Annotated in this window: 75 protein-coding genes; 34 read left to right on the plus strand and 41 right to left on the minus strand. The window is 65.3% G+C overall.

What is annotated here, in order from left to right; genetic code table 11:
- Positions 1 to 286: 286 nt before the first annotated feature.
- Entirely contained in the window at positions 287 to 2,017 is a 1,731-nt protein-coding gene (locus C8K14_RS18885) for a phospholipase D-like domain-containing protein (RefSeq protein ID WP_107718317.1), read from the plus strand.
- A gap of 22 nt (positions 2,018 to 2,039) precedes the next feature.
- Here C8K14_RS18885 and C8K14_RS18890 read toward each other — a convergent pair whose 3' ends face one another.
- Entirely contained in the window at positions 2,040 to 2,654 is a 615-nt protein-coding gene (locus C8K14_RS18890) for a response regulator transcription factor (RefSeq protein ID WP_054131177.1), read from the minus strand.
- Positions 2,654 to 4,024, minus strand: a complete 1,371-nt coding sequence (locus tag C8K14_RS18895) for a histidine kinase (protein ID WP_107718319.1) — start codon at positions 4,022 to 4,024, stop codon at positions 2,654 to 2,656. Before C8K14_RS18895 ends, C8K14_RS18890 begins: the two co-directional genes overlap by 1 nt.
- A 159-nt stretch (positions 4,025 to 4,183) precedes the next feature.
- Between C8K14_RS18895 and C8K14_RS18900 the strand changes: the two genes are divergently transcribed.
- Positions 4,184 to 6,382, plus strand: coding sequence for a TonB-dependent receptor (locus C8K14_RS18900; RefSeq protein WP_107718321.1), 2,199 nt, complete (start codon positions 4,184 to 4,186; stop codon positions 6,380 to 6,382).
- A gap of 48 nt (positions 6,383 to 6,430) precedes the next feature.
- Here the strand turns inward: C8K14_RS18900 and C8K14_RS18905 are convergent, their stop codons facing one another.
- Positions 6,431 to 7,381, minus strand: a complete 951-nt coding sequence (locus C8K14_RS18905; protein WP_107718323.1) for an NAD-dependent epimerase/dehydratase family protein — start codon at positions 7,379 to 7,381, stop codon at positions 6,431 to 6,433.
- Between the two features lie 90 nt (positions 7,382 to 7,471).
- Between C8K14_RS18905 and C8K14_RS18910 the strand changes: the two genes are divergently transcribed.
- Complete coding sequence (locus C8K14_RS18910) at positions 7,472 to 8,377, plus strand: LysR family transcriptional regulator (RefSeq protein ID WP_107718325.1); 906 nt, start codon at positions 7,472 to 7,474, stop codon at positions 8,375 to 8,377.
- Here C8K14_RS18910 and C8K14_RS18915 read toward each other — a convergent pair.
- Complete coding sequence (locus C8K14_RS18915; RefSeq protein ID WP_107718327.1) at positions 8,356 to 9,519, minus strand: PepSY domain-containing protein; 1,164 nt, start codon at positions 9,517 to 9,519, stop codon at positions 8,356 to 8,358. The genes C8K14_RS18910 and C8K14_RS18915 overlap by 22 nt on opposite strands.
- Before the next feature lie 86 nt (positions 9,520 to 9,605).
- Between C8K14_RS18915 and C8K14_RS18920 the strand changes: the two genes are divergently transcribed.
- Positions 9,606 to 11,717, plus strand: a complete 2,112-nt coding sequence (locus tag C8K14_RS18920) for a TonB-dependent siderophore receptor (protein WP_166643373.1) — start codon at positions 9,606 to 9,608, stop codon at positions 11,715 to 11,717.
- A gap of 45 nt (positions 11,718 to 11,762) precedes the next feature.
- On the opposite strand, the gene C8K14_RS18925 is transcribed toward C8K14_RS18920, so the two are convergent.
- Entirely contained in the window at positions 11,763 to 12,314 is a 552-nt protein-coding gene (locus C8K14_RS18925) for a hypothetical protein (RefSeq protein ID WP_107718331.1), read from the minus strand.
- A gap of 150 nt (positions 12,315 to 12,464) precedes the next feature.
- On the opposite strand from C8K14_RS18925, the gene C8K14_RS18930 reads away from it, so the two are divergent.
- Both C8K14_RS18930 and C8K14_RS18935 read left to right on the plus strand, forming a co-directional pair.
- Entirely contained in the window at positions 12,465 to 13,136 is a 672-nt protein-coding gene (locus C8K14_RS18930) for a response regulator transcription factor (protein WP_107718333.1), read from the plus strand.
- Entirely contained in the window at positions 13,133 to 14,485 is a 1,353-nt protein-coding gene (locus tag C8K14_RS18935; RefSeq protein WP_233251150.1) for a HAMP domain-containing sensor histidine kinase, read from the plus strand. The genes C8K14_RS18930 and C8K14_RS18935 overlap by 4 nt, the downstream gene beginning before the upstream one ends.
- 12 nt (positions 14,486 to 14,497) lie before the next feature.
- On the opposite strand, the gene C8K14_RS18940 is transcribed toward C8K14_RS18935, so the two are convergent.
- The 4 genes from C8K14_RS18940 to mdlC form a co-directional block, all read right to left on the minus strand.
- Positions 14,498 to 15,268, minus strand: coding sequence for an enoyl-CoA hydratase-related protein (locus tag C8K14_RS18940; protein ID WP_107718432.1), 771 nt, complete (start codon positions 15,266 to 15,268; stop codon positions 14,498 to 14,500).
- A 93-nt stretch (positions 15,269 to 15,361) separates the two neighbouring features.
- The gene (locus tag C8K14_RS18945; RefSeq protein WP_107718337.1) at positions 15,362 to 15,856 is read right to left on the minus strand and encodes an aromatic-ring-hydroxylating dioxygenase subunit beta; all 495 of its coding nucleotides are present in this window, start codon (positions 15,854 to 15,856) and stop codon (positions 15,362 to 15,364) included.
- Positions 15,853 to 17,199 carry an SRPBCC family protein gene (locus C8K14_RS18950; protein ID WP_107718339.1) on the minus strand — a complete coding sequence of 449 codons (1,347 nt, stop codon included), beginning with the start codon at positions 17,197 to 17,199 and terminating at the stop codon, positions 15,853 to 15,855. The genes C8K14_RS18945 and C8K14_RS18950 overlap by 4 nt, the downstream gene beginning before the upstream one ends.
- Before the next feature lie 20 nt (positions 17,200 to 17,219).
- Positions 17,220 to 18,776, minus strand: coding sequence for a benzoylformate decarboxylase (gene mdlC / locus C8K14_RS18955; protein WP_107718341.1), 1,557 nt, complete (start codon positions 18,774 to 18,776; stop codon positions 17,220 to 17,222).
- Between the two features lie 88 nt (positions 18,777 to 18,864).
- On the opposite strand from mdlC, the gene C8K14_RS18960 reads away from it, so the two are divergent.
- Positions 18,865 to 19,761 (plus strand): LysR family transcriptional regulator, encoded by an 897-nt coding sequence (locus tag C8K14_RS18960; protein WP_158271962.1) that lies wholly within the window; start codon positions 18,865 to 18,867, stop codon positions 19,759 to 19,761.
- Between the two features lie 100 nt (positions 19,762 to 19,861).
- The gene (locus tag C8K14_RS18965) at positions 19,862 to 20,773 is read left to right on the plus strand and encodes a ketopantoate reductase family protein (RefSeq protein WP_107718343.1); all 912 of its coding nucleotides are present in this window, start codon (positions 19,862 to 19,864) and stop codon (positions 20,771 to 20,773) included.
- A 14-nt stretch (positions 20,774 to 20,787) separates the two neighbouring features.
- On the opposite strand, the gene C8K14_RS18970 is transcribed toward C8K14_RS18965, so the two are convergent.
- Positions 20,788 to 21,174 (minus strand): helix-turn-helix domain-containing protein, encoded by a 387-nt coding sequence (locus C8K14_RS18970; RefSeq protein WP_107718345.1) that lies wholly within the window; start codon positions 21,172 to 21,174, stop codon positions 20,788 to 20,790.
- A 127-nt stretch (positions 21,175 to 21,301) separates the two neighbouring features.
- On the opposite strand from C8K14_RS18970, the gene C8K14_RS18975 reads away from it, so the two are divergent.
- Positions 21,302 to 22,363 carry an SDR family oxidoreductase gene (locus C8K14_RS18975; RefSeq protein ID WP_107718347.1) on the plus strand — a complete coding sequence of 354 codons (1,062 nt, stop codon included), beginning with the start codon at positions 21,302 to 21,304 and terminating at the stop codon, positions 22,361 to 22,363.
- Positions 22,364 to 22,465: 102 nt separating this feature from the next.
- Entirely contained in the window at positions 22,466 to 23,740 is a 1,275-nt protein-coding gene (locus C8K14_RS23070) for a hypothetical protein (protein ID WP_233251151.1), read from the plus strand.
- A gap of 11 nt (positions 23,741 to 23,751) precedes the next feature.
- Here C8K14_RS23070 and C8K14_RS18985 read toward each other — a convergent pair whose 3' ends face one another.
- Together C8K14_RS18985 and C8K14_RS18990 are read right to left on the minus strand one after the other, a co-directional pair.
- Positions 23,752 to 24,651 (minus strand): alpha/beta hydrolase fold domain-containing protein, encoded by a 900-nt coding sequence (locus C8K14_RS18985; protein WP_107718349.1) that lies wholly within the window; start codon positions 24,649 to 24,651, stop codon positions 23,752 to 23,754.
- A 73-nt stretch (positions 24,652 to 24,724) separates the two neighbouring features.
- On the minus strand, positions 24,725 to 26,944 hold the full coding sequence (locus C8K14_RS18990) for a TonB-dependent receptor (protein WP_107718351.1): 2,220 nt from the start codon (positions 26,942 to 26,944) through the stop codon (positions 24,725 to 24,727).
- A 275-nt stretch (positions 26,945 to 27,219) separates the two neighbouring features.
- Here C8K14_RS18990 and C8K14_RS18995 point away from each other — a divergent pair, with 275 nt between their 5' ends.
- The 6 genes from C8K14_RS18995 (at position 27,220) to C8K14_RS19020 (ending at position 36,123) form a co-directional block, all read left to right on the plus strand.
- Positions 27,220 to 30,126, plus strand: a complete 2,907-nt coding sequence (locus C8K14_RS18995) for a TonB-dependent siderophore receptor (RefSeq protein ID WP_158271963.1) — start codon at positions 27,220 to 27,222, stop codon at positions 30,124 to 30,126.
- A 143-nt stretch (positions 30,127 to 30,269) separates the two neighbouring features.
- Complete coding sequence (locus tag C8K14_RS19000) at positions 30,270 to 31,160, plus strand: LysR family transcriptional regulator (protein WP_133726876.1); 891 nt, start codon at positions 30,270 to 30,272, stop codon at positions 31,158 to 31,160.
- Positions 31,160 to 32,503 carry a CitMHS family transporter gene (locus C8K14_RS19005; RefSeq protein WP_107718436.1) on the plus strand — a complete coding sequence of 448 codons (1,344 nt, stop codon included), beginning with the start codon at positions 31,160 to 31,162 and terminating at the stop codon, positions 32,501 to 32,503. Before C8K14_RS19000 ends, C8K14_RS19005 begins: the two co-directional genes overlap by 1 nt.
- A gap of 11 nt (positions 32,504 to 32,514) precedes the next feature.
- A complete protein-coding gene (locus C8K14_RS19010; RefSeq protein WP_107718357.1) occupies positions 32,515 to 33,840 on the plus strand; it encodes an acyclic terpene utilization AtuA family protein in 1,326 nt (441 codons plus the stop codon).
- The gene (locus tag C8K14_RS19015; protein ID WP_022676568.1) at positions 33,840 to 34,148 is read left to right on the plus strand and encodes a hypothetical protein; all 309 of its coding nucleotides are present in this window, start codon (positions 33,840 to 33,842) and stop codon (positions 34,146 to 34,148) included. The genes C8K14_RS19010 and C8K14_RS19015 overlap by 1 nt, the downstream gene beginning before the upstream one ends.
- Positions 34,141 to 36,123: an alpha/beta hydrolase domain-containing protein gene (locus C8K14_RS19020; RefSeq protein ID WP_133726877.1), complete on the plus strand. Its 1,983-nt coding sequence runs from the start codon at positions 34,141 to 34,143 to the stop codon at positions 36,121 to 36,123. The genes C8K14_RS19015 and C8K14_RS19020 overlap by 8 nt, the downstream gene beginning before the upstream one ends.
- A 79-nt stretch (positions 36,124 to 36,202) precedes the next feature.
- Here C8K14_RS19020 and C8K14_RS19025 read toward each other — a convergent pair whose 3' ends face one another.
- Both C8K14_RS19025 and C8K14_RS19030 read right to left on the minus strand, forming a co-directional pair.
- A complete protein-coding gene (locus tag C8K14_RS19025; protein WP_107718360.1) occupies positions 36,203 to 38,845 on the minus strand; it encodes a TonB-dependent receptor in 2,643 nt (880 codons plus the stop codon).
- 93 nt (positions 38,846 to 38,938) lie between these two features.
- Complete coding sequence (locus tag C8K14_RS19030; protein WP_233251152.1) at positions 38,939 to 41,395, minus strand: exo 1,3/1,4-beta-D-glucan glucohydrolase; 2,457 nt, start codon at positions 41,393 to 41,395, stop codon at positions 38,939 to 38,941.
- A gap of 242 nt (positions 41,396 to 41,637) precedes the next feature.
- Between C8K14_RS19030 and C8K14_RS19035 the strand changes: the two genes are divergently transcribed.
- Positions 41,638 to 42,645, plus strand: coding sequence for a LacI family DNA-binding transcriptional regulator (locus C8K14_RS19035; protein WP_255420079.1), 1,008 nt, complete (start codon positions 41,638 to 41,640; stop codon positions 42,643 to 42,645).
- A gap of 23 nt (positions 42,646 to 42,668) precedes the next feature.
- Here the strand turns inward: C8K14_RS19035 and C8K14_RS19040 are convergent, their stop codons facing one another.
- Positions 42,669 to 43,931: a glycoside hydrolase family 6 protein gene (locus C8K14_RS19040; protein ID WP_233251153.1), complete on the minus strand. Its 1,263-nt coding sequence runs from the start codon at positions 43,929 to 43,931 to the stop codon at positions 42,669 to 42,671.
- Between the two features lie 104 nt (positions 43,932 to 44,035).
- Positions 44,036 to 45,877: a tannase/feruloyl esterase family alpha/beta hydrolase gene (locus C8K14_RS19045; RefSeq protein WP_133726878.1), complete on the minus strand. Its 1,842-nt coding sequence runs from the start codon at positions 45,875 to 45,877 to the stop codon at positions 44,036 to 44,038.
- 119 nt (positions 45,878 to 45,996) lie between these two features.
- On the opposite strand from C8K14_RS19045, the gene C8K14_RS19050 reads away from it, so the two are divergent.
- Positions 45,997 to 46,413 carry a MarR family winged helix-turn-helix transcriptional regulator gene (locus C8K14_RS19050; protein WP_158271964.1) on the plus strand — a complete coding sequence of 139 codons (417 nt, stop codon included), beginning with the start codon at positions 45,997 to 45,999 and terminating at the stop codon, positions 46,411 to 46,413.
- Between the two features lie 45 nt (positions 46,414 to 46,458).
- Here the strand turns inward: C8K14_RS19050 and C8K14_RS19055 are convergent, their stop codons facing one another.
- The 5 genes from C8K14_RS19055 to C8K14_RS19070 all read right to left on the minus strand — a co-directional run bounded on the left by C8K14_RS19055 (position 46,459) and on the right by C8K14_RS19070 (position 51,032).
- Positions 46,459 to 48,762, minus strand: a complete 2,304-nt coding sequence (locus tag C8K14_RS19055) for a TonB-dependent receptor (RefSeq protein ID WP_158271965.1) — start codon at positions 48,760 to 48,762, stop codon at positions 46,459 to 46,461.
- A gap of 287 nt (positions 48,763 to 49,049) precedes the next feature.
- On the minus strand, positions 49,050 to 49,319 hold the full coding sequence (locus tag C8K14_RS19060; protein ID WP_108350172.1) for a hypothetical protein: 270 nt from the start codon (positions 49,317 to 49,319) through the stop codon (positions 49,050 to 49,052).
- 67 nt (positions 49,320 to 49,386) lie between these two features.
- A complete protein-coding gene (locus tag C8K14_RS22480; RefSeq protein ID WP_133726879.1) occupies positions 49,387 to 49,584 on the minus strand; it encodes a hypothetical protein in 198 nt (65 codons plus the stop codon).
- 141 nt (positions 49,585 to 49,725) lie between these two features.
- Positions 49,726 to 50,505 (minus strand): sulfite exporter TauE/SafE family protein, encoded by a 780-nt coding sequence (locus C8K14_RS19065; protein ID WP_107718372.1) that lies wholly within the window; start codon positions 50,503 to 50,505, stop codon positions 49,726 to 49,728.
- 2 nt (positions 50,506 to 50,507) lie between these two features.
- Complete coding sequence (locus C8K14_RS19070; RefSeq protein WP_107718374.1) at positions 50,508 to 51,032, minus strand: rhodanese family protein; 525 nt, start codon at positions 51,030 to 51,032, stop codon at positions 50,508 to 50,510.
- 184 nt (positions 51,033 to 51,216) lie between these two features.
- Between C8K14_RS19070 and C8K14_RS19080 the strand changes: the two genes are divergently transcribed.
- Positions 51,217 to 52,089: an MBL fold metallo-hydrolase gene (locus tag C8K14_RS19080; RefSeq protein ID WP_107718440.1), complete on the plus strand. Its 873-nt coding sequence runs from the start codon at positions 51,217 to 51,219 to the stop codon at positions 52,087 to 52,089.
- An 18-nt stretch (positions 52,090 to 52,107) separates the two neighbouring features.
- Here C8K14_RS19080 and C8K14_RS19085 read toward each other — a convergent pair whose 3' ends face one another.
- Both C8K14_RS19085 and C8K14_RS19090 read right to left on the minus strand, forming a co-directional pair.
- Positions 52,108 to 53,196 (minus strand): MBL fold metallo-hydrolase, encoded by a 1,089-nt coding sequence (locus tag C8K14_RS19085; RefSeq protein WP_107718376.1) that lies wholly within the window; start codon positions 53,194 to 53,196, stop codon positions 52,108 to 52,110.
- Positions 53,197 to 53,334: 138 nt separating this feature from the next.
- Positions 53,335 to 53,916, minus strand: coding sequence for a MarR family winged helix-turn-helix transcriptional regulator (locus C8K14_RS19090; RefSeq protein WP_158272947.1), 582 nt, complete (start codon positions 53,914 to 53,916; stop codon positions 53,335 to 53,337).
- A gap of 139 nt (positions 53,917 to 54,055) precedes the next feature.
- On the opposite strand from C8K14_RS19090, the gene C8K14_RS19095 reads away from it, so the two are divergent.
- From C8K14_RS19095 to C8K14_RS19120, 6 genes are all read left to right on the plus strand, one after another.
- Positions 54,056 to 54,553, plus strand: a complete 498-nt coding sequence (locus tag C8K14_RS19095) for a DUF3237 family protein (protein ID WP_054131201.1) — start codon at positions 54,056 to 54,058, stop codon at positions 54,551 to 54,553.
- Complete coding sequence (locus tag C8K14_RS19100) at positions 54,553 to 56,226, plus strand: CocE/NonD family hydrolase (protein ID WP_107718382.1); 1,674 nt, start codon at positions 54,553 to 54,555, stop codon at positions 56,224 to 56,226. The genes C8K14_RS19095 and C8K14_RS19100 overlap by 1 nt, the downstream gene beginning before the upstream one ends.
- Positions 56,227 to 56,229: 3 nt before the next feature.
- Positions 56,230 to 56,724, plus strand: a complete 495-nt coding sequence (locus C8K14_RS19105) for a DUF3237 domain-containing protein (protein ID WP_022676585.1) — start codon at positions 56,230 to 56,232, stop codon at positions 56,722 to 56,724.
- A 92-nt stretch (positions 56,725 to 56,816) separates the two neighbouring features.
- A complete protein-coding gene (locus C8K14_RS19110) occupies positions 56,817 to 59,756 on the plus strand; it encodes a TonB-dependent siderophore receptor (protein ID WP_158271969.1) in 2,940 nt (979 codons plus the stop codon).
- Positions 59,757 to 59,833: 77 nt separating this feature from the next.
- Positions 59,834 to 61,426 (plus strand): carboxylesterase/lipase family protein, encoded by a 1,593-nt coding sequence (locus tag C8K14_RS19115; RefSeq protein WP_107718386.1) that lies wholly within the window; start codon positions 59,834 to 59,836, stop codon positions 61,424 to 61,426.
- Positions 61,423 to 63,027 carry a tannase/feruloyl esterase family alpha/beta hydrolase gene (locus C8K14_RS19120; RefSeq protein WP_158271970.1) on the plus strand — a complete coding sequence of 535 codons (1,605 nt, stop codon included), beginning with the start codon at positions 61,423 to 61,425 and terminating at the stop codon, positions 63,025 to 63,027. The genes C8K14_RS19115 and C8K14_RS19120 overlap by 4 nt, the downstream gene beginning before the upstream one ends.
- Here the strand turns inward: C8K14_RS19120 and C8K14_RS19125 are convergent.
- The 4 genes from C8K14_RS19125 to C8K14_RS19140 all read right to left on the minus strand — a co-directional run bounded on the left by C8K14_RS19125 (position 63,009) and on the right by C8K14_RS19140 (position 66,536).
- The gene (locus C8K14_RS19125; protein WP_022676589.1) at positions 63,009 to 63,407 is read right to left on the minus strand and encodes a nuclear transport factor 2 family protein; all 399 of its coding nucleotides are present in this window, start codon (positions 63,405 to 63,407) and stop codon (positions 63,009 to 63,011) included. The two genes, C8K14_RS19120 and C8K14_RS19125, sit on opposite strands and share 19 nt — an antisense overlap.
- Positions 63,404 to 63,802 carry a nuclear transport factor 2 family protein gene (locus C8K14_RS19130; RefSeq protein ID WP_107718390.1) on the minus strand — a complete coding sequence of 133 codons (399 nt, stop codon included), beginning with the start codon at positions 63,800 to 63,802 and terminating at the stop codon, positions 63,404 to 63,406. The genes C8K14_RS19125 and C8K14_RS19130 overlap by 4 nt, the downstream gene beginning before the upstream one ends.
- Entirely contained in the window at positions 63,799 to 65,184 is a 1,386-nt protein-coding gene (locus C8K14_RS19135) for an MFS transporter (protein ID WP_107718392.1), read from the minus strand. The genes C8K14_RS19130 and C8K14_RS19135 overlap by 4 nt, the downstream gene beginning before the upstream one ends.
- Positions 65,185 to 65,357: 173 nt before the next feature.
- Positions 65,358 to 66,536: a diguanylate cyclase gene (locus tag C8K14_RS19140; protein ID WP_107718394.1), complete on the minus strand. Its 1,179-nt coding sequence runs from the start codon at positions 66,534 to 66,536 to the stop codon at positions 65,358 to 65,360.
- A 200-nt stretch (positions 66,537 to 66,736) separates the two neighbouring features.
- Between C8K14_RS19140 and C8K14_RS19145 the strand changes: the two genes are divergently transcribed.
- A complete protein-coding gene (locus tag C8K14_RS19145) occupies positions 66,737 to 67,594 on the plus strand; it encodes a Ku protein (RefSeq protein WP_107718396.1) in 858 nt (285 codons plus the stop codon).
- 4 nt (positions 67,595 to 67,598) lie between these two features.
- The gene (gene ligD / locus C8K14_RS19150) at positions 67,599 to 70,112 is read left to right on the plus strand and encodes a DNA ligase D (protein WP_107718398.1); all 2,514 of its coding nucleotides are present in this window, start codon (positions 67,599 to 67,601) and stop codon (positions 70,110 to 70,112) included.
- A gap of 44 nt (positions 70,113 to 70,156) precedes the next feature.
- On the opposite strand, the gene C8K14_RS19155 is transcribed toward ligD, so the two are convergent.
- Positions 70,157 to 71,098, minus strand: coding sequence for a GlxA family transcriptional regulator (locus C8K14_RS19155; protein ID WP_054131209.1), 942 nt, complete (start codon positions 71,096 to 71,098; stop codon positions 70,157 to 70,159).
- 125 nt (positions 71,099 to 71,223) lie between these two features.
- Between C8K14_RS19155 and C8K14_RS19160 the strand changes: the two genes are divergently transcribed.
- Genes C8K14_RS19160 through C8K14_RS19170 form a run of 3 tightly spaced genes read left to right on the plus strand, consistent with a single transcriptional unit; the run spans position 71,224 to position 73,392 of the window.
- Positions 71,224 to 72,024, plus strand: coding sequence for an SDR family oxidoreductase (locus tag C8K14_RS19160; protein WP_107718400.1), 801 nt, complete (start codon positions 71,224 to 71,226; stop codon positions 72,022 to 72,024).
- A 37-nt stretch (positions 72,025 to 72,061) separates the two neighbouring features.
- Complete coding sequence (locus C8K14_RS19165; RefSeq protein ID WP_107718402.1) at positions 72,062 to 72,826, plus strand: SDR family oxidoreductase; 765 nt, start codon at positions 72,062 to 72,064, stop codon at positions 72,824 to 72,826.
- Positions 72,827 to 72,864: 38 nt separating this feature from the next.
- A complete protein-coding gene (locus tag C8K14_RS19170; protein WP_022676598.1) occupies positions 72,865 to 73,392 on the plus strand; it encodes a carboxymuconolactone decarboxylase family protein in 528 nt (175 codons plus the stop codon).
- A gap of 77 nt (positions 73,393 to 73,469) precedes the next feature.
- Here C8K14_RS19170 and C8K14_RS19175 read toward each other — a convergent pair whose 3' ends face one another.
- The 4 genes from C8K14_RS19175 to C8K14_RS19190 are packed head-to-tail and all read right to left on the minus strand — an operon-like array spanning position 73,470 to position 79,127.
- A complete protein-coding gene (locus C8K14_RS19175; RefSeq protein WP_107718404.1) occupies positions 73,470 to 74,729 on the minus strand; it encodes a TolC family outer membrane protein in 1,260 nt (419 codons plus the stop codon).
- Complete coding sequence (locus C8K14_RS19180) at positions 74,722 to 77,139, minus strand: FtsX-like permease family protein (RefSeq protein WP_107718406.1); 2,418 nt, start codon at positions 77,137 to 77,139, stop codon at positions 74,722 to 74,724. The genes C8K14_RS19175 and C8K14_RS19180 overlap by 8 nt, the downstream gene beginning before the upstream one ends.
- A 12-nt stretch (positions 77,140 to 77,151) precedes the next feature.
- Complete coding sequence (locus tag C8K14_RS19185; protein ID WP_022676601.1) at positions 77,152 to 77,832, minus strand: ABC transporter ATP-binding protein; 681 nt, start codon at positions 77,830 to 77,832, stop codon at positions 77,152 to 77,154.
- Positions 77,833 to 77,846: 14 nt separating this feature from the next.
- The gene (locus tag C8K14_RS19190; protein WP_233251154.1) at positions 77,847 to 79,127 is read right to left on the minus strand and encodes an efflux RND transporter periplasmic adaptor subunit; all 1,281 of its coding nucleotides are present in this window, start codon (positions 79,125 to 79,127) and stop codon (positions 77,847 to 77,849) included.
- Positions 79,128 to 79,236: 109 nt separating this feature from the next.
- On the opposite strand from C8K14_RS19190, the gene C8K14_RS19195 reads away from it, so the two are divergent.
- The 3 genes from C8K14_RS19195 to C8K14_RS19205 all read left to right on the plus strand — a co-directional run bounded on the left by C8K14_RS19195 (position 79,237) and on the right by C8K14_RS19205 (position 82,685).
- Positions 79,237 to 80,508: a sigma-54 dependent transcriptional regulator gene (locus tag C8K14_RS19195; protein ID WP_107718410.1), complete on the plus strand. Its 1,272-nt coding sequence runs from the start codon at positions 79,237 to 79,239 to the stop codon at positions 80,506 to 80,508.
- Positions 80,498 to 81,706, plus strand: a complete 1,209-nt coding sequence (locus C8K14_RS19200; protein ID WP_022677894.1) for a PAS domain-containing sensor histidine kinase — start codon at positions 80,498 to 80,500, stop codon at positions 81,704 to 81,706. The genes C8K14_RS19195 and C8K14_RS19200 overlap by 11 nt, the downstream gene beginning before the upstream one ends.
- 85 nt (positions 81,707 to 81,791) lie before the next feature.
- Positions 81,792 to 82,685: a Gfo/Idh/MocA family protein gene (locus C8K14_RS19205; RefSeq protein WP_107718412.1), complete on the plus strand. Its 894-nt coding sequence runs from the start codon at positions 81,792 to 81,794 to the stop codon at positions 82,683 to 82,685.
- Position 82,686: 1 nt separating this feature from the next.
- Here C8K14_RS19205 and C8K14_RS19210 read toward each other — a convergent pair whose 3' ends face one another.
- Positions 82,687 to 84,636, minus strand: a complete 1,950-nt coding sequence (locus C8K14_RS19210; protein ID WP_158272948.1) for a bifunctional diguanylate cyclase/phosphodiesterase — start codon at positions 84,634 to 84,636, stop codon at positions 82,687 to 82,689.
- A gap of 61 nt (positions 84,637 to 84,697) precedes the next feature.
- Here C8K14_RS19210 and C8K14_RS22715 point away from each other — a divergent pair, with 61 nt between their 5' ends.
- The gene (locus C8K14_RS22715; RefSeq protein WP_158272949.1) at positions 84,698 to 84,847 is read left to right on the plus strand and encodes a hypothetical protein; all 150 of its coding nucleotides are present in this window, start codon (positions 84,698 to 84,700) and stop codon (positions 84,845 to 84,847) included.
- Between the two features lie 799 nt (positions 84,848 to 85,646).
- Here C8K14_RS22715 and C8K14_RS19215 read toward each other — a convergent pair.
- The 8 genes from C8K14_RS19215 to C8K14_RS22720 form a co-directional block, all read right to left on the minus strand.
- Positions 85,647 to 85,841, minus strand: coding sequence for an AlpA family transcriptional regulator (locus C8K14_RS19215; protein ID WP_107718416.1), 195 nt, complete (start codon positions 85,839 to 85,841; stop codon positions 85,647 to 85,649).
- Positions 85,838 to 86,533 carry a DNA methyltransferase gene (locus C8K14_RS19220; protein WP_107718418.1) on the minus strand — a complete coding sequence of 232 codons (696 nt, stop codon included), beginning with the start codon at positions 86,531 to 86,533 and terminating at the stop codon, positions 85,838 to 85,840. Before C8K14_RS19220 ends, C8K14_RS19215 begins: the two co-directional genes overlap by 4 nt.
- Positions 86,530 to 87,006 carry a hypothetical protein gene (locus C8K14_RS19225; protein WP_107718420.1) on the minus strand — a complete coding sequence of 159 codons (477 nt, stop codon included), beginning with the start codon at positions 87,004 to 87,006 and terminating at the stop codon, positions 86,530 to 86,532. The genes C8K14_RS19220 and C8K14_RS19225 overlap by 4 nt, the downstream gene beginning before the upstream one ends.
- Entirely contained in the window at positions 87,003 to 87,227 is a 225-nt protein-coding gene (locus C8K14_RS19230) for a hypothetical protein (protein WP_133726880.1), read from the minus strand. The genes C8K14_RS19225 and C8K14_RS19230 overlap by 4 nt, the downstream gene beginning before the upstream one ends.
- Positions 87,224 to 87,682, minus strand: coding sequence for a hypothetical protein (locus tag C8K14_RS19235; protein ID WP_133726881.1), 459 nt, complete (start codon positions 87,680 to 87,682; stop codon positions 87,224 to 87,226). The genes C8K14_RS19230 and C8K14_RS19235 overlap by 4 nt, the downstream gene beginning before the upstream one ends.
- Positions 87,669 to 87,959 carry a hypothetical protein gene (locus tag C8K14_RS19240; protein ID WP_107718426.1) on the minus strand — a complete coding sequence of 97 codons (291 nt, stop codon included), beginning with the start codon at positions 87,957 to 87,959 and terminating at the stop codon, positions 87,669 to 87,671. Before C8K14_RS19240 ends, C8K14_RS19235 begins: the two co-directional genes overlap by 14 nt.
- A complete protein-coding gene (locus tag C8K14_RS19245; RefSeq protein WP_107718428.1) occupies positions 87,952 to 88,182 on the minus strand; it encodes a hypothetical protein in 231 nt (76 codons plus the stop codon). Before C8K14_RS19245 ends, C8K14_RS19240 begins: the two co-directional genes overlap by 8 nt.
- Positions 88,179 to 88,400, minus strand: a 222-nt coding sequence (locus tag C8K14_RS22720; RefSeq protein ID WP_199223779.1) for a hypothetical protein, incomplete at its 5' end; no start/stop codon positions are given. The genes C8K14_RS22720 and C8K14_RS19245, both read right to left, overlap by 4 nt.

Here is an 88,400-nt window from a genome sequence, read left to right on the forward strand (position 1 = left end):
ATATCAGTCCATGCCATTGGTCACACCATCTTCTCGCAAGGACGGCGTGAATCACAACATACTGGTATCGCTCAACAACTTTCGGATCGGGCTCTAAGCGCGTCAGCAGCGCGGGGCCGTGATTAAAAGGTGACGATTACCTGACCAGTCGTTCCGGTCAAAATCAACGCATTGATCAATACGTTCCACGCCGGCGCTATTTATTGCCCCATATTTCCAGATTCATGATATTCTGATTCGCGATCTGAATATTACTGTGGACTGCGAATAGGGCGGGGGACAGGGCATGCGGGTCACCACGGAAACGGGATTTCTTCGGCTGCGGGCCATTTCCGGCACGCGCGTGGTTTTGCTGGCGATCGATATTGCCGAGCAGGCGCGCGACGGACTGCTGGGCTTTGCCATTGCCCGGCTGGAAAACGGGGAACCGGTCTGGCTGCAAGGGCGCAAGGTCTTTGCCAGCGTGGAGCCAAACCCCGATCCGGCCGAAAGCTATCCCAGCAACCGCTACCCGATCCAAAGCCTGATCTGGTCAGACTTCAACGCCGCCCCCGGCCAGGACATCACCTATCGGGTGCATCCGGTGTATGGACCGGTGGCGGCCGTCACACTGGGCGATGCTGCCGAGATTACGATAACGACGATTGACCCGACGGCCGGCGCCCACGGCATCTATTTCAATTTTGGTGCAGTCGCCTCCCAGGCGTTTGCCGAAACCTTCCACAACCAGAAGCCGCAGGACGAGGACGATCCCGCCGACCGCGAGGTGCAGTGGCTTTCGCGGGGGGCGTTGCAGGCGGCGCTGGATTTCATCGCCAAGGCGGCAGACGGGGATTCCCTGCGCGTTGCGGCCTATGAATTCACCTATACCCCCATCCTCAAGGCGCTGCGCGCGGCGGCCGCGCGCGGTGTGGACGTGCGCATCGTGCACGAGGCGGGAACCGAACTTGACGAAAAGACCCACACACAAGTGCCGACAAGCGCAACAACGACCGCCAAGAACGCGATCGAACGGCTCGGCCTGGCCAACCAGCCCAACCTGCGGCTCATCAAGCGCACGCGCCGCCGCAATATCCCGCACAACAAGTTCATCGTGTGGCTGCGCGGCGGGGAAGCCGTGGAAGTGCTCGCCGGATCGGCAAATTTCACCGCCTCGGGCTTCATCGGCCAGACCAACGTGGTCCATATCGTGCGCAACCGCGATGTCGCGCAAGACTACCTCGATTACTGGACCGAGTTGTCGAAAGATCCGACAACGCCGGAACTTTCCACCTGGACCCAGGCCAAGACGCCACAGGACGATCTCGATGCGCTGACGGCGCCGCCTGGCATCACCACGTTCTTCTCCCCACGCAAGAACGACGTAATGCTTGCCTGGTATGCCGACCAGATTGCCGCCGCGACCGGCACGGTCATGTTCACCGCCGCCTTCGGCGTGAACAAGCTGCTGGCCGCGCAGTTCGGCATCGATCGGCCATTCGTGCGCTTCATCCTGCTGGAGGATGAGCCGGACAAGCTGCTGAAAGCCAAGATGGCGCAAGACCGTGACGTGGTGGCGGCCTATGGGTCCATCCTGGGTGACTATGCCAAGAGCAAGAAGGTGTTCCCACCCTCAAGCCTCGACGCGTGGTTCCTCAAGGAAGAGTTGTTCCGCAAGCAGGGGCACGTGTTCTTCATCCACACCAAGTTCCTGCTGATCGATCCCTTGGGAGACAATCCGCTGGTTTGCACCGGATCGGCCAACTTTTCGACATCATCGCTGGAAGCCAACGACGAGAACATGCTGCTGATCCGCGGTGATACCGATGTGGCCGACGTTTACCTGACGGAATTCGACCGGATCTTCCGCCACTTCTATGCCCGTCAGGTGATCGACCGCCTCGCTGCCGAAGGCAGGCCGCTGACCGAAGCCAAGTTCCTGGACGAAAGCGACGGCTGGCTGGGCGAGTATACCCAGCCCGGGCGCCTCAAGACCAATCGCCAGCGGCTGTTCTTTCCCAGCTGGCCAGGGCGATGAACCGTGCCACGCTCTGGCAGCTTCAGGACAGGCCGGCTTCCAGCGCGATGCGCAGCAGATCGGCGGTGCGCACCACGCCCAGCTTGCTTTTGATCAGGCTGCAGTTGTTGGCGATCGTCTTGTATCCCAGCCCGAGGATATCGGCGATTTCGCTCAGGCTGCGCCCGGCGGCCAAGTGGCGGAGGATTTCCAGGTCGCGCGGCGCCAGTTGTGCCAGGGTCGTGGCCGGGACATAGGCCTGGGTCACCAGTTCCTGGGCGATTGCCTGTTCGACATAGCGTTCCCCCGCCGCCACCTTGCGAATGGCGAGCAGCAGTTCATCGGGCGACGCATTCTTGCTGACATAGCCCTGCGCCCCGGCGTTGAGCGCCCGCGCCACATAAAGTGGGTCGGCGTGCATCGACAGCACCAGGATCGGCGTCGCGCCGATCTGGCGGTGGCGAGCGACCAGTTCGATCCCGCCGAGTTCCGGCAGGTTGAGATCAAGGATCACCAGGTCGAGCGTGTTGGCCCGCGCGATTGCCAGCCCGTCGCGCCCGGTCGCCGCCTCGAACACCTGTGTGCCCGGCGTCATCATCAGCATGCGGCCAAGTCCCGCCCGCACGATCGCGTGATCATCAACCAGCAGAATGTTCATCACGCCTGCTCCTGCCCGTTTGCCGCCGGCACTGCGTGAATCTGGCACGGCAGTTGCGCACGCACCAGCCACACCGCCGCAGCGGCTTCGCGTCCATAGGCCAGTTGCCCCCCATGGGCTTCCACCCGCTCGCGCATGCCCAGCAGGCCCAACCCGCCACTGCGCGATGCATCGGGCGCGGTCTGCGGTACGCCGTCGTTTTCGATCCGCACGGTCAGGCGATCCGGTGCTTCGTGTGCGAGCGTGATGGCAATGCGGGCGGGCCGGGCATGGCGCATGGCATTGCTCAAGGCCTCCTGCACCACGCGGTAGGCGACCTCGGCCGTGCTTTCATCCAGTGCGGTTTCGGGCAGATCGAGCGCGAAGGCTATGTCCCCGCGCCGTCCTGCCCAGAACGCCACGAGATCCTTGATCGCCGCCGCCAGGCCAAATTCGGTAAGCCGCGCCGGCCGCAACCAGCCGAGCAGGTCTCGCACCTGCCCCTGCATATGCACCACCGCCTGCTGGATTTCCTGGGCATGGCGGATCGCCTCTGCGGGCTTGCCCGCTTCACACAGCTGCGCCAGCAGTGCGGCATCGAGGCCCACGGCAAACAGGCGCGGGCCGATCTCGTCGTGCAGGTCCCGCGCGATTTCGGCGCGCTCTTCCTCTTGCAGGCGGACGATCTGGTCGCCCAACTGGCGGTTGCGCCGCATCGTCGCTGCCAGTTGCCCGGTCATCGCATTGAACCCGCGCTGCAACAGGCGCAATTCCGGTGGCCCCGCCTCTGGCACGGCGGCGGCATAATCGCCCTGCCCCACCTTGGCGAACTGTTCGCCCAGCAAGACCAGCGGGCGCAGCCCCGCCCCCACCGCCAGCCAGATCAGCACGCCACCGATCAGGGCAACCCCGGCGATCACCTTGAGCATGGTGAACGCCTCGTTCCAGGCCGATCGCGCATCAGACTGCGGCGTGGGCGTCAGGACCAGGCGCAGGCCTGGTGCCAGACCCTGTCCCGGCGCATCGGGAATGGGCAAGACAACTGCAGCCGCCTCCACTTCCACAAGACGGCCAAACCAGGCCGGCGGTGGCGCCTCTCCACTGGGACGCGAGGTGAGCAGGGCCTGTCCCTGCCGATCGACCACCGCCATGCGCACATGCCGATTGCCATCGAAGGCGTGGACGAGTTGCCGCAGATCGCGGAGCGAATGATCGGAGCGAGGCAGATCTTCGAACGTGCCGCTGGCGGTTTGCCGCGCGCCCGCCATCGCCGCGCGCAGTTCGGCAGCCAGTTCCTGGCGAACCTGATAGCCCACCAGCAGCGCGCACAGCGTCAGGCTGGAAGCCAGCACCAGGGTGATAAGCAGGATGACGCGCAGACGCAGAGACATGGTCCACGCCGCCTAGCACAATCCGCGCGATGGCAAGGCCTGCAAACGCGATCGGGAATTTTTCCCGGGAAAATCGGGAAAGGCTGCCATGTTCGCCTTGCAGCGCCCCCGCTAACCACCCTGGCAAGAACACGAGACCTTTCCAGGGATATTGAAACCATGCTTTCGCGTCAGGCCCTTCGCACCTGCTTTCTGGCCTCTACCGGTCTCTATGCCGCCTTTGCCGCCCCGGCCGCCTTTGCCGAAAGCGACGCCGCGCCCCCGTCCGAAATCGTCGTCACCGCCCAGCGGCTCAACGATGCGCGCGAAAGCATCAAGACCAGCCTGGGCGCTTCGACCTATACGCTGGACCAGAAGGCGATCCAGAACCTGCCCGGCGCCGACAACCAGCCGATCCAGGATATCATCCTGCAAATGCCCGGCGTCAGCCAGGACCAGTTCGGCCAGTTCCATGTGCGGGATGAACACAACGGCGTGCAATACCGCATCAACGGCGTGATCATTCCCGAAAGCATCGCGGTGTTCGGCCAGATGCTCTCACCCCGCCTGGTCGACAAGATAAGCCTGGTGACCGGCACCCTGCCCGCGCAATATGGCCTGCGCACCGGCGGGATCATCGATATCACCACCAAGTCCGGCCTCAAGGACGGCACCACGGTCAGCGTCTATGGTGGCAGCCAGGGGACAATCGAACCCAGCGTGCAGATCGCCGGCAGTTCTGGCGCAACCAGTTGGTTCGCCTCGGGCGACTACAAGCATTCCGACCTGGGCATCGAAAACGTCAACGGCAACCGCCACGCCATCCACGATCAGACCGACCAGTTCAACGGCTTTGGCTATATCGACCATATCCTGGGTTCCAACGACCGTATCGCGTTGACTGGCGGCTATACCAACCAGGCCTATCAGATCCCCAATCCCACCGGGCTGGTGGCCGGGCAGACCGATGCCAATGGCAATCCGGTGTCGGTCAACGGGCAGACGAGCTTCTACAGCGAAAACCTCAACGAACGGCAGTTGCAGACCTTCGGCTTTGGCGCGCTGTCGTGGCTGCATGCCGCCGGCCCGTTCTCGTTCCAGGCCTCGGCCATCGGCCGCGTGGCGACCCTCACCTACCGGCCAGACTATACCGGCGAACTGCTGTTCAATGGTGAGGCGCAGTATGCCAACAAGAAGGACACGACTTTCGCGTTCCAGGTCGATAGCGCCTACAAGCTGTCGGAACAGCACACCCTGCGCGCCGGGCTGCTGTTCGAGCACGACCGTTCGACCAGCAGCACCAACACCAACGTGTTCCCGACCACCGGCGATACGTTCGATCCCACCCAGCCCGACCAGGGATGGCAGCAAGGCGCGATCCTGGCCAATGCCCAGCCGATCTCGCTGCCGTTCGCGATCGGCGTCACCCAGCGCACCTATAGCGCCTATCTTCAAGACGAATGGCACATCACGCCGCATTTCGTGCTGAACTATGGCGCACGGTTCGATGAAAACGACGGCCCGCGCAACGAGCGGCAGCTTTCCCCGCGGGCAAACATGGTGTGGACGCCGGGCCACGGGCTGACAGTGCATGCCGGCTATGCCCGCTACTTTTCGCCGGCGCCATTCGAACTCATTGCCGACAGCAACCTGGCACAGGTCTACAACACCACCGCCTCGCCCAACGTGCGGACCAACAACACCACCTATGCCCAGCGCGAAAACTATTGGGATGCGGGTTTCGAGCAGAAGATCGGCGACTTTACGCTGGGCCTTGATGGCTATCTGCGCCGGTCCACCCACCTGGTTGACGAAGGCCAGTTCGGCGCGCCGATCATCCTTACGCCGTTCAACTATGCGCGTGGGCGCATCTTCGGCACCGAGCTGACGCTGAACTACAGCCACGGCGGGTTCAACGCCTATGGCAACATCGCCTATGCCAAGGCCCAGGGCACCGATATCGTCTCGAACGAATACAACTTTGCCGCTGCCGACCTTGCCTATATCGCCAATCATTACATCTACCTCGATCACAACCAGACCTGGTCGGGATCGGCGGGCGCCTCCTACAACTGGCGCGATGGTGCCCTGGCCGGCTCGCGCGTGAGCGCCAGCGCGATCCTGGGCTCTGGCCTGCGCAGCGACCTGGTCTTGGCCGATGGCAGCACCGTCCCCAACGGCGCCTCGCTGCCATCCTATGTTACGTTCAATCTTTCGGCCGGCCACAAGTTTGGCGACAGCGGATTTGACGTGCGGGTGGATGTGCAGAACCTGTTCGACCACGTCTATGAAATCCGCGACGGGACCGGCGTGGGTGTCGGGGCGCCCTCGTTCGGGGCGCGGCGCGGCATTTTCGTGGGCATCAGCAAGAGCTTCTGATCCCGGCGTTGCCCCGGCGCTTGATCGGGGCAACGCTGCCGTGGCGGATCAGGGCATGCAGCCCAGCGCGGCGAGCGTGGCGCGCACGGCTTGGGGAAGCGGCGTGTGCGGCTCTTCGCCCAGCAGCGCGATCAGCCGGGTATTGTCCAGCCGCACCGGCTGCTGCCAAAGATAGCGCATCTCCATCAATTCGCGCGGCATCTGCGCAAACGGAGCGGCCAGGCGCAGCGCCCACCACGGGAACGGAGCAATCCGCACCTTTGGCCCGCCCAACGCCTCGGCAATGGCCTCGACCATCGCGGTGCCCGTGCCGTCCCAGTGCCCACCCATGTGATAGTTGGCAAAGGCCGGCACCTGATCATGCTCCACCAGGCGGACCATGGTTTCGGCCACATCGGGAAGATAGCCCCAGAGATGCCCGACGCCGCGCGTGGCGGGATTGCGGATAATCCGCGGACGGGCGCCCGGCGTGATCAGGCCTTGGGCAAACCAGCTGTTGGCCGCGCCTGGGCCAAAGAAATCGCCGGCCCGCACGATCAGCGCGCGAACGTCTCCAGCATCGGCCGCAGCGCGCAGCCGGCGCTCCATCTCACCCCTGATCGCGCCCTTGCGCGTGACGGCATGCTGCGGCGCGGTTTCAGTGATCAGCGTGAAGCTGTCAGGGCCATAGTTGTAGATGGTGCCCGGCAGCAAAATCTGCGCGCGGTTGACCCGCGCCGCGGCAATGGTGTTGTCCAGCATCGGCAAGACCACGGTGTCCCAGTTGCGGTAGCCGGGCGGATTGACGGCGTGCACGATAACCCTTGCGCCCTCTGCCGCCGCCGCAACCGCCGCCCGATCCATGGCATCGCCGATCACCGCCGCTACGCCCTGCGGCACCCGGTGTGCGCTGTGCGCCCGCACCAGTGCGCGCACGCTCCACCCGCGTTCCACCAGCCGCCGGGCCACGGCGCCGCCGATGCCCCCCGTCACGCCCAAAACCAGCGCAATCCGTTCCATGTCGCTCTCCTGTGTTGACGGCGACAGGATTGGCGGAAGAGCACGATCCATGAAATTGACTGAATGCGGCAAGCGGCTATACGGAAATAGATGAACCGAGAGCCAAGCTGGGATATCTACCGCACCTTCGCCGCCGTGCTTCGCGAAGGCTCGCTCTCGGCGGCGGCGCGGGCCCTGGGGCTAACCCAGCCCAGCGTCGCCCGCCATATCGAGGCACTGGAACAGGCGGTGGGTGGCACCTTGTTCCTGCGCTCGCAACGCGGCCTTTCGCCCACCGATCGGGCCATTGCTCTGCAACCCTATGCGGAAGCCATGCTGGCCACCTCGGCCGCGCTGCTGCGCACCGCAACCGCCGGCGCAGACGCGATTGCCGGAACGGTCCGGATTACCGCCAGCGAGGTGGTGGCGGCCGAGCATCTGCCACCCGTGCTCACCATGCTGCGCCAACGTTACCGGGAACTCAGCATCGAATTGGTGGCAAGTGACGCGATCGGTGACCTGCTGCAACGCCATGCCGATATCGCCATCCGCATGGTCGCCCCGACGCAACAGGCCCTGCTCGCGCGCAAGCTCGGCGCGCTGGAACTCGGGCTCTATGCCCATGCCGACTATCTCGCTCGGCATGGCCAACCCAAGGTCATTGCCGATCTGGCACGCCATGACCTGATCGGGGTCGACAGCATTGGCGATCTGTCCCGCGCGGTGCTCGACGCCTTGCCGGGTCTGGAGCACAGCGATTTCGCGCTGCGGATCGACAACGCACTGGTGCAACTCGCCGCGATCCGCGCGGGCTTTGGCATTGGCATCTGCCAGGTGGCCGTGGCCGCGCGCGATGCCGCGTTGATCCGTGTACTGCCCGATGCGTTTTCGTTCGATCTGCCGCTGTGGGTCGTCATGCACGAAGACTTACGATCCAGCGCCCGCCATCGCGCCGTGTTCGACGCCCTGGTGGAAAGTCTGGCGGCAGCAGGGCCTCAGAGCGTTGCGATCGGCTGAACTGAGGCGACGCGGCGTGCCCGCCCCTTCCGCTTCATGCGGCGACGGGCGAGGTAGAACCACACGCCGCTGATCGCAAAGAAGGGCAGGCTAAGGCTGGTCACGAACAGCGCGATCCGCCCGGGCAGGCCAAAGAACGCGCCGCGGTGGATTTCGAACATGCTGGCGACGATGACAGCACCGCTTGGCCGTTGCGCGGCAAAATCGGTGGCCAGAACCTTGCCGGTCGCCCCGTCGATCGTCACGGCATCATCCGCCCGGTTGTGCCGCGCCGCCACGGGCAGCGCGCGAAAGCGCAAGGCAGAACCCTTTTCCGGCACGATCAGCATGATCCGGCGATAGGAATGACCTGCGGTTGCTGCGTCAAACCCCTGCCAGGCCAGGGCGAAATCAGGTTTGCCGCGCGCCTTAGCCTTCTCGGCCTGCTCTGCGCCCAACAGGCGCTGAACTCCACCACGATACCAATCGAACGACCACCACAGCCCGGTCAGCGCGCTGAGCAGATAGACCGCCATCATCAGCCCGCCGAGCAGCAGGTGTACCTCGCGCCACCACCAGCGGCCCTTTCGCCCCGGCGGAATGGTCAACCACGCGCGCCAGTCACGCGGCTTGGTCGGCCAGCGCAGATAGAGCCCACCCAGCGCCAGCACGATCAGCGCGATCGCCGCGCTGCCGGTCACGATCCGCCCCCAGCCCTTGCCATTGCCCGGCATCGCCAGCCAACGGTGCACCCGCTCCACCGTATCGAACAGCGCAGTAGCCGGCAGCGGCCCCAGAATGCGCCCGTCACGGCGGTCCAGCAGCACGGTTTCACGCCCTTTGGCCCCGGCTGCCTTGTCAACATAGCTGATCCGCGCCGGCACTGTGGGATCGCTGTCTACCTCGAACCGCGCGATCGCCTTGCCCGGCTGCGCTAGTGCGGCGCGTTGCAGCAAGACCGCTGGGGCCAGCACCGCCTCACCCGCGCGCAGGGGCAGCGGCGCGATCAGCCGTGCCTGGATGTCGTCCTGGAAAGACAGCATGGCACCTGTCGCGCCCATCACGGCCAGGACCAGCCCAAGGCTGAGCCCCAGCCAGCTGTGTAGCCGTTGCAGCCATTTGCGCAGGGCGATGGTGCGGGGTGGGCGAATCGTCGGTCTCATTGCGATCAATTATTGCAAACCAATATCAATATCAATTAGGGCAGCCGTGAATTCCACCCGAGGGATTCGCCAAGGGGACCTGTATCATGCTGTTTCTGTTCGCGTCGGCGGCTGCCGCAAGCGTCGCTGCCGCCACCGCTGCTCCCGCTCCTGCTGCGCCGGATGGCGAGGCCCCCCAAGCCGAACGCCAGCTCGACGAAGAGATCGTGGTAACGGGGCGGCAAGAAGCGCCCTATCGCGCGCAGGTGGTGCAGGTGGGCGCGTTCCGCAACCAATCCGCGCTCGATACGCCGGCCAATGTCGCGGTGATCACCCGCGCCATGCTGGATGACCAGGGCGCCAAAGGCCTCGACGATGCCTTGCGCAACACCCCCGGCATCACCCAGCAATCGACCAGCCCGACCACGAGCAACAACTTTGCCGCGCGCGGCGTGCTGCTCAACGCGCGCACCAACTACCGCCTCAACGGGGCGCTGCAGATCATCAATCTCGGCCCGATCCCGGTGGAAAACAAGCAGCGCGTCGAACTGCTCAAGGGCGTTTCCGCGCTCTATTACGGGCTCAGCACGCCCTCAGGCATCGTCAACGTGGTAACCAAGCGCGCTGGCGATCGCCCGGTGACCAGCTTCTATGTCGATGGCGATGCCGAAGGCAGCGTGGGCGGCGGGTTCGACATCGGCCGCAAGGTGGGCGCAGGTGATGCCATCGGTATCCGCATCAACGCCTATGGCTCGCACATCGAAACACCGATCGATGGGGTCAACGGCTATCGCTATCTCGCCAGCGGTGCCTTCGATTGGCAGGCAAGCGATCGGCTGTCGTTCAAGCTCGATGTCGAACACTATCGCCGCGCAACCGATGAGCCGGGCGGCATCACCCTGCCCACCGCGGTCAACGGCGTGATCACCTTGCCCGCGATCCCCAGCCCGCACAACCGCTATGCCCCGGTCAACGCACCCTATCGTACCTGGGTGACCAACGCCCTGGGCCGCATGGATTATCGGCTGGCCGGCACGTGGTCGGTGCGCGTCGAAGGCGGCTATGCCAACACCCGCCGCCAGCGCATGATCGCCAATATCGGCAAAACCAACCTGGTGACCGGCGCCGGTACGATCGCGGCGACCTATACCCCCGATCAGGAATACGCCAATCTCTATTGGCGGGCGGAACTGGCCGGCGAGGCGCAAACCCTGGGCATCCGCCACGAACTGCTGCTCGGCTATGCCCGCAACCGGCAGGTGCAGGAAGACCAGCACCCGCAAAGCTATGCCGCAGTAAAACAAAACCTCTATGCGCCACTGGCCCTGCCGCTGTCGGCACTTACCCCCACCACCGTGCGGCTTACCGCCGGCAGCGTGAACATCGATACCGGTCTCTATGCGATGGACCAGGCGCATATCGGTGAAAAACTGCTGGTGATCGCGGGCGTGCGCCACGTGGACTATCGCACCCGCACCAGCAACACCGATTTTGCCCTGCGCACCTGGACACCCACCGGTGCACTGGTCCTGCGCCCCACGCCCAAGACCAGCCTGTACTTCAGCTATATCGAGGGGCTGGAAAGCGCCGGCACCGCGCCCGATGGCACGACCAATGCCGGCAGCGTCCTGCCCGCAGTGCGCAGCCGGCAGCTGGAACTGGGCGCGCGGGCCGAAGCGGGCGGCATGCTGCTGTCGCTGGGCTGGTTCCGCATCAACCGGGGCCTGGCCTATACCGATCTGGCCACCAACACTTATGTCGTCAACGGTCGCGCCCTGCACCAGGGGATCGAGGCATCGGTCCAGGGAACGATCGTGCCGACCGTATCGGTGGCGCTGGCCGGGCAATATCTTGTCGCCCGCCAGCGGCAGACCGGGGTGGCCGCGCAAGACGGCAAGCTGGTGGACAACGCGCCGCGCTGGTCAGGCTCGGCCTTCGTCAACTGGCAGCCCGTAGGTGCGCTGCCGCTGGGGCTGAACGCGGGCGTCTACTACACCGGCAAGCGCTTTACCGACGTGCTCAACCAGGGTGTGCTGCCCGCCTATGCCACGCTCAGCCTTGGCGCCAGCTATCGGCTGGCCCTCGCGGCGGGCCGCACGATGACGCTGCGCGCCAATGCCGACAACGTGACCAACACCCGCTACTGGGCCACCGGCGGCAGCACGCTTTATGTCGGCGCGGCGCGGACACTGCGCCTCTCTGCCGCCGTAAGCTTTTGAACGCGCTCCAGCCGCGCCAGCAAGTGGCGCGGCTGTGCGACAGGGTTACTTGGTTGCTGCGCCTGGCGCCACGGGCGGCGGAGGCGGCGGCGTGCCCGGCCCTGGCTGACCGACGGCACCATTCGCACCGGCAGGCGGCGGAGGAGGAGGCGGCGGGGGAGCCGAACCATCGCCCGGCGGCGGGGGTGGCGGCGGCGCATCACGGCCGGGGCCACGCGGCGGAGGCGGCGGAGGCGGAGGCGGCGCACCGACCTGGGTTACACCACCCTGCGGATCGACCAGGTACGAGGCACGCAATTGGCCATTATCATACCGGCCCTGCACCATCAGCGCATTGCCAGAGCGGACCTGGCCCGACCCATCGCGGCCGACATCGACCAGCAAACGGCCCGTGCCATCCTGCAGAACGAAACGATCACCATAGACCTCGGCGACCTTGCCCTTCACCGTGGTGATCCCGCTGCGCTGCGGCACCTGGGCAATCGCGGTTGGCACGGTCGGCGCCATTTCCACCGGCGGACGAGTATAGGCAACTGCCCCCGCCCCCGCGGCGCCGCCCAGGGCCAGCAACACGGCCACGCCGCTGGCCAGCTTCATACGGTGTGGGATGTGCCCAACCGGATTTTTCCAATCGACCATCTTTCAACTCCTTGGGTTGTCGATGGCCCCGTTCTATGCTGCCCCTTCCGACGCAGCCTGAAGCTGGCGTTTCATGTTCGGTTTAACCTGCGGCGGTATTGAGCGGCCATGCGCATCCTGCTTGTTGAAGACGATCCCGACCTGGGCGAGGCGATTGCCCGCAAGCTGCGCGGCGAGAACTGCGCAGTCGACCTGGTCGATAACGGCATCGACGCGCAGCACCTGGGCGAGACCGAACCCTATGATGCGGTGGTCCTCGATCTTGGCCTGCCTGGGAAAACCGGCGCGGCGGTGCTGGCGGAATGGCGCAAGGGCGCCAAGACCGTGCCCGTCCTCGTCCTGACCGCGCGCGAGGCTTGGGCCGACAAAGTCTCTGCCTACAAGGCCGGCGCCGACGACTATCTCACCAAGCCGTTCCGCATCGAGGAGCTGATTATGCGCCTGCGCGCCATCGTGCGGCGCGCGGCCGGGCATGCCAACCCGCAGATGGTCTGTGGCCCCTTGGTCTTCGAAAGCCAGACCGGCCAGTTCGAACTGGACGGCCTGCCGCTCAAGCTCACCGCATTCGAATGGCGCGTGCTGTCGCAACTTATGATGCGGCGCGAAGCAGTGGTCGAGCGGCTCGACCTGATCGAGCGCATCTATGAAGGCGATGCCGATGTCGATTCCAATACGCTCGACGTGATCATCGGGCGTTTGCGGCGCAAGATCGGCGCCAGCCTGATCGAAACCGTGCGCGGGCGGGGCTATCGCCTGACGGCGAGCGGCGTAGCGGCATGAAACCCAAGTCTTTGCGGGCCAGGATGCTGGCGCTGTCGGCGATCGCCGCTCTGGCGGCGCTCGTCATCGCGGCATGGTCGATCGCCGGCATCCTTACCCGTTTCGTGACCGAAGGCCTGGACCAGCGGCTCGACGCGCAGATCGCCGTGATGGCCAGTGCCGTGCGTGACGATGGCACGATCGACCGCGCCCGCATCGACAACCAGATCGGCGTCATGACCGTGCGCCCCGACTGGCGCTGGCGGATCATCGGGCCAGACGGAGAAATCGGCTCGTCCGATTTTCCCACGCTCGATCCAGCGCCTCTGGTCCCACCCCACCTCCCGCTATTGCCGCCGCCGCCCGGTGCGCCCGCTCCGGCGGCGGAGGGCGTGCCCACGCCATCCGCCCCTGCCCCACGCGATGGCCAGGATAGCGGCGGCCGGGTTCATGCCCGGCAGGCGGTGATCCGCACCAGCCGGGGCGCAGTAACCCTGATCGCCGCCGCGCCGTCGCAAGTGATTGCCCGGCCCATCCGCGCCGCGCTTGTCCCGCTCCTGTCGATCATTGCCGTACTGGCCGTGCTGTTCATGCTGGCCGCGCTGTTTCAGCTGCGCCTGGCGCTCAGGCCAATTGCCGCGTTGCGGGATCAGCTTGGCCAGATTCGCCACGGCACGCGCACCACTGTGGACGAGGATCAGCCCGCCGAACTGAAACCGCTGGCGGTCGAACTCAACGCGCTGTCCCGTGAAAGCGGCGCTGCCTTGCAGGCGGCCCGCGCCTCTGCCGCCAATCTTGCCCACGCGCTCAAAACCCCTGTGGCGACGCTGGCCCTGACGGTGGACGGCGACGCCCGCGCGACCAGCCAGATCGCCAGGATCGAAGAGGTCATCCGCCATCACCTCGCCCGCGCCCGCACCGCAGCGGTGGCGCATCGCGCCCGCACGCCCCTGGCCCCGGCAGTGGCCGATGTGGCGCAGGTGATCGGCTCGCTTCACCCTGGCCTGGCGCTATCGGTCGATGTGCCCAGCGCGCTTGCCGTCTCGCTTGATGCGCACGACCTGTCGGAAATCGTCGGCAATCTGCTCGACAATGCGGCCCGCCACGCCCGTTCGGCCATTGCCGTCACGGCCTGGGCAGACGGCGACCGCACACGCGTGGCGATCGAAGACGATGGCCCGGGGATTGCCGCCGACCAGCGCGAACTGGCGCTGCAACCGGGCGTCCGCCTCGATGAAGCACCACAGGGCGACGGGTTTGGCCTGGCGATCGTGCGCGACCTTGTGGCGCTGCACGGCGGCACCCTGAACCTGGCGGAAGGTGCCCAGGGTGGCTTGCGCGTTGAGCTGGCGCTGCGCGCCGCCCGATAGCGTCCCTTCCGTTCAGCGCCCGGTGAACTGCGGCTTGCGCTTGTGCGCAAAGGCATCAATCGCCTCGGCAAAATCGGCAGTGCGGCCAGCGGCCGACTGGTTGGCGCGCTCGATCTCCAGTATCGTCGAAAAATCGCATTCCAGCGCACGTGCAACCTGCCGGCGGATCATGCCCAGCGCGAGCGTGGGGCCAGCGGCAAGCCGGTGCGCCAGGGCCATGGCCTCGGCCATGACATCGTCATCTGGCACCACCCGCGTCACCAGGCCCGCCGCCTTGGCCTCTGCGGCCCCAAGCCGCTCGCCCAGCAGGGCCAATTCCAGAGTGCGACAGCGGCCAATGCTGCGCGCGGCGAGCCAAGTCGCCCCGGCATCGGGCACCAGACCAATATTGGCAAAGGCCATGAGCAGGTAGCCGCTCTCGCCCATCACCACGAGATCGCCAGCCAGGCCCAGGCTCATCCCCGCGCCGGCGCACGGGCCATTGAGCGCGGTGACCAGCGGAACGTCCAGCGCGGCCAGCCGCGTGACCACGGGATGGTAATAGGTGTCGAGCGTCTCGCCCAGGTCATCGGACGCGCCACCGCCCAGATCGGCGCCCGAGCAGAAATAGCGCCCCTCGCCCGTCAGCACCACCGCCCGGGCGCCATCGGCCACTGCAAGGTCAAGCGCCTGGCCCAGTTCGACGAACATCGTCTCGCTCAAGGCATTGAGCCGATCCGGGCGATCGAGCGTGATCGTCACCACGTCGCCCTCGCGGGCATAGCGCACGGTCTGGAAATCCATCATCCTGCATCCTCTTGGCGGCCCGCTGCCTTGTCTGCGGCGCGTATCGGGCCACCATCGACGCTGGTTTCGCCCGGCGCAAGCGCGCGGCGATCAGATGGCGTTGATATCCACCACCGTCGGAATCGTATCGTTGAGCAGGATGATCTTCTTGCGCGCAATGGACCACCCCGCCTCGGCGTGGACCAGGCGATATTCATAGCGGCCAAAGAACACGTCGGCCCGGTCCATCCGCACATCAAAGCGGTGACAGGTGAACGCCGCCGAGACAGTGCCCAGTTCCGCGTCGGTCACCAGGATGTTCGACACCAGGTGGACAACGCGTGGCGCTGGGCTGGATGCCACCGACAGCCCCGATTGCAGGCGCATGATCCGGTCCTCGAGATTGCGCCGCCCGCGATAGTAGATCAGCGAGAGTTCGCGATCCGGATCGTCGGACAGCGTGACCTCGTCGCGCCAGGTGGGCATCCAGAATTCGATGTCCGGCGTGAACAGCGCCAGCCATTCGGCATAGCGGCCAGAGTCCATCAGCAGGGCTTCGCGGTAAAGCAGGTCGCGCGCGGCCTCGTATGTCAGCGCTTGGCTCATGCGGCCAGCTCCGGCGCCATGCGTGCCGCCCAGGCGCGATAGTAGTTCTGCAGCAGGGTTTCATCGCTCAGCCGCGAATCCGCCAGCACATTGTGCGCGGGTTTGAGATCGATACGGTCGCCAAAGCGATTGCCGCCCGGCTGGGTCGCGGTCATCCCCCGCCCGTGTCCTTGCAGCCAGGGCTGCACCGTGCCGGCAAAGCCGGCCTGGCAGTTTTCATAGGACACCGTGTCATCGGGCGTGGCCATGCCGGTGGGATTGAAAAAATCTTCATACTGGCGAATGCGCTGGCGCCGCGCCGCGGCGCTTTCGCCCTTGGGCGCGATGCACCAGGTGCGCATCTCGGTCATCCCCGGGCCGATCGGGCGGATTACGCGCAACTGGCTCGAGGCGTTTTCGGCGATCTGGAGATTGGGAAAGATCGTCAGGTTGCGCATGTTGAACATCCAGTCGCGCTTGCCCTCGCCCAGCCGCACGCCCAGTGCACCGGCCTGTTCGTACAGCGGGATCGCCGGCGTGATGCCGAAGATGCCCCAGTTGAGCACATGGCCGTGATCAAAGCTGAAGCTGCCTCCCGCCACGCCTTGCGCTTCTTCCTTCCAGTAATCGCTGTTTTCCCAGACCGATGCGACCACATCGGCGCTCATTTCCTGCTGCCGCCGCTCCAATACGCTGATGTAGGAGGGGTGGGCCGAAGTGAAATGATACGCGTCAGAGCAGTTTTCGAGCTGGAGTTTCCAGTTGGCGGCAAAGGTGAAGGTCACCTGCCCCGGCACCAGTTCCAGTCCATCCTCGCTCTGATCCGCCACCAGGTCGAGCAGCTTGGCCGCCTCGCCCAGGTAGTCAGCAAGCGATAGTTCGCCAGGCGCCAGGCTGCCAAACAGAAAGCCGCGATAGTTGCCAAAGCGGGGCAGCGGCGCCAGGCCATGGTCCTCGCTGTCGAACGCCTGGGTATAGCAGCCTGCGCTCTTCCACTTGATCGCGCGGTTGCGGCCGGCGCTGTCAAAGCTCCAGCTATGATAGGGGCAGACATGCAGGCGCGCGTTGCCCTGGCGCACCTGCGCGAGCCTGGCGCCCTTGTGCGGGCACGAATTGATGAAGGCCCGCAACTGCCCCTCGCCATCGCGCTGGACCAGCACGGGGGCGCGGCCGATCGTGGTGGTGAAGAAATCGTGCGGCCCGGCGGCCTGTGATTCCATGCCCAGGAACACCCAGCCCTGCTCGAAGATCGCACGCTGTTCGGCGGCAAAGACATCGGCATCGGTGAAGATCGCGCGGTTCACGCGGAAGATGCCCTCGTCCGGCCGATCGTCGATCAGGTCAGCCAGTTGAAAGGTGCCCATCGCGTTGTCTCCCACCCGGCTCAATCGATCACCGCTTCCACCAGCGTTGGCCCGGCCGCCGCGAGCGACCAAGCCAATGCGGCATCGAGCGCGGCAGCGTTGCTGGCCGATCGGCCCGGAACGCCGTGCCCTGCCGCCAGCGCCACGAAATCCAGCTCGGGAAACTGCGTGCCGACCAGATGCTGCATGCCGAAATGACGGCCGAAGTGATGCAGCGCCTCGTACCGCCCGTTCTTGAGGATCAGGAACGTGATTGGCAGGTTCCATTGCGCGGCGGCATGCAGGCCCTGGATCGCGTACATCGCCGACCCATCGCCCAAGACCGCGATGACCTTGTCGTGCGGGCGGGCCAGTGCCATGCCGACTGCCGCCGGCAGGCCATGGCCCAGGCCGCCACTGGCGGTGGTGTAAAAGGTATCGGGGCAAAGGATCGGCAGGCGATCATGCATCGGCCCGCGGCTCGACGGTGCCTCTTCCACGATGATCGTCTGCGGCGCGCGCAGGTCGGCCAGCCGTTGCAGCACATAGCCATCGGTCATGGCCACGCCATCAAGCCGCGCCGGCCGTACCAAGGGCGCAGGCCGGGCGCGCGGCGCGGGACGGGAGGCTGTGAGCAGGGCATCGAGCGCATGATGGCATTGCGCCACGATTGCCCGCCCCGCTGGCGCCCAGGCGGCGTGAACGTGATTGTCACCGATCAACCAGAGATCTGCCTCGGGCGGCATGTGCGGCCCCTGCCCGTCGACATGATAGAGATTGACCGGCCCGCCCAGCCCCAGGATCACGTCGTGGCTGGCAAGCGTGGCCACGATCGCATCGCGACTGGCAGTGAGGAAGCCCCCGAACAACGCGTGGTCTTCGGGAAACCCACAGCGCCCCGCCATCGGCGCAACATAGACGCGCGCCTGGTGGCGTTCCGCCAGCGCCACCACCTGCTCCCACGCGCCGTCGCGCGCCACGCCGGCCGCCACGACCAGCGCCGGCTGCCGCGCCGCATCGAGCGCCGCCGCGCATTCGGCAATGGCCACAGGTGATGGCAGGCGATCGGCAGCGACGCGCCGGGCCTGATGCGGCGGGCAAGGCTGGTCCCAATCATCGATCGGGATGGAGACGAACGTCGGGCCGCAGGGCGGTTCCATCGCCACGAGCCAGGCACGCTCGATTGCCGCGGGCACATCCTGCGCGCGTGCCGGCTCGCACGCCCACTTCACGAATGGGCGCGGAAATTCCGCGGCACGCTCGGCAAACAGGAACGGTTCATAGGGCAGGATCGCGCGCGCCTGCTGCCCGGCGGTAACCACCAGCGGGGTCTGGTTCTTCCAGGCGGTGAAAAGGTTGCCCAGGGCATGGCCCACCCCGGCCGAACTGTGCAGGTTGACGAACGCCGCGCGGCCGGTGCCCTGGGCAAAGCCATCGGCCATGCCCAGCACGACGCTTTCCTGAAGCCCCATGACATAGCGGAAATCATCGGGAAAATCGCGAAATAGCGGCAGTTCGGTGGAGCCGGGATTGCCGAACAGCGTGGTCATGCCCAGCTCGCGCAACAGCGCGATTGTCACGTCGCGGACGGTCCGCATCCTGAAATCTCCCGATCTTTTGCCGCAGTCTCGCGCATTTGGCGATAAGTTCAATTGCAAATCCAGGAGAAAGTCATACCGTTGGCACATGGATTTTGATGAGCGCGAGTTGAAAGCCTTTCTGGCCGTGGCCGAATGCGGCAGCCTGGGGCGCGCGTCACGCCAGGCCAACCTGACCCAGCCCGCGCTCAGCCGCCTGATCCACCGCATGGAGGAACGGCTGCAACAGCCGCTGTTCGATCGCACCACGCGCGGCATGGTGCTGACCGATCCCGGCGCGCTGCTGCAACGCCATGCCCGTCACCTGCTGGCGGACATGCACACGCTGCGCGATGAACTGGCAGCGTTTCGCGGGCTGCGGCGCGGCGTGGTGCGCATTGGCGCGACCGCCGCCGTGATGCGCACCCTGGTGGCCACCCACGCCGGGCAGATGCTGGCCGACAACCCCGACCTGGCGTTCGAGGCGATCGAAGACGTCGACAGCGGCCTGGTGCGCGCGCTGGAGCAGCGGCAGATCGACCTGGCGATCACCTCTGGCCGGGTGGAGCAGGACGCCGCCGATGCGCAGTGCCTGGGCCGCTGCGACCATGCCGACATGTTTGCCGTGTTCTGCGCCGCCAACAACCCGATCGCCGACAGCCCCGATCTCGCCAGCGTGTTTGCCCATGGCTGGGTCATGCCCGAGGCGGGGCTGACCCCGCGCGTCCGGTTCGAAACCCTGGCCGCGCAACTGGGGCACCAGGCCCGCGTCGTGGCGCGCACCAGTTCGGTCGAAACGATGATCGCCATTGCCGGGGCCAGCCAATTGCTGTGCTGGTTGCCGGTCCCGCTGCTCGAACCCTATGTCGCCAGTGGGCGCCTGCGCCAGCTCAGCGTGCCGGCGCTGGAAACCTGGCGGCAATTCTGGGTCTATCGCCGCAGGGCGGGCGTGCTGCCCGATGCAGCGCAGCGGTTCCTGCGTTACCTCCCCATCGTGCCGCTGTGAGCCCTGCCCGGCCGGCGGGTTGACACTGTCAAATCCCGATCCGGATACTCGCGCCGGTGCAGGCACACGTGCCTGTGTGCACACGTGGGAGAATTCCGGGATGCAGCGGATCGTGGTAATCGGTGCAGGCGCAATGGGCTGCCTGTTTGCGGCAAAGCTGGCCCTGGCCGGACATCGGGTGACCGTGGCCGACGTGGACCAGGCGCGGATGGACGCAATCGCCGCGCAAGGCATTGCGCTGTCACTGGACGATGGTGATTTTGCCGCACGGGTCGGCGCTTGCCCGATCGCTGCGGTGGATGGGCCGGTCGATCTGCTGGTCCTGTTCACCAAGGGCATGCACAGTGCCGCAGCAATCGCGTCTGCCGCGCATCTGGTCGATACCGGTTGCACCGTGCTGACCCTGCAAAACGGGCTGGGCAATACCGACGCGATCGCGGCGGTCTTTCCGCGCGAGCGCATCGTCTGGGGCGTGACCGACTTTCCCGCGGACCTGCACGGTGCCAATGCGGTTTCTTCACATGGGCAAGGCCATGTCTGGCTGGCAGGACTGATTCCAGCCGCCGACGCGCGGGCGCGCGCCGTGGCGGATATCCTCGATGACGCCGGCCTCAACGCCCGCTTCGCCCCAGAGGTAGAGGCAATGGTATGGGACAAGGTGGCCTTCAACAGCGCGCTCAACGCGCTCTGCACTCTGGGCCAGGTGCCCGTCGGCCGCTTGCACAGCGCACCGATCCGCCGCATCGTCGGCACGATCATGGACGAAATCGCCGCCATTGCCCGGGCGGAGGGCGTCGCGTTCGATCGCACTCGAACCATGGCAAAGGTCGATTTTGCCCTCGCCAATCACACCGGGCACAAGCCCTCGATGCTGCAAGACCGGCTCGCCGGCCGGCGCACCGAGGTCGAGTCCATCAACGGCGCGGTGCTGGCCATTGCTGCCCGCCATGGCCTTGCCGCGCCCACTCTTGAACTCGTCACCGATCTGGTACGGTTGGGTGAGCCGGCGTGACCGCTGCGGACTGATCAGCCGCGCCGCCGCGATCGCGCGCGCGGGGTCAGCGCGTCGAGCGCGTCGGCATTGTGGCGCGCCCAGCCATACAGCGCCTCGACCGGTACGACGAAGCGCTGGCCCAGCGCAGTCAGCGCATAATCCACTTCGGGCGGCGCGACATCATCGCGCGTGGTGCGCGCCAGCAAGCCACTCGCCTCCATTTCCCTGACCGTCTGGGCAAACATCTTTTTGGAAATGCCCGGCAGGCTGCGCAGCAGCGCCGCGCTGCGGGCCCGCCCGTCATGCCGCGCATGCAGGGTGTGCAACACCATGCTGGTCCACTTGGTGGCAAACAGTTCCAGGATCCGGCGCGGGGCACAATCCTCGCGCCATTCCTCTTCCGGGCTGCCCGGTATCACGGCGACACTCCTTGCTTTGCCAACGATATCGCTGCGCCGCCAACGCGGGTGGTTACCATCTGGTGCCTTCTTGGCGCCGGGCGAGCGGCGCCCCAATTAGCGGTTTTTGCTCAACAAGGAACCATAGATGACCAAGACTGCCCTTGTTGCCGGGGCCACCGGCATCACCGGCCAGGCCATTGCCACGCTGCTTCATGCCCAAGGCTGGCGCGTGCTGGGTCTGGCGCGCAATCCGCTGCCGCTGCCCGGGGTGCAGCCGATCGCCGCAGACCTCACCGATGCCACTGCCACCGCCGCCGCGCTTGCCGGGCATCGGCCCGATGCCGTGTTCATCACCACCTGGCTGCGCCGCGCCACGGAACAGGAAAACATCGCGGTCAACGCGGCCATGGTGCGCAACCTGCTGCGCGCGGTAGAGCCGGCTGGCAGCGTCGCGCATGTAGCACTGGTCACCGGCCTCAAGCACTATCTTGGCCCGTTCGAAGCCTATGGCCAGGGCAACCTGCCCGATACGCCGTTTCGCGAGGATCAAGCCCGTCTGCCGATCGACAATTTCTATTATGCCCAGGAAGACGAACTCTTCGCCGCCGCCCAACGCAGCGGCTTTGCCTGGAGCGTGCACCGCCCCCACACCGTGATCGGCAAGGCCGTGGGCAACGCGATGAACATGGGCACCACCTTGGCGGTCTATGCCACGCTGTGCCGTGAACTGGGCCGTCCATTCCACTTCCCGGGATCCGCGGCGCAGTGGAATGGGCTTACCGACATGACCGACGCGCGGCAATTAGCGCAGCAACTGCTATGGGCCACGACCACGCCCGCTGCGGCAAACCAGGCGTTCAACTGTGCCAATGGCGATATCTTCCGCTGGCGCTGGATGTGGCCACGTCTGGCGCAATGGTTTGGCGTGGAACCGGCCGGGTTTGACGGCAGCGTGCGGCCACTGGCCGATCAGATGGCGGGCGATGCTCCGGTGTGGCGCAGCATCGCCGCGCGCGAAGGCCTGGCAGAACCAGACCTCACCCGACTGGCCTCGTCCTGGCACACCGACGCAGACCTGGGCCGCCCGATCGAGGTGGTAACCGACATGGCGCGCTCGCGCAGCCTGGGATTTACCGGCTATCAGGCGACGGATACTGCCTTTTTCGATCTGTTCGCCCAGCTGCGCGCCGAACGCCTGATCCCCTGAAACGCCGCGTGCCGCGCCACCACTGTCATGGCGCGGCACGCTTCACCGGCATCGCGCCGGTATTCCGCCCCAAAAGGCACCGATTTTGCCATTGCCGGGGTGTTGCCCGCTGTGATTTTGTCAGGCACGGTGCTGCAACAGACCGCATTGGCGGCTGCATGGGGTGGGATATCGGCCGTGGCCAATTTGCAGGAGAGCGCGTTACCCATCGCCGACACGCCCACGCTGTCGCGCGCGCGCGACCTGTTCGGGCGCGTGATCAATGGCCATGACCTGGGCGGATCGACCCCAGCCACCGTTGCCGACCGCATCGAGCAGTCGATCTGCCTGACGCCAAGCCCCGCCGTCGTGCTGACCGAAGGCAGTGTTGCCGCGACGTTTGGCGTTGGCCGCCGCGTGGCGCGGCAGACCAGCCGCATCCTGCAATTGCGCGGTGTGATGGAACCCCGGCGCGGCGGCAAGGGCAAGGGTGGGCTGCGCGTGTGCCTGCCCGGCCTCGACCAGACGCTGGATACCATCCGCAGTGACATCATTGCCAGCAATTCGCCGGCCGCGATGGAAGATGCGCGCCAATGGCTGCAGGCGGAAATTGCCGGGCACGATGATCCGCTGGGGCGCTTGGTGCGGGCCATGCTGCAAGACGCACCGGTACAGCAAACACGTGCGCCGTGCCAGACGCAGGCGTCGCTTCCAACCTGGTCCGAGCTTGAAGAGCCGGCCTCGCGCGGGCATCGCCTGGCGGCGAAACTGCGCCAGCAGATCGCTCTGCTGCCGCCCGGTGAAACGTTCCTGGGCTCGCTCGCCAGCATCGCGGAAGCCCATGACACCAGCCTGGAAGTGGCGGTGGAAGCCGTGCGCATCCTGGCCGATGCCCAGCACGTGGTGATGCGGCGCGGCCGCGGCGGTGGCGTGTTTGCCTGCGAACCGCAAGCTGGCCGGGCACTGCACATGATCAACGCCTTTATCGCTGCCAACGCGGTCTCGCCTGATCGCTGCCGCGCCGTGCTCAACCGCGCCAATATCGGGATGATCTATCTGGCGCGGGCGCGACAGGATGCCCGCTATCTCGACCGCGTCGAGCGTTCGTTCCAGAAAATGCAGCAGGCGCCCAATGCCACGGTCCTGGGCCAGAACTGGTACGGCTTCATCCGCGATATTGCCGATATGTCGGGCAACGGCGTGCTGCACTTCATTGCCCGCGCCATGGCGGGATCGATCCTTATTCGGCGCACCCGCAGTGCCGACCTGCCCGAAGCCGCGGCCCGCGAACTGTTCGAGGCCAGCCGGCAGATCCATGCCCATCTGATTGGCGGCAGTCAGGATACCCCCAACGAAGCGCAGTGGCGCTGCCAACTGGCCCTGCAGGATTACTGGTAAGGCTCGAACAATCAGCGCCCCAGGCGCGCAATATGCCGGGCGATTTGAAGATAGACTGCCTCTACCACCTCGCGCGTGCCGCCGCGCAGGTTATAGGCGTGGTCCTGATCGGGCACCTCGATATATTCCAGCAGGCGGCCGCGCGCGTGCAGGCGCTGGGCATAGGCGGCAGCCTCTGCCCGCAAGAGATCGAGCCCTGCGGCAATGACGATCGCCGGCGCCACCTTGTCGAGCAAATCATCGGGCGCGCCCACCAACGGCGACGCGCGCATATCTGCCCGCATCGATGCATCTGGCACATAGACCGCATTGAACAGCCGCGCGACGCCCGGTGAAATGACCGGACGCGCCGCCCGGGCCTGCTTGTGCGCAGGCGGCGTGACGAGATCGAGCGGCGGGTAATGGAGGATCTGCGCGGCGATGGGCGGCCCGCCCGCCTGGGCAAGCAGCAGGCTGGCAGCAGCAGCCAAACCGCCACCGGCACTTTGCCCACCCACGGTCAGCCGATCGCCGTCCCACCCCTGCGCCCCCGCCTGCGCCGCCACCCAGCGGATCACCTCGCAGGCTTGCTCTACCGCTATCGGAAAGCGCCGCTGCGGCGCCAGCGCATAATCGACATTGATGACACAGACGCCGGCCCGCTCGGCCAGGAACGCGCAAAATGCATCGTCCTGCTCGGGGTGGCCCATGACATAGCCACCGCCATGAAAGTTGACGTGAACCGGCACCGGGCGCGCCGTGTTGTGCGGCGCGAACACCATGGCCGCAGCACTGCCTTGCGTGGTTGGAATGGTGATGGTGCGGCAACGCCGAGGAATTTCGGGAAACGCCAGCGCACTTTCCGGCTGGGCCAGCCGTGGTGCTACCATCCGCTGCATTACCCGCGCGATCGTATCGGCAATCAACGGCATGGCAGGCGCTCCATCAGCGATGCAGCATCGGCCGGGTGACCCCGACCGATGCTGCCAGGCAGCGATGCCACCATCAGAACTTGACGCCTAGACGCACGCCGAACTCGCGCGGCGCGGTGCGGAATTCGTTGAGGCCGGATTGCCCGGTCACGAAATATTCCTTTGTCAGGTTGGTGCCGTACAGCTCCACCTTGAAGTTGTCCCAGTTGAGCGCGACGCTGGCATTGACCAGATGGCGCGCGTTAATCAGGTCAAACTGCGGCAGATAGGTAACGTAGGCCCATTGCGACCCAATATAGGAATAGTTCACGCGGGGCACGATCGAGCGCCCCTCGCCCAGCGAATAGGTATAATCCAGGCCGGCGTTCCAGGTCCATTTCGGCGACAGCAGGTTCGGCCCGGCATCAGACGTGATGAACTGGTAGGGGAAGCAGTTGCTGGTTACCCCGGTGGCGCAGGCCGGCAACTGCGCGGTGGCGGCGCCCGGCTGCCACTTGTTGATCACCGTCACGCTGCTGAGCTGCGAATCCACATACGACACGCCGGCGTCGAGGCCGAAACCGGCCAGCTTGGCCTGAAGCTGCCCTTCAAAGCCCTTGATTGTGGCATTGGCGAGGTTGACCACGCCATTCTGACCAGACGCAGGACTGATCACGTCCATCTGGAAATTGTTGTACTTGTTATAGAATACGCCGATCTGCGTGCGCACGTGCCGATCGAGGAAGCTCGATTTCCAGCCCGCTTCAAAGTCCCACACCGTTTCCGGGTTGAACATGCCACCGGGCGGGTTGATCCCACCCGGCTTGTAGCCACGGGCGGCAAAGACATAGAGCATGTTGTCGGCATCGGGCTTGTAGTTAAGCGCGATCTTGCCGGTCATGCGGCCATCGGCCTCGGTGCCGGTCTGCGGAATCGTCAGGAAGGCGGAAGGCGGCGGCCCGCCAAGATAAACGCCGCCGGTGCCATCGACATGATAGTGCGAATAGCGTGCGCCCGCCTGGATTTCGAGCTTTTCGGTAACGCGATAGTTCACCTGGGCAAAGGCGCCCAGCGTGGTCTTGCTGTTCATCGGATTGACCACGATCGGGAACGGCGCGGTGCCGGTATAGTGCAGCAGCACGTCGATATCGTTATGCTGGTAATAGCCACCCAGGATAAAGTTCAGCGGCTTGGAATCCGGCGAAATGATATTGATTTCCTGGGAATATTCCTTTTCCCGCACATATTGATCTTCATACTGCGCGCCAAACGGCCCAGCGACCTGCGCCAGATTGGTGCCATCCAGATCATAGACGTTCCAGACGCGCTTGTTCTGGTATCCGCTCACCGACCGCACAACGAGGCCGCCAGGGGTCTGGTACTTCAATTCCAGCGCCGTGGTAAACGCGCGCTCGAAATTCGCGGTCTTGGTGTCGTAGTTCAGCTCGTAGGGCGCCGCCTGGCGGCCGGCGGCAAACTGCGTTCCGGCGATCGGCTGATAGGCATAACCACCGGTGCTCTTCTGCGCCAGTTCGCCCTTCCAATAGGCGGTAAAGCCGCCGGACTGGTAGAGCGCAGACAGCCGCTCATCGTGTTCCTTCAGGCTGTCCGGCTGGTTCTTGTAGGGGCCAAGATCGGTGTAATAGGAATCGCGCCAGTGCTGGTTGGTGGCAAAGCGCAAGGCCAGGTTGTCACCCACCGGCACATTGATCGCGCCGTTGAGGCGGACATTGTTGTAGCTGCCGTATTCGGCTGTCACGTCACCACCCAGATCGCCCAGCTTGGGGCGCTTGGAATTGATGAAGATCGCCCCACCGGTGGAGTTGGAGCCGACCAGCGTGCCCTGTGGCCCGCGTAGCACTTCGATGCTCTGGATATCGTAGAGATCAAAGCTCTGCGCGATCGGCGGCTGGAACAGCCCGTCGACATAGGTGGCGACGCCATTGGCCACTTGCGGCGATCCGCTCGACAGACCGATGCCGCGGATGTTGATGGATTCGGTGAGGCCTGCCTTGGTGATGGTAAGGCCGGGCGCCACGTTCTGCAGATCGCGCTGCACCAGCACGGCTTTCTGCGTGAGCTGGTCTCCACCCACCGCGGTGAGCGCGATGGCAACCTTTTGCGAACTTTCCGAGCGGCGCTGCGCGGTAACGACGATCTCGCCCGGTGCCGGGCTGGCCTGCGCGGGCACCGTCGGCGCCGGCTCTGCAGCCGTGGCAGCCTGGGCCAAGGCATTGGTCCCCACCAACGCCAGCGCCATCGCGCCCAGCGAGGCTGCGGCATGCGCGCGGAAATTACCGTGAATCTGAAGCATGGTGCTCCCCTCTCCCTTTTTCGGCCCTGCTTGACGCGGCCAAACGTTGCGGGCCCGTGTCTGCCCGGCCACGCGGGATTTAAATAGCGGCCCATTTTGGAAAGCTGCGCCCGCGCCCTTGGCGGGTCGCCATCGGTGCCATCAGCGCGACCGACCAACCCCATAGATTTATAACTTCACGTTATAAGACGATAGACCAATTGTATTTCACTTGATCGTGGCCGTCCGCCATTGCGCCTTCACAAGAAAACACCGCCATGGTGGGGAGAGCAACGATGGCACGCCGCGTTTTGCGGCGGCATCCCTGGCTGCGCCTCCCCGGCGATGGTGATCAGGAGGTGCACATGAAGGGCTATCACGGGATCAAGCACAATCTGCTCGTCGGCACGGCGTTCGCCATGGGCGTGATGGGCTGGCACGGCGCGGCAGCCGCGCAGGCCACGCCAGCGCAGACAACGCCGCCTGCCGATCAAGCCGCGCCGGAAGCCAAGCCGCAGGAAATCGTGGTGACCGGCTCCTACCTCGGCAATATCCGCCAGGAGAACCGCGCCTCGCCCATTCTCGCAGTCGATAACGCCGCGATCGCGCGTACTGGTTCGTCCTCGATTGGCGACCTCACCCGCTTCATCCCGCAGAACGTGGGCAGCACCGGCGGCTTGCAGGATCTGTCAAAGGGCGGCGCGGATACGCGCGATACCCGTTCGGCCAACCTGCGCGGCCTGGGCGCCGGCTCCACGCTGGTGCTGCTCAACGGCCGCCGCGTGACCCCGCAGGCCGGTGACGATTATGTCAACCTCAACAGCCTGACGCCCGATATCGCCATCCAGCGGGTCGAGGTTCTGCTCGATGGTGCATCGTCCACTTATGGTGCCGATGCCGTGGCGGGCGTGTTCAACGTGTTGACCGACACCAAGTTCAACGGGTTCAAGACCAGCGCCCAGTTCACCAGCATTGCCGATTCCCCGGCGTGGAACGTGCAGGCCATGATGGGCGTGGGCAACGATCGCTTCCACACCGTGCTTTCGGCGTCCTACCGGTTTCAGGACAATCTCCAGAATTCCGATCGCGCCGTCACCAATTTCTTCAATCCCACCGCGGCCGGCTATCCGGGCAGCTATCTGCTGACCGGCCGGCCGCTCACCGCCACGGGCGGCCACGTTGTGATCAACGGCAACGATTACACCGCGCTCTATGATGCCAACAAGTCGGCCACGGGCACGCTCAAGGTGGTCGATCCCAATTGCGGGGCCGACGGCACCAATAGCGTCTATTCCCCCACTGGCGGCGCGGCCTTTGGCCTTGGCAACTGCCTCTACAATTTCCAGCCGAAGAACCCGATCCGCCCGCGTGCGCGCAGCGTCAATATCCACAACGACACCACGTTCGAAATCAACGACGCCAATACGCTGTTTGCTGAACTCAGCTATTACCACCAGGATTCCGAACGGTTCGGCGTGCCGTCTTATGCCCAGAACGCAGGCAACGCCACGATGCCGGCGTCCAACCCCTACAATCCCTTTGGCGTCGATGTGCTGTTCTATGGCCGCGCGATCGGGGCGCAGGGCTTTCCGGGCGGATACGAATATCGCGTGATGCGCGATACGGTGAACCAGCAGCACTACGTGCTCGGCGCGCGCGGCAATCTGGTCGGGCGGTGGAAGTACCTGGCGACGGCCACCTATTCCGCCTCGCAAACGATCGCCCGCGATCGCGATACCGATATGAACATGTTCCAGGCCGCGCTGCGCGGCTATGGCGGGCCGAACTGCAACACCAACTTCCTGGGTGGCGGCAGCGGCGCTGTGCCCGGCAAGGGCAGCTGCCTCTATTACAGCCCGTTCCAGGCCAACCTGTCGCAGATGGATCCGTCGCTGATCTACAATCTGCAAAGCGATGTCTTCACCGATTTCAAGCGTGAATACTATATCGCCGAAGCGGTGGTGAATGGCCCCCTGGCCAGCATTGCCGGGCACGAAATCAACGTGGCTCTTGGCGCGCAGTATCGCCGCGAGAAATCGATCACCAACTATTCCGACCTGCTGCTGTCGGGCTATGGCGGCTTCCTCGGCAAGCACCTCAACACCGCGTTCTCGCGCGAGGTGAAGAGCGTGTTCGCCGAAGCCAATTACCAGCCGATCGACAGCCTGACGCTTAATATGGCTGGCCGCTATGAAGATGCCGGTGGTTACAGCAAGGCCGTGCCCAAGGTGGCGGCCAACTGGCACCCGGTCGACTGGTTCTCGCTGCGCGGTTCCTACAGCAAGGCGTTCCAGGCGCCCTCGCTGGCCAACGGTTCCGCCTCGCTGATCGGCACCAACGTGGTCAACGTCACCGATCCGGTCGATGGCACCACTTCGTTCCGCACGATCCAGACCTACGGCAATCCCAACCTCAAGCCGCAGTCGTCCACTGTCTATAACCTGGGCGCCACCTTCGTGCCGACGCGCGGCGCGCGGTTCTCGATCGATTACTGGAAGTATCAGTTCAACAACCAGATTTCGACACAGAACCCGCAGCAGGTGGTCAACACCGCGCCCAACGGCGCCGCGGTACTGCGCGACCCACTGACCGGCACGCTGCAATCGGTGGTCGTCACCAGCTTCAATGCGCCCAGCGGCACCAAGACATCGGGCATCGACATTCAGGGCCAGTATGCGTTTGACGCTGGCCAACTGCATCTCACCTTGCGCGACACGCTGACCTATCTGCTGGCCTACGATGTCGACACCGGCATTCTGCGCCGCGATGCCAATGGCAACATCACCGGCTCGGTGGTCTATGATGGCGTGGGCTATCGCAACGCGTTCGTGCAGTCGCCCACCTCGTCCTCGGCCGCGCCGCGCTGGCGCAGCGTGGCTGGCATCGATGCCGGCTATGGCCCGCACACCCTGTCTTTGACCTGGCGCTATACCGCCGGCGTCAAGGATGACTATGGGCAAAGCCTCAACACCTCGGGCACCGGCGCCGTCGTGCCCGCCGTTACCACCAAGGTCAGCGCGTTTTCGGTGTTCGATGCGCAATACAGCCTGAACTTTGGCCACGACGATCGCTATGCGCTGACGCTGGGGATGATCAACATCTTCAACACCGCGCCCGGCTTTGCCAAGTACAACGGCTATCTGCCCTCGATCGCCGATCCGTTCGGGCGGCAGGTCTACGCCCGCATCGCGGCGCGCTTCTGATCGTGGGCGGCGGGTTTCCACACGTGGCGCCAGTGGCGGCAGGGGCCAAGCGCACCTGCCGGCTGGACGCCGGGCGTGGCGCCCGCCACCATGCGCCTGCTGCCCAGACCTATCGGCGGCTCCCTCTGGCGCACAGGTTCCGCATGGCCCGCACTCCCAGTCTTTCCACCCTGCGCCAGTTTCGCATACTGGCCCAGACGGCGAACTTCAGCCGCGCGGCCGAACTTGCTCATGTCTCGCAGCCGGCGCTCTCGCGCACCATCCGCCTGCTGGAAGAAGACCTTGGCGCGCGTCTGTTTGACCGCAACCGCCGCCATGTGTCGCTGACGCAGGCCGGCGAAGACCTGCTCCGCCTGACACAGCGCCTGATCGCCGATTTCGACGACGCATTTGATCTCCTGGGCCAGACGCTGTCGGGCCAGCGTGGCCGCATTGCCCTGGGCGTGCTGCCATCCTACGCCGTGGGCGATCTGCCCGCCGTGCTCAGCCGCTTTCGCGAGGCTTGGCCAGGCGTTGACGTGACCGTGCGCGAAGGACTGGCGGGCACCATCTATCAACAGCTGCGCGAGCGGCTGATCGATCTGGCGGTGATGACCCCACCTGATGACGCGGCTCAGGATTTCACCTTTCTGCCCTTGTTCACAGACCCTTGCGCCCTGGTCTGCCGCGCCGGGCACGCACCGGCCGATCCCGGCTGGCACAGCTTTGCCGATGCCCCGTTCATCGCGATGGCCCCCACCAGCAGCGTGCGCCAGATCACCGATGCCGCGTTTGCCCGCGCCGGCCTGGCGCCGCGGCCACTGTATGAATGCACGCAGCCCGCCACGCTGGGCGCCTTTATCGCCGCAGGCCTAGGCATCAGCGCGCTTCCGCTGTCCTGCCGGCCGATGGTTGGCGCGCACGATCTGGAATGGCACCTGCTGGATGACAGCGCCGCCGATCGCGTGATCGGCATTGCCCATCTTTCTGCGCGCAGCCCCTCGCCCGCGGCCCAGAACATGCTGCGCGTGCTCTCGGCCAAGGGGGCATGCTGATGCTGGCCGCTGCCGCTTTGCCGCCGGCTGCCCTGGCACTGGGCGCACTAGCCATCATCGGCGTCATGCTGGCCGTCATCCTGACGAACCGACTATCCCCGCTCGCAGCGATGATCCTGGTCCCGGTGATCGGCGCTGCGGCGCTGGGCCTGGGCGCCGGCGTGCCGGGCTGGATTCTGGCCGGCGTCACCAAGATTGCCCCGGTTGCCGGCATGTTCGTCTTTGCCATCCTGTTCTTCGGGGTGGTCAGCGACGCCGGCTTGCTGGCCCCGCTGGTCGGCGGGGTGCTCCGCCTGGTGGGACGCAAGCCATCGCGGATCACCATGGGCACCGCCTTGCTGGCCTTGCTGATCCATCTCGATGGCTCTGGCGCAGTGTGCTTCCTGATCACCGTGCCGGCGATGCTGCCACTCTACGATCAACTGGGCATGGACCGCCGCGTACTGGCGTGCTGCGCATCGCTTGCCGCAGGGGTCAATTTCCTGCCCTGGACCGGCCCGACGCTGCGCGCCAGCGCGGCGCTGCACATTCCCACGGTGCAGATCTTCACGCCGATGCTGCCGGTCCAGCTGGTTGGCCTGGTCTTCGTGTTCGGCGCGGCGTGGTGGATGGGCCGGCGGGAAGAACGCCGCCTCGCTGTCCTGCCCTTGGTACAAACCGGGCCGGAAGAGGCCGTGGCAACCGGCACGGGAACAGCCAGCCCCGCCGCCGATCCACTGCATCGCCCGCGCCTGTTCTGGCTCAACCTGGTCATCACGCTGGCGGTCATCGGCCTGATGGTCAGCGGCGTGGCCGAACCGGCCGTGATCTTCATGGTCGCCTTTGCCCTGGTGCTGACGATCAACTATCCCAATGCCGAGGAGCAGCGCGCCCGGATCGAGGCCCATGCCCGCCCGGCAATGATGATGGCCGGCGTGCTGTTTGCCGCTGGCGCGTTTACCGGCATCATGAACGGCGCGGGGCTGATCCACGCCCTGGCCCAATCGAGCGTGGCCCTGGTGCCGCCCGGCATGGGACGCAGCCTGCCACTGCTGGTGGCGGTCACCAGCATGCCGCTCAGCGTCGTATTCGATCCTGACAGCTTTTACTTCGGCGTGCTGCCCGTCGTCGCGCAAGTCGCCGGCCATTTTGGCGTGCCGCCCGTGCAGGTGGCGCAGGCAGCGCTGCTGGGCATGCATACCGTTGGCTTTCCGATCAGCCCATTGACCCCCGCAACATTCCTGGTCGCAGGCCTGAGCCGCATCGACCTCGGCGCGCATCAGCGTTTTGCCTTTCCCTGGCTGCTGGGCGCCACCCTGGTGATGACACTGGCCGCGCTGGCCATTGGCCTGATCGGCCTATGAGTGAGACATGCATGAAAACCATACGCATCGGTGCCGGTGCCGGCTTTGCCGGGGATCGGATCGAGCCGGCCGTTGAACTGGTCGAACAAGGCGAACTCGATTTCCTGTGCTTTGAATGCCTGGCCGAACGCACGATCGCGCTGGCGCAACTGGCGCGACAGCGCGACCCGGCCGCCGGCTATGATCCCCGGCTGGAGCGGCGCATGCGCGCCGTGCTGGGCCCGGCCATGGCGCGCGGTGTGCGCATCGTGTCCAACATGGGCGCGGCCAACCCGCTCGCCGCCATGGAAGCCGCGCTCGCCGTCGCGCGTGAGCAGGGCCTGACCGGCATCCGCATGGCGGCAGTGCTGGGTGACGATGTGCTGGCCAGCATTGCGGGCCAAGACCTCCCCCTGCTGGACCGCGCCGGATCGCTGTTGGATCTCAAGCCGATTTCGGCCAACGCCTATCTCGGCGCGTTTCCCATTGCCCAGGCCCTGGCCGAAGGGGCGCAAGTGATCTTCACCGGGCGGGTGTGCGACCCGGCGTTGTTTCTAGGGCCGATGATCCATGCATTCGGCTGGGCCGAAGACGATTGGGCGCGGCTCGCCGGCGGCACTGCCATCGGCCATCTGCTGGAATGCGCCGGCCAGTTGACCGGCGGCTATTTCGCCGATCCCGGCTACAACGATGTGCCGGGCCTGGCCCGCCTGGGCTTTCCGCTGGCCGAAGTGAACGAAGACGGCACGGCCATGCTCACCAAGGTGGCCGGCACGGGCGGACGACTCTCGCTCGCCAATGCGCGCGAACAGGCGATGTACGAAATCCTTGATCCAGCGCGCTACCTCCAGGCCGATGTGGTGGCAGACTTCACCACGCTGAACCTGGCCGAGGCCGGCGCCGATCGCATTGCCGTATCGGGCGCAACCGGCCACCCCCGCCCCGATAATCTCAAGGTATCGGTCGGCTATCGCGATGGCTTCATTGGCGAGGGGCAGATCAGCTATGCCGGGCCCGGCGCCGTGGCGCGCGGCCAGCTGGCGCTCGATATCGTGGCCGAGCGGGTGGCGATGCAGCGCCTGGCGGTGGACGATATCCGCTATGACCTGATCGGCGTGAATGCCGTCAATGCCACCGGCCGCGCGCCCGAGCCGGCCGAAGTGCGCGCGCGCGTTGCCGCCCGCTGCGCCGATCGCGCCACGGCCGCCGAAATCGGCGCCGAGGTTGAGGCGCTCTATCTCAATGGCCCGTCGGGTGGCGGGGGCGTGACGACCACCCTGCGCGAGGTGGTCGCGGTTGCGTCCATCCTCGTCCCGCGCGGCGCGGTTGCGCCCTCCATCGTTCATGGAGTGAGTTGATGCGACTTCGTGATCTGGCCCACGCCCGCACGGGTGACAAGGGTGATACCTCGCAGATCTGCGTGTTTGCCCGCGGCCCGGCGCAGTTCAGCCAGCTGGAGCGCGCGCTGACGACTGAGCGGGTTGCCGCCCATCTTGCCGCGCTGCGCCCGCGCCGGATCGAACGGTTCGTGCTGCCCAACCTTCAGGCCGTGAATTTCGTGCTGCATGGGGTGCTTTCGGGCGGCGTCACCCGCTCCCTCGCCCTCGATGCCCATGGCAAGACGCTGGGCGCGCAACTGCTGGATATGGAGATCGCCGATGCGTAGGATCTGCTTGCTGGGCGGGGCTGCCCTGCTCGCCCTGGCCACCAGCGCGCAGGCGCGGGTTACCGCCATCCATATCGAGACGCGCACCCCCGCACCCACCAAGTCGGGCGAGCGCCCCTACGAGATCATCACCGGGACATTCGATGGTGATATTTCGCCAACGCGCGATGCAATCATCACCGACATTGCCCAAGCCCCGCGCCAGGCCAACGTCCGCATCGGCTATAGCGCCACGTTTGCCATCGCCCGCCCCCTGGCGCACGGCAGCGGCGTGCTGTTCTACGATGTGCCCAACCGGGGCAATGGCAAAGTGGCCCCCGATGAAGATGGCCACATCCGCGTGATCAGCGGCTGGCAGGGTGACCTGGCGCCCGCACCCGGCCTGCAAACTGCCACCGTGCCCGTGGCCAAGGGCCTGACCGGGCCGGCGCTGGCCCGCGTGACCGATCTTTCCGGCAGCACCTGGGGCCTGACCGGTGGGATCGGCCGCCCCGTACCGCGCCCGCTTCCGGTCGATCTCGATCCCGCGCACGCCAGGCTCTATCGCCAGGCCAGCGACGCTGCGCCGCTAGAGCCGATTGCTCCCAGCCAATGGGCCTTTGCCGATTGCCGCACCACGCCGTTTCCCGGCACGCCCGATCCCGCGCGCATCTGCCTGAAGGGCGGCTTTGACCCGGCGCTTGCCTATACGCTGGTCTATCAGGCGCGCGATCCGCTGGTTCTGGGCATTGGCTTTGCCGCCACGCGCGATCTGGTCAGCTTCCTGCGCCATGCCGCGGCCGACGACCATGGCACGCCCAATCCGCTCGCGGGCCAGGTGCGCTGGAGCGTGGTCAGCGGCACCTCGCAATCGGGCAATTTCGTCAAGAGCTTCATCAACCTGGGCTTCAACCAGGATGAAGCGGGCCATCGCGTGTTCGACGGCGCCAATCCCAACATCGCGGCACGCCAGGTGCCGCTCAACCTGCGCTTCGCCGTGCCCGGTGGCGCGGCCACGCTATTCGAGCCGGGCAGCGAAGGCACCTTGTGGTGGAGCCGCTATGCCGATCGGGTGCGCGGCCGGGGCACGCACAGCCTGCTCGATCGCTGCACGGCAACGCAGACCTGCCCCAAGATCATGGAAACGTTCGGCTCCACCGAACTTTGGGGGCTGCGCCTATCCCCGGCGCTGGTCGGCACCGATGCCCGCGCCGATGTGCCAATCCCGGCCAATGTGCGACGCTATTACTTCCCTGGCGTGACCCATGGCGGTTCCTACACCGGCGGCATCTCGCTCGATGGTGACAAGCCCTGGCCCGGTGCGCCGGTCTGCGCGCTGCCCAACAATCCCAATCCATCGCTGCCGACGATGCGCGCGCTGATGAAGCGGCTGGTGGCATGGGTCAGCACTGGCCGCGCGCCGCCGCCCAGCCAGTATCCCACCCTGGCCCATGGCGATCTTGTCCCGCCCCATGCCGCCGCCATGCACTGGCCCGCCATCCCCGGCGCGCCGGTGCCGGACGGCAAGATGAACGATCTGCTCGATTACGATTACGGCCCCGGGTTCGACTATCCCGATCTGTCGGGCGTGATCACCCAGCAGCCGCCCGCCATTCGCCGCACTATCCCCTCGCTGGTGCCGCGCGTGGACCGCGATGGTAACGAGACCGGCGGCGGCGTCCCTTCGGTGCAGCATCTCGTGCCACTGGGCACCTATCTCGGCTGGAACGTGCTGGCCAAGGGATATGGCGCGGGCGGGCCCTGCGGCTTTGCCGGTGGGTTCATTCCCTTTGCCGCCACCAAGGCGGAACGCCTCGCCAAGGGCGATCCGCGCCTGTCGCTGGAAGAACGCTATGGCAGCCACGCCGGCTTTGTCGCGCGGGTCCGGTCCCTCGCGGCGCAACGCGTGCGGCAAGGCTGGCTGCTGCCCGACGATGCCGCCCGCCTTGTCGCCGAAGCGGAGGCCAGCGCGGTGCTGTCGTCAGCCTCGCGATAAACGTTGGCACAATTCCGCCCGCAAAAAGGCCCGGCCTGCCGTGTGGCAAGCCGGGCCTCTTGCTGCGCTCAGAACCCGATCAGAACGTCAGGCGCAGACGCGCGCCATAGGTGCGGGCGTCGTTGAGGAAGCGAATGTTGAGCGCGGAGCCCGCCAGTTCCTTTTGCGACGCCTGAACGTTAAGCAGGTTGCTGGCCCATGCCTCGATCCGCACGTTGTTGACCTGGTAACCTGCGCCCAGGTTCAGCGTGACAAAGCCGGGCTGACGGTCCGGGAAGCCGGCCTGGAGCGCGGTCTGGCGCGTGCCGTTCAGGAACACGACGTCCTTGTTGTTGAACTGCGTCAGGTAATAGGCCGAGCGATAGTTGGCCAGAACCTGCCAATCGAAGCGGCCACGGCCCACATCGATCCACTGCGCGATATGCGCGCTGACGTTGACCTTTGAGGCCAGCGGCAGCTGATTGCCGACCAGGCTGATTAGCGGCGACTTGCCACCCGCGCTGTTGTCCAGCGCGCGCACGTCCGCGACTTCGCCATTGGTGATGCGGGTATCGAGGTAAGCCGCATTCACGTCGACCGAGAAGTGGTAGGGCAGCGCCACGCGGAATTCGGCTTCGGCGCCGAACAGGCGCGAGGCGCCGATGTTGCGGTTGACCAGCGAATAGCCGTTGCAGACGTTGGGCGTCTGCGTGGTGTCGAGGTTGATGCAGGTCAGGTCCTGGAAGACCTGGTCCTTGTAGTCGTAATAGAAGCCGGTGAGGTTGAACACCGCGCGGCGGCCCATCACGTCAAACGTGTTGCGGCTGCCAACTTCGTACACGATCAGCTTTTCCGGACGATAGGTTTCCGGCACGGTCGAACCGTTGAAGCTGTCGTTGAAACCGCCCGCCTTGTGGCCGGTCGAAACCTTGCCATAGACCATGTGGCCGGTGCTCAGGTCATATTCGAAGCCAAGGCGCCAATCGGCATACTTGAATGCGGCGCTGCCCACCTGCTGGCCGGGGATGGTCAGGTTGGCATAGCTGAAACCGCCGTTGGTGTTGGTCGGGCAGGTGACAAAGCCGTTGTCGATATCAGGCCGGGTAAAGCAGTTGCCAGCCGGATTGGTGCCATTGGCAATGGCGCCGATCTGGTTGATCAGCGTATCACGCGCACCGGGCGAGGCGATGCCCTGGATCAGGAACTGCGCCATGCCCTGCGGGGTGTTGATCTTGGACACGTCGAAGTTCGGACGGCTGAGCAAGGCGGGCACAAAGCCTTCGGTACCAAGGCGCGTGGCGACACAGCAGGCATAGTTGGCACCGCCCAGCGTCAGCGCCCAGTTGCCGCCGATGCCATAGCGCGACTTGCTTTCCTCGGTGTAGCGGATGCCGCCCAGAACGCGCAGGCGATCAGCCACGTCATAGGTGCCATCGGCATAGAACGCATGGCTCTTGCCGCGCACGTCAGGCATCGTGAATTCGGTGCCCGAATAGCAGCAATAGCCGCGATCGGCGAGCGCGAGATAGCCAACCTGCTGGTCTTCGTTGAAATAGAACGCGCCCAGGTTCCAGCGGAAGCGCTGGCCCTTCTTGGCAAAAACGCGCAGTTCGAACACTTCGCTCTGCGACTTGGTTTGCCAGAAGTTGCCAGAGAAATTGTCGTACTGCTCGGTCGCCAGGTTGCGGCCGGGGTAATCGATGCCATCGCTCGACGCGTTGACCTGGTTGAAATCGACCGAGCGGTAGCTGCCGGTCAGTTCCATGCCCACCTTGTCGAAATCATAGGCAATCTTGCCCTGAACGCCCCACAGCTCGTTGGTCATCTTGCCCTGGAGCCCACGATAGACCACGCGGCGCAGGTCCAGGTCGCTGGCCGTCAGGCCAGTGGCTTCAACCGCGCTGTAGATGTTGGCGCCCGGATAGCCGGTGCCGGTTTCCTTGCCATAATCGCCGATGACCGAAATGGTCAGGCGGCTGGTCGGCTCCCACAGCATCGACAGGCGGCCGGCATAGTTCTCTTCCAGACCAGCGGGCTTGAGACCGATCGCTGGTGCGCCGGTCGAGACATTGCGGAAACCATAGTCGCGGTTGACGTAATAACCTGCCGCGCGGATCGCGAAGTTCGACGCGATCGGGATATTGACGGCGCCTTCGGCCGCATAGGAATTGCGGTTGCCGAATTCGGCCTGGATATAGCCGGAATAGCTGTCAAATTTGGGCTTGGCGGTGATGATGTTGAGCGTACCGGCCAGCGCATTGCGGCCATAGAGGGTGCCCTGCGGCCCCTTGTTCACTTCCACCCGTTCAAGGTCATAGAACATCAGACCCAGGCCGCGCGGGCGCGGAATGTAGGTGCCGTTGAGGTGCGGCGCAGCGCCGGGATCGCCCAGTTCGGTGTTGTTGGCCGAGCCGACGCCGCGGATGAAGATTTCGACATTGCCTTCCTGGTTGGCAATGCTCAGCCCCGGTACGGCCTGCTGCAACTGGCGCAGTTCGACGATGCCGTCCTTGCGCAGCTGGTCCGAACCCAGCGCCTGGACGACGCCGGAAACGTCCTGCAGGTTCTGCTCGCGGCGGTTGGCGGTGACGATGATGTCGCCCGGACCATCCTTGGGCTGCGCTGCCGCTGCCGGCTTGGCGGCCGACTGATCAGCGGGCGCTTCCTGCGCAAGGGCCGGCGCTGCTGCGCAAGTCGAAAGCAGCGCCAGCACCATGCTGCGCTTCCAAATTCCCCTGTTCATGTATTCCTCTCCTGACTGGATGGCGATTGAATGAAATGTCGATTGGTTCATGGGTCTTGGACCGGTGCCGCGCCGCTTCCTTGCGCGGCGCGGTCAGTTGCAGGTCAGCACTGGCCCGACCGGCGATACGATCCGCGCTGACGATAGCGTGACGGTCATCGCGCCACTGGTGGACAGCGCGATCGGCACGGTCACCTTGCTCATGTCCACGCCGGCCTTTTCAAAGCAGTGCAGCGGAATGGCGAGGCGCGACCACTGGCCAGCCTGCACCGCTTTGAACACGCTGCCGACCGGGAAGCCGCCGCCGCACTTTTCACCGCTGCATTGCATCAGCAGGTTCACATCGGCGGAGGGCGCCGCATCGACGCGGAATTCCAGCTCGACGGCGAGACCGCCATTGCTCTCGCGCGTCAGATTGACCGGGGCATCCCCGGCAATCGCCGCCATGGCGGGACCGGCGCCGGTCCAGTGCAGCCGTACTGAATCCTCTTGCGCATGGTGATCGGCGGGGCGCGCATCGATCAATTCCGGGCCAGGATTGGTGGACAGCGCCCCGGGCGCCCCCAGCAGCAACTGGCGCCCCGCCCCCGGTCGCCCGGCGGCGTACAGGACGCCGGGATCAGCCGCCGCGACCGTAGCGCGCGCTTCGGGCAGCGGTGCCAGATCGCCGGGCTGACCATATTTCAGGCCAAAGCCATAGGGGAACAGCGGATTGTAATCCTTGTCACCCACGTTGACGGCGGTCTGGTCGCTCGAACGCGGCCAGCTATAGGGCAAGGTGCCGCGAAAATCGGCCTTGCCGAACAATACGTCGGCAATGCCGCCGCCTTCGGAACCCGGCAGCCATGCCGCGACAAAGGCATCAGCGGCATTGAGGAACGGATTTACCCACATCGCCCGGCCCGACAGGAACACCGCCACCGTCGGCACGCCGGCGCCCTTGAGGCGGCGCAGCAGGGCCAGGCTGCGTGCATCGTCAAAGCCGACATCGGGGCGATCGCCCTGGAATTCGGCATAGGGGTCTTCGCCAAAGACCACGATCGCCACGTCAGGCTTTTTGGTAAAGCTGCCGTCGGCCGAAAGCGTGGCCGAACCGCCAGCCGCCTTTACCTCTTCGGCAATGCCGGACCAGATCGATTGGGCATGCGGGAAATCGGCCGGCTTGGTTCCGGTTCCCTGCCAGCTCAAGGTCCAGCCGCCGGTCTGCTTGGTCAGGTTATCGGCGCCATCGCCCGCCACCAGCACGTTGGACATGGGCTTCAAGGGCAGCAACTGGCCCGCGTTCTTGAGCAGCACCAGGGATTCCCGCACGGCCTGGCGGGCCACGGCGCGATGCTCCGCGCTGCCCAACAGGTCGAACTGGCCGCCAAAGGGCCGGCTCGAGGGCTTGCCCGCCTCGAACAGGCCAGCACGCAGCTTCACGCGCAGAATGCGCCGCACGGCATCGTCGAGCCGCGCCATGGGCAGCGAGCCATCGCGCGCATGGGCCAGCGTGCTTTGCCACAGCGCTTTCCAACTGTCGGGCGCCATGTACATATCGAGGCCGGCCTTGGCGGCCTGAACGCAATCGGTGGCGGTGCAGCCGCTCACCTGGGCATGGCCGTTCCAATCGCCCACCAGTAAGCCGTCAAAGCCCCAGCGCTGCTTCATCACCCCGGTCAGCAGCGACTGATTGCCGTGCATCTTGGTGCCGTTCCAGCTGGAAAAGCTGACCATGACCGACTGCACCCCGGCATTGAGCGCGGGAATGTAGGGCGCACTGAAGGTGTTGATCAGGCCAGCCTCGGAAATCCGCGTGTCGCCCTGGTCCTTGCCGCCATAGGTGCCGCCATCGCCCAGAAAATGCTTGGCCGTGGCGATAATGTGCGGGCCGCGCAGCCAGTCCTTGTCACCGATCTTGCCCTGCAGCCCTTCGATCAGCGGAGCAGCATAGGAGGCGGCAATTTCCGGCGCCTCGCCAAAGCCTTCATAGGTGCGGCCCCAGCGATCATCGCGCACGATCGCCAGCGTCGGGGCGAAAGTCCAGTCCAGCCCGGTAACGCGCATTTCCTTGGCCGTGACCGCGCCGATGCTGCGCAGCAATTCCGGGTCGCGCGCGGCGCCCAGGCCAATGTTGTGCGGGAAAAGCGTTGCGCCGACCACGTTGTTGTGGCCGTGGACGGCATCGCTACCCCACATGATGGGAATGCGCGGCAGGTTGCCGCTGGGCGCCATCGACGCTTCGTAAAACGCATCGGCCAGCGCCAGCCAGTCCTTGGCCGGCGCGTTGTAGCGCCCGCCCGGATCGGAATTGCCGCCGTTCAACACCGAACCAAGATGATAGCGGCGCACGTCGTCGGGCGTGGTGCTGGCAATGTCGCCCTGCACGATCTGCCCGACTTTCTGTTCCAGCGACATGGCAGCGAGCAATTGGTCGATTCGCTTTTCCATCGCCGGGTCTGGCGCAATGCGCTGCTCACGCTTTGGCCATAGTTCCGGATGGGCCACGCCGGCGCCGTCCGTGGCCGCTGCCTGTTGCGCATGGGCGGCCGGCACGAGTGCCGCAACCATCGCCACAGATGCCATACGCAGCGCCAAGCCCTTGCGTCCCCTCACTCCCATGAAACCCCTCCTGATGTCGTACCGGCCCTGCTGCACGGAACTGACAACGTTTACCGTCTTCCTGACAACGTTTACCGGCGGACATCGACAGAAGTCAAGAGACCCGCTAAGAAACCCGTCGCTCCCAAAGGTACCGATTGGACAGCAGCAGCACGGAGGCCCACATTTCCAGGCGTACGACGATCATCGATGTGGCCAAGATGTCCGGCGTTTCGCCCAAAACGGTCTCTCGCGCACTCAATGACGAACCGCATGTCAGCGCGCGCGTCCGGCAACTGGTCAAGGATGCGGCCGCCAAGCTCGACTATCACCCGAATCTGACCGCGCAGAGCCTGATCGCACGGCGTAGCTTCCTGATCGGGCTGACCTATGAACGGCCGAGCCCGAGCTACGTCGTCGATCTGCAGAACGGCGCGCTGGATCGGATGCACAACGGGCGTTACCGGCTGGTGGTGCTGCCGTTCAACCACGCGTCGGAACGGCCAGAGGAACTGGGCAAACTGCTGTTACGCACGGGCTTGGACGGCGTGCTCTTGGCGCCGCCAGCCTGCGATCAAATCGAACTGCTCGACCTGCTTGATCGCCAAGGGTTGCCCTACGCGCGGATCACCCCGCAAAAGGATCTTGCACGCGGGATCGTCATCACCATGGATGAAGTCGCCGCCGGCCAGGCCGTGGCGTCACACGTGCTGGACATGGGCCACAGCCGCGTGGGGATCATCCTGGGTGACCCGGCGCACGCCGCCAGCCTCGCCCGCCTGGAGGGGTATCGCCGCGCCTTTGCCGAGCACGGCAAAATCCTGGACGAGAACCTGATCGTCACCGGCGATTTCACGTACGCTGTGGGCTATGATGCAGCGCTCGATCTCTTGCGGCGCGATCCGGCACCGACTGCGATTCTGGCGCAGAACGACGACATGGCCGCCGCCGCACTCGCGGCCGCGCGCGCGCTGGGGCTTGCGGTGCCCGATGACCTGTCGATCGCCGGATTTGACGATTCGGAAGTGTCGCGCACCGCTTGGCCGCAATTGACCACGGTGCATCAACCCGTCAGCGCGATGGCCTGGGATGCGGCCGACCGGCTGATCGCCCGGCTCGATGCCACGCACGAAGGCCCCGCTCTCGACCAGCGCCACGAGCATGCCCATGCGCTGCTGGTGCGCGGCTCAACCGCGCCACCGCCTGCTCACCAAGAGTAGCCCCACTTCCACGCCCCGCGCGCCTATTCCACGCCGGGGCGCGCCAGCGTAATCAGCTCGCGGGCCTGCTGCGCAAACCACGCGCCGGCTGCCGGCGCAACCATGCCCCGTTCGGGATCGCCCGGCCCGGCGGTGCCACGATAGCACTGGCCATCGGATTCACCGGGAATCTTGATCCACAGGAACGCGTCGATGTACGGATCGTCGCTGGCCAGGGTCGGCCGGCGGCCCAGCCCGCGTTCGGGCGGGTTGCACCACACCTCTGCATCGCGATAGTGCCCGGGCTTGGGCACCCATCCGCCCTGGCCATTGCGGCTGGTATCGAGCACGGCATGCTTTTGCGCCTGCGGATCGCGTTTCAGGTGCAGGCGCCAGAACAAGGTATCATAGGCGGCGTCCACATCCGCCCAGGCGCCCGGATAGTCGCGCGCGCCGGTGATCGGCGTGCCAGGGCACTCGCGCGGGCTGAGGCCCCCTTGCGAGACCAACGCCATGCAGTCGCTGACCCAGCGGGCGTACCGCTTGAGCCGGGTATCGCTCTCATAGTTCGACACGTTGAGGAAGAACCCCCGCGCCTTGCCTGCGTCGGCCATCAGGAGGCGCGCGGCAATTTCGCCGGGGGCCAGCCAGCTGCTGCCGCCACCGTCCATGTAGAGCTGCACACCCGGCAAGGCCGAAAGCACTGCCGAAGCATCGCGCAATTGGCGATAGCGTTCGACCGTTGCCTTGGCATCCATGCCAGCCGGCCGGCAGCTTTCCGGCTGCCCATTCAACGTGATGTTCCACGGGATTACGCCCAAGCCGTCCGGCTCGAGGATGACGATGGCACGGCCGCTGCCGATGCCTGCGGCCAGACCGCGAATCCACGCAGCATAGGCCGCGCTGTCTGCTGCCCCGCCGGCGGAATAGAGCGCGCAGTCCCGGAAGGGAATGTTGTACGCCACCAACACCGGGATTGCGCCCTTTGCGGCGGCGTCGCCCACCAGTTTGTGCGCCTCTGCCTGCACCTCTTCGGGGGTGCCGCTGGTCAGCCAAGTGCCAGTGGGGAACCGCGCGATCAGGCGCGCGTCCTGCTCCGCCTGGCCGGTCAGCCCCTTGGCCGCACGGACAACCGTGCTGTCGGGATTGACGTAGAGCGGCTGGTTCGAACCATGCGCCATGGTGCTGCCACCCAGCACCATGGCAAGCGAGGCAGCAAGCAGCGCCCGCGCGCCGATCCTTTGGGCGCGGCGGCGAAGAGAGGCATTGGAGTGGAAACCCATGTCTGCTCCGATAAACGAGGTCATGGCCGAGTGATACAAACCTAACGCACGACTGACAACGTTTTCCGTCACACTTTAGCCAGGTACATTGGGCTCGATGTTGCGCAGCAAATCCCCGGTCGTCGCCGTTACCGGCAGACTGACGAAGCCGCGCTTTCGCTGTTGCCTGCGCGTGCATGCGGCCATTGCGGATAGGGGCACAGCAGGCGGGTGCGCCCTGGCCACGGGCTGTCCTCACCGGCCGTGGCGGTGATCGCCTGCGGCGCAATACCCTTTTCGCGCCAAGCGACCAGCGACAAGAAGATATCGAACCGATCGGTTGCCGGGCCACCGCGCCCGTGGTTCATGCCCGGAACCGCGTAAAAACGGATGAAGCGTGCAGAGTTGCCGTGCTCATGCCTGTCCACTGCGGACAGCCAGCGGATCGTATCGAGCACCGAAAACACCGGATCGCTGACACCGTGGAACACGATGATCTTGCCGCCACGCCGATAGAACGGCGAAAGATCGGTTGCGTCAGCATGCATGAAATCCACCGGCGCTTCGTGCAATGTACCCCATTTGACATGCGCTGCGCGATAGGCCTCGTCAATGTCTGCGCTCAGCGCATAGCGGGTCAGCGAGGTGACATCGGCCGCTACGTCGAGCGGCGGCGAGCGGAAGACTGCCGAATTGGTAGGCGCGCCCAGGCGCAGCAAGGCGCCGTTGTTGATGGGTGAGGCATAACCCCCCATTTTCCAGATCCGCCAACCCTGCGTCACGCCATGGGCCGTGGCTGCACCAATGCCGGCATCCCACGCCCATTCAGAATAGATCGGCTTGCCATCACGGGTGCGCGGCCCACCCATCACCTTGCGCAGCGCCGCAACCTGCATCGGCAGCAGGCACGCGGCAGTCTTGCGTGCCGGATCGTCGCTTGGGCAGGTGATCTTGGCCAGTTCGGGCACGACTCGCGCCGTGGTGCATGCGGTAAAATGCTCGATCATGCCATCGCTGCGCCCGTCGAGCGCATCGCAGGCCTTGAGAATAGCGCCCTGCGCCAAGAGAATGTCCTGATCGCTCATCGCCTTGTTGATGAGCGGCAGGCCGTCGCTACCCACCTGCCCCATGGCCTTGGCCACGGTGGCAAATGCCTGGCCATCCCACAGCTGTGCGATGGACGCATGGGCCAGATGAAAGCCCGGATACCCGATCAGCGCGGCATCGAATTCCTGCGGGAAACGCTGCACCGCCATCATCGCTTCCTGGCCGCCCTTGGAGCCGCCAACGAAATAGGTGAACGCTGGCGCGCGGCGATAATAGGCCTGGATCAAGGCCTTGCCCGCCTGCACCACCGGGCCGATGTAGCCAAAGCCATAGTTGTGCCGCGCCAGCGCGTCATGGCCGAACGTCGCGATACCCTGGCGCGCCGGATCGTTGTTGACCGCGTTATCATGCCCGGAATCTGACGAAACGACGGCATAGCCCTGTGCCAATGCGGTCACGCCCGGCTGGCTGGAAAAGCCGCCCGTCGCATCGCCCAGGTTGCCATCAGACCCACCGCCGCCCTGGAACACAAAGCGGCCGTTCCACGCGGCGGGCAGGCGCATGTGAAACTTGATCGCATAGATTTGCCCATTGGCACCCGCGCGTTCCTGTAGTTTGCCAATCACTTCGCAATGCGCCGGCATTGCCGGGATTGCAGCAGCCGGGCGGGCGCCATCCGCCACCGGCATCTCCTGTGCCGTTGCCGCACGAAAGACGGCCAGCGACAGCGTGGTGGATGCATCGGGAAACGTGACTTTGGCCAAGGCGGCACAGTCCTGTGCGGAAGGGGCCTGTGCGGAAGGGGCCTGTGCGGAAGGGGCCTGTGCGGAAGGGGCCTGTGCGGAAGGGGCCTGCGTGGACTGGGCCTGTGCCGCACGCGCCGGGCCGATCCCGGCGAGCAGAATTGCCAAGGTCAACGGGGCCATCGCCAGATTGTGCTTCATCGCCACTCCTTTGCTCGGTGCTTGATCGCCATCGCGTTATGATAAATAACATGCCCTGTGCGGGGCAAATTCCGCCGCTCCGCTTGCCCAGGCGGCATCAGATCGAGATGAATATTTCCATGGACAATCCGTTTCTCGCCTATCCCGGCTATCTTCTGCGCCGCGCCGCCAGCAGCCGCCTGGCCCAATTGGCGCAACATCTCGAGCCAATGGGCGTGGGCGTATCGGAAGCCTCGATCCTGGTGCTGATCGGCCGCAATCCAGGACTGTCACAAGCCGAATGCGGGCGCCTGCTGTCGATCAAGCGCCCCAACCTCAACCCGATCATCCGCCGCTTTGTGGAACGGGGACTGGTCGTGACCGGGCCGGGCCGCGGCCGCATCCAGACTTTGCACCTCAGCCCAGCCGGAACAAACCTGGCCGAACGCATCGTGGCAGAATTTTCCGCCCATGAAGCGCGCATCTATGCCGCGGTGCCAGAGCATCTCAAGGCCGAACTGGTGCCTTTGCTGCGGGCATTGTGGTGCCCGCCATAATGCTTTCCCGGCAGGGCAAGCGCCCCGCCGGGAAGAGACGCACCATCAGAACGTCTTGCTGAAGCGCACGCCATATTCGCGCGGCGCGCCATAGAGTTCGTTCTTGCCGTTCTGCCCGGCGACATAGAACTTGTTGGCCAGGTTGGTGCCATAGACCTCGGCCTTGAAGCCCCCCATGTCGAGCGTGATGCTGCCCTGGAGCAACCCGCGCGCCGCGATCAGGTCGGTAGCCGCCTGATAGGTGGGATAGGCCCACTGCGACCCGATGTAGGCATAGCCCAGGCGCGGGGTCAGCGTGCGTTCACCACCCAGGTCGATGCGATAGGCGGCCGACACGTTCCACGTCCACTTCGGGCTGTAGAGGTTCGGCCCGCCCGACGTGCTCGTGATCACATAGTTGAAGCAGCCGTTGCCGACCGTGCCCGGCGTGCCTGCCGGATTGCACTGCGGCGTGCTTACACCAGCCGGGATCGCCCACTTGTTGACGAGCGAGAGCGCGCTGAGCGAACTGTCGACGAACGACAGGCCACCATCCACCGACAGGGCATCGAACTTGCCCTGGAAGCTGGCCTCAAACCCCTTGATGTCGGAGTTGGCGAGATTGACCACGCCGCTCTGGCCCGACAGCGGATTGATCACGTCCATCTGGAAGTTGTTATACTTCATGTAGAACGCGCCGATCTGCGTCTTCAACCGGCGATCGAAGAAGCTGGATTTCCAGCCCGCTTCATAGTCCCACACCGTTTCCGGGCGAAAGCTGCCGCCCGGCGGGTTGATGCCGCCATTCTTGTAACCGCGCGCGGCAAAGACAAACAGCAGGTTGTCGGCATCGGGCTTGAAGTTTAGCGCGAGCTTGCCGGTCATGCGGCCATCGCCCTCGTTACCGGTCTGCGGCACCAGCACCGAGGCACCTACCGGCGGCACCGTCATCACCTGGGTGATGGTGGAGCCCGGCGCGGCGCGATAGACCGCGCCAAAGCCATCAACGTGGAAATGCGAATAGCGCAAACCGGCATCGACCGAGAACTTGGGCGCCAACTGATAGCTGGCCTGCCCGAATACGCCCAGCAACACCTTGTTGGTCATCGGCTGGGGCAGTGTGGTGAACGCGCCGTTGGTGCTGTTCCAGTTGCGCAGATCAATCTTGTTGCGCTGCGCATAGCCGCCCAGCACATACTTGAATGCGCCGCTGTCGGGCGAGATGATGTTGATTTCCTGGCTGTAAACGCGCTCGCGCACGTTGTTGGCGCCAACCACCTGGTTCTGCACCTTGCCCAGCGCAGCCAGCGCGGGATAGCTGGCCCAGTTGGTGGGGTTGATCGAGGTGGCGTCGGTTTCCGACACAGCCGCCAGGCGCTTGTTCTGATAGGCCGTGACCGAGCGCAGCGTCAGCCCGCCATCGAACTGGTACTTCGCTTCCAGCATCGTGGTGAAGGCACGCTCGAAGTTGGCGACCGGCGAGTCATAGCTCACCGTCCAGGGCGTGTTGGTGCGGCCCACGACATAGGGATTGTTGGCCAGCGTGGTGTTGATCGGCTGCAGCGCAAAACCGCCGGTGCGACGCTGCACCGCCTCAACCTTCAAGTTGGCCTGAAACCCGCCAAGCTTCCACAGCGCCTGCACACGACCATCGATTTCGTTGAGCCGTTCTGGCTGGTTCTTGGCCGGCCCGATATCCTTGAACCAGGCATCATGGCGATTGAACAGACCAGAAGCACGGATGGCGAAGTTATCACCCACCGGCAGGTTCAGCGCGCCGTTGATGCCGGCATTGTTGTAATTGCCGTAATTGGCGCTGGCATTGCCACCCAGCTTGCCCAGCTGCGGACGCTGCGTGGTGAGGTAGACGGCGCCACCGGTGGAGTTGGCACCCGACAGCGTGCCCTGCGGCCCGCGCAGCACTTCCGCGCCAGCCATGTCGTAGAACTGCCCGTTTGACACGATCGGGGTCTGGAACACGCCATCGATATAGGTGGCGACGCCGTTGGTTACCTGCGGCGAAGCGGAAGCAAGCCCGATGCCGCGAATGTTGAAGCTGTCGGTGATGCCGGAACGCGAAATGGTGATGCCGGGCGCGGCGGTCTGCAAATCCAGCGCACGGGTCACGCGCTTTTCGGTCAGGGCGTCGCCCGAAAGTGCCGTCACGGCGATGTTAACGCTCTGCACGCTTTCACGACGGCGCTGCGCGGTGACGACGATGTCCTTGACGTCGGGATCGCTCGGGGCAGCGGAAGCCGGCGCAGCGGCTGGCTGCTCCGGCGCGTCGGCAGCGAACGCCGGGATCGCGCAAAGGGCCGAGGTGCCCAGCAAAGCGCACGCCAGCCAAGGTTTCACTCGATATGCAGTCATTTTCCCTCTCCAAACCTGCAACGCATTTCGCGCCATCAAGTTATGTTATATAACATATTATAGTGATGATCCAGAGGCTCATTGGAGCGCCCGCAAGAGATTTTCAGCTGTGGCTGCTTGGCAACACCGTCGAAAGCCAGCCTCAGCTGACTGGGGGAGCAGGCTTGGCGATTCCTCCGACCGGCGGCTGATCCCGATTCCAGGCAGTGCCGCATCACGCATAAAGTCAACCTGTTCAGATACATGAGCTGGACTACAGCAGTTGCCCCCAGGCACCAGCGGTTCTTTCACGAACTGGCGACGGGCCAGAACAGGATCGCCGTGCCGTCCCGGGTGACCAGGCGCGATCCTTGGTTGTAATAGTCGATCGCGATTGGCAGGCCGAACAGCCGTCGCATCAGCGCATAGCCGGGCATGATCTCGAGCTTGGCCCGCTCGGCCAGCAGCCGGTGCCAGTCCGTCTCGGTCAACCACCAGCGCACGGGTTGAAATTCTTCAGCCCTTCCCCGTGCCGCCGTGCCATGGAAGAGGTATTCGGCGCGCTCGAGAATGCTCATGCGGCCAGTTCCACGCCGCGCGTACCCCAGGCAGTGCCTGCCCCGGCCACACAGGACGGCAGACGCGTCACGACGATCGACGGCGCGTTCCGAGCGCCTGCGCGAAAAGCAGTCCGGCCGCGCCAGCAACCAAGATGGCACTGCCGCGCCCCGCAAAGGCGATAACCGCATCGGCAGCCGGCCGGGCATGCGCCGCCATCACCAGCGCAACGATGAACAAGGCCATGCCCGATGCCAGCATGACCGCAACTGTGCGTCTGATCATGGCAGTTGGCTCCGGTTTCAGGCGAGCCAGTGTACGGACCAGCCAGAACGCCTGCTACCGCTATTGCCGAAGGTCATCGCGCTTTGGCCCAAAATCGACGGGCAAAATGCGATCGGGCGAACCGCTATGGAACAGCGCCGGTCAGAGCGAGGACAGCGTCACATAGGTGCCCACCGCGATCACCACGGCGGCAAACCCGCGCTCTAGCAGCCCCTTGTGCGTGCCGATGATCTTGCCGAGCGCGATGCCCGCCATCGTACCGATGACGCCTCCGGCAACCAGCAATGCCGTCACGTTCCAATCCACCAGCCCTGACATGGCGTAGGATGCCGCAGTGGTGAAGCCCAGCGCGCTGACCACGGCGAGCGACGTGCCGATGGCAAGCGGCAGCGGCATGGCGGTGGCCAGAATCAGCCCCGGCACGATCAGAAACCCGCCGCCAATGCCAAAAAAACCTGCAGCCAGGCCAACCGCAAAGCCAATCGGAACCAGGCGCGGCAACAGCTTTGCCGCGCTTTCGCGGGTCAGCCGCACGTCGGGCGCCTCCTGCCCACGCCGCTTGCGCAACATCAACAGGCCCACGCCGATCATCAACAGCCCGAACAGCACCAGCAACCGTTTGCCGTCAACAGCCTTGCCCAGTTCGGCACCCAATGCCGCGCCAGCCATGCCCGACAGGGCAAAGACGCTGGCACAGCGCCACTTCACCCGCCCGCCGCGCGCATGACCGACCAAACTGGCCAGTGCATTGACGGTGACAGCGACAGCGGCAGTGCCGATGGCGGCGTGCGGCGAACCAATCCGCACGACATAGACCAACAGCGGCACGGCCAGAATCGATCCCCCTCCCCCGACCAAGCCAAGGATCAAGCCGATCACGCCGCCCGACAGGAGCGCTGCGAGGACAGTGGCGGAGTGCATGATCACCGCAAGACACCAGCCCGCCGGTTCCATGGCATCACGCGCAGCAGATGGGCCATGCGGCACCATCCCGTCACGCCGGCAAACATCAGCCCTGCACCCACGAACGCCGACAGCGCCAAAAAGCCCGGCGCGACGAGCACGCCAAGCAGCACCCCGGCCAGCACCAGCGCGCCCGCGGCAATCTGCACCTGGCGCATGATGTCTAGCGGCTGCGCCCGGTCGATCACCGTAGGGTGCCCAGCCTGCCGCCAGGCATCGATCCCGCCGCCGAGAATGAAGGCAGGCGCGCCCCCGGCTGCGGCGGCGAGCTGGGCTGCATTGGCGGCAGTCCGCATTCCTGACTTGCAGTGGAAAACGACTGGCCGATCGTCCCGCGGCAGATCGCCGATGCGGTCCAGCGGGATGTTGACGGCACCGGGAATACGCTCGCGCGCGTGTTCATCGGCGCCGCGCACATCGACCAGACGAGCGCCAGTATCGATCGCGGCGCGGGCATCTAGGGGGGAAAGGTTGGCAAGCGTCATCGCATCACTCCTTGCAGCATCAGCCGGCGTGCATTGCCGAACGCCTCAAGCGTATCGGTGACCTGCCCGGCCTTGGTCTCGAACGTCGCCAGATCCATCAGGGATTTAAGCATCAGCACCGTTCCATTAGATATTGCTAAAGTAGCATATCCTAATATATTAGCAAGGGCTAACGGAGGAAATGATGGCGCAGCCCTTTATCCAGGCGTTCTTCGACGAACCGACCAACACGATCAGCTACCTGGTTGCAGACCCGGCTACGCGCACAGCGGCGGTGATCGACCCCGTGCTCGATTTTGACATGGCCAGCGGCAGCGCCGACACGCGCTCGGCCGCGCAGATCCTGGCCTTCGCCCAGGCGCATGATTGGCAGATCGCCATGGTGCTCGAAACGCACGCCCACGCTGATCATCTGTCGGCGGCACCGTTCATCAAGGCGCATACCGGCGCCTGGACCGGGATCGGGGCGCATATTCGCGACGTGCAGACGATCTTTCGCCCCGTGTTCGCCATGGACGATCTCAAGACCGACGGTTCGGATTTCGATCGGCTGTTCGCGGATGGTGAGCGTTTTGCCATCGGGGAACTGGAGGTTGCGGTGCTGCACGTGCCGGGTCACACGCCGGCCGACGTGGCCTATCGCATCGGCGACGCAGCATTCGTGGGCGATACGCTGTTCATGCCTGACTATGGCACCGCACGCGCCGATTTCCCGGGCGGAGACGCCCGCACGCTCTATCGCTCAATCCGCCGTCTGCTGGCCCTGCCCGATGCGACGCGGCTGTTCCTCTGCCACGACTACAAGGCGCCGGGCCGCAATGACTACCGCTGGGAAACGACCGTGGGCGAACAGCGCCGATCCAGCATCCACGTTCACGACGGCGTGAGCGAGGACGATTTCGTCGCCATGCGGGAGCAGCGTGATGCCGGGCTGTCGGTCCCCAAGCTGCTGCTCCCCTCGATTCAGGTCAATATTCGGGCCGGCCAATTCCAACCGGCCGACGCGAACGGCGTTACGTATCTGCGCATCCCGGTGAAATGGCAGAAGCGTGGGTAATTCGCCGGTGGAAACCGATCAAAGCGCAACTTTGGTCAGGTCTGCACCCACGATGATCCGCCCTTTGAAAACGCTGCGAATTTCAGCGACGTCCGACGGATCGGTGACGCCAATATGCGTGAGGACCAGGGTCTTTACTCCTGCCGCTGCGGCCAGCTTGCCCACTTCCAGCGGCGAGAGATGTTCGCGGTCCATGTGTGGTCGCACAAACGGCGGCACCGCCGCACGATCAGCGTGCGAGGCCATTTCCGAAACCAGAACGTCGGCGCCTTTGGCCAGCGTCGCCACTGCTTGAGAGGGACCGGTATCGCCGGTGAACACGATAGAGCGCCCCTTTGCGTCAAAGCGCAAAGAATACGACTTGTTGACCGCCGCCGGGCTTCCGTCAGGAAAGTCAAAGTGCGTGTTGACCACGGCCGACACGCGCACGTTGCCATCGTCGAAGATGGTGCCCGCCCCATATTCATGGGCCACCACGAACTCTGCGGGGGTGTGTTTCAATCCCTGCTCAGCCATGCGGATACGAGCGTTGGGAACCATGACCTGGGCTACACCCCCGACCAAATCGACGGTGCCAGCCGGGCCATAGACATCAAGACGTGGCGCTCGCAGCGTGTAGCTGAAAGATGCCAGCCCTGGCAGCCCGGCATAGTGATCATCGTGCAAGTGGGTGAGGAAAACGATCGGCGCTGCGGGAGCCTGCATTCCTGCCTTGCCCAGTTGATGTACCACTCCTTCGCCCGCATCGACGAGATAATTCCGGCCGCCAATCGTCAGCAGCGTGGCAATGCCAGCGCGATCGGCGCGCGCCAGGGGGCCGCCTGCCGTCCCGAGCAGCAACAGCCCATCTGGCGCTTGCGCGGGGGCGGTGCTGGCCGCCGCCGCTGTTGCCGGCTTGGTGGAGGCAACAGCGCTGCCCGCCATCGCCGCGCAAACCACGACCGCGAGAGTTTTAGCCAGAATTACCTTGCGCATCATTCTGTTCCTTGCGCTGGCAAGCCGCGTCGTAGCGCGCCGCAGCTCAGCGTTCTGAATGTATTGGAGCATTGGGAGAACGTAGCGACGCTCGGACTCATACCTGCCGGAATGACGGATAATCGCCCGCATGCATCCTCTCCTGCACCGCCTTATCGGCCCGCGATACGGCAGCGCGCTATCAGCCAGAAATACATTTTACCTCTGATGCCATTGGATAGGCCTATGGCCAGGTCGAAACGACCGCATGAAACCGCGATGTCGCTGGCTTCACGCCTTCAGCGCATCCGGGTTTGACAGCACAATCCGGCGCATCACCGTGCGCAGCGCGGTGTCGAGTTGGGCGCGGTCTTCGCTCGACAGGTCTTCCAGCCATTCCTCGTACATATGGGTGCGTTCTTCACGCACCATGGCGTAGATCGCCTTTCCTTCCGGCGTCAGCGAGATCAGGCTGCTCTTGCGGTTGCGCGGGTTGGGATCGCGCTGGATCAGCTTGCGCGACTCGAGTGCGGCAACCGCGCGGCTCACCTCGGAACGATCAACAAATGCCGCCTCGGCAATTTCGGCGGCGCTGCATTGCTTCATCAGTTCGACGTGGGAGATAACGCGCCATTCCGCCAGCGACATGGCCGCGCGGTCGCGCACATGTTGCGACGTGACGCGGTCGATCATCTTGGCCAGCAGCAGGACGCGATAGGGCAGATGGCTCAGCCCGAACAGCTGCCAGCGCCGCTCTGACGCGGCCAGCATCGCGTGCCCGTCACTCTGGCCCGATACGAGAGAACTGTCATCCGCGACGCGCGCGTGGCTGGGATTTTCACTGGCGCTGTCCGTATCCATGCCCATCGCCATAGCCAAAAGAATGCCCCTTGTCATGCCAGACTTGTGGATGTATCAACACCTGACATAGTGAGAAATCAACAACTCGCAAAACCATTCAGGAGAGGATCGCTTGGCCGAATCCCACCCCCCTGCGCCGGCACACCCCCCGGTGTCGGCGCACCCCCTTGCGTCCGACCATCCGTTCGCGCCGCGCTGCGAATTTGCCTTTACCATCTCGATCGATCTCGCCGGTCTGCGCTGGATCGAACCCTCCGCCATTGGCGATACCCGCGCGGCGATCTATGCGGCCAAGGGCACGATCGAGGGGCCACGCCTCAACGGCCGGGTGATCCCGATGTCGGGTGGCGATTTCCCGTTGCAGCGCCCCAACGGCGTGATCGATTTCGATGCGCGCTACTTGCTCGAAGCCGATGATGGCGCGGTGATCTATATGCAGAACCGCGGTTATCGCTGGGCGCGCAGCCCCGAAATCGCGGCGCGCATGGCCCGCAACGAGGACGTGGGCACCGACGATTACTACATGCGCGTGGCGCCCCGGTTCGAAGCGCCCGAGGGGCCTCATGCCTGGATGAGCCAGCACGTGTTCATCGGCGTGGCGGAAAAGATCCCCAACGCCAACCGCATTCACTACTTCGTGGTGCTGTGATGGTTGCGCCCACGTTCGCCCCGCTCATGCGCCCCGGCAAGGATCCCCATAGCGCGCCGGGCAAGCCGCCCCTGCCGCCGCGCGATCATGCGATAGAGCATGATGCCGGGCTGGTGATCGAACGCAACGTGGCGATCCCGCTGCGCGATGGCGTGCGCATCTTCGCAGACATCTATCGCCCGGCAGGAACGGCGGGCCTGGCAGAACTGCCCTGCCTGCTGTCGTGGAGCCCCTATGGCAAGCACGCCCGCAGCAACCGGGTGTTCTGGCCCCATTCCGGCGTCGATCCCGCCTGGCTCTCGCCGCTGACGCCGTTCGAAGGCGCCGACCCCCTCGCCTGGTGCCCACGCGGCTATGCCGTGGCAGTAGTCGATCCGCGCGGCGCCTGGCTTTCCGAAGGGGATTTCCATCACAACGGCGCGGTAGAGGCGCAGGACTGCGCCGATACCATCGCCTGGCTGGCAGAGCAGCCCTGGTCCAACGGCAAGATCGGGATGACCGGGGTGTCCTATCTCGCCGCGATCCAGTTCTGGGTGGCGGCACTGGCCCCGCCCGCGCTGGCAGCGATCAATCCGTGGGAAGGCTTTACCGACTGGTATCGCGAATTTGCCTATCACGGCGGCATTCTCGAAACCGGGTTCCTGCCCCGCGCGTCGGACAACATCGCCTATTCGCTGGGCCAAACCGAAGACACCTGGGCCAATGCCCAGACCCACCCGCTCCACGATGCGTTCTGGCAGGGCAAGGAGATCGACCTCGGCGCGATCCGCACCCCTGCCTGGGTCGTGGCAAGCTGGTCTGACCAGGGGCTGCACACCCGTGGCACGCTCGAAGCGTTCAAGGCCATGGCCAGCCCGCAAAAATGGCTGACCGTGCACGGTCAAAAGAAGTGGGCCAACTATTACCGGCCCGAGAGTCAGGCCGGGCGCGAAGCGTTTTTCGATCACTTCCTGCTTGGCCGCGCAACCAGCCTGGCGGCCTGGCCGCGCGTGCGGATCGAAGTGCGCGATCGCCATGATATTGCCGAGTGGCGCGACGAGGCCGAATGGCCGCTGGCCCGCATCGAGCCGACGCCGCTGTGGCTGGGCGCCGACGGTGGGCTTCACCTGGCCGCACCGCAAGCGGCAGGCAAAACGGCCTATGACGCGCAGACCGGCAGCGCCGTGTTCGAGCACCGCTTTGCCGAGGATACCGAGATCACCGGCCATGCCGCCTTGCGCCTGTGGGTGGAGGCCGAGGGCGCCGATGACATGGACCTGTTCGTTGCCCTGCAAAAGCATGACGCCACCGGCGCGCCTGTGGGGCAGACCTTCTACGCCTTTTTCGAAGACGGGCCGGTTGCCCTGGGCTGGTTGCGCGCCAGCCATCGCGCCACCGATCCACAGCGCAGCACCCCGCTACAGCCGTTTCATCCGCATACGGCCGAGCAGCGCCTGCGCCCCGGTGAAATCGTGCCGGTCGATATCGAGATCTGGCCGTCGTCCACCCGCTTTGCCGCCGGGGAAAGCCTGCGCCTGGTGATCCAGGGGCGTGACATTCCCGACAAAGGCCTGCCCGGCCTGCCTTTTGCCCGTCACGAGCAGACCCGCAACGCCGGGCGCCACGTGCTGCACCTGGGCGCGGCACACCCATCGCACCTGCTGCTGCCGGTTGTTCCGGCCAGGGAGGACTAGGTCATGGACCACGCCGACGATCTTGCGCTGCATGCCGAGCACGCGTTCGATATCCGCATCAATTTCGACAAGCGCTGGGTCTGGCCGATTTCGGGCGGAGCCAGCGCCGGCTACACCTCGGTCGGCGCAGACTGCATCGTGTCGGGGCCACGGCTCAACGGCCGGCTGGTCGATTTCAGTGGCGCGGATTGGCCGATCGTGCGCGCCGACGGCGTAGTCGAATTGAACGCCCACTACATGATCGAGGCCGACGACGGCGCCCATATCTACATCCACAACCGTGGCTATGTGCACGGACCGCTGCGGCTTCCCGGCATGGCCGACGATGCGCCAGCCATTCCGCGCTATTTCCGCTGCACGCCCTATTTCCGCGCGCCGACCGGGCCGCACGAATGGCTCAACCGCAGCGTGCTGGTTGGGGTCGGCGCGCGGCGGCCGCACGTATCGCCCAGCGATCCGCCCGACCATTCGCTGTTTCGCTATTACCTCGTGCGGTGATCCAGGCGCCCAGCCACCACCCCCCGCACGAATGCCATCATCAGAACCATAAACCCCGAACCTGCAATCGGGGAACGAGAGAGGACGCCATCATGAAGGGTAAGACTGCCAACGCTTCCGCCCGCCACGCCAGGCTGCTCGCCAGTGCCGCGCTTGGCCTTGCCGCGCTGCCATCATGCGCCGCGGCGCAAGAGGCCCCCGCCGCAACGCCGGCCCCCTCCGCCGATCTGCCCGCTGATCAGCCCGCTGGGGCCGAACGCACCGAAGAGCAGGCGATCATCGTCACCGGTTCGCGCCTTGCCAACTCCTCGTTTAACGCGCCCACGCCGGTTACCACGCTGGGCACCGAGCGGCTGCAAAAGATGGGCTCGACCAACATTGGCGAAGCCCTGGCCACGCTGCCCTCGTTCCGCGCATCGTCCTCGCCATCGAATTCGACCGTGGGGTCCAATATCAGCCCGGTCAATGCGGGCGCCCGCATCGCCGATCTGCGCGGTCTTGGCCAAAGCCGCACGCTGGTGCTGGTCGACAGCCGGCGCTTTGCCCCCAGCACGTCCACCGGCACGGTCGATCTCAACCTGATCCCTACGCTGCTGATCGAACGCGCCGATATCGTCACCGGCGGCGCCTCTGCCGCCTATGGCTCCGACGCGGTTTCGGGGGTGATCAACATCATCCTCAACAAGCATCTCGAAGGGGTGCGCAGCAATTTCGAATATGGCGTGACCGATCGCGGCGATGGCAACAACTATGTCGCGCAGATCGCCGCCGGCACCAGCTTTGCCGATGGCCGCGGCCACGCCGTGTTCGGCGCGGAATACGACAAGGATCTGGGCGTGGGCGGATGCTACACCCGCACCAACTGCTCGAACGAGGTGGGCAATCTGACCCAGACCGCTGGTGTCAACGGGCGGCCGGCCAACAACATTGCCTATAACGTGCACACTGCCACGCTCACGCCGGGCGGGTTGATCACCGGCGTCGTCAATGCTGCCGGCACGCGCTCGGCCGCGCGCGGTGGGCCGCTCGGCGGTTTGCAGTTCGATGCCAATGGCAACGCCGTGCCGTTCTCCTATGGCCAGAACGCCGGGGCCTTGTTCATGGAGGGTGGCACGGGTACCGGCCTCAACAGCTTCTTCGGCGATCCCGCGCTGTCGATCCCGGTCACGCGCTACAACGCGTTCGGCCATTTCGAATACGAAGCCTCCCCCGCTTTCACGGGCTTCATCGACATGAGCTATGGCCATGTCGCCGGCTATACCAGCGGGCCCGAAGTGCGCGATGGCGGTTTCCCTGGCAACGGCAGCCTGATCAGGATCGACAATCCGTTCCTGCCCAACGCGATCAAGCAGACGATGCAGGCCAATGGGATTACCGGTCTCGTCATCGGCAAGCTCGGCACCGATTTCGGGCAGATGAACAGCGTGTCCAAGCGCGACACCTTCCGCATCGTCACCGGCGCCAACGGCAAGCTGGGTGGCACCTGGGCATGGGATGGCTACGTCCAGTATGGCGTGACCGATTATACCCAGTCCACGGTCAACGATCGCATCACGGCCAACTATGCCAAGGCGATCGATGCCGTGGCCGATCCCGTCACGGGCAAGCCGATCTGCCGCGTCGCGCTCACCGATCCCAACACGGCGTGCCGGCCGCTCGATATCCTGGGCCAAGGGCAGTTCTCGCCAGAGGCCAAGGCCTATGCCTTTGGCACGACCTACCAGCACACGCGGTTCAGCCAGTGGGCGGGCGCCGGAAACGTGCACGGCACGCTGTTCGAAGGCTGGGCCGGGCCGATGACGCTCGCCACCGGGGTGGAAGCGCGGCGCGATCAGTTGTCGATCACCGTGGACCCGATCTCGGCCGCCAACGGCTTTTACGTCTACAACGCCACGCCCACGCGCGGCCACGTCAACGTGATCGAGGGCTATGTCGAAGCGGGCTTGCCGCTGCTCAAGGACAGCCCGCTCGGCCGCAGCCTCGATCTGAACGGCGCGATCCGCCGCACCCATTACAACACCGCCAACCTGACAGTATCCAACAGCTTCAACGCCACCACCTGGAAGATCGGTGGCACCTATGCGCCGATCGATGGGGTGCTGCTGCGGGTGACGGAATCGCAGGATATTCGCGCGCCCAATACGGCCGAACTGTTCACCACCCCGGTCACGGGCGTGGGCGCGCTGTCCGATACCAAGACCGGCTCGCAAGTGTTCGCCACGATCTACACCGGCGGCAACATCAACCTGCGCCCGGAAAAGGCCCGCACTTTCACCACCGGGATCACGCTGCAACCCGGCGGGGCGCTGCGCGGGCTGCGGCTTTCGGCGGATTACTACAAGATCAGCATCCGCGACGCGATCGCCACGCTGGGCGCGCAGGTTATCGTCAATACCTGCAACACCACGGGCGCTGCCGATATCTGTGGCCTGGTGACACGCAATTCCAGCGGCATTCTCCAGTCGGTGTCGGTGCTCTATCTCAATCTCAACCGCCAGGATCTCAAAGGCCTGGATTTCGAAGCCAGCTATCACACCAACCTGGGCGCGGATTCGTCGCTCGATCTGCGCGGCCTCGCCACGCATACCATCAAGCTGACCAATAGCGCGGTGCTGATGCCGGGCACGACCACGCCGGTCAACCGGGCTGGCGACAACGGCCTCAACGGGGTGCCATCCTGGGTGGTTGACGGGTTCGCCTCGCTGACGCTGCGCCGCCTGACGCTCAACCTGCAGGGGCATTTCATCTCGGGCGGCAAATACGATGCGTCGCTGATCGGGCCGGAAGACCCAGGCTATAGCGTCAATCTGGTCAACAGCATCAACATCAACCGCGTGCCATCACGGTTTTACACCAATATCGGCGCCAGTTTCGATCTGATCAAAAACGGGCCGCGCACGCTCCAGGTCTATGGCAACGTCACCAATCTGTTCGATGTGATGCCGCCGCCCTTGTGGAACGGCAACAACAACTCGGTCTATTACGACGTGATCGGCCGGCGCTATCGCGTGGGCGTACGCTACAACTTCTGACCGACCCTGCTGATCGTGGCAGATGGAGGCCGGCCAGCGAGCGGGCCTACACCAGCCCTGTTTACGGAGTGCATGCCATGGCGGACAACGCCGCGCTAACCACCCCTGTCAACCGGCGAACCGTGCTGGGCGCCACGCTCGCCACCGGCGGCGCACTGTGGCTGGCCCCGGGCAGCCGTGCTGCAGAGGGCGGCGTGGTGCGCACTACCAGCGGGCTGGCGCGCGGATCGATCGAGCAGGGCGTGCATGTCTTTCGCGGCTTGCCCTATGGCGCCGACACGGGTGGCGCGCGGCGGTTCCTGCCGCCCGTGCCGCCACCACGCTGGTCCGGGGTGCGCGACGCGCTGGCGTTCGGCGATCGCTGCCCGCAGCTTGCCCCACCCGGCGCCCCTGCCGAAACAGGCGCGCGACAAAGCGAAAACTGCCTGGTCCTCAATGTCTGGACGCCGGGCGTGAACGATGGGCAGCGCCGTCCGGTGATGGTGTGGATCCATGGCGGCGGCTTTGCGCTGGGTGCCGGCGATGCGCCGGTCAACGATGGGCTGCGGCTATGTCAGCGCCGCGATGTGGTGGTGGTCTCGGTCAATCACCGCCTCAACGCGTTTGGCTACCTCCATTTCGGGGATCTCGCCAAGTCCGGCACAGCGGTATCGAATGTCGGCCAGCTCGATCTTGTCGCCGCGCTGCGCTGGGTGCGCGCCAATATCGCCACGTTCGGTGGCGATCCTGGCCGGGTCACGATCTTCGGGCAATCGGGCGGGGGATCAAAGGTGGCGGCGCTGCTGGCGATGCCAGCGGCACGCGGCTTGTTTCAGCGCGCGATCCTGCAAAGCGGTTTTGGCACCTATACCATCGCGCCCGATGACGCGGAACGCCAGACCCGCGCGATCATGGCCGCGCTCGGCCTGGCGCCAACCGCGCTCGATGCCTTGCGCCAGGTGCCGGCGAAACGCCTGCTCGATGCCATCGCCCAGGTAACGGGCGGTGACCCCACCCGCGGGCCGGGCGTGGTGGCCGATGGCACCGTCGTGCCCCACACCCCCTTTGGCCCCGGCGCACCGCCGGTCGCGCCCGACGTTCCCCTGCTCGTCGGCCATACTGCCACGGAAACGACCGGGTTGTTTCCCCCGCCCGGCGCTTTCACGCTCGATTGGCCGGGCTTGCCGGCCATGCTTCCCGCCAGCGTCCACGACGCGGCAGGCCTGATCGCCGGTTTTCGCGCGCTTCATCCCGGCGCCAGCGCAAGTGACGCCTATTTCGCCATCACGACCGAGCTTGGCATGGGCCGCAACGCCCGCATCGCCGCCGATCGCCATGCCGCGCTCGGTCGGGCACCGGTCTTTGCCTATCTGCTCGATTGGCCGGTCAAGCCGCAGGGTGGCCGCATGCGCAGCCCGCACGGCCTCGATCTGCCGCTGGTGTTCGATACCCTGGCGCGCGCACCCGGCGCGATCGGCCCCGATTTTGCCGCTGCGCAGCCGCTTGCCGACACCATGAGCGCGGCATGGACGCACTTTGCCCGCGATGGCGATCCCAACGGTGCCAGTGTCCCGCATTGGCCAGCCTATCGGCTGCCCCAGCGGGAAACCATGGTGTTCGCGGCAGTATCGGGCGCGCGCGCCGATCCGCTGGGCGCCGAACAGGCGCTGATCGCACGGTACGCCGCATGATGCGCGGCCTTGCACTCGCATTCGGTCTCTTGCTGGGCATGCTCTGCGCCGCCACGGCCAACGCTGCCCCCGCTGTCCCGCTGCTCGCTCTGCCGGAACGAGCCACGCAGGCACCGGTGCTTCCCTGCGCCGCGCTGGTCACGCCCGTCACCGCGCGAGCCGGCGCGATCGCCTATCGCGTGATCAGTGCCAGCGAACAAGATGCCACCTGCATCGTCACCGGCTATGCCGCGCCACAAACCCAGTTCGTCTTGCGCCTGCCGCTGGCGGGCTATCGCGGCCGCTATCTTCAGGGCGGATGCGGCGGCATGTGTGGCGTGATCGGCAACACCATCGTGCCGTCATGCAGCAACGCCCATCTCGCCGACGGTGGCTTTGCCGTCGCCTTTGACAACGGCGGCCATTTCGGGGCCGGTATCGGTGATGCCACCTGGGCCAGTGACCCGGAATTGCGGATGCAGTTTGCCCACAAGGCAACCCACGCCACGGCGATGGCCGCCAAAGCAATCGTCACACGGTTTTATGGCAGCGCGCCCACGGCCAGCTATTTCGTCGGCTGCTCGGGCGGTGGGCGCGAGGCCTTGATGGAGGCGCAACGCTACCCCGACGATTTCGACGGCATTGTTGCGGGTTCCTCGGTCTCCATGCCCGCAGCGATGCAACTGTTCCTGTGGGAAGCGCAGCACGGGCTCGACGCGGCCGGGCATGAGGTCTTCACTCCCGCCGCAGTCGCCCTGCTCCACCAGGCGGTAATCACCAACTGTGACGCGCTGGACGGCATTCGCGATGGCCAGATCGACGATCCGCGCCGCTGCCATTTCGATCCGGCCACGGTCCGCTGCCGCGACAAGGACGGCAGCGATTGCCTCAACACGGCACAAGTCGATGCCGCGCGGGCCTATTACCAGGGGCCGACCACGCCCGATGGTACGGCGCTGTTTCCAGGCGGCGCGCCTTATGGCAGCGAACTGGGCTGGATCGGCCCGGGCGCGGCCACGCAGACCGGCAAGTTTGCCGCCGAAGCGTTTCTTTCGCGGCTGCTGCTGCCCGATGCGCTGCCGGAAAACTTCACCTGGCGCGATTGGCGCTTCACCCGAGCCAGCCTCGCCCGGCTGCTTGCCGCCGGGGCGCCGTTCGACGCCACCGATCCTGATCTCACCCGCTTTCGTGCCCATGGCGGCAAGCTGATCCTGTGGCAGGGCCTGGCCGACAACGCCGCCGGCGCGCGCGGCATGCTCGATTACTATCAGGCCGTGCGCGACACCATGGGCGGCCTTGCCGCCACGCGCGCGTTCGCCCGGCTGTTCCTGGTGCCCGGTGGCTATCACTGCCAGGGCGGCTATGTGCCCTATGAGCAGGATTTCCTGGGGGCGATGGTGCAATGGGTCGAACAAGGGAATGTGCCCGATGCAGTGCCGGCAGTGGCGCGCCTCGCCGATGGTGCGCTGCGCGAACGGCCGCTTTATGCCTATCCCACGGGCACGCGCTATCTGGGAGGTGACGTCAACCGCGCGGGCTCATTCGCGCCGGCCGCGCCCAGCACCGAACCGGCCGATGGCTTTCCCTGGCCGGGCAGCAAAGCTCACGCCACGGGGCGATAAGCCCGCTTGAGCACCGCCGCGCGAATGCGGGTGTAATGCGGCCCGGCAAAATCATAGAATACCAGGCTGTTGAGATAGCGCCGATCACCGCGCCGCATCGGCCCGGCGGCAAATTCCGGCAGGTCGGTCAGCGCCAGGAATTCGGATTCCAACTCTGCCGCCAGCACCTGGCCATCGTGAAAGCATTGCCGCACGGTGATGGTGCGCTGGGTCTGCTGCTTGATCGGGCGATAGAACGCCACGATCGCCTCGCGGCCCACCAACTGGGTGCCGTTGCCGATCACCAGCCGCACATCGGGCGCATAGAAATCGCACAAGGCATCATAATCGCTGCGGTTGAACGCATCGATATAGGCGGCAAGCCGGGCCTCGGGCGTCATGCTGTGCCCCTGCCAAAGCGCGCCGATCGCACGCGGACAAAGTGTCCGCCTTCAATATCATAGATCACGAAGTTAACGCTCTCCCGGCGATCGCCCGCGCGCATGGCGCCGGTCGGCATCTCGGGCCAGTCGCGACGCGCTACAAGGCTCGTGCGCAGTTCGGCGGCAATGCGGCTGCCGTCCGGCGCGCCGACAAATGTCAACAGGTCCAGCGTTTCATCGAGGTGCGCCTTCACGGTGCGATAGAAATCAAGCACCGCCGCACGCCCCACCACCTGGGCAGCCTGGCCGGCAAAGACCACGTCCGGCGCATAATAGGCGCCAAAGCCGTCAAAATCGTTGCGGTTGAACGCGGCGATATAGCCCTCGAACCAGGCACGCAGATCCGCGCTCATGCCGCCGGTTCCGCCACGAAATAGTCTTGGCGCAAGGTGCGCGCGGCCAGCAGGAACATCGCGGCCGCGACAAAGAACACGCACACCGACGCCATCAGTGCGGACCGCAACCCGCTGGCCGAGGCCACCGCGCAGGCCTGGTGCGCGGCATCAAGCGCCCCCATACCGGGCCGCGCAGCAGGGCACCGCGCGAGATAATCGGCCGCGCCATAGGCTCGCGTGGCAAACCAGTCGCTCATCCAGCCCACGAACGTGGGGCCACCGCCATAGCCAACCAGGGTATAGAACATGCCGAACACCGCCGCCCCGGTGGCGCGCATGCGCGGCTCCAGCAGGTTCTGGATCATGCCTGTGGTCGGGCCGTAGTACAGCAGCAGGAAGCAGCCCGAGATGATCAACAGCACCGTGCCGGTAACCGGCGAGGCGGCATTGAGCGCAATCCAATAGGAGAACGGCGCGATGAGCAGGCCGATCGCCGCGCCCCAGGCCGGCCAGCGTCCATCACCCCGCCGCGCCAGCCAGTCGGTGCCGAACGATCCGATCAGCAGCCCGCTGCCCAGCGCCAGTGCCGAAATCGTGCCATAGAGCGTGCCGGCCGTGCGCGCCGGCAGATCATAGGCACGGCTGAGGAACACGGCCAGGAACTGCGAGATCGAACTCATCCCAAAACCCGCCAGCGCGCCGCCGGCGATCACGTAGACCAGCGCCGGCTTGCGCCCCACCACCTTGAGGAACGCGCGAAAATCGGGCGCCGGGCGCGGCGTTGCGCCAAGGCCATCGGCCAGCCCGCGGCGCGGTTCGCGCAGGAGCAGCACGACGAGCAGGCCGATCAGCAGCCCCGGCAGGCCCATCACCACAAAGGCCGTGCGCCAGCCCCACAGCCCCGCCACCGCGCCGCCCGCCGAAGCGCCGATAAACGTACCGATCGGAGACCCGAGCAGGATCAGCCCCATGACCGAGGCCCGCCGCTGCCGGGGAAAGAGATCGCCGACCAGCGACGAGGTCGCCGGCTGCGATCCCGCCTCGCCCATGCCCACGCCAATGCGGCACAGCATCATCTGGACAAAGCTGCCGGCCGCGGCACAGGCCATCGTCATGCCCGACCAGAACACGATGGCGGCGGTGATGATGCCCAGGCGCGATCGGCGTTCCGCAAGCCGGCCGATCGGCACGCCGAGCAGCGCATAGAGCACTGCGAACGACAAGCCCTGGAGTATGCCAAGCTGAAAATCGCTGAGCGCAAGGTCGCTCTTGATCGCCTGCGCGGTGACAGCAAAGACCGAACGGTCGGCGAAGTTGAACGTCGCCACCAGGAAACTCATGGCGATGAAAGTGCGGCCGTATCCTGGCGACAACAGCCGCTCGTCTTCATCGTTGCGCATCGCTCTCCTCCGCCCGGCATCGCGCCGCGCTTGTCTCGTGCTGCGCCGCTGCCATGGCAGTCTTGCGCCTTCACCGCCGTTGTGGAGGAAGGTTGGTGATTAATCAATACATATCTGGTGCTGGTCTGGCATGCGTCCCAGAACCACGCTGCAAGCGCGATCGAACCGAGGGATCAGGCCACTGCCATGGCCGGTGGCACCAGCGCGACCAGCGCGGGTTCCAGGCGATTGCGGCCCAGAGTCTTGGCGGCATAAAGCGCGCGGTCGGCCAGGCCGAGCAAGGTTGCCACATCGCGGCCGGTGTTGCCCAGTTCGGCCAGCCCCACGCTCACCGTTGCGCTGACGGCAACGCCGCTGCGGCACAGCACGGCGCTGTCGGCAAAGCTGTCGATCACCGCCTGGCCCACGCGACGCGCGCCCTGGCCGTCGTACCCAGGCAGCATGATGGCAAATTCCTCCCCGCCGATGCGCGCCAGCAGGGCATGGGGGCCCACCACGTCGCGCAGGATCAGGGCAAAGGATTTCAGAACCTTGTCACCCGTCGCGTGGCCAAAGCGATCGTTGATCGACTTGAAATGATCGATATCGAAGGCCAGCAGCGCCAAGTCGCCGGGCGCGGCCGCGATCAGCTCGGCGCCTTCGCTGAAAAACCAGCGGCGGTTGCCCAGTTCGGTGAGGTGATCGGTCGTGGCCAGGCGCACCAGACCGGCATCGGCCTCTTCACGCACCAGTGCCAGCATCACCATCGGCAGCACGACTGAATACAGTACACCGGTATAGAGCGTCACCGTGCTCGACAGTTCGATGGCACCCTGGCCAAAGCGCGCCACGATGGCCGGCAGTACGAGTGCCCGCGCGGCATAGACCACACCGTGGAACCCTGTCACAGCGATCAGCACATTGCGCGAGCGCAGCGTGCGCAACGGCGGGCTGCGCCATGCCTCCCAGGTAGTGGCAAGACACACGATCGCGATCGGCACCGCCGCGGCATAGAGCCAGGTCCACACTGCCCACTGCGCCCCGCCCCAGGCCCATAGCGCAGCCATGCCGCCCAGCAGCAGCGCCGACTTGCCCCGGTGCCGCCGCCCATCAAGCGCCGCCACCGCATCAAGCACGACCATATAGCCGCACAGCATGACGAGGTTGCTCAACACCGCGCCGGTAATGCCGGGAATGTGCGAGCGCGTCGTCGCGATCACGCAGCCGGTGGCCAGCACGGCATAGCCGGCCGCGCAGGTTCCCAGGAACCGCCGGCGCGCAGGCTGCGCGTTGCGTTCCCACAGGGTCATCCCGGCGCTGGCGACCAGCGTGACGACGATGAACAGATAGATCGTGAAAAGCGTGTTCGTCATCGTCGGATGTCGGCGTCCTGGTCGGCTCGGCCAGATACTGCACGGGATATGAAAAATTTATCGTTAACCCTGGAGCGGCCCGGAAAATTTAGTGGCGCGCCTTTTTGAGTGGCTCGCCGGCATGCCGGCATCAATCTTGACATAGGTTCATCGGGGGAACCCCTGCCACGCCCGGCGCTTTTTCTAGGCGGAGGTATACCATGCCCGCTCGCGCCTATTGGCAAGGACAAATCCGGCTCGCGCTCGTCTCCATTCCGGTGGAGGTTTATCCTGCCACGCGCTCTGGCGCGGCGATCAGCTTTCACCAGATCCACGAGCCGTCGGGCAAGCGCATCCGCTATGAAAAGGTGGCGCCCGGGGTGGGGCCGGTAGACCGCGATGAAATCATTCGCGGCTATGAGGTATCCAAGGACGAATATGTTCTGCTCGACGACGAGGAGATCGCGGCGGCGCAGGTGGAAAGCCGCAAGACGCTAGAACTGGTACAGTTCGTCGAGCCATCCGAGATCGACGTGCTCTTTTACGAAAAACCCTATTTCGTGGTGCCGGCCGACGACCTTGCCGAAGAAGCCTATGGCGTGCTGCGCGATGCCCTGCGGCAAACCAGGCGCGTAGGGCTTGGCCAGTTGTCGGTGCGCGGGCGCGAGCAACTGGTGTCGCTTAAACCATGCGGGCGCGGGCTGGTGCTGGAGGTGCTCCGCTATGCCGACGAGGTTCACCGCGCGCAGGGCTATTTCAAGGACATCCCCGAGACGGAACCGTCAGAGGATCTGATCGCCCTTGCCACAACGCTGATCGAAAAGAAGACCGCACCGTTCAAGCCTGCCGAATTCCACGATCGCTATGTCGATGCGCTGCACCGGCTGATCGAGAAGAAGCGCAAGTCGGGCACGGGCAAGCGCATTCTCGAAGATGCCGAAGATGATTCCGGTGGCAAGGGAGGCAATGTGATCGACCTGATGGCCGCCCTGAAGAAATCGGTGGGAGAGGACAAGCCCGCGCGAAAACCCGCGAAAAACCCGGCCCGCAAGCCTGCCACCCGTCGCAAGAAGGCATAGTCTCGTGGCCCGCGCCGATCCGCTCGCGCCCTATAACGCCAAGCGCGATTTCACCCGCACGGCCGAGCCAAAGGGCGTGGAAGAGCCCAGCGAGCAGGGCCACCTCTTCGTCGTGCAAAAGCATGATGCCACCCGCCTGCATTGGGATTTCCGGCTGGAAGTCGATGGCGTATTGAAAAGCTGGGCGGTGACGCGTGGCCCTAGCCTCAACCCCGATGACAAGCGCCTGGCCGTTCGCACCGAAGACCATCCCATGTCCTATGCGCGGTTCGAAGGCAGCATCCCCAAGGGCGAGTATGGCGGCGGCACCGTGATGCTGTGGGACCAGGGCCGCTGGGAACCAGTCGAAGGCAAGAGCGCCAAGGACCTGGAAAAGGGCCACCTGCATTTCCGCTTGTTTGGCGAGCGCATGAACGGCGAGTGGCTGCTCGTGCGGATGAAGCCGCGCGGCAAGGAAAAGCGGGAGAACTGGCTGCTGCGCAAAGTGGCTGATGATCATGCCGGCAGCAGCGAACATCTGGTGGAGCGCGGGCTGACCAGTGTTCTGACCGGCCGCTCCATGGCCCAGATCGCTGCCGACAAGCGGGGCAGCCAGTCCTTGGCCGGCAAGCAAGGCAAGCGCTTTGCCGAGGCGATGGAGCATGCGGCCCGCCACAATGCCACGGCCGCGACAAAGCCCAAACGCCGCGCAAAACGCCAAACTGCCGCCCGCCTGCCCACGTTCGAGCCGGTGCAGCTTGCCACGCTGGTCGATGCCGTGCCCACCGGCAACGGCTGGATGCACGAAATCAAGTTCGACGGATACCGCCTGCTCGCCGCGGTCAAGGGTGCCGAGGTAAAGCTGCTGACCCGCACCGGGCTGGACTGGACCGAACGGTTTCAGCCGCTGGCCGACGCCCTGGCCGCGCTCGACCTCCCGCCCGCGCTGATCGATGGCGAAGCCGTAGCACTCGACGCGCAGGGCAATCCCAGCTTCTCAACGCTTCAGGCCGCCCTCAAGTCGGACCAAAGCGCAAAGCTGGCCTATTTCGCCTTCGATCTGCTGCGTCTGGCGGGTGATGATCTCAAGCCGCTGCCCAATATCGAGCGCAAGGAACGCCTCGAAGCGCTGCTGGCACAGGCGCAGCCACCGCTTCATGTTGCCCAGCATGTCATCGGCGCCGGCGAAAAACTGTTCGGCGCGATGTGCCAGGCCGGTCAGGAAGGCATCATCGCCAAGCGGGTGGATGCGCCCTATCGCGGAGACCGCACCCGCCAATGGGTCAAGGTCAAATGCACGTTGCGACAGGAGTTTGTCGTGCTGGGCTGGACGAAAAGCCCGGCGCGGGCGCGGCCGTTCGGCGCCCTGCTGCTGGGCCAGATTGAAAACGGCGCGCTGGTCTACAAAGGCAAGGTTGGCACGGGCTTCGATGCCAAGACGCTGCAGGCACTGGCCGAAGTGATGGCGCCGCTGGCGCAAGGCAAGGCCGGGGCGCTGGTCCCTCCGGCCGAGGCACGTGGCGCGCAGTGGATCAAGCCCAAGCTGGTGGCCGAAATCGCGTTTGCCCAGTTCACCGCCGACGGCCGCGTGCGCCATGCCAGCTTTGTCGGGCTGCGGCAGGACAAAAAGGCCAAGAATGTGACGCCCGAACGCCCTGCCCCCCTTCCCGCGCCAACTGCCCCTGTAAAGATCTCGCATCCTGATCGGGTCCTGTTCCCCGAAAGCGGGCAGACCAAAGGCGATCTGGCGCGCTATTACGAGGCCATGGCGCCGCTGATGCTGCCTTTTGCCGCCAACCGCCCGCTCAGCCTGGTGCGCTGTCCGCAAGGGCGGGCCAAGGCGTGCTTTTTCCAGAAGCATGACAGCGGCTCGTTCGGCGACGATGTCCACCATGTGCCCATCACCGAAAAGGACGGTGGAACAGAGGATTACCTCTACGTTACCGATAGCGCCGGACTTCTTTCCTGCGTGCAGATGGGCTCGATCGAATTTCACGGCTGGGGTGCCCGCGCGCAGGCGGTGGAACAGCCCGACCGGATGATCTTCGATCTCGATCCCGACGAGGACCTCGACTTCGCGCAAGTGCGCCGCGCCGCCCACGATATCGCCGGTCATCTGTCTGACATCGGCCTGGTCAGCTTTGCCATGCTGTCGGGCGGCAAGGGCGTGCACGTGGTGGTACCGCTTACGCCCGGCCACGATTGGGACACGCACAAGGACTTTGCCCGCCGCTTTGCCGAGGCCTTGGCGCTGGTCGCACCGGAACGTTTCACCGCCACTATGAGCAAGGCCAAGCGCAAGGGCCGGATCTTCATCGACTGGCTGCGCAACCAGCGCGGCAGCACGGCAGTATTGCCTTACTCTGCTCGCGCCCGCGAAGGGGCACCGGTTGCCGTGCCGATTACCTGGGACGAGCTGGATGGCATGGACAATGCCCATCCCTTCTCGATCGCCGATGCCGAGAGGCTGATCGACCGCGCCGCGCAGCCCGCCTTGCGCGGCTGGGGCTTTGCCGGGCAAGCGCTACCCGAACTCTGACCGCTGCTGGTGTCGGCCGGGCTGTAGGGTTCGGGCGCGAACGGTTAAGCGGCCTTGGCCAGCCGGCGCACTGTCTGCGGGGGCTGGCCATATTGCCGCATGAACGCCTCTCGCATGCGCCGAATGTCGACGAACCCACATTCGCGCGCCACCTGGTCCATCGGGTGGCGGGTTTCCTCGATCATCAACCGGGCGGCTTCCAGCCTGATCTGCTCGACCGCCTTGGCCGGTGTCTGCCCGGTTTCGGCGCGGAAGGCGCGGGCAAACTGGCGGGGCGAGAGGGCGGCAATCTCGGCCAGTTCCTCTACGGTCAGCGGATTGGCCAGGTGCGCCCGCGCAAAGATCACGGCCTTCTGGATACGGTCGCTGCTCGGCGCCAGTTCGAGCAGTTCGGAATGCTGCGACTGGCCGCCGGCACGGCGGTGATGCATCACCAGGCGGCGGGCGATCGCGCCAGCCACATCGCGCCCCAGATCCTTTTCGATCAGGGCAATAGCCAGGTCGAGGCCGGCGGTAAGCCCGGCCGAGGTCCACACCGACCCTTCGTTGATGAAGATGCGGTCGTCCTCGACCCGCACGTTGGGAAAGTCTTCGCGCATCTGGCGGGCAAAGGCCCAGTGGGTGGTGGCGCGGCGACCGTCGAGCAGGCCGATCTGCCCGAGCAGGAACGCCCCCGTGCACAGGCCAGCCACGCGGCGCGCCTCGCGCGCCATGGTGCGCAGGGTTTCCAGCGTTGCCTCGTCCTGGCGCGGCGGTGGTACCAGCCCCGCCAGCAGCAACAGGGTATCAACCGGCCCGACCTGCGCCAACGGCACCGTAGGAACGGCAAACCCGCTGGACGACAAGACCTCCCCGCCCGCGACCGAGGCGATCGACAAGGTATAGTACGGTTCTTCCTGCACGACATTGGCCAATTCAAAGGCGGCCTGCACCCCCAGCGCAAGGAACTGGAAGCCTGGGGTCAACACCATGGAAACGTGCGGCATGTGGCCTCCACAAGCTATGTCTGAAAAACGTAGTTTCTACGTCATATCAGACATAGGCCGTCTGGTCCATAAGGTCCTTGTCACGAGCGATGACGCTCGCACCGACAAGCACAAGGACCACGACCATGACCGCCACCACCAAGGGAACCGCTCTCATCACCGGCGCATCGACCGGTATCGGCGCGATCTATGCCGACCGTCTCGCTGCGCGGGGACATGACCTCATCCTCGTCGCCCGCAACCGCGACAAGCTGCAGGAACTGGCCGCGCAGATCTCGGACAAGACCGGCCGCTCGGTCGAAGTGCTCGCCGCCGACCTGGGCGACAGCGCCGACCTCGCCCGCGTGGAAAAGGTTCTACGTGAAGATGCCAGCGTCACGGCGCTGGTCAACAACGCCGGGATCGGCACGCACACCGCGCTGCTGGAAAGCGACGTCGACAAGATGACCGCCATGGTCCAGCTCAACGTTACTGCGCTGATGCGGCTGACTTATGCGGCGGTGCCAGGGTTCGTGGCACGCGGCGGCGGCACCGTGATCAACATCGCCTCGATCGTCGCGGTGGCCCCGGAACTGCTCAATGGGGTCTATGGCGGCACCAAGGCGTTCGTGCAGGCTTTCACCACGTCGCTGAACCATGAACTGGCTGACAAGGGCATCCGCGCCCAGTCCGTACTGCCCGGCGCCACCCGCACCGATTTCTGGGCGCTCGGCGGGTTGCCGGTAGAGCACCTGCCCACCGAGATCGTGATGGACGCGCAAGACATGGTCGACGCCGCGCTCGCCGGGCTCGACCAGGGCGAAACCAGCACCATCCCTGCGCTGCGCGACGTGGCGCTGTGGAATGCCTTCGAGGCCGCCCGCGCCGCCCTCGGCCCCCAGCTCTCTGCCACCCATTCCGCGCCGCGCTTCCACGCCGCGGCCTGATCGCTCTTCCCCCCCTCCCGGAAACGGAACTACTGTCATGAAACTCACCGGCAACACCATCTTCATCACTGGCGGCACCAGCGGCATTGGCCGTGGCCTGGCCGAAGCGCTCCACAAGCTGGGCAACAAGGTCATCATCTCGGGGCGGCGCACCGCGTTGCTGGAAGAGGTGACGGCAGCCAATCCCGGCATGGCGTCGGTACAGCTCGACGTCACCAAGCTCGATAGCATCCAGCGCGCAGCGCGGGAGGTGATCGCACGCTACCCCGATCTCAATGTCGTGTTCAACAACGCGGGCTTCATGCCGTTCGACGACGTCTCCGGCCCGATTGACGACGATCTCGCGCAGGAATTGATCACCACCAACCTGCTGGGACCGATCCGCGTGACTTCGGCCCTGATCGAACACCTCAAGACCAAGCCCGAAGCGACCGTGCTCTACACCAGCAGCGTGCTGGCCTATGTGCCGATCGCCAGCAACGCGATCTATTCCGCAACCAAGGCAGCCCTGCATTCCTACGCGCTGTCGCAGCGGTTCCAGCTGCGCGACACATCGGTGCGCGTGCAGGAAATCGCCCCGCCGTGGGTCGATACCGACCTCATCTACAAGAGCGGCGATCCCCGCGCGATGCCGCTGCCCGATTTCATCGAGCAGACCCTGGTGGCGCTGGCAACCGACGCGCCCGAGGTGATCGTCGAAGGCATCCGCGCCATGCGCGACAACCCCGGAGCCGGCGAGCATGCCCTGTTCGACGCCTTCAACCAGAGCCTTGTCGAAAACCCCATTCCCACCGGCGCATGAGCGCCAGCGGACAAACTCACAGGCAAAAGGATATCGTCATGTCTCGCATCACCATTCCCGAAATTGCCGCCGCCCCGGAAGGTTCGCAGGCCGCGCTGGGCGCCATCAACGCCAAGCTGGGTCGAGTGCCCAACTTCTTCCGCGTGCTCTCGAACAGCCCGGCGGCGATCACCGCCCACGCGGCGCTCAACCAGGGCCTGGGCAAGGCGCTCGATCTCAAGACCCGTGAACGCATCGCCCTTGCCGTGGCGGCTGTGAACGGCTGCGAATATTGCGATGCCGCCCACACCTTCACCGGCCACAATTTCGCCAAGCTGAGCAGGGACGAAATCGACCTGGCGCGGCAGGGAACCTCGGCCGATCCGCATGCTGCAGCGGCCGTGCACTTTGCCCGCAAGGTGGCCGAGGCACGGGGCAAGGTTTCGGCAGAAGACATCGCGGCCCTCCGCTCCGCCGGGTTCGGCGACGGCCAGATCGTGGAGATCGTTGCCGTGGTGGCCGAAAACTTCTTTACCAACCTGATCAACAACGTGGCCGCCACCACGGTCGACTTCCCCGCAATCTAACGCCACCGCCCCTCGATAGGCCCAAATCGCGGCGCTGTGCAGACACCGATCTGCACAGCGCCGCGATGCGTTTGGCCCTATCCGTTTGGGATCGCATCCAGATCGAGGTGCCCCGTGGCCCGCAGCAGGGCTGCCTGGGCGATGATCGTGTCGCTGCGGTTGCGTGCCAGCGCGAGCTGGGCGGAACGCAGGCTTTCGTCCGCCACCAGAATGTCGAGCGTCGAGCGCAGGTCAAAGCCATATTCGGCCCTGACCCCGCCCAGCGCAAGATTGGCCGCGTCCACACCCGCCTGGTTGGCCGCCATCTGCGCCCGTGCACCGGCCAGGGCGGCCCAGGCGGCGTCGGTGGAGCGGGTCGCCTCGCGGCCGGCGGCGGCGGCATCGAACACCGTGGCGCGTTGCGTGGCCTGCGCCTGGCGCACTTGCGAGGCAACCAGACCGCCGGTGAGGATCGGAATATGCAAGCTTAGCCCGAGATTGGCGGCACGCAGGGAACTGCCCGCCCCAACGCCACCAAGCCGCACGTCATAGCCATAGCCACCACCCACAGACACTGTAGGCGCGCTGCCGGCGCGGGCTTCCTGTATGCGCGCACCGGCCGCATCGGCGGCGCGCAAGCTCTGTTGATACAGCGGGTTGGCCGTCAGGGCATCGGCGCGCGCCTGTTCCAGCGTGGCTGGCATCGGGCCCAGCGCGGGCGGCGGCACCAAGGGTCCGGGATCCTGCCCTACCACCGCGCGATAGTTTGCCGTGGCGCTATCGAGCGTTGCCTGCGCGGCGGCCAGGGTCGCCCCCGCGCTGGCACGCTGCGCCTCAAGCTGGGCGACATCGGTGCGGGTGGCCTTGCCCAGGCGATACCGCGCCTGCGCCTCTGCCACCTGGTGATCGAGCAGGGCGATATCCGCCTTCCCGATATCCACGGCCTGCTGGTCATACAGCAATTCGGCATAGACGCCGATCACCTGCGTAAGCAGCGCCGCCTCGGCGTCGCGTAGCCCTTCCTCGCCGGCCGCCACATCTCCTTCCGCGGCGCGCAGCCGCGAAGAGACCCGGCCGCCGGTCCAGATCGGCAGGCTGGCGGAAACGGTGCCGCCTGCGCCCCGATCATAATCGAAGCGGTCATAGCCGGCCGCCCCATCGGCGGCGGCAGTGATCCGCCCCGCCGCGCGTGCCTGTTCGGGCGTTTCGGCCAGCCCATCCTGCCGCGCGCGGGCCGCCGCCAATGTTGGGTTGCCGAGATAGGCCGCCTCCACCGCATCGCGCAGGGTTTCCGCCTGGACGGGCGCCGATGCCAGCGCGGTGGAAAGCGCTACGGCAACCATAAGCCGCTTACTCATGGTGCAACGCCCAGGCCGGGGTCGCCCGCGCGGCGCGCAGAGACTGGGCGATCACCGTAAGCACGGCAATGGCCAGCGCCAGGAGCGTTGCGGCAACGAAGTACAGCGGCGAGAGCGCAATGCGATCGCTGAAACCGGCCAGCCATTGCCGCATCGCAACCCATGCCAGGGGCCAGGCAATCACATTGGCGATCAGCACCGGACGCAGAAACTGGCCGACCAGCAGCTTGACCACGTCGCGCGAGGAGGCGCCCAGTGCCTTGCGGATGCCGATCTCTTTCACGCGCCGCGAGGTATTGAACGAAGCAAGCCCCCACAGGCCAACGCAGCCGATCAGCACAGCGAGCACCGAGCCGATGGTGAAAAGATTGGCGGCGTGGTCATCGGCCTCGAACAGCTTGGCAAGGTCCTGATCGGCAGGCGCCGCGTCAAACGGTACTTCCGGGGCGATCTTGCGCCATGTGTCGCGCACCGCATCCATCGCGGCATCCATGCGTCCGGCATAGCGCGCGGTGATCACCGGCGCGCCAAGGTAATGGCTCCAATAGGTGTAATACGTGGCGTCCATCGGCACGTGCGGCGAAAAGAACCGCATATCGTCCACCACGCCAATGATCGTGCGCGGCTGCCCCTTGCCCAGCGTCTTGCCGACCGCCTCCTGTGCAGAGCGGAAGCCAAGCACGGCAACGGCTGTCCGGTTGATCACGATCGCGCGGTTGTCCTTGCTCTTGGTGCCATAGGAATCGTCGGCTCCGTGCTGGTCGTCGAACACGCGGCCGGCGATCACCCGCGCGCCATAGGTGGCAAAGAAGCCGCGACCGACCACGATCTCGCGCAGCGAAGGTCCAGAGCCAGGTTGGCCAGGGATTTCGATGTTGCTGGCATTGTTGTTGCCAAAGCCACCGGCGGCACTGTCAGCAATCCCGACCGCGCGGATCATCGGCAAGCTGGCGATGGCATCGCGCATGGTGTCTTGCTGCCCCTCGCTCAACCCCGCCATGCTCTTGACCACGATCAGCCCGTCGCGGGCGAAGCCGAGATCGGCCTGACGCAGATGGCGGGTCTGCGCCACCAGCACCAGGGTGCCGGTGATGAAGGCCGTGGCCAGCGCGAACTGGAACACGACAAGCATTTCACGCAGCCTGGCGCCGGTGCGGCCGCCCCCGTGCGAACGCGCCGATGCCAGCACGGCAGCAGCGGGAAAGCGGGAAAGCAGCACGGCGGGATAGAGCCCGGCGCCAATTCCGACGACGATGGACAGCACCAGCAACGCCGGCACGACGGTGGCATAGGGGATCGACAAAGCCAGGCCCGCTGCGGCATTAACCAGCGGCAGGCCCAGTTCTGCCAGTGCCAGCGCGACCAGCGCAGCAAGTGCCGTGGTGAGAATGGCCTCTCCGGCAAACTGGCGCACCAGCATGCTGCGGCTGGCGCCGAGGACCTTGCGCATGGCCACTTCGCGAGCGCGCAGGCCGGCGCGCGCCGTGGCCAGGTTCACATAATTGACGATCGCGATCAGCAGAGTGAGCGCGCCGACCACGCCGAGCGTCACGATCGTCTGGCGCATGCTCGCCATTTCGCGCCCCGCCGGGGTCAGGTGCAGATCGGTGAGCGGCAGCAGCGTGAGTTGCATGGTCTTGTCGGCATTGGCGCCCAGATCCCTCGTTCCGTGGCGGACCACGAAGGCTGGCATCCGGGCGGCAAAGGCCTTGGCTGCAGCGGGGTTGGGAAAGCGCAGATAGGTGTTCACCGAGGTGCTGCCCCAGTGATACCACCAGTCTTCGTTGCCCTTGGGCGCCCCCTTGGGGCTGCGCGCGAGCATCGTGAACTTGAGATCGGTATTGCGTGGCAACGGGGCAAACACCCCGGCGACGCGATAGGATGCGGTGCCGGCGCCGATGTTGAGCGTGAGCGTCTGGCCAACCGCATCGGTGCTGCCGAAGTATTTGCGGGCCATGTTGGCATCGATCAGCACGTTGGACGGATCGGCGAGCGCACGCCCGCCTTCGCCCTGCAGCATGGGCAGGTCCATCACCTCGAAAAACTGCGGATCGACCCAGGCAAGGTCCTCGGCCGTGCCGATCCCGCCTCGCAGCACTGTGGCGCCCACGCCATTGATGCTGGTGCCTGAAAGCCCGGGAAAATCGGCCTTCATTTCCTCCAGCAGGCCGCCCATCGTATTGGGATAGGCACCGTTGAAAGGGCTGTCGGGCATGTGCCACACCGTTTGCACGATGTAGACCTGGTCGTGGCGCGGCAGCCATGTCTCATAGCTGGTTTCGAACCGGACATAGAGGCCCAGCACCAGAAACACGGCGATGCCAATGGCCAGACCGCCGATATTGAGCGCGGCGTAGAGCCGGTGACGCGTGAGCGCGCGATAGAGAGTGAGGAAGGCAAAGCGGTTCATTGGCGTGCCTCCTCAGATCGCGCGGGCGAGCGAGGCGACGATGCGCCCGTCGAGCATGTCGATCCGCCGCCGCGCGATGTCGGCATGGCTGGGCGAATGCGTAACCATGATGATCGTGGCGCCATCGGCATTGAGGCTGGTTAGAATATCCATCACCTGCTGCCCGTTTTCGGTGTCGAGATTGCCGGTCGGCTCGTCGGCCAGGATCAGCTTGGGTTCGCCCACGATGGCGCGGGCGATGGCGGCGCGCTGCTGCTGCCCGCCGGAAAGCTGGTGGGGATAGTGGCGGGCGCGATGGGATATGCCCACCCGGTCCATCGCGGCGGCGACGCGGCCCTTGCGATCGCCACCGGCGTCCTTGCGATAGATCAGGCCCAGTTCAACGTTCTCGGCGATGGTCAGCTCGTCGATCAGATTGAAGCTCTGGAACACAAAGCCCAAAGTCATCGCCCGAAAGCGGGCCAGCTCTGCTTCCTTGAGCGCGACGAGATCGCGATCGCCGAACAGATAGCGCCCGGCCGTGGGGCGATCGACCGTGCCCAGCGTATTGAGCAACGTGGATTTTCCGCAACCGGACGGCCCCATGATGGCGACGAATTCGCCCGCTGCCACGTCCAGGTTGATGTCGGCGAGCGCGGTCGTTTCCACCTCGTCGGAAACATAGCGGCGCTGGATATTCTCTAGGCGGATCATGCTGGGCCCTTTGGTCAGCGAAGGTTGATGATGTCGCCCGTGATGGACGATGTGTTGGTGGTCACGATGCGGTCTCCCGCGTCCAGCCCGGCCAGGATTTCCACCTGCGCGGGGTTGCGCCGGCCGACTTTGATCGCGCGGCGCCGGGCATGGCGGCCATCAGCGTCGACCACGAAGGCCGACGTGCCGCCGCCGCTGTCGAGCCAGCCGCCCACCGGGGCCACCAGCGCCTTGCTGGTTGCGCCCAGGGTGGCGCGGATATCCATGGTCTGGCCGCGGTTGAGGCCCTGTGGCACGGGGCCGACAAAGCCCAGTTCGATGTGGAAACGGCCATTGGCGACGGCGGGCAGGACTTTGCTGACGACCAGACCGATGCCGGCGTCGCCCTTGGCCTGCTGGCCCACGGCAACGCGGCCGAGATAGTATTCGTCCACGTCGGCCACCAGCTTCCAGGCGCCTTCGCTATCCACCTGCGCCACGTGGTCGCCCGCCTTGAGCGTCTGCCCAGGCTGGATCACCAGGTTGCCCAAGCGGCCAGTGACCGGCGCGCGCACCACCAGCGCATCCAGTCCGGCGCGCACCGCGGCAAGGTTGCCACTCAAGCGCGCGCGCGTGTCGGCCAGGCGTGAGGCCTGGAGCCCGGCGGTCTGGTCTTCACGGTCCTGCCCCGCACGCAACTGGCCCAGGCGCTTGCGCTGGTAATCGGCCTCTTCCTGGTAGCTTTTCACACCCTCGTCAGACACGAAGCCCTGATCGTGCAACTGCTGGCGGATCGCCAGGTCGCGCCGCGCCTTGAGCAGGTCATAATTGGCCGAGGCGGTCTGCGCGGCCCGGTCGAGGCGGCTGCGCTCCAGCGACAGTTCATCGCCGGTCAGGGTGCCCAGCTGACTGGCGATTTCCGCCTCGCGGGTCAGCACGTCGAGCTTGAGCGTGGGATTGACCAGCGTGGCCAGCGGTTGGCCGGCCGTGACCCAGGCGCCGTCCTGCACCAGCAGCTTTTCCACCTGGCCGCCCGACAGCGTATCGACGAGGGTGGTGACCTTGGGGGCGACCGAGGCGCGGATCGGCAAATAGTCCTCGAACGGCGCGCGCACCACGGCGCCGGTCTCGATCGTGGCTGCTGAGATATCGGTCGATCCGGCCGCAGGCAGCAGTTGCCAGGTCAGTCCTGCCGCCAGCGCGATCGCCACGCCGCCCGCCACCCAGCGCCAGCGACGGCTGGCGTGAGGCCGCGTGACGCGGCGGTCCATCCCGGCACCAGGGGAAGGCGATTCGGAAGATGCTCCATTGCTCATGCGGACAGTATCGCAAAGCTTGGCGGACACTCCTAAAGCACTGATAATAAAACAAACATCAGACCATGCTGGACAAGCTCCTTTGCGATATCGCACACACTGTCCGGAAATGGACAGTCCAACGCCCCCGTCAAGCCCGCCCCGCGTCCTGCTGATCGACGATGATCGCGACGTGCATCAGGCCGTCGCCGTCCTCTTCGGCCGCGCCGGGATCGAGCTGGTCAGCGCGATGCAGCCCGAAGAGGCCTACTCGGCGTTGGAGCTGGCGCCAGCCGACGCGATCCTGCTCGATCTCAATTTCACGCGCGGCCGCACCCACGGCGAGGAAGGCTTCGCCGCACTGGCCCGCCTCTTGGGCGACGATCCGGACGCGGCCGTGGTCGTGATCACCGGCCATAGCGGCATCCGCATCGCCGTGGCCGCGATGCAGGCCGGTGCGATCGATTTCGTGATGAAGCCCTGGCGCAACGAGGAACTGCTCGAGCGCGTGCGCGCGGCGCTGGCCCATCGCCAAAGGAGGCGGGAAATCGCGGCGCTACGCCAGCACGATGGCACTCCGGCCGATCCACCGCGCCTGCTCGGTGCCAGCGCAGCAATCGAGCGTGTGCGCGACCTCGTCCGCCGGGTCGGGCCGACGACCGCCAATGTGCTGATCCTTGGCCCGGCCGGCTCAGGACGCACCCTGGCGAGCAGGGCGATCCATCACGCTTCCCCGCGCGCGGCGGGCGAACTGGTGATGCTGGACGCGCGCGCCGCGGCCGACCCGCGCGACGATGCGGCAGGGGCCGATATCGGGCGCGCGTCCGGCGGCACGCTGTTGCTGCGCCACGTCGATCGACTGGCCGAGGTCGCGCAGGGGCGCCTGCTCGCCCGCCTGCCGGCCGATATCCGCATCATCGCCACGGCTGAAACGGCCGAGCCGCTGATCCGGGCGTTGCGGGCGCGGGTGGGCACGGTGGAAATCGCCATGCCGCCTCTGGCGCAGCGCGGCGCCGACGCCCTGTTGCTCGCGCGCCATTTCGCCCGCGCGGCCGAACGCCGGCACGGCAAACCGGTGCTTGGCTTCATGCCCGAGGCGGAGACGGCCATTGCCGTTACCCCCTGGAGCGACGACGTGCGCGGCCTGGCCCAGGCGGTGGAGCGGGCCGTGGTGCTCGGCGATGGCGGGCTGATCAGCGAGGCTGATCTGGGCCTCGGCCCTTCCCCGGCCGAAGCGCCGTCGCCAGCAGCGGTCGCGTCCACGCTCAACCTGGAAGAGAGCGAGCGCGTGCTGGTTGCAGCGGCGCTCAAGCGGCACGGCTTCAATGTCAGCCACGCGGCCGAAGAATTGGGGCTGAGCCGGGCTGCGCTCTATCGCCGGATGGCCAAGCATGGCCTCTAGCAGCGTAAGGACCGCGCTGCCGGGACAGCTGCTGCTGTTCGGCTGCGGCGCGGCCACGGTCGCCGCCTGGACCGGCGGGTTTTATGCCTGCTTCGTGCTGGTGCTGTTGCTCGGCTTCTGGTTGGCCAGCCTCGCGCTTGCCCGCGCGATGCCGCTGCACCTGCCCGCCGAACGACAGGTGGCGGCGCCCGATGGCGAAACCGATCGCGCGGTGCTGCGTGCCGTGTTGGACCAGGCGCCCACCCCTCTGTTGAGCGTGGAGCGCAGCGGCCGCGTTCGTGCGCTCAATCGGGCGGCACGCATGCTGTTCGACATCGAGGACGCGCTGATCGATGTGCCCGAGGCCTTGCGGGAAAGTGCACCGCGCCTGCGCTACGCCGGCCGGGCCTATCGCATCGACCGGATCGAAGCCCATGGCGCTGGCGCCGCACGCACCATCCTCGCCCTGATCGACATCGAAAGCGAAGAACGCCTGGCCGAAGCGCGAACGACGCGCGAACTGCTCGACGTGTTGAGCCACGAGGTGATGAACGCGCTTACCCCGATCGCCTCGCTCGCTGACAGCGCGCTGGCGACGCTCGACGACACGCCACCACCGGTCGCGCATTTGCGCGACATGCTCGGTACGCTGTCTCGCCGTGCCGATGGCCTGCTCCATTTCACCCAGGCCTATCGCCAGCTGGCCCGGCTTCCCGAGCCGGTCCTGGCGCCGACGACGCTGGCGGTGCTGTTCGACGATCTGCGCCGCATGTTCGCCGCGCGTTGGGGCGGCCGCGTCGCTTTCGTGGCGGATGGGCCGCCAGACGGCATGGTCTTCATCGACCGCGACCAGATCAGCCAGGCCTTGTGGGCCTTGCTCCAGAATGGCGCCGAGGCCGCAGTGGCCGCAACCGACGCCCCACAGGTTCGCCTTTCCGCCAAGCTGGACGACCGCCTGTCGATATGCGTTGCCGACAACGGCCCCGGCGTGCCCGATGAGGGCCGCGCGCGCATCTTCCGCCCGTTCTACACTACCAAGAAAGAAGGCAGCGGCATCGGCCTGAGCCTGGCACGACAGATCGCCCGTGCCCATGGCGGCGATCTGTCTCTGCTACCCGGCAAGGACACCGCGTTCGAACTGGCGCTGCCCCGCCATGGTCGGAACGCGGATGGCATGCATGCCGCCAAGCCGGCAGCCGATCCCATCCCCGGCAAATGACGTGGGAAAGCCGGTTGCGGTGCCCCGGCACCCGATATATCCCAGCCAGGTGAACGTCTTGGCCCGGTGAAGACAGGAAAAGTGCATGCGTGTTCTTGTGATCGGGTTGGGCGACATCGCCCGCAAGGCGTATCTTCCGGTCATGGCCACGCGGCCCGATCTCGAAATCCATCTGGCGACGCGGGATCGATCTGTGCTCGATGAAGTAGGTCGCACGTTTCGCATCCAGCATCGGCACAACAGCGTCATCGATGCGCTGTCTGCCACCACGTTCGACGCGGCCTTTGTCCACGCGGCCACGTCTGCACACGCCGAACTGGTGAAATTGCTCCTCGAACGTGAAATCGCCACGTTCGTGGACAAGCCGCTCGCCGACAATCTTGCCGAGGTTGAAGCGCTCACCACGCTGGCACAGACCCGCGCCACGCCGCTGCAACTGGGCTTCAACCGGCGGTTCGCGCCAGACTACGCCGCCCTGCGCGGCACGAACGCCAGCCTTATCGTGATGGAAAAGCACCGCAATGCGCAGCCGGACCAACCGCGCCGCGTGATCTTCGACGATTTCATACATGTCGTGGATACGCTGTTGTCGATGATGCCTGGGCCAGTACTTCGCCACACGATCGAAACCAACGTCATCGACGGCTTGCTGCACGCGGTTACCCTGACGCTGGCTGGCGACGGGTTCAGCGCCATCGGCATGATGCATCGTGACAGCGGCCTGGATGAAGAACGCCTCGACGTCATCGGCGGCGGCGCCCGCCACACTGTCCTCAACCTGGCTGACCGTGTCGACACGCGTGGAAGACAGAGCCTGCAACGCCGCGGCGACTGGGTTCCGGTTGGCCGGCAACGCGGTTTTGAAGCGATGTGCGACGATTTCCTGCTCGCTGCCCGCGAGCGTCGACCGGTTGATACCGCCGCGATCCTGGCGACGCACTGCCTGTGCGAGGCGATCGTGCGCCACGCGGAACAATAGATCAGCCGGCTATGCGCGGCCGGCCTTCTTCTCTCGGCGCAAACCACTGCGGGGCAAAGGTCACGAAGACGTTGGCATTCAACGGATAGCTGAACAGATAGCCCTGCATGAGATCGCAACCGATTTTCTGCAACTTCAATGCTTGTGACGCCGTCTCCACCCCCTCGACGATGCAGCACAGCCCCAGCGAATGGCAAAGATTGACGACCGCATCGACGATCGAAACACTGTAGCTGTTGTCGAAATTGAGGGCGAAGCTGCGGTCGATCTTCACCTTGTCGAGCGGCAGGCGATGAAGATTGCTGAGGCTCGAATAGCCCGTGCCGAAATCGTCCAGCGCAACCTGCATGCCAATGGCGCGGAAGCGGTGAAGCGCATGGATCGCCGCGTCGAGATTGCGCATCACCGCCGTCTCGGTCACCTCGATACACAGGCGGCGTGGGTCGGCAGACGAATTGCTGACCATGTCAAGCATCGCATCCACCGTCTCGGCGCAGTGCAGATCGCAGGCGGATACGTTGACCGAGAGCGTCTTGCCCGGCGGCAGCATGTCCAGCAGTTCCAACGCGCGGCGCATGGCATTGCGCGTAATCACATGGATCACGGTGCTGCGTTCGGCAATTTCGACAAAGCGCTGGGGCTCGACCACGCCCAAGCGCGCACTCGTCCAGCGCGCCAGGAGTTCTCCGCCCACCACTGCGCCCGATTGCATGGAAACGATCGGCTGCACATCAAAATGCAGTTCGTTTTCGAATTCGCTTGCGTGCAGTTCCGCCTCGATGACGTGATCGTCCAGCAGCCGGCGTTCCAGTTCGAGATTGAAAGGAACCGCTTGTCCGGGCCTTTCCCGCTTGGCGTGGTAAAGTGCGTGGTCCGCACGCTTGGCCAGGTCCACCGGGGTGAGTTCGCTGTCGACAAACGGGGCCAGCCCGATCGACACCCCTAGGCTCACCTGCCTGTCGCCAATGCGCATCCGCGCTGCCACAGCGGCACAGATCGTCTCCGCCAGCCGCAGGGTGGCCGCGCCATCAAGCTGCACAATCATCGCAAATTCGTCGCCGCCCAGGCGATAGAGCGTGGCGACAGGGCCTGCGGTGTCGCGCAGCAAGCGGGCAACCTCGATCAGCACGCCGTCTCCCACCAGGTGGCCGAACGTGTCGTTGATCGGCTTGAAGCGATCGAGATCGATCAAACCCACGGTCATGGCATCGAGGTTGGCCGGGATCGCCGCATGCTCGAGATCGGCATAGAAACGCCGCCGATTGTAGAGCCCGGTGAGTTCATCGCTATCAGCCAGCAGGCGCGCCTCCCGCTCCTGTCGGCCGGCCTCGATGGCGCTGTGGGACTGGATCGCCAGCTCTCGGTTCAGGCTTTGAACGCGACGCGCGATGAGGGCGGCAACCGCCAGAAACAGGATAATGGAAAAGCCGATTATCGGCAACAACTCGCGAACGGCCAAAGAGCCCGGAGCAAGGCGTTGCCAGGCAATCGTGCCGAGCGGCGCCCCCGACCAATCGCGCACCAAGGTGGAAGCTTCGTCCCCTGCGGATCGGCGGCTCTGCGCCCATCGCAGATGCTGCAAGCCAAAGCCTTTGCCCCATTCTGCAAGCAGCTTGTTGTCGAGAAGGCGGATGTCCACGAAAATACGATAGGTCGAGGTGTCGAGCGTCGCCGGGCCGCTTTCCCGAACGATCGGCGAAAACGCGATCAACGCCGGCGTGTCGCCCGCCTTGCCCAGCAGGACCATGGCATCGCCGCGCTGCCTTACGGCGGCCTCATTCGCCGGTACCCGGGCCAGCAAGGCCTTGAGAGTCCGCGGCCCGATCAGGTCAGCAAGCGGGGGCGCCCGTCCGGATGGGAGATGCGCAAACAACGTCCGTCCGTTTGCATCGATCACATAGCCCAGGCCGATCGGCGTTCCCCATTGCGACACGATCCACGGATCGTCCATGGTGCCATAGGCGTGGGCGAAAGCATCGTTCCAATGGGCATTGATGTAGGTTTCGTTGCTGATGCGCGACCGTTCGCGATCGATCGCCCCGGAAATCGAAATGGCCGCCAGCCGGTCGGCATGGGCATCGGCGTTCCACACCAGGAAAGTGACGATAAGCACCGAGGTCAGCACCGAAAGGCTTATCAGCACAGTCAGCAATGCCGCGTGAGACGTGCTGCCGGCGCGCGACATGCGTAGCGCAACGCGGGAGATCTTCCCGAACGCGGCGAAAAATTTTGCCATCGGTAGAGACTGCTTGAAACACGTTAAACAGGGGTAAATTATTCCGGCAAAACGTGCACTTGCCGATGTAGCCGGACTGTCGCCAACTCATCCTTTACTTTGTCGCGCGCGCGGTTGTTCCGCGTTGCCTGATAGCAGGAAGACAAGCGGTGCGGCTTCCAGCCGATCGTATCAATGATCACGTCCCTGGACGTGATCGCGGTGGGGTATTGATCAGTGACGCGCGTAGCGGTTGGGTGGGAAAAGTGATCCCGCGAGTAGACTTTCCTGACTCTGCGCGAGACGACGGGACCGATACGCCACCATGATCCGTAGCGGAACGGCGTTTTATGCCAATGCTTTCATGCGTACCTGTCTGGCAGATTGCATGCCTTCGCCATCAGCATTGCGACCAGGTTCGCTCAATGCCTTGACCATGGAGTTGGTGAGCTTTCCCATGCCTGGAATCTATCACCGGAAGGCGCGGTTTCAAACCGACCGTCCCTGCGCTAGCCCACACTCTAGCCCACACTTCGCGCTTCGACGGCTTACCCAGCAAAAATAAGAGCTTCAGAAAAAGCGCCTATTTTTCCGTGCCTTGCGTCGTATTTTAGGGTAGCCCGGCGTACTGCCGGAGGGGGCACATGGCGGAGAGGGTGACCGCCTAAATCCGCCGGTTTTATGGCGGTTTTTCGCGGTTTTAGGGGGTTCAGCATTACACCTTACCCCCAGATATACCCCCAAATTCAGGCCGCGCGGTTGTAGCTCGTCGGCTCTGCCATCCATGCCGCGACTTCGCTTTCGCGCCAAGCGACCGCGTTGGGTCCGAGCCGGACGTGCGCGGGGAACTGACCAGCCTTTTCCTTTCGGCGCAAGGTCGATTCCGACAGGCCAGTCAGGGCGATCACCTCGGGGAGGCGGATGAAGCGGTCAATGGTCATGCTGCCTCCTGCGGGATACTCTGCCAGGCTGCCGTGATGCGATCGACAGACGTCTGAAAGTGGGTGGGGTTCTTCTCGATGCCGACGAACTGCTTGCCGGCGCGTAGCGCGGCCACGCCGGTGGAGCCTGTGCCCATGAAGGGGTCACAGATGCGCTCGCCGGCCACGTTGGCCAGGATCTTGTCCATTACGGCATCGGGCTTGACCGTGGCATGGCCAAACTTATCGGCACCGCGCGGCGAGTAGGCGGTGATCTGGCGATCGAGGTCTGCCAGGCCGCCCTGCGGGTGGAATCCGTCATTCCACGCATGCACGTAGAACTCGAAAACCGGGCGGTAATGCTTGTTCGCCACCGGCTGCGGGTTCTTCTTGCGCCAGATGCAGACCGCCTGGCGCTTGAATGAGCCGTCGAGATACGGGAGCAGCTTGGGCAACTGGTCGTTGTGGCAGAACACGATCGCGGCGCCGCACAACAGCGGGTTGATCACGCGATGGTCAAAGCCCTGGTCCAGCTTTTCCTCAACGATCTGGTCCATCCCCTTGCGGTTCTTCCGATAGTGGCCGCCACCCGTGGCGCGGAACGCATAGGGCGGGTCCATCACGTCGGCATCCATGAAGCCAAGCGTTGGCCGGATCTGGTAGGCGTCGCCCAGGTAGAGCGTGGCCGGGCCGATGCGGACAATTGTCGTCATGCTGCCAACCTTTCCAGAATGTGGAGCCCGCGCGACTTCGTGCGCCCGCAGAACTGCCAGCCAGCCACCTTGAAGCAATAGCCAGGATTGGCGCTGACCTTGCGCGGATCGACATAGGTATAATGGCGCTCTCCGGGCCACCGTTCGTCCGCAATCGTATCAGCTGCGCGGATAAGGTCGCTCGAACGGCCAGCGCCGAAATTGGCGAACACCGCGCAGTTGACGCCGGCTTGCCCGTTATCGTCGATGAACTTGCGCCAGGCGAACAGCGCCCGGCGGCATGGGGTCGAGAGCAGCAGCTTCTGACCAGGCCCCATGATCAGCAAGGTTCCGCGCTCGCGGCGGCGTGCTCGCGAACGATCGCTGGCATAGTGCGCGTCGTAGATCGCTGCCGCGATCGGGTCGCCATCTAGGATCGGAACCCAGACCGCGAGCGGCAAGAGCATGACGGCGCTGCTGGTGTTCTGCGTCATGCCGCCACCATCGCGGAAATACCACCGGAGGAATCGGCCCGAATACCGCGCGACAAGGTGGCATGGCCATCGGAACGCCCCAGCGCGCAGAAGCGGGCGGCAGTATTGGAATGGCCCAACATCAGGAGCCACACCCAAATGCCGAAATACCCTTCCCGCCGGTCGATGATCCGCCAAAAGTCGCTCCAGCGCTCTTGGACGAATTGCGAAATTTCCATCATGCCGCCGGCCCTCCCAGCAGCCCAGCCACGGAGCTTGGCAGTCCGGTCCGGTATTCCTCTGCCAGCGACTGTGCGATGCGTTCGTGCACGGTCAGATTGCCCACGGTGACCACGTTCGCCAGGAACGCCTGCTCGACCGTCTCGATGCCGCTTTCGATGCTCTCGATCTTTGCCTTGATCACCAGCAGCAGGGCGCGGCCGCGCTGGCGGTTGCGCTGCTCCAGCACTTTCTCTCCATCGATCGCGCGGCCGTTGCCCGACTTTGCTGGGCCAGAATAGGTGGTATGCAGCGGCAGACGGAAACGGATCTGACGTTCGGCCAGTGTGAACTGGATCACGAACTCGCCATCGCTCTCGGCCTGGATGATCTGGCCGGCGCCGGCGCGACGGACGATTCCCACGATCTCGGCCATCGACTTCTCGAACGGCACGGTTGTGGTTTCAGCGTAGGCCATGCTGCCCTCCATCGATGTTGCCGTGGGCGCTTCTCTCGCGGCCTATGGCCTTGGCGATATGGCCCGCGTAGACGGACACCGCCTTCCAATAGACGGCCATGGGCGCCTTATGGGTGCGCCATGACTTGTCGGCCTTGGCCCGAGCATCAGCCGCCAGGTCGAGCATCAGCGCACGCAAGGCTTGCTGGCTGGGTGCATCCAGCTTCTGCACAGCGCCAAAGCTCGGCAGCGCCAGGATCGGGTTGCGGAGATCGGCGCGGTTCGCTCTGTCAACCATCGTCGCACACACCCTTGCCCGGGCCGCACAGGCCCAGGTCCATCTGGCAGCGTCGCAGCGCAGCGTCGACCTTGTGCCCCTCGCGCCCGTCCGCCCAGGCGCAGCGCACGGCCCACTCAACATAGCCGCGCCGGATCATGTCGGCGGCGTGGATCTCGGCCGGCGTGGGCTGGGCTGGTGTGCAGGCCGATAGGGCCAAGGTGAGGATCAGCGCCCCCTTCATGCGACACCCGCAAAGCAGGCACAGCCGCTATCGCCGGGCTGATATTCGTAACGTTCCTCAGGCTGGTCGCGCAGTCGCTGGGCGAATGCCTCAAGCGTCAGGGGCTTCTTGCCGCCGCCCCGACGGTCGGTCATCATCGACACGTCTTTTCCTATGTGGGCACGGATTTTTCGCTCCATCATCGCATCGTAAGCGAAGCGATCGGGTTGAACGCGGGA

This window comes from Novosphingobium sp. GV079 (assembly GCF_003058045.1).
Classification (GTDB): Bacteria; Pseudomonadota; Alphaproteobacteria; order Sphingomonadales; family Sphingomonadaceae; genus Novosphingobium; species Novosphingobium capsulatum.

What these genes read in the sequence shown, in the direction of transcription:
- C8K14_RS18885 (WP_107718317.1), top strand. Translation starts at nt 287, where the DNA reads ATGCGGGTCACCACGGAAACGGGATTTCTTCGGCTGCGGGCCATTTCC.
- C8K14_RS19195 (WP_107718410.1), top strand. Translation starts at nt 79,237, where the DNA reads ATGGACAGTCCAACGCCCCCGTCAAGCCCGCCCCGCGTCCTGCTGATC.
- C8K14_RS19175 (WP_107718404.1), bottom strand. Translation starts at nt 74,729, where the DNA reads ATGAGTAAGCGGCTTATGGTTGCCGTAGCGCTTTCCACCGCGCTGGCA.
- C8K14_RS19185 (WP_022676601.1), bottom strand. Translation starts at nt 77,832, where the DNA reads ATGATCCGCCTAGAGAATATCCAGCGCCGCTATGTTTCCGACGAGGTG.
- C8K14_RS19205 (WP_107718412.1), top strand. Translation starts at nt 81,792, where the DNA reads ATGCGTGTTCTTGTGATCGGGTTGGGCGACATCGCCCGCAAGGCGTAT.
- C8K14_RS18910 (WP_107718325.1), top strand. Translation starts at nt 7,472, where the DNA reads ATGAACCGAGAGCCAAGCTGGGATATCTACCGCACCTTCGCCGCCGTG.
- C8K14_RS18900 (WP_107718321.1), top strand. Translation starts at nt 4,184, where the DNA reads ATGCTTTCGCGTCAGGCCCTTCGCACCTGCTTTCTGGCCTCTACCGGT.
- C8K14_RS19020 (WP_133726877.1), top strand. Translation starts at nt 34,141, where the DNA reads ATGCGTAGGATCTGCTTGCTGGGCGGGGCTGCCCTGCTCGCCCTGGCC.
- C8K14_RS18995 (WP_158271963.1), top strand. Translation starts at nt 27,220, where the DNA reads ATGGCACGCCGCGTTTTGCGGCGGCATCCCTGGCTGCGCCTCCCCGGC.
- C8K14_RS19050 (WP_158271964.1), top strand. Translation starts at nt 45,997, where the DNA reads ATGGACAATCCGTTTCTCGCCTATCCCGGCTATCTTCTGCGCCGCGCC.
- C8K14_RS18950 (WP_107718339.1), bottom strand. Translation starts at nt 17,199, where the DNA reads ATGGGCACCTTTCAACTGGCTGACCTGATCGACGATCGGCCGGACGAG.
- C8K14_RS19215 (WP_107718416.1), bottom strand. Translation starts at nt 85,841, where the DNA reads ATGACCATTGACCGCTTCATCCGCCTCCCCGAGGTGATCGCCCTGACT.
- C8K14_RS19005 (WP_107718436.1), top strand. Translation starts at nt 31,160, where the DNA reads ATGCTGGCCGCTGCCGCTTTGCCGCCGGCTGCCCTGGCACTGGGCGCA.
- C8K14_RS19240 (WP_107718426.1), bottom strand. Translation starts at nt 87,959, where the DNA reads ATGGTTGACAGAGCGAACCGCGCCGATCTCCGCAACCCGATCCTGGCG.
- C8K14_RS19230 (WP_133726880.1), bottom strand. Translation starts at nt 87,227, where the DNA reads ATGATGGAAATTTCGCAATTCGTCCAAGAGCGCTGGAGCGACTTTTGG.
- C8K14_RS18965 (WP_107718343.1), top strand. Translation starts at nt 19,862, where the DNA reads ATGCAGCGGATCGTGGTAATCGGTGCAGGCGCAATGGGCTGCCTGTTT.
- C8K14_RS19055 (WP_158271965.1), bottom strand. Translation starts at nt 48,762, where the DNA reads ATGACTGCATATCGAGTGAAACCTTGGCTGGCGTGCGCTTTGCTGGGC.
- C8K14_RS18930 (WP_107718333.1), top strand. Translation starts at nt 12,465, where the DNA reads ATGCGCATCCTGCTTGTTGAAGACGATCCCGACCTGGGCGAGGCGATT.
- C8K14_RS19120 (WP_158271970.1), top strand. Translation starts at nt 61,423, where the DNA reads ATGATGCGCGGCCTTGCACTCGCATTCGGTCTCTTGCTGGGCATGCTC.
- C8K14_RS18935 (WP_233251150.1), top strand. Translation starts at nt 13,133, where the DNA reads ATGAAACCCAAGTCTTTGCGGGCCAGGATGCTGGCGCTGTCGGCGATC.
- C8K14_RS18940 (WP_107718432.1), bottom strand. Translation starts at nt 15,268, where the DNA reads ATGGATTTCCAGACCGTGCGCTATGCCCGCGAGGGCGACGTGGTGACG.
- C8K14_RS18890 (WP_054131177.1), bottom strand. Translation starts at nt 2,654, where the DNA reads ATGAACATTCTGCTGGTTGATGATCACGCGATCGTGCGGGCGGGACTT.
- C8K14_RS19070 (WP_107718374.1), bottom strand. Translation starts at nt 51,032, where the DNA reads ATGACGCTTGCCAACCTTTCCCCCCTAGATGCCCGCGCCGCGATCGAT.
- C8K14_RS19110 (WP_158271969.1), top strand. Translation starts at nt 56,817, where the DNA reads ATGAAGGGTAAGACTGCCAACGCTTCCGCCCGCCACGCCAGGCTGCTC.
- C8K14_RS19235 (WP_133726881.1), bottom strand. Translation starts at nt 87,682, where the DNA reads ATGGCCTACGCTGAAACCACAACCGTGCCGTTCGAGAAGTCGATGGCC.
- C8K14_RS19040 (WP_233251153.1), bottom strand. Translation starts at nt 43,931, where the DNA reads ATGACCTCGTTTATCGGAGCAGACATGGGTTTCCACTCCAATGCCTCT.
- C8K14_RS18985 (WP_107718349.1), bottom strand. Translation starts at nt 24,651, where the DNA reads ATGCCGTTGATTGCCGATACGATCGCGCGGGTAATGCAGCGGATGGTA.
- C8K14_RS19085 (WP_107718376.1), bottom strand. Translation starts at nt 53,196, where the DNA reads ATGCGGGCGATTATCCGTCATTCCGGCAGGTATGAGTCCGAGCGTCGC.
- mdlC (WP_107718341.1), bottom strand. Translation starts at nt 18,776, where the DNA reads ATGCGGACCGTCCGCGACGTGACAATCGCGCTGTTGCGCGAGCTGGGC.
- C8K14_RS19115 (WP_107718386.1), top strand. Translation starts at nt 59,834, where the DNA reads ATGGCGGACAACGCCGCGCTAACCACCCCTGTCAACCGGCGAACCGTG.
- C8K14_RS22715 (WP_158272949.1), top strand. Translation starts at nt 84,698, where the DNA reads ATGCGCGACCGTTCGCGATCGATCGCCCCGGAAATCGAAATGGCCGCC.
- C8K14_RS18915 (WP_107718327.1), bottom strand. Translation starts at nt 9,519, where the DNA reads ATGAGACCGACGATTCGCCCACCCCGCACCATCGCCCTGCGCAAATGG.
- C8K14_RS19135 (WP_107718392.1), bottom strand. Translation starts at nt 65,184, where the DNA reads ATGCGCAACGATGAAGACGAGCGGCTGTTGTCGCCAGGATACGGCCGC.
- C8K14_RS19145 (WP_107718396.1), top strand. Translation starts at nt 66,737, where the DNA reads ATGCCCGCTCGCGCCTATTGGCAAGGACAAATCCGGCTCGCGCTCGTC.
- C8K14_RS18960 (WP_158271962.1), top strand. Translation starts at nt 18,865, where the DNA reads ATGGATTTTGATGAGCGCGAGTTGAAAGCCTTTCTGGCCGTGGCCGAA.
- C8K14_RS19080 (WP_107718440.1), top strand. Translation starts at nt 51,217, where the DNA reads ATGGCGCAGCCCTTTATCCAGGCGTTCTTCGACGAACCGACCAACACG.
- C8K14_RS19060 (WP_108350172.1), bottom strand. Translation starts at nt 49,319, where the DNA reads ATGAGCATTCTCGAGCGCGCCGAATACCTCTTCCATGGCACGGCGGCA.
- C8K14_RS19130 (WP_107718390.1), bottom strand. Translation starts at nt 63,802, where the DNA reads ATGAGCGCGGATCTGCGTGCCTGGTTCGAGGGCTATATCGCCGCGTTC.
- C8K14_RS19030 (WP_233251152.1), bottom strand. Translation starts at nt 41,395, where the DNA reads ATGGTTGCGGCACTCGTGCCGGCCGCCCATGCGCAACAGGCAGCGGCC.
- C8K14_RS19125 (WP_022676589.1), bottom strand. Translation starts at nt 63,407, where the DNA reads ATGACGCCCGAGGCCCGGCTTGCCGCCTATATCGATGCGTTCAACCGC.
- C8K14_RS19065 (WP_107718372.1), bottom strand. Translation starts at nt 50,505, where the DNA reads ATGCACTCCGCCACTGTCCTCGCAGCGCTCCTGTCGGGCGGCGTGATC.
- C8K14_RS19170 (WP_022676598.1), top strand. Translation starts at nt 72,865, where the DNA reads ATGTCTCGCATCACCATTCCCGAAATTGCCGCCGCCCCGGAAGGTTCG.
- C8K14_RS19160 (WP_107718400.1), top strand. Translation starts at nt 71,224, where the DNA reads ATGACCGCCACCACCAAGGGAACCGCTCTCATCACCGGCGCATCGACC.
- C8K14_RS19045 (WP_133726878.1), bottom strand. Translation starts at nt 45,877, where the DNA reads ATGAAGCACAATCTGGCGATGGCCCCGTTGACCTTGGCAATTCTGCTC.
- C8K14_RS22480 (WP_133726879.1), bottom strand. Translation starts at nt 49,584, where the DNA reads ATGATCAGACGCACAGTTGCGGTCATGCTGGCATCGGGCATGGCCTTG.
- C8K14_RS19090 (WP_158272947.1), bottom strand. Translation starts at nt 53,916, where the DNA reads ATGGCGATGGGCATGGATACGGACAGCGCCAGTGAAAATCCCAGCCAC.
- C8K14_RS18895 (WP_107718319.1), bottom strand. Translation starts at nt 4,024, where the DNA reads ATGTCTCTGCGTCTGCGCGTCATCCTGCTTATCACCCTGGTGCTGGCT.
- C8K14_RS19180 (WP_107718406.1), bottom strand. Translation starts at nt 77,139, where the DNA reads ATGAACCGCTTTGCCTTCCTCACTCTCTATCGCGCGCTCACGCGTCAC.
- C8K14_RS19200 (WP_022677894.1), top strand. Translation starts at nt 80,498, where the DNA reads ATGGCCTCTAGCAGCGTAAGGACCGCGCTGCCGGGACAGCTGCTGCTG.
- C8K14_RS19140 (WP_107718394.1), bottom strand. Translation starts at nt 66,536, where the DNA reads ATGACGAACACGCTTTTCACGATCTATCTGTTCATCGTCGTCACGCTG.
- C8K14_RS18920 (WP_166643373.1), top strand. Translation starts at nt 9,606, where the DNA reads ATGCTGTTTCTGTTCGCGTCGGCGGCTGCCGCAAGCGTCGCTGCCGCC.
- C8K14_RS18925 (WP_107718331.1), bottom strand. Translation starts at nt 12,314, where the DNA reads ATGAAGCTGGCCAGCGGCGTGGCCGTGTTGCTGGCCCTGGGCGGCGCC.
- C8K14_RS19220 (WP_107718418.1), bottom strand. Translation starts at nt 86,533, where the DNA reads ATGACGACAATTGTCCGCATCGGCCCGGCCACGCTCTACCTGGGCGAC.
- C8K14_RS19015 (WP_022676568.1), top strand. Translation starts at nt 33,840, where the DNA reads ATGCGACTTCGTGATCTGGCCCACGCCCGCACGGGTGACAAGGGTGAT.
- C8K14_RS19000 (WP_133726876.1), top strand. Translation starts at nt 30,270, where the DNA reads ATGGCCCGCACTCCCAGTCTTTCCACCCTGCGCCAGTTTCGCATACTG.
- C8K14_RS19155 (WP_054131209.1), bottom strand. Translation starts at nt 71,098, where the DNA reads ATGCCGCACGTTTCCATGGTGTTGACCCCAGGCTTCCAGTTCCTTGCG.
- C8K14_RS19100 (WP_107718382.1), top strand. Translation starts at nt 54,553, where the DNA reads ATGGTTGCGCCCACGTTCGCCCCGCTCATGCGCCCCGGCAAGGATCCC.
- C8K14_RS19105 (WP_022676585.1), top strand. Translation starts at nt 56,230, where the DNA reads ATGGACCACGCCGACGATCTTGCGCTGCATGCCGAGCACGCGTTCGAT.
- C8K14_RS18975 (WP_107718347.1), top strand. Translation starts at nt 21,302, where the DNA reads ATGACCAAGACTGCCCTTGTTGCCGGGGCCACCGGCATCACCGGCCAG.
- C8K14_RS19245 (WP_107718428.1), bottom strand. Translation starts at nt 88,182, where the DNA reads ATGAAGGGGGCGCTGATCCTCACCTTGGCCCTATCGGCCTGCACACCA.
- C8K14_RS19225 (WP_107718420.1), bottom strand. Translation starts at nt 87,006, where the DNA reads ATGACGCAGAACACCAGCAGCGCCGTCATGCTCTTGCCGCTCGCGGTC.
- C8K14_RS19010 (WP_107718357.1), top strand. Translation starts at nt 32,515, where the DNA reads ATGAAAACCATACGCATCGGTGCCGGTGCCGGCTTTGCCGGGGATCGG.
- C8K14_RS18945 (WP_107718337.1), bottom strand. Translation starts at nt 15,856, where the DNA reads ATGAGCCAAGCGCTGACATACGAGGCCGCGCGCGACCTGCTTTACCGC.
- C8K14_RS19210 (WP_158272948.1), bottom strand. Translation starts at nt 84,636, where the DNA reads ATGGACGATCCGTGGATCGTGTCGCAATGGGGAACGCCGATCGGCCTG.
- C8K14_RS18905 (WP_107718323.1), bottom strand. Translation starts at nt 7,381, where the DNA reads ATGGAACGGATTGCGCTGGTTTTGGGCGTGACGGGGGGCATCGGCGGC.
- C8K14_RS18990 (WP_107718351.1), bottom strand. Translation starts at nt 26,944, where the DNA reads ATGCTTCAGATTCACGGTAATTTCCGCGCGCATGCCGCAGCCTCGCTG.
- C8K14_RS19190 (WP_233251154.1), bottom strand. Translation starts at nt 79,127, where the DNA reads ATGAGCAATGGAGCATCTTCCGAATCGCCTTCCCCTGGTGCCGGGATG.
- C8K14_RS19165 (WP_107718402.1), top strand. Translation starts at nt 72,062, where the DNA reads ATGAAACTCACCGGCAACACCATCTTCATCACTGGCGGCACCAGCGGC.
- C8K14_RS19025 (WP_107718360.1), bottom strand. Translation starts at nt 38,845, where the DNA reads ATGAACAGGGGAATTTGGAAGCGCAGCATGGTGCTGGCGCTGCTTTCG.